The following is a 112,635-nucleotide window of genomic DNA, read 5'->3' as shown; positions in this document are numbered from 1 at the left end:
AGGCCAGGTCGGGCGCGGTCAGGTGGAGGAGCTTGGCGACGACGGTGAGCATCCCGTCGAAGTGCCCGGGCCGGGAGGCGCCTTCGAGGCGCTCGCCCATGGGCCCGGCCGTGATCCGCACCTGCGGCTCGCCCCCCGGGTAGACCTCGTCGACCGCCGGGGCGAACACGGCGTCGGCGCCGGCCGCCTCCGCGAGCGCCAGGTCGGAGTCCAGGGTCCGCGGATAGCGGTCGAGGTCCTCGCCGGCACCGAACTGGAGCGGGTTGACGAACACGGTGACGACGACGGTGCCGTCGGCCCCGACCCGTTCCCGGGCGGCCCGCACCAGCGTGGCGTGGCCCTCGTGCAGGGCGCCCATGGTCATGACGACGGCCCGCCGCCCGGCGCCCTTCAGCGCCCGCAGCTCCTCACCCGTACGCACCGGAGCGATGGTCATCGGCGGTCATCCCCCTCGGCGAGCACGCCCAGCAGATCCTCGGCCAGCTCGGGCTTGAGCAGGCCGTGCGCGAGCGCCCGGTCGGCGGTCGCGCGGGCCATCGCCAGATAGCCCGCGACGGTGCCGGGCGCGTGCTTGTGCAGCTCGGCGACGTGCGCCGCGACCGTCCCGGCGTCGCCGCGGGCGACCGGCCCGGTCAGGGCGGCGTCGCCGGACCGCAGCGCGTTGTCCAGGGCGGCGCCGAGCAGCGGCCCGAGCATCCGGTCGGGAGCGGAGACCCCGGCCGAGCGGAGCAGCTCCATGGACTGGGCGACCAGGGTGACCAGGTGGTTCGCACCGAGGGCGAGGGCCGCGTGGTAGAGCGGCCGGTTCTCCTCGGCGATCCACTCGGGCTCGCCGCCCATCTCGATGACGAGCGCCTCCGCGGCGAGCCGCAGCTCGTCGGGGGCGGTGACGCCGAACGAGCAGCCGGCCAGCCGCTGGACGTCCACGGAGGTGCCGGTGAAGGTCATGGCGGGGTGCAGGGCGAGCGGCAGCGCACCCGCGCGGCGCGCGGGGTCGAGCACCCGGACCCCGTACCGCCCGGAGGTGTGCACGATCAGCTGTCCCGGCCGTACGGCCCCGGTGTCGGCGAGCCCCTCGACGAGCCCGGGCAGGGCGTCGTCGGGCACCGTGAGCAGCACCAGGTCCGCCACGGCGAGCACCCGGACGGGCTCCATGACGGGCACGTCGGGCAGCAGGACGGCGGCCCGGCGGCGGGAGGCCTCGGAGACCGCCGACACGGCGACGGTGCGGTGCCCGGCGAGCTGCAGCGCCGCGGCGAGGACGGGTCCCACCCGCCCCGCTCCCACGACGCCGACGGCGAGCCGGGCGGGCCGGTCCTCGGCCCGGGGCTGCCGGTTCTCTGGTGGTGCGTTCACGATCGGGTCGGCCTTCCGTTCCAGTCCGCGGGGGGTACCGGACGATTTCTGGTCATGCTACGCCAGCGTTTCGCGCGGCCCCGTGGCTGTCCACAGGGTGTGGGCGACGGTGTGATGATCTGCCCATGGAGACAGACCAGCAGACCGACACCGGCACCACCCCCGACGCGGCGGACCCGACGGCCGCCCTCCGCCGGGCCCTGCGCGAGGCCCCGCGCAAGCTGTGGGACGCCTCCCCCGACGGCACGGTCGCGGCCCGCCTGCGCGAGCTGGCCGACTGGGCGGCGGAGAGCCCGCACGCGGACGCCCCGCTGGACCTCTACGGCGACGGCGTCGTCGCCGAGCTGGAGACCCGGATCGCCCGCGAGCTGGGCTTCCCGGCGGCGGCCTTCTTCCCCACCGGGACGATGGCCCAGCAGGTGGCGCTGCGCTGCTGGGCCGCCCGCACCGGCAACCCGGTCGTGGCCCTCCACCCCCTGGCCCACCCCGAGCTCCACGAGGACCAGGCCTTCACGGCGCTCTCCGCCCTCCGCACGACCCACCCCACGACGGACCCCCGCCTGCCGACGGCGGAGGAGATCCGCGAGCACCCGGAACCGTTCGGCACCCTGATGCTGGAGCTCCCCCTGCGCGACGCGGGCTTCGTGCTCCCGTCCTGGGAGGAGCTGACCGACGCGGTCGAGGCGGCCCGCGAGCGCGACGCCGTGATCCACTTCGACGGCGCCCGCATCTGGGAGACGCCGACGCATTTCGGCCGCGAGCTCCCCGAGATCGCGGCGCTCGCCGACACCGTGTACGTGTCGTTCTACAAGTCGCTCGGCGGCATGTCGGGCGCCGCCCTGGCCGGCCCCGAGGACCTGATCGCCGAGGCCCGCCTGTGGCGCCACCGTTATGGCGGCGACGTCTTCCAGCAGTACCCGGCGGCCGTGTCGGCCCTGCGCGGCCTGGACACGGAACTCCCCCGGCTCCCGGCCTACGTGGCCCACGCCCGCATGGTGGCGCAAGCCCTCCGGGAGACCTTCGAGGAAGCGAAGCTCCCCTGGTTCCGCGTCCACCCGGACCAGCCCCACACCCACCAGTTCCAGGTCTGGCTCCCGTACCCCCCCGAGGCCCTCACCGCGGCCTCGCTGGCCCTCGCCGAGGAGGGCACCGCCCTGTTCCGCCGCTGGTTCCCGGCCCCTGCGGGCGGCCCGCCCGGCCTGTCGGTCACCGAGGTGACGGTCAGCGCCCCGGGCCTGGACTGGACGGCGGACGACGTGAGGACGGCGACCCGCGGCTTCCTGGCGCGGCTGACCGGCCACTAGGCGCCCCACCGGCGGGAGCGGGGGCCGGGCCGGGGGGGCCGCGTCACCGCACGGGCCGCCGCAGCAGCCACCGCACCACCGCCCGCAGCACGGCGACATCGTGCGTGCCCGGCACGGGAGGCGGGGGCTGACGGCGCTGATCGGCCCGGTAGCTGTCCAAGAGGTACTGGTGAAGGGCGTTCATGAGCACACCGTGCGCCCGGCCGGCCCGCCCGGGCCCGCCGATTGACGCCCCTGGTCAAATGGCGGGACAGCACCCCCGTCCGCCCCCGCACCATAGGGGGGTGAGCGTGACGATCGACATCACCGGACTGCCGCACGAGCGGATCAGCTTCTGCCCCTCGCCGCTGGCCGAGCTGGGCAACGCCCTGCACGCGCTGGCCGAGCCTGCCCACCACGCCCGGCTGCACGCCTGGACGACGACGACCTCCGCCGGCCTCAAGCCGGAGCTGGCGGACCGGCTGCACGAGGCCGACTTCATGTGGCGGTCCACCCGTTCCGACTTCCTGCTGCCGGCGGAACCCCGCGAGACCCTGGCCGAGGAGCTGGACGACCTCGACCGTCTGGACGACGAGAAGTTCGTGGGCGCGGCCCTGGAGATCTCGTGCAGCAGCCGCTACTCCGAGGGCATCCCGTCCCCGCTGGTCGACGAGCAGAGCCGCCGCCGCGCCCTGGACCTGGCCGCCGCGCGGGGCCCGCGCCAGGCCGCGTTCGTGGAGCGGATGCTGGCCGAGCCGACGGCGGTACGCGCCTGGATACGCCGCCTCCTGGAGGACTGCGACGACGCGTTCTTCGCCGACACCTGGCGCCGGGTGCGCGTCCAGCTCGCCGCCGACGCCCGCCACAAGACGGAGCTGCTGCGCCGCAAGGGCCTCGGGGAGGCGCTGGCGGCGGCCTCCCCGGCGCTCAGCCTGGAGGAGGGCCCGCACGGCAGCCGGATCGTCGTGGACAAGCTGGTGCACGGCAGGACGGAGGCCCTGGGCACCGGGGTGACGCTGGTGCCGACGGCCTTCGGCTGGCCGCACCTGTTCGCGACGAGCGCGCCCGGCTGGCAGCCGGTGATCCAGTATCCGGCGGCGACGCGTGACGTCGGCGGCGCGGAGCCGGTGGAGACGGTCAAGGCACGCCTGGAGGCGATCGCCCACCCGATGCGGATGCGGCTGTGCCGGAACCTGGCGCGCGGCCCGTACTCGACGAGCGAGCTGGCCGACGCGTACGGCATCACGGCCCCGGAGGTCTCCCGCCACCTCTCCGTCCTGAAGAAGGCGGGCCTGCTGACGACCCAGCGCCGGGGCCGCTACGTGCTGCACCAGCTGGACTTCTCGGTGGTGGCGAGACTGGGCAGCGACTTCCTGGAGTCGGTACTCCGCTGAAGCCGGTACTCCGCTGGAACCGGTACTCCGCTGAGGCCGGTACTCCGGCGAATCCGAGACCCCGACCCCGGCGAGGCCGGGGCTAGAGCGACCCGCCCCCGGCCCGTACGAGACCGGTCTCGTAGGCGAGGACGACGACCTGCACCCGGTCGCGCAGGTCGAGCTTGGTGAGGATCCGCCCCACGTGCGTCTTCACGGTCGCTTCGGACAGCACGAGCCGGGCCGCGATCTCGCCGTTGGACAGCCCCTGGGCGACCAGCAGCATGACCTCGCGCTCGCGGTCGGTGAGCCGGTCGATGCCGCTGTCGGCGGCGCGGCTCTCGCGCCCGGTCGACGGCAGCATGGGCGAGAAGCGGTCGAGGAGGCGCCGGGTGGTGGAGGGGGCGACGACGGCGTCGCCGCTGTGCACGGACCGGATGGCGCCGAGCAGCTCGGCGGGCGGCACGTCCTTGAGCATGAAGCCGCTGGCCCCGGCCTTGAGCCCGGAGAAGGCGTACTCGTCGAGGTCGAAGGTGGTGAGGATCAGCACCTTGGGCGCGCCGGGCTGGGAGCAGATCCGGCGGGTGGTCTCGACCCCGTCGAGCTTGGGCATGCGCACGTCCATCAGGACGACATCGACCTCGGTCCCCCGCAGCACCTCCAGGGCCTCCACGCCGTCGCCCGCCTCGGCCACGACCTCCATGTCCGGCTGGGCGGCGAGCACCATGCGGAAGCCGGTGCGCAGCAGCACCTGGTCGTCGACGAGCATCACACGGATGGACATGCTGTTCCTTCGGGTCTGCGGGGTCGGGGTCGGGATCAGTGGGCGGGCTTGAGCGGAAGCAGGGCACTGATGCGGAAGCCGCCGCCGGGCCGCGGCCCCGCGTCCAGGGTGCCGCCGACCATGCCGACCCGCTCCCGCATGCCGATGAGCCCGTGGCCGCGCCCGTCGGCACCGCCGTCCTCGTACATCTCCTGGGGCGCGCCCCGCCCGTCGTCCTCGACGAGCAGCCCGAGCCCGTCGTCGAAGTAGACCAGGCGGACGCTGGCGCCGACGTCGGGGCCGCCGTGCTTGCGGCTGTTGGTGAGGGCTTCCTGGACGATCCGGTACGCGGTGAGCTCGACGCCGCTGGGGAGCGGACGCGGGGTGCCCTCGATCTTGAAGTCGACGGCGAGGCCGGCGCCGCGGACCTGCTCGACGAGGTCCTCGATCTGCTGCACGTCGGGCTGGGGGACGTACTCGCCGGCCTCCTGGTGCTCGCCGGTGCGCAGGATGCCCAGCAGGCGGCGCATCTCGGCGAGGGCCTGGCGGCCGGTGCCGGCGATGGTCTCCAGGGCCTGCTTGGCGGTCTCGGGGGAGGAGTCCATGACGTAGGCGGCGCCGTCGGCCTGGACGACCATGACGGAGACGTTGTGGGCGACGACGTCGTGCAGCTCGCGGGCGATCCGGGCGCGCTCGGCGGCGACGGCGACCTTGGCCTGGGCCTCGCGTTCCTTCTCCAGGCGGGAGGCACGTTCCTCCAGCTGGGCGAAGTAGGCGCGGCGGGTGCGCAGGGAGTCGCCGAGCACCCAGGCGAGGGCGAAGGGCACGGTCATGATGACGGTGAAGAAGACGGTGGCCGCGGAGGAGCGGGACCCCTCCAGTGGCCAGCGCAGCTGGGAGAGCGTGGCGGCGGCGAGGCCGCCGGCGAGGGCGAGCCGGGAGGCCCAGCGGGGCCCGTCGTGCGCGGCGACCGTGTAGATGATCACGAGCATGGCGAAGTCGGCCATGAACGGGACGATCCCGAAGGCGAGCTGGACGAGGCCGAGGACGACGGCGAGGACCAGCATCTTCTCGGGCGCGCGCCGCCGGAGGGCGATGACGAGCGAGTAGAGCACGGCGACGCCGAGGTAGCCGGCGACGGCGGTGCCGGCCGGGGCGCCGCCGCCCACCCACAGCAGGGAGAACCCGAACAGGACGACGGCCCAGAAGGTGTCGACGCCGGTCGGGTGTCTGCGGATGAAGTCGTAGAGGCGCTGCACGTGACCCAGCGTAGGGAAAGCCGATAGGTGCAGGGGTCAACCGTGGGGTCGATCCTTTCCGTGAGGCCCGTACTCCCCAAGGTGGAGACTGGGGCGCGTGACGGATGAGACGTGTCAGTGGCAGGGGTGGCGCGAGGCCACGGAGCGGGCGCTGTACGGCCCGGAGGGCTTCTTCCTGCGGCCGGAGGGGCCCGCGGGGCACTTCCGCACCTCGGTGCACGCCTCGCCGCTCTTCGCGGGGGCGGTGGCCCGGCTGCTCGCCCGTACGGCGGAGGAGCTGGACACGGAGGAGCTCGCGCTGGTGGACGTGGGCGCGGGGCGGGGCGAGCTGTTGACGGGGGTGCTGGCCGCGCTGCCGCCGGGTCTGCGGGTCCGGCCGTACGGCGTGGAGCGCGCGGCCCGGCCGGCCGGGCTGGACCCGCGGATCGTCTGGACGGACCGGGTGCCGGACGGGGAGCGGGGGCTGCTGTTCGCCAACGAGTGGCTGGACAACGTGCCGGTGGACGTGGCGCAGGCCGACGGGGACGGCGTCGTCCGGTACGTCGAGGTGCGGGCGGACGGTACGGAGCGCCTGGGCGGGCCGGTGACGGGGCCGGACGCGGGGTGGCTGGAGCGCTGGTGGCCGCTGCGGGAGCCCGGGGAGCGGGCGGAGATCGGGCGGCCGCGGGACGAGGCGTGGGCGGGGGCGGTGGGGGCGCTGGCCGCCGGGACGGCGGTGGCGGTCGACTACGGGCACCTGCGCGGGTCGCGGCCGCCGTTCGGGACGCTGGCCGCGTTCCGGGAGGGGCGGGAGGTGGCGCCCGTGCCGGACGGGAGCCGCGACCTGACGGCGCACGTGGCGATCGACGCGTGCGCGGAGGCGGGTGGCTGGGCGGCCCGCGCGGACGCCCCCGGTGGCCGCAGGGCCCCGGAGGTCCTCACCCAGCGGGAGGCCCTGCGGGGGCTCGGGGTGAGCGGGGGCCGGCCGCCGCTCGCCCTCGCGTCGAGCGACCCGCGCGGGTACGTGCGGGCGCTCGCCGCCGCGGGGGAGGCGGCGGAACTGCTGGCGCCCGGGGGGCTGGGCGACTTCCTGTGGCTGGTGCAGCGGGTCTGAGCGCACGGGCGCCCCGCCCGGGGCGGGTGCGGGGCGGGGGGATACTGGTCCGCATGACGGAGACGACGGTCGGTATCGGCGGCGCGGCGGAGAGCACCGACATGGTGCTGAACATCGGGCCGCAGCATCCCTCCACCCACGGTGTGCTCCGGCTGCGGCTCGTGCTCGACGGCGAAGTGGTGCGCGAGGCCGAGCCCGTGGTCGGGTACATGCACCGCGGCGCCGAGAAGCTGTTCGAGGCGCGGGACTACCGGCAGATCATCATGCTGGCGAACCGCCACGACTGGCTGTCGGCGTTCTCCAACGAGCTCGGCGTCGTGATGGCCGTGGAGCGGATGCTGGGCATGGAGGTCCCGGAGCGCGCCGTGTGGACGCGGACGCTGCTCGCCGAGCTGAACCGGGTGCTCAACCACCTGATGTTCCTCGGCTCGTACCCCCTCGAACTGGGCGGCATCACCCCCGTCTTCCACGCCTTCCGCGAGCGCGAGGAGCTCCAGGCCGTCATGGAGGAGGTCTCCGGCGGCCGGATGCACTACATGTTCAACCGGGTCGGCGGCCTCAAGGAGGACCTGCCGGCCGGCTGGCTGGGCCGGGCGCGGCAGGCGGTCGCGGACGTGCGGTCGCGGATGGACGTGTACGACCGGCTGGTGCTCGGCAACGAGATCTTCCGGGGCCGGACCCGCGGGGTCGGGGTGCTGTCGCAGGAGGCCGTGCACGGGTACGGGGTGTCCGGGCCGATCGCCCGCGCCTCGGGCGTCGACTTCGACCTGCGCCGGGACGAGCCGTACCTCGCGTACGGGGAGCTGCAGGACGTCCTGCGGGTGGTGACCCGGACGGAGGGGGACTGCCTGGCCCGCTTCGAGTGCCTGCTCGACCAGACGCACAACGCCCTGGAGCTCGCCGACGCCTGTCTGGACCGGATCGAGGACCTGCCGCAGGGGCCGATCAACCAGCGGCTGCCGAAGGTCCTGAAGGCGCCGGAGGGGCACACCTACGCCTGGACCGAGAACCCGCTGGGCATCAACGGCTACTACCTGGTCTCCAAGGGCGAGAAGACCCCGTACCGGCTCAAGCTGCGCTCGGCCTCGTACAACAACATCCAGGCGCTGGCCGAGCTGCTGCCGGGGACGCTCGTCGCCGACATGGTGGCGATCCTGGGCTCGCTGTTCTTCGTCGTGGGCGACATCGACAAGTAGCGTCCCGGGACGGGACGGAAACGGCGGAGGCGGCGGACCCTGGGGGTCCGCCGCCTCCGCCGTTCGTACGTCGCGCGCCTCGCTACGAGTTCACCGCGCCGCGCAGCTCCGCGACGTCGATCTGCTCGGTCTCGTCGTGCGCGGTCAGGTCGATGACCTGGCCGATGGCCCGCTGCTCCGGGGTGCGCCCGGCGACGGCCGCGAGGACCTCCTCGCCCACGACGTCGGCGAGGTCGGCGTGCTGCACCGCCTCGATGGCCGCGGCGGCCTTCTGGGTGCCGAAGTAGTCGAAGCCGCCCGCGGGGCGCGGGGCGGGACGCCGGGCGGCGTACGGGACGATCGCGGCCGCGGCGGGCACGTGCCGCATGGCGGGCGCCTTGGTGTGCTCGTCCGAGGCGGGCTCGACGGGGGCGTCGGCCCCGGAGGCACCGTCCGCGGCGGCGGCCACGGTCACGTCGGTGCCGGTCACGTCGGTGCCGGTCACGGCGGCATCGGTCACGGCGGCATCGGTGACATCGGCCGTCGCGTCGGTGCCGGTCACGTCCGCGGCCGCGTCGTCGCCCGCCGCTGCCACCGGTGCGGCGCCGGCGTCGGCCTCGCCCCGGGTCTCGTCCTCGGCCGTGTGCTCCCCCCGCGCCTCCAGGTTCCGCAGCGCCTCCGCCGCCCTGCGGTAGGCCTCGGGGGTCGGGGTGGAGCCGCCGGCGGGCAGCGCCTTGGCCTCCGGGGCGGTCGCCTCCAGGGCGAGCACGCGGCGGCCTTCGAGGGCGCTGGCGCGCTCGGTCTCGGCGGTGGCGTAGCGGCGCAGGAGGTCGGCGTGCTCGCCGCGGAGCCCGGCGAGTTCGACCCGCTTGGCGCGCAGCTTGGCGTCGAGGCGGGCGCGCAGCTCGCGCGACTCCTCCAGGTCGGACTCCAGCTCGGCGACGCGCTCGTCGTTCTTCCACTGGTCCGCCGTGCGGGCCCGGTTCAGCTCGGCGACCTGACGGCCGGCGCTCTGGTCCCAACTCCGCATGAGGACGGCGCCGGTCACGGCGGTGGCCGCCGCGGCGGCGACGAGCAGCCGCAGCACCAGGGTGTCGCCGAGCAGCCAGGCGCCCGCGGCACAGGCGACCGAAGCCCCGGCGACCGCCGAGGGCGGCAGGAGCTTGTGGAGGGGCGGGGAATGGCGGTGGCGTCCACGTGGCATGGCCTGAAATTTACCGTGCGTAGGCGCCGTATGGGGCCCCGGCCCGGCAATCTCTTGGCGAGTTCTCGCCGTCATGGGCCGGAGCGGAGCGATTCCGGACTGAATCGCTCCGATTCCCCCCGTGCCGTGCCTACTTCTTGAGCAGCCCCTTCGACTCCAGATAGGCCTTCGCCACGTCCTCCGGCTTCGCCCGCTCGGCGTCGACCTTGCGGTTGAGTTCGGCGAGATCCGCCGTCGTCAGAACCTTGGTGATCTTGTCGAGGGCGGCGGCGATCTCGGGAGATCCGGCGTCCGCGGCATTGACCACGGGCAGCACGTTGTCCGCGTTCTGGAGCTTCTTGTCGTCCTCCAGGAAGACCAGGCCGAAGGAGTCGACGGTCGCGTCCGTCGTGGTGGTGAGGACCAGTTGGTCCACGCCGTCCTTGACCGCCTGCTTGGCCTGCGGGGTGCCGACGCCCTTGGGGTCCACGCCGGTGACGTCGATCCCGTACGTCTTCTTCAGACCGGGGGCGCAGAAGGGGCGGATCTCGCATTCGTCACCGGCCGCGATCTTCACCTTCAGCTTGGCGCGGCCGAGGTCGGAAAGGGTCTTCAGCTTGTTCTTCTCCGCGAATTCCCGGCTCACCGCGAAGGCGTTCTGATCGACGGCCCCGCCGACCGCGAGCACCTTCAGTCCGCGCGGCTCGGCGAGCTTCTTCAGCGCCTCCGTGGTGGCGGCCGGGTCACCGGAGGCGACCGGCTTCTCCTCGGGCGCCTTCGGCCCGTTCACCTTCGCGTTGAGGGATTCCGCGAGCGTCGCCGCGTATTCCGGTACGACGTCGATCTCGCCCTTCTCCAGAGAGGGCTCGTACAGCTCGCGATTCTTCACCGTGGTGACGGTCGCGGAGTATCCGGCGTCGTCCAGGACCTGGGCGTAGAGCTCGGCGAGGACCTTGGACTCGGTGAACGCGGCCGCGCCGACGACCAGGGAGCCCTTGCTCCCGCCGCCGCCCGCGGAGGCGCCGCCGCCGGACTTCGACTTCTCCAGGCTGTCGCCGCCGCACGCGGCCAGCGAGACCGTCAGCGCCGCGACGCCCACTACCGCACCCGCGATACGCGAGGTCCTGCTCACAAGATCACCCATCTCAAGTCGTTGTCCGTCATGGCGCGTCCGTCCCGGCGCGTCTCCCCTGGCGCGACCCGCCACCGGCGCGCGCGTCACCGGCGCAGCAGCCGGTCCGCGCCCACCAGCAGCGCCTCCACCAGGAGCGCGAGCAGGGCCACGAGCACGGCGCCCGCGACCACCTGCGGCGTGTCGTACGTGTTGAATCCGGCGGTGATGATCCGCCCGAGGCCGCCCTGGCCGACCATCGCGGCGATGGTCGCCGTGGCGACCACCTGCACCGCGGCCGAGCGCAGACCCGTCATCAGCATGGGCCGGGCCAACGGCAGTTCGACCCCGCGGAAGAGCTGTCCGCCCGACATCCCCATCCCGCGGGCGGCCTCCACCACCGCGCGGTCCACCTCGCGCACGCCCACGTAGGCGTGGGTGAGCAGCGGCGGTATCGCGAAGAGCACGAGCGCGACGACCGTCGGCACGTACCCGGCGTTGCGCAGCGGCGAGACCATGAAGAGGGCCAGGACGGCGAAGACCGGGATGGCCCGGCCCACGTTGGAGAGGTTGACCGCCAGCGTCCCGCCCTTGCCGAGGTGCCCGAGCCACAGACCCAGGGGCAGCGCCACGGCGCAGGCGAGGAGCAGCGCGGCCCCGCTCACGTACAGGTGCTCGGCGAGGCGGTGCCAGACGCCGCTCTCCCCCGACCAGTTGGCGCCGGTGGTCAGCCAGGACCAGGTGTCCGCGACGACCTGCATCTCAGGCACCCCCCGCCCGTGCGGCCCGGATCCGGCTCCAGGGCGTGAGGAGCCGCTGGAGGCCGAGGAGCAGCAGGTCGGCGGTCACGGCGAGCAGCACGCACAGCACGGAGGCGGTGAGCACCTGGGCCTTGAAGAAGGTCGGCAGGGCGTCCTCGATCAGGTTGCCCAGGCCGCCGCGTCCGACGATGGAACCGACCGTGGTGAGCGCGATCGTGGAGACCGTCGCCATCCGGATGCCGGCCATCAACGCGGGCAGCGCGAGCGGGAGTTCGACCTCCCACAGCAGCCGGCCCGACCCGTACCCCATGCCGCGCGCGGCCTCCTTGGTCTCGGCGGGCACGGCCGCGAGGCCGGCCAGGACGCCGCGCACCAGGATGGTCAGCGAGTAGAGCACCAGGCCCGTCACGACCAGCGCCGAGGACAGCCCCAGCAGGGGCAGCAGCAGCGAGAACAGGGCGAGCGAGGGGATCGTGTAGAGCAGGGTGGTCAGACCGAGGACGGCACCGGCCAGCCGGGGCCGCGCCCGCACGAGCAGGGCGAGCGGGAAGGCGACGGCGAGCCCGAGGAGCACCGACGCCGCGGTGATTCCCACATGCTGGACCGTGGCGTCGGCCAGTTCCTGGGAGCGGGTGCGCAGATACTCCCCGCAGATCCAGTCGTTGGTCACCAGGCAGTTCGTCCCGGCCATGCGCACCCCCCTCGGCGTCTGTCGGCCCGCTCGGTGCCTGTGGCTCCCCACGCGCCTCACGAACATCTGTCCGGCGACCCTAACCCCGGCCACTGACATTCACCGGGGAACGCCACAATGTGGAAATACTTCCTTCACACAATGCGGGCCGCGAAGGGTCAGAATGGGGAACCATGATCCGGTTCGAGCAGGTGACCAAGCGGTACGCGGACGGGACCACCGCCGTCGACGACCTCTCCTTCGAGGTCGCCGAGGGGGAGCTGGTGACCCTCGTCGGCCCGTCCGGCTGCGGCAAGACGACCACGATGAAGATGGTCAACCGGCTCGTCGAGCCCACCGGGGGGCGGGTCCTGCTCGGCGGTGAGGACGTCGCCGGCGTCGATCCCGTACGGCTGCGCCGCACCATCGGCTACGTCATCCAGCAGGTCGGCCTCTTCCCGCACCGGACCGTCCTCGACAACACGGCCACCGTGCCCGCGCTGCTCGGATGGAAGAAGGCGAGGGCCCGCGAGCGCGCCGCCGAGCTCCTCGACCTGGTCGGCCTCGACCCCGCCGTGTACGGCCGGCGCTATCCCGAGCAGCTCTCCGGCGGCCAGCGCCAGCGGGTCGGCGTGGCCCGCGCGCTCGCCGCCGACCCGCCCGTCCTGCTGATGGACGAGCCGTTCGGCGCCGTCGACCCGGTGGTCCGCGAGCGGCTCCAGACCGAGTTCCTGAACCTCCAGGCGACCGTCCGCAAGACGGTGCTGCTGGTCACCCACGACCTGGAGGAGGCGGTCCGGCTCGGCGACCGGATCGCCGTCTACGGGCAGGGTCGCATCGAGCAGTTCGACACCCCGGCCACGGTGCTGGGCGCCCCCGCCACCCCGTACGTCGCCGACTTCGTGGGCGCGGACCGCGGCCTCAAGCGGCTCGCCGTCACCCGGGTCACGGAGGCGGACCTGGAGCCCGCGACGGACGGCCGCCGACCCGCCGGGGACGGCCCCGGCGCCGCGGAGGGTCCCGGCGCCGCGGGGGGTCCCGGCACGGCGGACGGCCCCGGCACCGCCGGACGGGCCCCCGGATTCCCGCTGGGCGGCTCCCTCAAGGACGCCCTGGCGCTGCTCCTCCAGCACGACACCGGCCGGATCACCGTGCACGCCCCCGGGGATCCGGGGCGCGTCCTCGGCTCGCTCACCACGGACGGCGTCCACCGGGCCCTGCGCCGGGCCCGGCCGGAGCTCAGCTCGCGCTGAGCTTCCCGCTCATCCAGACCAGCCCCGGCGGGATCTCCCGGTTCCAGGTGTTGAAGTTGTGGCCGCCGCTCTCCAGCGTGATGGAGGAGACGCTCGCCGGGTCCTTCACCTTCTTGATGAAGGCCAGCGTCCCCTTGAGGTTGCTCTCGCCGTGCTTGGACGTGGTCACCAGGAAGGACGACCTGCCCTGGGGCAGGTGGTCCAGGCTCCACAGCAGGTCGGCCCGCTTCTTCGCGTCCTGGTCGCCCTGGAACAGGTCGCCGGTCGTCACGTCGTCCGCCGCCCGGTAGTACGCGGAGAAGCCGGCGGCCGCGGAGAAGCGGTCCGGGTGGTGCATCGCGATCTTCAGGGCGCAGTAGCCGCCGGTCGAGTTCCCCATGAAGCCCCAGTTCCGCGGCTTCGTGCCCACCCGGTAGGTCTCCGAGATCGCCTTCGGCAGGTCCTGGGCGAAGAAGGTCTCCGTCTGCGGGCCGCCCGGGACGTCGACGCACTCGGTGTCCCGTGGCGGCGCGACCGTCGGCCGCAGCATCACCAGGATCATCGGCTGCATCTTCTTGTCCTTGGCCTGCTGGAAGGCCGTCTTCGGGTACTTCAGGCCCTTCAGCAGGTTCTCCGCCGTGCCCGGGTAGCCGGTCAGCACCACGGACGCGGGAAAGGTCGACTTCGCGTACTTCCCCTGGAAGTACTCCGGCGGCAGGTACACGTACGCCTGGGAGTCGATCCTCGACTTCTCGCCCGCTATGACGATCTTCTGTATCTGTCCGCCGACCGAGGGACGCCCGCCGCCCGGCACGTCCACCGCCTGGGTGCCGACGACCTTGACGTCCTTGGAACCGGCCGAGTGGTCGACCACCACGCCCATGTCCTGCTCCTGGCCGAACAGGTCCGCCCAGGAGCCGTAGAAGAGGAAGGAATTGTTGGCGGCGAGACCGAGCGAGGCGAACAGGGCCACCTGGGTGGCGAGCAGCAGCCCGACCCGCCCCAGGACCGTGCGCCAGCCGCCGCGCGCCAGCCTCGGCCACAGCCAGACCGTGGCGGCGAAGAGCACCACGGCCAGCGTGACCGCCAACGCGAGAACTGTGTTGCTGGTGAGACCCATGAGACGTCCGAGCTTTCTGCCTGATTTTTCCCTGAGATTTCCCTGACGGGCAATGAACCCGCCCCATCGCTGCTCCGTCCTAGAAGGCGCAAACCCTCCGGTACGCCCAGATCCGCGCGGCCTACCGGATCAACGATCTCTCGCGGAGCCACGGGAAGCACGGGAAGCGATGTCTGTCACGGTAGATGGGGACAAATCCGGATCGGTTCCGGATCACGTACGCCGGATTCTGCGCGGACCCCGACCCGAAAGGGTCCCGGCCCTGATCGGAACGGCCTGCACACTGATCGGTCTGATCGACATCGCCGCGGGAGTCTTCCCCCGGTTCCGCGCCAGCCGCATGCACGCCGTCGCGGAGATCCTCCCCGGCACCCTGGGCCCGCTCTCCGCGGCCCTCTCCCTCAGCGCCGGCGTCCTCCTGCTGCTGCTCGCCCACGGCCTCAAGCGCAACAAGCGCCGCGCCTGGCGCGCCGCCGTGATCCTGCTGCCGATCGGCGCGGTCGCCCAGTTCGTCTGGCGCCACTCGATCATCGGCACGCTGCTCTCCGTCGCGCTCCTCGCGCTGCTGGTCCGCCACCGCGACCAGTTCGCCGCCCTGCCCGACCCCCGCAGCCGCTGGCGCGCCCTCGCCAACTTCGTCCTCATGGGCGCCGGATCCATCGCCCTCGGCCTGGTGATCGTCAGCGCCCACCCGCGCCGCGTCGTCGGCAGCCCCAGCCTCGCCGACCGCCTCGAACACGTCCTGTACGGCCTCTTCGGCGTCGAAGGCCCCGTCGCCTACACCGGCAACGTCGACTGGACCGTCGGCTACTCCCTCGGCGCCCTCGGCATGCTCACCGCCCTCACCACCATCTACCTCGCCTTCCGGCCCGAGCACCCCGCCGCCCGGCTCACCGAGGACGACGAGACCCGCCTGCGGGCCCTCCTCGACAAGCACGGCGCCCGCGACTCCCTCGGCCACTTCGCCCTCCGCCGCGACAAGGGCGTCGTCTTCTCCCCCAGCGGCAAGGCCGCCGTCTGCTACCGCGTCGTCTCCGGCGTCATGCTCGCCAGCGGCGACCCCATCGGCGACGTCGAGGCCTGGCCCGGCGCCATCGAACGCTTCATGGACGAGGCCAAGGCCCACTCCTGGACCCCCGCCGTCATGGGCTGCTCCGAGACCGGTGGCCAGGTCTGGACCCGCGAGACCGGCCTCGACGCCCTCGAACTCGGCGACGAAGCCGTCGTCGACGTCGCCGACTTCTCCCTCTCCGGCCGCGCCATGCGCAACGTCCGCCAGATGGTCAAGCGCATCGAACGCAACGGCTACACCACCAAGGTCCGCCGCGTCGCCGACCTCAGCGACGGCGAACTCGCCCGGGTCCGCCGCGCCGCCGAGGACTGGCGCGGCACCGACACCGAACGCGGCTTCTCCATGGCCCTCGGCCGCATCGGCGACGCCGGCGACGGTGACGCCGTCATAGCGACCGCCCACAAAGACGACCCCGACGGCGCCGACTCCCCCTACGGCGACCTGAAGGCGATCATCCACTTCGTCCCCTGGGGCAAGGACGGCATGTCCCTGGAGCTCATGCGCCGCGACCGCAGCGCCGACCCCGGCATGAACGAGCTGCTCATCGTCGCCTCCCTCCAGGACGCCCCCCGCCTCGGCATCAAGCGCGTCTCCCTCAACTTCGCCATGTTCCGCGCCGCCCTCGCCCGCGGCGAGAAGATCGGCGCCGGCCCCGTCCTGCGCCTCTGGCGCGGACTCCTCGTCTTCCTCTCCCGCTGGTTCCAGATCGAGTCGCTCTACAAGTTCAACGCCAAGTTCCAGCCCCGCTGGGAACCCCGCTTCGTCGTCTACCGCAAGAGCCGCGACCTCCCCCGCATCGGCTTCGCCGCCATGCAGGCCGAGGGCTTCGTGAACGTCACCCTCCCCCGCCCCCTGCGCCGCCGCTCCCACCCGCCGGCCCCGCGCCCCTGCGCCCACATCGTCCCGGCCCAGACCGAACAGCACGAGGTCCACGCCGCCTGAGACCCGCCCCCGGCCCCACCGCGCCCCGAGCACGGCCCGACCGGCACCACACCCCCTAGGCTGGACGCATGAGTAAGACGATCGGCCGGGGCACGGCGCTCGGCCTGCCGGAGTGGGACCGCTGCGCGGTCATGGGCGTGGTCAACGTGACCCCCGACTCCTTCTCCGACGGCGGCCGCTGGTTCGACACCACGGCCGCCGTCAAGCACGGCCTCGACCTCGTCGCCGAAGGCGCCGACCTCGTCGACGTCGGCGGCGAGTCCACCCGCCCCGGCGCCAGCCGCGTCGACGCCGAGGAAGAACTCCGCCGGGTCATCCCCGTCGTCCGCGGCCTCGCCGCCGAAGGCGTCACCGTCTCCGTCGACACCATGCGCGCCACCGTCGCCGCCCGGGCCGTCGCCGCCGGCGCCACCCTCGTCAACGACGTCAGCGGCGGCCTCGCCGACCCCGGAATGATCCCCGCCGTCGCCGCCGCCGAAGTCCCCTTCGTCGTCATGCACTGGCGCGGCTTCAGCGAGAACATGAACAGCCTCGCCGTCTACGACGACGTCGTCGGCGAAGTCGTCACCGAACTCCGCACCCGCATGGAGGCCGTCGTCGACGGCGGCGTCGCCCCCGAGCGCATCGTCCTCGACCCCGGCCTCGGCTTCGCCAAGCTCGCCCCCCACGACCTCGCCCTCGTCGCCCACCTGGACCGGCTGCGCGCCCTCGGCCGCCCCCTCCTCGTCGCCGCCTCCCGCAAGCGCTTCCTCGGCCACGTCCTCGCCCACGACGGCGCCGCCCCGCCGCCCGCCCGCGAACGCGACGCCGCCACCGCCGCCGTCTCCGCCATCGCCGCCCACGAGGGCGCCTGGGCCGTCCGGGTCCACGAGGTCCGCGCCACCGCCGACGCCGTACGGGTCGCCAGAGCCGTCGAGGGAGCCGCGTGACCCGCGCCCGCGAGGCCGACCGCGCCGCCGTCGAGGCCGCCAACACCGCCTTCTACGAAGCCCTCGAACAGGGCGACTTCGACGGCATCACCGAGCTCTGGCTCGACGACGGCGCCACCCCCATCTCCTGCGTCCACCCCGGCTGGCCCGTCCTCTCCGGCCGCGGCGAGGTGCTCCGCTCGTACGCGCTGATCATGGCCAACACCGACTACATCCAGTTCTTCCTCACCGACGTCGAGGTCTCCCTGGCCAAGGACGTGGCGGTCGTCACGTGCACCGAGAACATCCTCAGCGGCGGCCCCGCCGAGGACGGCGCCGCCCTCGGCCCCCTCGTCGGACAGCTCGTCGTCGCCACCAACGTCTTCCGCCGCACGTCGGAGGGGTGGAAGGTCTGGTCCCACCACGGCTCCCCGGTGATCCCCGAGAGCCCCGACGGCACCCCCGACGACACCGCCGACACCGCCGACTGAGCGCCCCGACCGGCCGGACACCCCCGGCCGCCGACCCGGCTGTCGGTACCCGAAGGTAGATTCGGTGATGGACACCCGGCCGTCCGCACCCGGCTGCGTGGCCACCCGTACTACGACAGCAGGAGTGATTCGCGTGGATCGTGTCGCGCTGCGCGGCCTCAAGGCCCGAGGACACCACGGCGTCTTCCCCAAGGAGCGCGAGGAGGGCCAGACCTTCATCGTCGACCTCACCCTCGGCCTGGACACCCGCGCCGCCGCCGCCGGTGACGACCTGACGAAGACCGTGCACTACGGCGTCGTCGCCGAAGAGGTCGTCGACGTCGTCCAGGGCGAGCCCGTGGACCTCATCGAGACCCTCGCCGAACGCATCGCCCAGCAGTGCCTCAAGCACGCCGGCGTCCAGGAGGTCGAGGTCGTCGTCCACAAGCCGGACGCGCCCATCACGGTCCCCTTCGACGACGTGACCGTCACCATCACCCGGAGCCGCGCATGAAGCCCCAGCACAGCGATCCGACCGTCCAGCCGGTACCGGCGGCCGTCACCGCCGCCGTCGACGCGGCCGACGTCACCCTCTCCAACCCCCGATGGGCCGTCCTCGCCCTCGGCGCCAACCTCGGCAACCGCCTGGAGACCCTCCAGGGCGCCGTCGACGCGCTGGAGGACACCCCCGGCCTGCGGGTCAAGGCCGTCTCCCGCGTGTACGAGACGGAGCCCTGGGGCGTCGAGCCCGGCAGCCAGCCCTCCTACTTCAACGCGGTCATCCTCGTGAAGACCACGCTCCCCCCGGCCTCGCTGCTGGAGCGGGCCCACGCCGTCGAGGAGGCCTTCCACCGGGTCCGCGACGAGCGCTGGGGCGCCCGCACCATCGACGTCGACATCATCACGTACGCCGACGTCGTCTCCGACGACCCCGTCCTCACCCTCCCGCACCCGCGGGCCCACCAGCGCGCCTTCGTCCTCGCCCCCTGGCACGACGTGGACCCCGAGGCCCAGCTCCCCGGCCACGGCGCCGTCGCCGAGCTCCTCACCTCCCTCGGCAGCGAGGGAGTCGCGCCGCGCACCGACCTGGACCTGCGGCTCCCCGAGTAAGATCGTCGCCCCGACCACGCGAAGGACACCCGGTGAAACAACTGCGGCTCAAGGTGCTCGCCGGACTCTTCGTCGTCGCCGGCGTCCTCTCCTGGGGCGCCGCCCGGCTCTGGGACTCGGTCGGCACCCTCCCCAGCGTGCCGCTCGCCGCGCCCATCGTCCTGGCGGCCATCGCCGTCGTCCTGACCGCCACCGCCCTCTCGCTGCGCGCCCGCCTCAGGGCCCAGCGTGAGCGCCGCCCCGGCGCCAAGGGCGTCGAACCCCTGATGGCCGCCCGCGCGGTCGTCTTCGGCCAGGCCAGCGCCCTGGTAGCCGCCCTCGTCGCCGGCATGTACGGCGGCACGGGCGTCTTCCTGCTCGGCTCCCTCGACATCCCCGCCCGCCGCGACCAGGCCCTCTACGCCGCCTTCGCCGTCCTCGCCGGCATCGCCGTCATCGCCGCCGCCCTCTTCCTGGAACGCGTCTGCAGGCTCCCGGAGGACGAGGACCAGAACGGCCCCGGCCGCGCCCCGGTGAGCTAGCCCCTACCAGGGCTCCCGCACCAGGTGCCCGTTCACCAGGAACGTGGGGTGCGGGGACAGCCGGTAGCTGTAGAACGTGAAGGGCTTGGTTCCGGCCGCCGGGCGGGGACGGACTTCGCGGACCTGGACCCAGGTGGATTCGGGCGGGGCGGTGGGATGGTGCTCGGGGGTGAAGGTGTTGCGGTTCTGCCAGCGGTTCGAGACATAGAGCCTTGACGCAGCCTCCCGCTTGGAGGGAGTGAAGCGCGCTCCGATGATCCGCGCCAGCTCGGCCAGGAACGGGACGTTGGCACTCACGATGATGCGCCCGTAGCCATGCTTGAGGTCGCAGCCGTCGCCGTCGATATAGCCGTCGAGGAACCCCTGAAAGGTGTCCGCGTCCCGCATGACGACACGGGGAAAGCCCTGCCTCATGTGATGGGGGTCCCCGCCGACGTAGTGCCGCATAGCGTCCGAGAGGTACGACGACACCACGCGCACCCGGAATCCCGGCAGGTCGCGCTTCAGATAGCCGGACGGCCGAGACACCGCCTCAAGCCTTGCAGGAAGGCCCGTGCAGGCCGTCAAAGCCGCCGCATAGCGCGCGGCGAAGCTCTTCTCATTCACGATGAGGGAGACGTAGTTCTTGTAGACCGTCCCGTCTGAGCAGGTGGCGCCGACGAAATAGCCGAACTCGTATCCCGGCCTGATCCTGAAGCGTTCTCGGCAGAGCTTGCGAGCCGGCGTCCATGCGGCCGTGGCCCCTGCGGCGTCCCCGGCGGGTGTCCAGCCATCCGGCGTGGCCAGGAGGAGGTTCGGGCTGGCAATGAAGGCAGTGCGATCCGTGACCACCTCGACAGCGTCACGGCCTTTTACCGCCGTCACATCCACTACGGTCGTCCGTACGGTCCGGTCACGGTCCAGTGTCCACAGCTCGTCGCCCGCAGCCACGTTCTTCGCCTGAGCCCAACCGCCCACTCGGTTCACCAGCATCTTGCTGGAAAGCCCATACCCCATACCGATCCCCTTGATCAGCGATCAACTCGACTGATCGGGACGGTATGGAGCAGGACGGACACGCCGCTACTAACGTGCCAATATCAAGGACATGGCCTCGGCTCGTGTAGTAGCGTCACGCAGTTGGCCACGTACCGCCGAGGTCGTCGTCTTCGCGCCCGGCTTGCGGATGCCGCGCACGGACATGCACATGTGCTCGGCCTCGATCACCACGATCGCACCACGGGCCTCGAGGATCCGCATGAGCGAGTCCGCGATCTGCGTCGTCAAGCGCTCCTGCACCTGTGGCCGCCGGGCGAACACGTCGACGAGACGCGCCAGCTTGGACAGTCCCGTGATCTTCCCGCTCTCGGCCGGGATGTATCCGACATGAGCGACGCCGTGGAACACCAGAAGATGATGCTCACAGAAGCTAACGAATTCGATGTCCTTCACGAGGACCATCTCGTCGTGACCGAGGTCAAAAGTGGTGGTCAGGACATCTTCAGGCTCTTGCCGCATCCCCGCCAGGAGTTCCTTGTACGCACGTGCAACGCGTGCGGGAGTTTCCAGCAAACCCTCGCGGTCCGGGTTCTCGCCGACCGCGATCAGGAGCTCCCGTACGGCGTTCTCGGCGCGCTTCTCGTCGAACTCGCCGATCGGGCTCTCGCCGTCCAGCGTCACCGGGTCGGTCATCTGTGCCTCGTTCCGTCTGTCTGAACCTGACGCGAAAAAGCCGCGCCCCCACAGGCTAGAACCTGTGGGGGCGCGGCATCCATTCCGGGTCCGGGGATCCGGGGGTCAGACCTCGGGGTGCTCCTCGGGGAGGGCGTCCGTGGTCTTGGTGGTGTCGACCGGGGTCGTCGCCGAGGAGGAGCCGTTGGCGCTGTTGGTCAGGGCCAGCTCCTTCGGGGAGAGGACCGGCGGGCGGGTGGACGGGGTGCGGCGGGCCGAACCCGTCCAGGCCGGGCGGGCCGGGCGCCGGACGATGGGGGCGAAGATCTCGGCGATCTCCTCCTTGCCCAGGGTCTCCTTCTCCAGGAGCGCCAGGACCAGGTTGTCGAGGATGTCGCGGTTCTCGACCAGGATCTCCCACGCCTCGTTGTGCGCGGTCTCGATGAGCTTCTTGACCTCTTCGTCCACCAGCGCGGCGACCTCTTCCGAGTAGTCGCGCTGGTGCGCCATCTCACGGCCGAGGAAGGGCTCGGTGTTGTCGCCGCCGAACTTGATGGCGCCGAGCCGCTCGGTCATGCCGTACTGGGTGACCATCGCGCGAGCGGTGGCCGTGGCCTTCTCGATGTCGTTCGCCGCGCCCGTGGTCGGGTCGTGGAAGACGAGCTCCTCCGCCGCGCGGCCGCCCAGCATGTACGCCAGCTGGTCGAGCATCTCGTTGCGGGTGGTCGAGTACTTGTCCTCGTCCGGCAGGACCATCGTGTAGCCCAGGGCGCGGCCGCGGGACAGGATGGTGATCTTGTGGACGGGGTCGGAGTTCGGCGAGGCCGCCGCGACCAGGGCGTGACCGCCCTCGTGGTACGCGGTGATCTTCTTCTCCTTGTCCGACATGATCCGGGTCCGCTTCTGCGGGCCCGCGACCACGCGGTCGATCGCCTCGTCCAGCGCCTTGTTGTCGATCAGCTTCTGATCGCTGCGGGCGGTGAGGAGCGCCGCCTCGTTGAGGACGTTGGAGAGGTCCGCACCGGTGAAGCCGGGGGTGCGGCGGGCGACGGCGCCGAGGTCCACGTCGGGGGCGACGGGCTTGCCCTTCTGGTGGACCTTGAGGATCTCCAGGCGGCCCTGCATGTCGGGGCGGTCGACGGCGATCTGCCGGTCGAAGCGGCCCGGGCGCAGGAGCGCGGGGTCGAGGATGTCGGGGCGGTTCGTGGCGGCGATCAGGATGACGCCGCCCTTCACGTCGAAGCCGTCCATCTCGACGAGCAGCTGGTTGAGCGTCTGCTCGCGCTCGTCGTGCCCGCCGCCGAGGCCGGCGCCGCGGTGGCGGCCGACCGCGTCGATCTCGTCGACGAAGACGATGGCCGGGGCGTTGGCCTTGGCCTGCTCGAAGAGGTCGCGGACGCGGGAGGCGCCGACGCCGACGAACATCTCGACGAAGTCGGAACCGGAGATCGAGTAGAACGGCACGCCGGCCTCGCCGGCGACGGCGCGCGCGAGGAGCGTCTTGCCGGTTCCGGGCGGGCCGTAGAGCAGGACGCCCTTGGGGATCTTCGCGCCGACGGCCTGGAACTTGGCCGGCTCCTGGAGGAACTCCTTGATCTCGTGGAGTTCCTCGACGGCCTCGTCGGAGCCCGCGACGTCGGCGAAGGTGGTCTTCGGGGTGTCCTTGGTGATCAGCTTCGCCTTGGACTTGCCGAACTGCATGACGCGGGAGCCGCCGCCCTGCATCTGGTTCATCAGGAAGAGGAAGACGACCACGATCAGGACGAAGGGCAGGAGCGAGAGCAGGACCGAGACGAACGGGGACTGCTTCGTCGGCGAGACGGTGTAGCCCTTCTCGATCTGTCCGGCCTCGAACTTCTCCTGCAGCTTGTCGGCGAGGTCGGCGCCCTGGGTGCCGATGTAGCTGGCCTGGACCTTGCCCGACTTGTTGATCTGCTGACCGTCGACGAGGTCGATCTTGATGACCTGCTCGTCACCGGTGGTGAGCTTTGCGGATTTGACCTGGTTCTTGTCGATCGCCTGGACGACCTGGGAGGTGTCCACCGTCTTGTAGCCCTCGGACGAGCCGACGACCTGCATCAGCACGACCACGGCGAGGACGGCCAGCACGATCCACATGACCGGCCCACGGAAGTATCGCTTCACGTCCATCCATACGGGGCGCTAGCGCCCCGTCCCTCCTGCCCGTAGGTAAATGCTGCTGAGTGAGAAAAAGCTGTTCTTCGGACGGTACCCCAGCATTGTCACCCGCGACCGTCTTCCCTTGCTTCAACGGAGGGAAGACGGTGCGGGTTCCCCTTGGGGCGGCGGGTGTCAGCCGCCGTAGACGTGGGGGGCGAGGGTGCCGACGAACGGGAGATTGCGGTACTTCTCGGCGTAGTCGAGGCCGTATCCGACGACGAACTCGTTCGGGATGTCGAAGCCGATCCACTTCACGTCGATGGCGACCTTGGCCGCGTCCGGCTTGCGCAGGAGGGTGCAGACCTCGAGGGAGGCCGGCTCGCGCGAGCCGAGGTTGGACAGGAGCCAGGACAGGGTCAGGCCCGAGTCGATGATGTCCTCGACGATCAGGACGTGCTTGCCCTTGATGTCGGTGTCGAGGTCCTTGAGGATGCGGACGACGCCGGAGGACTGGGTGCCCGCGCCGTAGGAGGAGACGGCCATCCAGTCCATGGTGACGGGGGTGGACAGCGCGCGCGCCAGGTCCGCCATCACCATCACGGCGCCCTTGAGGACGCCGACGATGAGCAGGTCCTTGCCCGCGTACTCCGTGTCGATCTTCGCGGCGAGCTCGGCGAGCTTCGCGTCGATCTCTTCCTTGGTGATGAGCACCGACTTGAGGTCGGTGCCCATGTCCTTCTCGTTCACCCGGGTCACTTTCGTTGCAGCCTTGCGTCAGCCTTGCCGAATGACCAGTCTGCCACCCTGGCGGCGCGCCTCGACGCGCCCGGGCAGGTTGATGGCCCCTTGGCCGCGCCAGCCGGTGATGAGCCGGTCGACCTCCTCGATGTGGCGGGCGAAGAGGGAGCCGGCGGGGGCGCCTTCGGCGATGACGGCGCGGCGCAGGACCCGGCGGCGTACGGCGGGGGGAAGTCCGAAGAGTTTGGCGCATTCGAGGCGGCCGGTGTCGTCCCGTACGGAGGCCTCGGCGTCGGCGGCCCAGGAGTCGAGGGCGTCGGCGTCGTCGCGGGAGAGTTGGGCCGTTCGGGCGAGGGCTTCGACGACACCCTTGCCGAGGGCCTTCTCGAGGGCGGGGAGGCCCTCGTGGCGGAGGCGGGAGCGGGTGTAGGCGGGGTCGCTGTTGTGGGGGTCGTCCCATACGGCGAGTTCCTGGGCGATGCAGGCCTTGCGCACGGTCTGGCGGTCGAGCTCCAGGAAGGGGCGGCGGTAGCGGCCGGCGGTGCCGGAGACGGCGGCCATGCCGGAGAGCGAGCGGATGCCGGAGCCGCGGGCGAGGCCGAGGAGGACGGTCTCGGCCTGGTCGTCGCGGGTGTGCCCGAGGAGGATCGCGGTGGCGCCGTGCCGCTCGGCGGCGGCGTCGAGGGCGGCGTAGCGGGCGTCGCGGGCGGCGGCTTCGGGGCCTCCGTCGCGGCCGACGGTGACGGTGACGGCTTCGACGGGGTCGAGGCCGAGCGCGGTCATGCGGTCGGCGACTTCGCGGGCGCGCTGCGCGGAGCCGGCCTGGAGGCCGTGGTCGACGGTGATGCCGCCGGCGCGGACGTCGAGCTTGCGGGCCTCGAAGGCGAGCGCGGAGGCGAGCGCCATGGAGTCGGCGCCGCCGGAGCAGGCGACGAGCACCAGGGGGTGTGCGTCGGGCCGGGCGTCGTGGCCGCCGTCGGCGTGCTGGGTGGTGTGCTCGGTGAGAACGTCGTGGAGTACGCGGCGGACCGCCAGGCGTATCGCCGCGACCGCAGGATGGGGACCCATGTCCGGTGCCCTTCGTGGAGAGAGTGCAGTGCCTCGGTCGGAGTCTTAACGGTCGGAAGTGGGGGTTCGGTCACTCAGAGTGCGTCGATGGTGACAGAACCTGGCCGTTACCCGAGCATTGCACGCCTCACCCGCCGTCTACGGTCCCTCGGATGGGTGATTGGTGGGGTGTTCTTCCGCCATCCGACGCATCCGTCTCACGAGTCTGCCTTACGGTGCACCCTCGCCACCCAGTCGGCCGGGCGGGCGATCTCGGTCTTGGTCGGGAGCGTGTTGGGGGAGGTCCAGACGCGGTTGAAGCCGTCCATGCCGACCTGGTCGACGACGGCCCGGACGAAGCGCTCGCCGTCGCGGTACTGGCGGAGCTTGGCGTCGAGGCCGAGGAGCTTGCGCAGGGCGAGGTCGAGGCGGGAGGCGCCGCGGGCGCGGCGCTGCTGGAACTTCTCGCGGATCTCGGCGACGGAGGGCACGACGTCGGGTCCGACGCCGTCCATGACGTAGTCGGCGTGGCCTTCGAGGAGGGACATGACGGCGGTGAGGCGGCCGAGGATCTCGCGCTGTTCCGGGGTCTGGACGAGTTCGACGAGGGAGGGTCCGGGTTCGCCCTGTTCGCCTTCGGGGCGGCCGCCGGCGAGGGCCTGGGCGGCTTCGCGGAGGCGTTCGACGACGGTGGAGGGGTCGACGTCGGTGGCGGCGAGGAATGACTGGATCTCGCCCTGGAGGTGGTCGCGCAGCCAGGGGACGGCGGTGAACTGGGTGCGGTGGGTCTCCTCGTGGAGGCAGACCCAGAGCCGGAAGTCGTGCGGGGAGACGTCCAGCTCGCGTTCGACGTGGACGATGTTGGGGGCGACGAGGAGGAGGCGGCCGGCGCCGTCGGCTCCGGCGGGCAGGTCGCGGCCGGCGGGGGCGAAGGTCTCGTACTGGCCGAGGATGCGGGAGGCCAGGAAGGACAGCAGCATGCCGAGCTCGACGCCGGTGACCTTGCCGCCGACGCTGCTGAGGACGGTGCCGCCGGTGGAGCCGGAGCGGCGTTCCTGCATCTTGTCGAGGAGCGGGGAGAGCAGTTCGCGGAAGCCGGCGACGTTGGCCTTGATCCAGCCGGCCCGGTCGACGACGAGGACGGGGGTGTCGGGGGTGTCTGCGGGGTCGCGGTCCTCGGGGATCATCCGGGTGTAGGCGCGGACGTGTTCCTCGGCGGCCTTGGCGTGTCTGCGGAGCTCGGCGACGACCTCGCGGGCCTCCTCCCGGCTCACCTCGGGGCCCGGGCGCACCAGGCGGGTCGCCGTCGCGACGGCGAGATTCCAGTCGACCATCCCCGATGTGCCTGCACCACCGATGCTCGTCATGCGTCAACGGTACGGGCTCGGGGCCGGTTCGGTGAGGGTTCGGGCGACTGTTCCCCCGGGTCAGCGGGGTGGGGCGAGGGCCGCGGCGAGGCGGTCGAGGGCGGGCTGGGCGGTGTCGGGGGAGCTGGTGCGGCCGGCCAGGAAGGCGAAGGCGAGGAGGCGGCCGTCGGCGGTGACGACGGTTCCGGTGAGGGTGTTCACTCCGGTGAGGGTGCCGGTCTTGGCGCGGACGAGGCCGGCGCCGGGGGCGGTGGCGTCGGTGCCGAAGCGTCCGGCGAGGGTGCCGCTGAAGCCGCCGACGGGGAGTCCGGTGAGGACGGGGCGCAGGGCGGGGCGGGCGGGGTCGGCCGCGCGGGTGAGGATGCCGGTGAGCAGGGCGGCGGAGACGCGGTCGTTCCGGTCGAGTCCGCTGCCGTCGGCGAAGCGGGCGCCGGCGACGGGGAGGCCGAGGCGGGCGAGCTCGTCGTGGACGGCCTTGGCGGCGCCGGTGGCGCTGGCGGGCTGTTTGCGGGCGAGGGCGGTCTGCCGGGCGAGGGCTTCGGCGAGGTCGTTGTCGCTGGTGGTGAGGGTGCGTTCGACGAGGTCGGCGAGGGGTGCGGAGTCGGTGCGGGCGAGGGGCGCGGCCTGCGGGGCCTTGGGGGCGCGGCCGGGGGCGGGGCTGCCGTGGACGGTGACGCCGGCGGCGCGCAGCAGGGCGGCGAAGGCGGTGGCGGTGTCGCCGGCCGGGTCGGCGGTGCGGGGCGCGGGGCCGCTGCGGCTGCCGTCGAGGCGGCCCTCGTCGGTCATGAGGGCGCTGAGCGGGGCCAGGTTCTCGTTGGGGCCGATGGGGTGGAGCGCGGGGCCCTGGTAGAGGCTGGTGTCGTAGGCGAGCCGGACCGGGCGGGGGGTGCCGCCGCGGGCCTTGAGGGCGCGGGCGGTGGCGTCGGCGAGGGCCTTGAGGCGGGTCTTGTCGAGCGTGGGGTCGCCGCCGCCGACGAGGGTGACGGTGCGTCCGTCGGCGCCGGTCACGGTGGTGGTGGCGATGCGGTGGTCGGGGCCGAGGGCGGAGAGCGCGGCGGCCGCGGTGGCGATCTTGACGGTGGAGGCGGGGGTCATGGGGGTGGCGGCGCCCTCTCCGTACAGCCGGCGTCCGGTGGCGACGTCGACGACGGAGGCGGTGCGCAGCGGGCCGAGGCCGGGGTCGGCGAGGAGCGGGACGAGGACGGCCGCCCAGTCGGTGGGGCGGGCGGGGCCGGTGGGGTCGCCCGTCCGGGTGGAACCGGGGGCGTCCGGGGTGCCCGGGGTGTCGGCGGTGCCGGTCGTTCCCGTGGTGCCGGGGGCGCCGAGGGCGCGCAGGACTCCGGCGGCGCTCGGGGCGGGCGCGGGGACGGCGGCGGGGTGGCGGGGGGCGGGTCCGGGGGCTCCGGCGTGATGTGCGCCACCCCTGGGGTCGGCGGCGGCCGCGCGGGCCCGCTCGGCCTTACGCTGACCGGAGTCCCACGGACCGGCCGCGGTCACCGCTCCGGCGGCCAGGGCCAGACCGAGTACGGCGGAGCCCGCCACGAGCTGCCAGGTTCTGGGCTCCGGCATGTGATGACCAGCCCCTTTCGCGATCAAGACCGTGCGTGAGAGACACTTAACCATCGCGCGTCATCGCGAGCATTGACATGTGTTGATTCAGGAGGAGATCCACCCGTGGAGTTCGACGTTCTCATCGAGATCCCCAAGGGATCGCGGAACAAGTACGAGGTCGACCACGAGACCGGTCGGATCCGCCTGGACCGCCGTCTCTTCACCTCGACCGCCTACCCGACGGACTACGGCTACGTCGAGAACACCCTCGGCGAGGACGGCGACCCGCTGGACGCGCTCGTCATCCTGGACGAGCCCACCTTCCCGGGCTGCCTCATCAAGTGCCGCGCCATCGGCATGTTCCGCATGACGGACGAGGCCGGCGGCGACGACAAGCTGCTGTGCGTCCCGGCGACGGACCCGCGCATGGAGCACCTGCGCGACATCCACCACGTGGCCGAGTTCGACCGCCTGGAGATCCAGCACTTCTTCGAGGTCTACAAGGACCTGGAGCCCGGCAAGTCCGTCGAGGGCGCCGACTGGGTCGGCCGCGCCGAGGCCGAGGAAGAGATCGAGAAGTCCTACGCTCGCGCCAAGGAGCAGGGCGGCCACTGAGCCCCTGTCCGGCTGAGCCTGTGAAGGGCGGTGCACCTGCTGAGGTGCACCGCCCTTCGCGCGTTCATACTGGGCTGGACAGTGGCGTGATCGTTTGCCCCGTGGCGTGATCGTGCGGGTGCCCGGCCGGGAGTGGGTGCGGAGACAGTGGTGGCGAAGCCGGACGGTCCGGAGCGGGACCCGGAGGACCGGAAGCCGCCCTCGGACGAGGCGCGCAGCGCCTTCGCCCCGCCGACCGGGGTCGAGCAGCCCGCGCCGCCGGAGGAGGAGCACCCGACCTCCGAGTTCGCCCTTCCGGAGGGGCTCGCGCCGGAGCCGCCCGCGGAGCAGGAAGGTTCCGCCTTCGCTCCGCCCTCGACGTACTCGGCGAAGAGCTCCCCGCCGGCGTTCACGCCCGCGTACGGGGTGCCGATGGTCCGGCTGGCGCAGGACGCGCCCTGGCAGGACCGGATGCGGACGATGCTGCGGCTGCCGGTGGGTGAGCGGCCGGTGCCGGAGTCGCCGCGCAAGGAGGACGAGACCGGTCCTTCGGTGCCGCGCGTGCTCGACCTGACCCTGCGCATCGGCGAGCTGCTGCTCGCGGGCGGCGAGGGGGCGGAGGACGTCGAGGCGGCGATGTTCGCGATCTGCCGCGCCTACGGGCTCGACCGGTGCGAGCCGACGGTCACGTTCACGCTGCTGTCGATCACGTACCAGCCGTCGCTGGTGGACGACCCGGTGACGGCGAACCGCACGGTCCGGCGCCGGGGCACCGACTACACCCGCCTCGCGGCCGTCTACCAGCTGCTCGCGGACATCAACACGGGTGCGCACGACGTGACGCCGGAGGAGGCGTACCGGCGGCTGGCGGAGATACGGCGCAACCGGCACCCGTATCCCGGCTGGGTGCTCACGGCGGCGGCCGGGCTGCTGGCCGGGGCCGCGTCGGTGCTGCTGGGCGGTGGGCCGACGGTGTTCTTCGTGGCGGCGCTGGGCGCGGTGCTCGGCGACCGGCTGGCGTGGCTGTGCGCGGGGCGCGGGCTGCCGGAGTTCTACCAGTTCCTGGTGGCGGCGATGCCGCCGGCGGCGATGGGGGTGGCGCTGACGCTGCTGCACGCCGATCTGCGGCCCTCGGCGGTCATCACGGGTGGCCTGTTCGCCCTGATCCCGGGGCGGGCGCTGGTGGCGGCCGTGCAGGACGGTCTGACCGGCTTCTACATCACGGCCTCGGCCCGGCTGCTGGAGGTCGGCTACTTCTTCGTGGCGATCGTGGTGGGCGTGCTGTCGGTGCTGTACCTGGCGGTGCAGTTCGGGGCGCAGCTGAATCCGGAGGGGGCGCTGCGGCCGGTCGAGCGGCCGGTGACGCAGATCGTGGCGTCGATGGTGCTGTGCGCGACCTTCGCGATCCTGCTGCAGCAGTCGCGGGCGACGGTGCTGTTCGCGACGCTGAACGGCGGGGTGGCCTGGGTGATCTACGCGTCGATCGCGGTGACCGCGGGCGGCTCGACGGTGATGGCGACGGCGGTGGCGGCCGGTCTGGTGGGTCTGTTCGGGCAGCTGATCGCCCGCTACCACCACACCTCGTCGCTGCCGTACGTGACGGCGGCGATCGGTCCGCTGCTGCCCGGTTCGGCGACGTACTTCGGGGTGCTCGCGATCGCGCAGAACAACCTGGACGGGGGCTTCGCCTCGCTGGCGAAGGCGGCGGCGCTGGCCCTGGCGATCGCGATCGGGGTGAACCTCGGGAGCGAGCTGGCCCGCCTCTTCATGCAGGCCCCGGGTGCGGCGGCGGCCCGCCGGGCGGCGAAGCGGACCAGGGGCTTCTAGAGGCCGCTACGGCCCCGGGAAGCCCCCGGTCGGTGGTGCACGGGTCATCCCGCGGGGTGCCGCGGGGAGCGGTCAGCGCTTGGCGTGGCGGCCGCGCTCGGACGGCGGGTTCGGGGTGCCGGGGGCGTCGTGGCCGCCGCCGTGGCCCTCGGCCTGCTGCTTCTTCTTCGACTGGGCGCGGGCCCGCAGGTACTCGATCACGATCGGGACGACCGAGATCAGCACGATCGCGACGAGGATCAGCTCGATGTGCTTGTGCACGAAGTCGATCTTGCCGAGGGAGGCGCCGAGCAGGGTCACGCCGGCGCCCCACAGGACGCCGCCGATGATGTTGAAGGTGATGAAGGAGCGGTAGTTCATCCGGCTCACACCGGCGATGATCGGCGTGAAGGTGCGCACGATCGGCACGAAGCGGGCCAGGATCAGCGACTTCGGGCCGTGCTTCTCGAAGAACTCGTGCGCCTTCTCGACGTTCTCCTGCTTGAAGAGCTTGGAGTCGGGGCGCCGGAAGAGGGCGGGTCCGACCTTGCGGCCGAAGAGGTAGCCCACCTGGTCGCCGATGATCGCCGCGGCGACGATCAGGGTGCAGACCAGCCACAGCGGGGTGTCCAGCTTGCCCGTGGTGACCAGGAGGCCTGTGGTGAAGAGGAGCGAGTCGCCCGGCAGGAAGAAGCCGATGAGGAGTCCGGACTCGGCGAAGACGATGACGAGGACTCCGATCAGACCGAAGGTCTGGATCAGATAGTCCGGGTCCAGCCAGCTCGGTCCGAGGGCAAGCGTGTTCACGGGTTCCGGGCTCCTGCGGTCTGTGGGGGCGAAGAAGGACGGGCGGTGCGGGCGGTGCGGGCCGTACGGGGGAAAACGGGGAGGACGCGGGGGCGCGTCCAGGAGATTGTCGTACGGACTGCGGCCCCAAGCTATCAACGCGGGGTGAACCCCTCGGGTTCCACATGGCGGCACGAGGCTCCGCACGGCCCCGCGGGCCCTGCCCGAGGACTCCGCACGGCCGCCTTCCGGATGCGCCGCCGTCCGCCCGCCCGCAGGCTGAGGGCCAGGAGGTGGATGCGGATGGGCATCGACGAGTACGGCGGCGGCCAGGGTCCCCAGTCGGATGTGCTGGTGGTCACGACGAACGACGTGCCGGGGTACGAGGTGCGCCAGGTGATCGGCGAGGTCTTCGGCCTGACCGTGCGCTCCCGGCATCTGGGCAGCCAGATCGGCGCGGGCCTGAAGTCGATGATCGGCGGTGAGCTGAAGGGTCTGACGAAGACCCTGGTGCAGACCCGCAACCAGGCGATGGAACGGCTGGTGGAGCAGGCGAAGGCGCGCGGCGCGAACGCGGTGCTGATGTTCCGCTTCGACGTCACGGAGGCCGCCGACGTGGGCACCGAGGTGTGCGCCTACGGGACCGCCGTGGTGATCGCGCCGCGCGCCTAGGGCCTGCGCCCTCGGACCGGACCGGACAGACCCGAGCAGACCCGGGCAGACCAGACCAGACCGGGCAGACCGGGCAGGCCCGGACCGGACCGGCAGGAACCGGACCGGCCGGGGTCAGCCGGCGAGGCGGCGGGCGTTGGCGTGGATCGCTTCGCGCAGGTGCTCGGCCAGGCCCTCGTGCAGGGAGTCGTAGAAGGCCCGGAAGTTCTCGTCGGAGACGTACATCTCGGCGAGGCCCTGGTGGATCTTCGGGTGGCAGTCGAAGAACCACTTCGTGATGTGGGCGCGGTGGGCCTCGGCGAGCTCCATGGCGGCCGGGGAGCCGGGGGCCCCGCCCGCGTCCATGAGGGCGCCGTAGGCGGCGCCCCAGGCGTCGACCTCCTCCTTCATGCGCTGCCAGTCGTCCTTGGTGTACGTGGCGACGCGGGCCTGCGTCTCCTCGTGGGTGTGGGTGCCGCCCCAGCGGCGGGCGGACTCCTCCGCGTACCGCTCGGGGCCCTTGTGGCCGAAGACCTCGAACTTCTCTTCGGGGGTGAGGTTGATGCCCATGCGTCGCGCCTCCATGGCGTGTTCGACGGCCGCCGCCATCCGTCGCAGTTCCCCGATGCGCTCGGTCAGCAGCCGGTGCTGCCGTCGCAGGTGCTCCCGCGGGTCGGCGCGGGGGTCGTCGAGGAGGACGGCGACCTCTTCGAGGGGGAAGCCGAGCTCCCGGTAGAACAGGATCTGCTGCAGTCGGTCGAGGTCCGCGTCGGCGTAGCGGCGGTGGCCCGCCGGGCTGCGTCCGCCGGGCGAGAGCAGCCCGATCGCGTCGTAGTGGTGCAGGGTGCGCACCGTGACCCCGGCGAAGCCGGCCACCTGTCCCACGGAGTAGCCCATCGGCCGCCCGCCCTTCTCGTGTGTCGGTCCGCGGCCCAGCCTGGGTCCTGACGCGGCGTGAGGTGCAAGCCGGATCCGCCCGATCCCTGGACGCTCTCGGGATGTTGTGTGGCATTTGTCCACTTATGGTGGGTCGGTGGCCACCGATACTCCCGCCCCCGAGGCGCCCCACCGGATCCTGCTGCCCCAGATCCTGCCCGCCCTCGTGGTCGGCGTGGGCTCGGCCCTGCTGTTCCTCGGGATCAGCGCGATCGCCGAACAGCTCCAGCACGTCCTGTGGAACACCCTTCCGGACGCGCTCGGCATCGGGAACTACTCCTCGCTCTGGATGATCTCCATGCTGACCGCGACCGGCATCGCGGTCGGTCTCGTCGTGTGGAAGGTGTACGGGCACGCCGGCGGCGACCCGGCCGAGGGCGGGCTCGGCGGCGCGCCCATCGCCGTCCCGGTCGTCCCCGGCCTGCTCATCGCCGCCACCTTCGGACTGGCCGGCGGCGTCAGCCTCGGCCCGGAGAACCCGACGATCGTCTCCGCCATCGCCCTCGCCTTCTGGATCGGCACCAAGCTGCTGCCCGCCGTGCCGGGCGTCCTGTGGGTGTCGCTGGCCACCGCCGCCACCTTCGGCGCCCTGTTCGGCACCCCCGTGGCCGCCGCCCTCGTCCTCTCCGAGGCGCTGGCCGGACAGCCGGGCAAGGGTTCGCTGTGGGACAAGCTCTTCGCCCCGCTGGTGGCCGCCGGGGCCGGGGCCATGACCACCCAGCTGATCTCGGACCCCAGCTTCGACATCGGGCTGCCGCCGCTGGACGACCCCGGCTTCGGCGACCTCCTCGCCGCGCTGATCGTCGCCACCCTCGCCGCCGCCTTCGGCCTGCTCGCCTGTTACGCCTTCCCGTACGTCCACCGCGCCTTCGGCCGGCTCAGGCACCCCATGGTGATGCTGCCGGTCGGCGGGCTCGTCCTCGGTCTCCTCGGCGCGCTGGGCGGGCACCTGACCCTGTTCAAGGGCCTGGAGGAGACCCGGGAGCTCGCCGCCGACATCGGCGTGTTCGGCTCCGGCGAGCTGGCCAAGCTGGCCGTGGTCAAGACGCTCGCCCTGCTGGTCGCCGCGGCCAGCGGCTTCCGCGGCGGCCGGGTCTTCCCCGCCGTCTTCATCGGCGCCGCCTTCGGCCTGTGCGCCCAGGCGCTCGTCCCCGAGATCCACCCGGCGGTGGCCGTCTCCGCCGGCGTCCTCGGCATCCTGCTCGCCACCACCCGGCAGGGCTGGGTGAGCCTCTTCGTCGCCGCCGTGCTCGCCTCCTCCCCCTCGATGGTCGCCGTGCTCTGCATCGCGATCCTGCCCGCCTGGCTGGTCGTCACGGGCCGCCCGGTCCTCGAGCTCGACGAGCACGGCGACTCCCTCCGCTGAGCTTCCCGTCCCCTCTCTCCCCCGAAGAAGGAGCCCACCGTGGCACTGCACAAGGGACCCGCCGACCAGGAGACCGAGCACCACCGCCGGCTCTCCTTCAACCCGTTCTACGGCGAGGCCAACCCCGTCGGCGGCATGACCGAGGCCCCGCCCCGCCACCGGCTCCCCGACGGTCCGCTGCCGCCCATGAGCGCCTATCAGCTGGTCCACGACGAGCTGATGCTCGACGGCAACTCCCGCCTCAACCTGGCCACCTTCGTCACCACCTGGATGGAGCCCCAGGCCGGGGTGCTGATGGCCGAGTGCCGCGACAAGAACATGATCGACAAGGACGAGTACCCGCGCACCGCCGAACTGGAGCGCCGCTGCGTCTCGATGCTCGCCCACCTGTGGAACGCCCCCGACCCGTCCGCCGTCGTCGGCTGTTCCACCACCGGCTCCAGCGAGGCCTGCATGCTCGCCGGGATGGCGCTCAAGCGCCGCTGGACCCAGCGCAACGCCGACCGCTACCGGGGCGGCGCCCGCCCCAACCTGGTGATGGGCATCAACGTCCAGGTCTGCTGGGAGAAGTTCTGCAACTTCTGGGAGGTCGAGCCCCGGCTCGTGCCCATGGACGGCGACCGCTTCCACCTCGACGCCGAGACCGCCGCCGCCCTCTGCGACGAGAACACCATCGGCGTCGTCGCCGTCCTCGGCTCCACCTTCGACGGCTCCTACGAACCGGTCGCCGACATCTGCGCCGCCCTCGACGCGCTCCAGGAACGGACCGGGATCGACGTCCCCGTCCACGTGGACGGGGCCTCCGGCGCCATGGTCGCCCCCTTCGTCGACGAGGACCTGGTCTGGGACTTCCGGCTCCCCCGGGTCTCCTCGATCAACACCTCCGGCCACAAGTACGGGCTCGTCTACCCCGGCGTCGGCTGGGCGCTGTGGCGCTCCCCCGCCGAACTTCCCGAGGAACTGGTCTTCCGGGTCAACTACCTGGGCGGCGACATGCCCACCTTCGCCCTCAACTTCTCCCGCCCGGGCGCCCAGGTGGTCGCGCAGTACTACACCTTCCTGCGGCTGGGCCGGGAGGGCTACCGGGCGGTCCAGCAGACCAGCCGGGACGTCGCCCGGGGCCTGTCCGAACGGATCGAGGCCATGGGCGACTTCCGGCTGCTGACCCGCGGCGGCGAACTCCCCGTCTTCGCCTTCACCACCGCGCCCGACGTGACCAACTTCGACGTCTTCGACGTCTCCCGGCGGCTGCGCGAGAGCGGCTGGCTGGTCCCCGCCTACACCTTCCCCAAGAACCGGGAGGACCTGTCGGTGCTGCGGATCGTCTGCCGCAACGGCTTCTCCGCCGACCTGGCGGGCCTGCTCATCGAGGACCTCAACCTGATCCTGCCCGAACTGCGCCGCCAGCCGCGCCCGTTCACCCACGACAAGCAGGCCGCGACGTCCTTCCACCACTGACCGGCCGGGCCGGCCGGGGCCGGGGCGGGGGGCGCCCGCGACGACACCCCCGCCCCGGCCGTCCGGCCCGCCCGAGCAGCCGCGCCACCGCCCGAGCCGGCGCGCCACCGGCCTAGCCGGCGCGCCACCGGCCTAGCCGGCGCGCTACCGGCCTAGCCGGCCGAACCTCCGTACCGCCAGCGGGAAGAAGACCGCGAGCAGGACCAGCGGCCAGATCAGCGCGGCGCCGGTCCAGCCCGGTTCGCCGCCCGGGCCGCCGAGCAGTTCCCGCACCGCCGTCGCCGTCGCCGACATGGGGTTCCACTCCACGACCGCGCCCAGCCAGCCCGGCATGGACTCCGGCGCGGCGAAGGCGTTGGACAGGAAGCCGAACGGCCAGACCAGGATCTGCACCGCCTGCACCAGCTCCGCGCGGCCCGCCAGCAGCGCCAGGTGGATGCCGATCCAGAGCATCGCGAACCGCAGCAGGAGCAGCAGCCCCATCGCCCCGAGGAACGCGCCGGGACCGCCGTGCGTCCGCCAGCCGATCGCGTAGCCGACGCCCGCCATCAACAGCAGCCCGACCGCGGACTGGAGCATGTCGGCGGCGGAGCGCCCCACGAGGACCGCGCCGTCGGCCATCGGCATCGAGCGGAAGCGGTCGATCACGCCCTTGTCCAGGTCGCGGGTCACCGCCGTCATCGTGCCTTCGAGGCCGAAGACCATGGTCAGCGTGAGCATCCCCGGGACGAGGAAGTCGACGTAGTCGCCCTCGACGGCCCGCCCGCCGCCGACCAGATAGCCGAACATCAGCAGCATCATGACCGGGAAGACCAGGCCGACGATCACCTGGACGGGCTGCCGCGCCCAGTGCGCCAGCTCCCGCCGGGTCATGGTCCAGCAGTCGCCCACCGCGTACGCCGCGCTCATGCGGCCACCTCCGTCTCTTCGGTCCGCTCGGCACCCGGCCCGGTGAGGTGCAGGAACACCTCGTCCAGCGTCGGCCGCCGCAGGGCGACGTCCTCCGCCTCGATCCCCGCCGCCTCCAGGGCCCGCACGGTCTCGGCGAGCGAGGCCATCCGGTCCCGCACCGGGGCGCTGATCCGCCGCCGGTCCCGGTCCACCTCCGCGTCCCGCGGGCCGAACGGGAGCAGCCGCACCGCCTCGTCGAGCCGCGCCCCGTCCCGTACGACCACGTCGATCCGGTCCCGGCCGGCCCGGGTCTTCAGCTCGTCGGGGGTGCCGTCGGCGACCACCCGGCCCCGGTCGACCACCGAGATCCGGTCGGCCAGCTGATCCGCCTCCTCCAGGTACTGCGTGGTGAGCAGCACCGTCGTGCCTCCGCCGACCAGCGAGCGCACCGAGTCCCAGACCTCGGCCCGGCCGCGCGGGTCCAGACCGGTGGTCGGCTCGTCCAGGAACAGCACCTCCGGTTCGGTGATCAGCGAGGCGGCCAGGTCGAGCCGCCGCCGCATGCCGCCGCTGTACTTCCGTACGGCCTTGGGGCCGGTGTCCGCGAGCCCGAAGCGCTCCAGGAGCTCGTCCGCCCGCTGTCCGGAGCGGCGCGCGCCCAGGTGGTGCAGGCGGGCGAACATCTCCAGGTTCTGGCGCCCGGACAGCTCCTCGTCGAGGGCCGCGTGCTGGCCCAGCAGCCCGATCCGCCGCCGGACCTCGCGGGCCCGCTCCCGCACGTCGAAGCCCGCCACCCGCACCCGGCCCTCGTCGTGCCGCAGCAGGGTGGCCAGCACCCGTACGGTCGTGGTCTTGCCCGCTCCGTTGGGGCCCAGCAGGCCGTGCACCGTGCCCCGCCGGACGGCCAGGTCGAGGCCGTCCAGGGCGTGCTTGTCGCCGTACCGCTTCCGTGCGCCCTCGACGAGGACCACGTCCTCCACTGACATCCCGATTCCTCCCGAAATCATGTAGTCAAACTTGACGAGTTGCCCGCGGCGGAGGGTATGCCCGTCCGGGCAGCTAGTCAAACTTGAATAGACGGTGGGCGACGAGCCCGGCCCTCCGGCCGCCGCCTCACTCCGCGAACGGGTTCTCCTCGCCCTCCGCCAGCACGCCGACGAAGGGGTCGCCCTCCCCCGCGAACACGTACGCCCCGCCCTCGATCCGGTCGATCAGGCCGAGCGTCCACACCCGGCCCGCGTCCGCCGAGTGGACCCAGAGGTGCATGATCTCCCCGATGTGGCCGAGCTGCTCCGGCCCTCCCTCGGGGGTGTAGTACTCCGTCACCGCCGTCCGCCAGGCGTCCAGGGCCCGCAGCCGTTCCCGCAGCAGCTCCAGCGCCTCGGCCCGCGGCAGGTCCACGATGAAGCCGATGCCCGCCGACAGCACGTCCATGTCCTGGTCGTACGTCGACACCGCCGCGCGCAGCAGCCGCAGGTACTCCTCGCGGCCCGCCTCCGTGATCTCGTACTCGACCCGCGGCGGGCCGCCCGCCGTGCTGGGCGCGATCTCGTCGGCGCGCAGCAGTCCCTGCTTCGCCATCTGCTTGAGCGCGTGGTAGATCGAGCCGGGCTTGGCGTGGGACCACTCGTGCGCGCCCCAGTACTCCAGGTCGTTGCGCACCTGGTAGCCGTGGGCGCGGCCGTGCTGCTTGACCGCGCCCAGGACGAGAAGGCGGATTGCTGACATGCCCCGAGTCTAGGAAGTCCGCTTCTCCAGGTCGATCAGCTCGAAGGAGCCCTTGCCGTCCAGGGACTCCCGGACGATGTCCGCGTGCCCCGCGTGCCGGCCGATCTCCTGGACCAGGTGCAGCAGCATCCAGCGGACGCTGACCCGGCCGTCCACCGGGAACCAGGGCGCGGGCGGCAGCGGGAAGGTGTCGTCCAGGCTGGGCACGCTCCGGACGAACTCCTCGGTCTCCTTGGCCACGCCCTGCCAGAAGGCCACGACCTCCGGGATCGTCTCGCCGTCGACGAGCCGGAAGGCCTCGCCCCAGGTCTCCTCGCTGCGCTGCCGCTCGTTCGGGCGCCCCTGGGCCAGCCGCAGCCAGTTGAGCTCGACCTCGGCGCAGTGCTTGATCAGGCCCGAGAGGCTGAGCTCGCTGACGCTGGGGCGGCTCGCCGCCTGCTCCTCGGTGAGGCCGTACGAGGCCCGGACGACCGCCTGGCGCTGCGTCTCGATGAAGTTGAGGAACGCTCCGCGCTCGTCGCCGGGGGCCTCCGTGGGAACCAGGGCAACCATGATGTCCGCCTTTCGTGGATACAGCCGAGGGGCGCCGGGCGGGGAGTCCGTCCCCGCCTTTCGACACCCCTCACGCTACGGACCCTTGCGGACAGCTGCTGTCCGCAACCGGAAAGCCCCGGGAACTAGAACGGGAAGCGGCTGCGGCCGTACTGGATCGAGATCCACTTCTGCGTGGTGAAGGCCTCGATCATCGCCTCGCCGTTGAGCCGGCCGATGCCCGAGTGCTTCTCGCCGCCGAAGGGGACGATCGGCTCGTCGTGCACGGTGCCGTCGTTGATGTGGATCATGCCGGTGTGGATGCGCTTGGCGACCCGCACGCCCCGCTCGATGTCACCCGTGTGGACGGCGCCGCTGAGCCCGTACGGGGTGTCGTTGGCGATCCGTACGGCCTCGTCCTCGCCGTCGAAGGCGACGATCAGGGCCACCGGGCCGAAGATCTCCTGGTTGAGGACCGGCGCGTCGGCGGGGATCCCGGCGAGGACGGACGGCGAGACGACGTTGCCCTCGACCGAGCCGCGCAGCAGGGCGGTCGCACCGGCCTCGACGGTCTGGTCGACGAGCGCCGAGACGGCCTCCGCCTGCTGGGAGTTGATCAGCGGGCCGATGTGAGTGCCGGGGTCGGCCGGGTCGCCGACCCGCAGGGTCTTCACCTTCGCCACGAACTTCTCGGTGAACTCCGCCTCCACGGCGCGGTCCACCAGGATGCGGTTGGCGGCCATGCAGACCTGGCCCTGGTGCACGAAGCGGCTGAAGACGGCCGCGTCCACCGCGTAGTCGAGGTCGGCGTCGTCCAGGACGATCAGCGCGCTGTTGCCGCCGAGTTCGAGCACGGCGTGCTTGAAGTTCTGGGCGCAGACGGTGGCGACGTGGCGGCCGACCCGGTCGGAGCCGGTGAAGGAGATGACCTGCGGGACCGGGTGGGTCAGCAGGGCGTCGCCGATCTCGGCGATGTCGGTGACGACCACGTTGAGCAGACCGGCCGGCAGACCGGCCTCCTCCAGGACCTTGGCGACCAGGGTGCCGCCGCAGATCGGGGTGTTCTGGTGCGGCTTGAGGACCACGGCGTTGCCGAGCGCGAGGGCCGGGGCGACCGACTTGATCGACAGCAGGAAGGGGAAGTTGAACGGCGAGATGACGCCGACGACGCCGACCGGCAGGCGGTAGACGCGGTTCTCCTTGCCGTCCACCGGCGAGGGCAGGATGCGGCCCTCGGGGCGCAGCGCCAGCTGGATCGCCTCGCGCAGGAACTCCTTGGCCAGGTGCAGCTCGAAGGCGGCCTTCAGGCGGGTGCCGCCGAGCTCGGCGACGATCGCCCCGGCGAGCTCGTCCTCGCGGTCCTCGACGATCCGCAGCGCGCGCTCGAAGACGAGCCGGCGGGTGTACGGATTGGTCTCCGCCCACTCCGCCTGGGCCCGCTCGGCGGCCCGGTAGGCGTGGTCGACCTCGGCGGCGCTGGCCACGGTGATCGAGGCCAGCTTCTCCCCGGTGTAGGGGTTGAAGTCGATGATGTCCCACGAGCCGCTGCCCGGCTTCCACTCGCCGTCGATGTACTGGTGGGCCAGCTCGGTGAAGAGGGACGGGACAGACGACATGGACGAGACCCCTTACCCGCGGTGGCGGACGTCGGCACGGACGGACGCGTCGGTGACGCACTGACCCACTGACGCACTGATGTCACGTCATCGTACTTACGTCTCAGGAGAGTTGGAGGAGTCCCCGCAGAAGGTCCCGACTTTCCGCCGGGTCGGGGCTGTCCTCGCGCAGCCGCTCCATCACCCGGGCGTACTGGGCGACCTCCTCGCGCTTGTCGAGGTAGAGGGCGCTGGTCAGCTGTTCCAGGTAGACGACGTCGGAGAGGTCGGACTCCGGGAAGCTCAGCATGGTGAAGGAGCCGCTCTCGCCCGCGTGGCCGCCGAAGCTGAAGGGCATCACCTGGAGCGTGACGTTGGGGTGCTCGGAGATCTCGATGAGGTGCCTCAACTGGCCCTGCATGACGGACCGGTCGCCGTACGGGCGGCGCAGCGCGGCCTCGTCGAGCACGGCGTGGAACTGCGGGGCGCGCTCGGAGACCAGGACCTTCTGGCGCTCCAGGCGCAGCGCGACCCGGCGCTCGATCTCGGCGCGCGGGGCGCCGGGCATGCCCCGGGTGACGACGGCCTGGGCGTAGGCCTCGGTCTGCAGCAGTCCGTGGATGAACTGGACCTCGTAGATGCGGATGAGGGAGGCGGCGCCTTCGAGGCCGATGTAGGTCTGGAACCAGCCCGGCAGCACGTCGCCGAAGCTGTGCCACCAGCCGGCCACGTTCGCCTCGCGGGCCAGGCCGAGGAGCGAGCCGCGCTCGGTCTCGTCGCCGACCCCGTAGAGCGTGAGCAGATCCTCGACGTCCCTGGCCTTGAAGCTCACCCTTCCCAACTCCATACGGCTGATCTTGGATTCGGACGCGCGGATCGAATAACCGGCCGCCTCCCGGGTGATGCCACGCGATTCGCGCAGTCGCCTCAACTGGGAGCCCAGCAGGATGCGGCGCACCACGCTCCCGCTCGCCCCGCTCGATTCGCCTGCCGTCACGGCTCCAGCCTCCCCATCACGGTGCTCCCCGCCCCTCAAGATCAATATGGATCAATCCGATGCCGAGCCCCCGTCGAGCCCCGGATTCTGCCACTAAACGCTTCAGCGCGTACACATTCGATTACGGATCGGGGGCGGGTTCCGGGCAGCCGGGTCACCCGGGCGGGGCGACTTATGCACAGAATCGGCACGTGGGCGGACAGGTCCGGCGCGTGCACGTGCATCTGCCCTTGCATCCCTCCGGCGCATTCGGAACCATGGAGCCCGCACAGCCGTGTACTCGCGCGTGCTGCCGCACCGTTGTCGCACCAGTTGTCGCACCACAGTCGCGATTCCCGGGAGTGCCTCGCATGGGACCGAATGGATCGACCATGCTCGAGCCGTTACGGCAGGGTCTCCCGCCGATCGATCCCGCGGCCGTCTCCAACTCCGCCTCCTGCGCGCTGCCGCCCCGCTACGAAGCGGTGCGCGGCGCACGGAAGTTCACCAGTCGGACGCTCACCAACTGGGACCTCGCGGACCGCTTCGACGACGTGGCCCTGGTGGTCTCGGAGCTCGTCACCAACGCGCTGCGGCACGCGGTGCCGGCGGAATCGACCTCGGCGTACGAGGAAGGCCTGAATCCACCGGTCCGCCTGCACCTCATGCGCTGGGCCTCACGCCTGGTGTGCGCCGTGCGCGACCCCAGCCAGGAGAGCCCGGAGGCGCGCGAGGGCGGCGAGGACTTCGCCGCCGAGTCGGGCCGCGGGCTGTTCCTGGTGGAGTCCTTCAGCGACAGCTGGGGCTGGCACCCGCTGGCGGGCACGCTGCACGGCAAGGTGGTGTGGGCGCTGTTCCGGCTGGGACCGGAGTAGCGGACGGTACGGAACAGGACGTACGGGAGGGCCCCGGCGGCGACTGCCACCGGGGCCCTCCCGTACGTGCTCCACCGCGCCCTCCCGGGCCGCCGCGCCTCACACCAGGTGGTCGAACTCCCCGTCCTTGACGCCGAGGAGGAGGGCCTCTATCTCGGCGGGCGTGTAGACGAGCGCGGGGCCTTCGGGATGGCGCGAGTTGCGCACCGCGACGTCACCCCCGGGCAGCTTGGCGAACTCCACGCAGGACCCCTGGGAGTTGCTGTGCCGGCTCTTCTGCCACACGACACCACGAAGCTCCGTGGCCGCCATGCCGTTGTACGCGTGGTGCGCGTGGTGCACTGGTAGCTCCCCGAGATGTTTGGTGCATGTGTCAACTTCCTCGGATCATAGCTGTGTTCATATGCCGCTGCATGAGCAGATGCACGTGCACGGGGGGTGGCGTAGCGACTACGCGACTCACCGTGCGGGGAGTTGACCTGCCGTCAGGCCGCCCCTCCCCCGGCGGGCGGGTTGCGCCGCCCGTACCGCTTCTCGAAACGCTCGACGCGCCCCGCGGTGTCCAGGACCCGGGCCGTGCCGGTGTAGAAGGGGTGGCTCGCCGAGGAGATCTCGACGTCGACGACCGGATAGGTGTGCCCGTCCTCCCACTCGACGGTCCGGTCGGAGGTGAGGGTGGAGCGGGTGAGGAAGGCGAAGCCGCCGGCCTTGTCGCGGAAGACGACGGGGCCGTACGGGGGGTGGATTCCGGGCTTCATCGGGGCTCAGCGCTCCTCTCGGAAGTCGACGTGGCGGCGGGCGACCGGGTCGTACTTGCGCAGGGTCAGACGCTCGGGATCGTTGCGGCGGTTCTTGCGGGTGACGTAGGTGTAGCCGGTTCCTGCGGTGGACCGGAGTTTCACGATCGGGCGGAGTTCGTTGCGGGCCATGATGTGTAGAGTAAATGAAAACGATTCCCATTACCAAAGGCAGGTCCTGATGTCCGCCCACTGCCAGCTCACCGGGGCGCGGCCCGGCTTCGGCAACCGCGTCTCGCACTCCCACCGGCGCACCTCCCGCCGCTTCGACCCCAACATCCAGCGCAAGCGCTACTGGCTCCCGAGCGAGGGGCGTCACGTGCGCCTCACCCTGAGCGTGCGCGGGATCCGGACCGTCGACGCGATCGGCGTGGAGGCGGCCGTGGCCCGCATCCGCGCCCGGGGGGTGCGGGTCTGATGGCCAAGGCGAGCAAGATCGCGCGCAACGAGCGGCGTCGGCGCGTCGTGGCCCGGTACGCCGAGCGCCGCGCCGAGCTGAAGGAGATCGTCCGCCGCCCGGCGACGCCCGGGGCCGACCGGGAGGCGGCCCTGCGCGAACTGCGCCGCCAGCCGCGCGACGCGAGCCCCACCCGGCTCCGCAACCGCGACGCCGTCGACGGGCGCCCCCGCGGCCACCTGCGCAAGTTCGGCCTCTCCCGGGTCCGACTGCGGGAGCTGGCCCACGCGGGGATGCTGCCGGGGGTGCGCAAGTCGTCCTGGTGAGACGGGGGCGTCGGACGGGACGCGCGGGCCGGGAGGCCGGGAGGGCAGGTCGCCGGGAGGGCGGGCGGCGGGAGGGCAGGTCGCCGGGAGGGCGGGCGGCGGGAGGGCAGGTCGCCGGGAGGGCGGGCGGCGGGAGGGCAGGTCGCCGGGAGGGCAGGCGGCGGGAGGGCAGGTCGCCGGGAGGGCAGGCGGCGGGAGGGCAGGTCGCCGGGAGGGCAGGCGGCGGGAGGGCAGGTCGCCGGGAGGGCAGGCGGCGGGAGGGCAGGTCGCCGGGAGGGCAGGCGGCGGGAGGGCGGGCGGCGGGAGGGCAGGCGGCGGGAGGGCCTCTAGTCCTTGACCCGGGACGTCTCCGTCAGCGCCGTCGTCAGGTCGTCGAGCGCCTCCAGGAGGAGCGGGGCGCCCTTGCGCAGCAGGAAGTGGTCCGGGGCCCCCTCCCCCGCCGACCAGGCGTCGACCGTCGCCCGCAGGTCGTCCCAGCGGGGCGCCTTGCGCTCCCGGACCGCCTTCGCGCCCCGCTCGGTGGAGCGCCGCAGCGCCTCCGCGAGGGCCGCGGCCTCCGGGACGGGCGGGGCGCCGCGCTCGGGCAGATGGGCCTCCAGGAGCATGGCGACCCGGCCCAGCTGGGCCAGGGCGTGCTCGGCGTCGTCCGCCGCCGCGTGCGACAGGCCCCGGTGGCGGACCGGCTCGTGGGTGGCCCGGGCCAGCCCCTCCTGCCACCCGATCCGGGCGGCGCGGGTACCGAGCAGCGCCTCGCGCACGTCGGGGCAGGAGGGTCCGGCCGGGTCGGCGTAGTGGGCGACGACGGAGGCCGCGTACCGCCCGTCGGCCACCAGCCAGTCCGCCAGCCGGCCGCGCAGCCGGGGCGTCTCCCAGGCCGGGTAGACCGCGTACGCGAGCATCGCGAGGACGCCGCCGAGGAGGGTCAGCAGGACCCGGTCGCGGATGGTCTGGGAGAGGCCCTCGCCGGCCATGCCGAGCAGGAAGACGACGTACGCGGCGACGAAGACCTGGCTGGCCGCGTAGCCCGTGCGCATCAGCAGGTACATCCCGAACGCGCAGACCACCGCGAGCGCCGCCGAGCCGTACGCGCCCGGGTGCGCGGCCTGCACGATGCCGGAGGCGAGGGTGACGCCGACGAGGGTGCCGCCGAAGCGGGCGACGGAGCGCGCGTACGTCTGCGAGAAGTCCGGGCGCATCACCATCACCGAGGCCATCGGCGCCCAGTAACCGTGCCCGAGGGGCAGGGCGGTGCCGATCAGGTAGCCGGCGCAGGCCACCGCCGTGACCCGGATCGCGTGGCGCAGGATCGGCGACTCGTGGCGCAGCTCGGCGCGCATCCTCCCGAGCGCCACCGGGACCAGCCGCACCAGGGTCGGGCGGCTGCGGGCCTCGGCGGCCGTCTCGGTGCGGGGCTCGGCGGTCTCCACGACGTCGCCGAGCAGCGCGGCGAGCCGGGTCGCGGCCCGGCGGGGCGCGCCGGTCAGGATCGCCCCGGTGTCCGGCGTGCGCAGCGCGGCGACGGCGGCGGGCGGCAGGTCGACCGGTTCGCCGTGCCGGATCGCGTGCGCGGCGGCGTCCAGCAGCTCGCCCGCCGCGGCCAGCAGCTCGCGCACCCGGTCCCGTTCCGGGCCCTCGGCGGGCGCGCCGACGGCCGGGTCGGCGAGGGAGGCGAGCACCGGCCGGATCCGCTCGGCGAGGCCGCGCGCCCCGTGCAGTTCGGCGGGCCGGCGGCGGGCCTGGCGCGGGGTGACGGCGGCGGCGCTGCGGGCCGTCATCAGCGGCACGGGGTCGAAGGAGGCGGTCGGGTCGTGGCGCAGCCGCCGGGCGTAGTCGGCCACGGCCGCGAGCGCGTCGGCGAGCGCGTCGCGCTGGGCGCCCCAGCGGCGCACCGGCATGGTGACGATCAGCGCGGCCTGGACGAGACCGCCGACGGCGATCATCGCGGCGTGGCCGGCGGCGGTGGCGACCGAGGTCGGCAGGGTGACCGTGACCAGCATGATCGCCACGTTGGAGGCGGCGATGATGCCGACGGTGGGGCCGACCGCCCAGGCCAGGCCCGCGAGGAAGGTCCACAGGCCGAGCAGGATCAGGAAGGGGACCGGGTGGGAGGCGGTGAGGTAGCCGAGGAAGGTCGACACGGCGAGGCTCGCGCCGGAGGCCAGCGCGAGGGTGGGGCGGGGGCGGTACGAGCGCTGGAAGGTCGCGATCGCCGCCTGGAACGCGCCGAACGCGGACGAGGCCGCCACCGCGGGCCCGAACAGCGCGAGCGACACCCCGACGACGAGCGCCAGGCCCAGCGCCCCGCGCGCGGCCACGGCGGGCTCCAGTCGCCGTCGCTCGACGGAGAGCCCCGAGCGCGCGGTCTCCTTCAGCGCCCGGAGCCAGCTCATGGGGCGAGCCTATCCGCGTTCTGGGGCGAAACGGGCATTCGGCCCGGACGGCCCCCGTCCGAGGGGCTCGGGCGGGGGCCGTCCGGGGCCGGGTCAGGTCGAGGTCGGCGTCAGCGCCGCCCGGACCGCCGCCTCGACCCGGGCGGCCGTGTGGCGGTGACCCGCGGCGTTGGGGTGCACGAGCGTGGCCCGGTCGCCGTCGGAGCACTTCAGGGCGAGGAAGCCGACGGCGAGCCCGCTCGGCCAGTACGGACCGGCCTCGCCGCAGACGCCCTCGACCCACTTGGCGCCCTTCGGCTGACAGGCGTCGTGACCGACGCTGCCGGTCGCGGTGTCGACGAAGGTGCCGTCGCTCAGCTCGGTGATCGCCTCGATGATCGAGTTGAGGTGGGTGTTCACCTCGTGCAGCCAGGCGACGTCCCCGTGGGTGGCCGCGAGCCGGCCGGCGCCCTCGACGTCCACGGCGAGCTCGTGGGTGTCCCGGCGGTCACAGGACGTGCCGTCCTCGGGGACGATCGTGGGGTAGCCGACCGTGATGATCCTGGCGTGGGGAGCCGCCTGCCGCACCGCCCGGAGCATGCGCGCGTACTCCCGGGTGACCCGGTCGTACTTGTCGTGGATCGACTCCTGGTCCAGGACCGGGCCGCCGCCCTCGTACGCGTCCCGGCACGGGGTGGCGTCGTCCGCCTGGCCGAAGCCCAGGAGCAGGCAGGACGTGAACATCTTGCCGAAGGGCAGGCTGTTGCCGCCGATGCCGATCGTGACCACGTCCGTGCGCGCGCCCAGCCCGGCCCGCCGCACCTGCTCGGCCACGCCGGGCCAGCCGCCCTCGGGGGGCTCGACCGGGCTGATCGGGGTCTGCCGGGCGGAGGCGATCTCGGCGATGGTGGCGGCGCCGCAGCTGACGTCCGTCAGCGTCACCGCCCGGCCGCCCGGCGGGGTGGCCGCCAGCCCGGCCGCGACGAGGTTCGGGTAGGCACCCGTGCTGCGGTCGCAGCCGTCCCGGTCCGTGCTGCCGAGCGCGGGGCTGGGGTCGCCCACGAACACGCCGGACGTGTACGAGTCGCCCAGCGCCGCCCACTGGACCGGCTCGGGTGCCGCCGCGGCGGCACCTCCGGGAACGGCGGCCGCGAGCGTCAGCGCGGCGAGCGCGCCGAGAGCGGCCCTCCGCACGAAGGAAGTCTTGAGGTGGAACACGTGGCTCTCCTGGAAACAGGAACAAGAAACAAACCGGATCATCGGTTACGTTCCGTACTCAAACAGCCACGTTCCGCACCCGTCCAGCGCGGTGATGATCATTCACTCCACCGCGCGCGGAGGCCCCCGCATGCCCACCCCTCAGCGGATCTCGCCCCGCCCCGGCGCCCCCAGGCCCGCCCGGTCGGCCGCCGTCGTGCCGTGCGACCAGCCCTCCTCGTCCCAAGCGGCCCGCACCCTGCTGGTGCGGGTCTCGGGAAAGAGTTCGTCGGTGCGGGCGGAGACCGCGACCTCACGGGTGGCGAGGGCGGGGAGGAGGGTCGGGGCCTCGGCGGCGACGCGGCGGGAGGTGGCGGAGAGGCGGGCGCCGAGCCGGTTCGCGTAGGCGAGGAGGAAGGACTGGCGGAAGGACTTGGTGCGCTTGCGGCCGCCCGCCCGCTGCTCCGCCTCCGCCCGGGTCATCGCGGCGGTGCCCTGCACGAGCAGCGAGGTGTAGAGCAGCTCCACCGGATCCAGGTCGGCCTCGAAGCCGACGACCGTCGAGAAGCCGAGGCCGTCGTTCCACACGGCCCGGCAGTGGTTCGCCGTCGCCACCGCGTCCAGCAGGATCGCCTTCGCCTGCTCGTACGGCGCGTCGACGCCGATCCGGAGCGCCCCCGGCGTCTCCGGCGAGGGCGCGCCCGCCGCCAGGGTCGCCTCGTCGAGGCTGTGGCGGGCCATCAGCTCCTGGGCCTTGGCGGTCAGGGCCTCGGCCTCCTCCGCGTACGTGGTCGCCTCGGCCTTCGCGAGCAGCGCGCGGATCCGGCCCAGCGTCTTGGGCTCGCCCGCGACGGGCGGCGGCAGCGGTTCGCCCGGCACCGGGCCGACCGCGTCGAGGCGGGGCAGCCGGACCAGGAGCCGGTACAGCTCCAGGACGGCGGTCGCGTACGAGAAGCGGTCGGCGGTCCAGCCCTCCGGTTCGAGCGCGTCGAGCTGCGCCCGCCAGCGGTGCGGGAGGCGCTCGTAGCGGGCCGTCTCGGCGCGGACGATCCCGGAGAGGAGCCGGACGTGCTCCTCCGCCAGCTCGCGGCGGGCCGCACGGGCGAGGTCGGCCGGCTGCCAGCCGCGGGTCCACAGGGAGCGGACGAACTCCTCGCCGCGCCGGGCGAGTTCGGCGTCGGCGCCGGGGGCGGCGGCGAGCAGCGAGGCCGCCGTGTCCAGCGCCCTGTCGTCGTTCCCGTACAGCGCCCCGAGCGCCGCCTCGACGGTCCGGGCGGCCTCGCCCGCGCCGTCGCGGGCGCCGTCGCCGCTCCCTCTGCCCGTACCCGTGCCCCTGCCCATGCCGGGTGCCTCCTCACGCCCTGTGTTCCGTCGCCATCGTCCCAGGCCGGGAGCCGGGGGTAGGGCCGGCCCTACCCCCGGGACGCCCTCCAGCGGTCGTGACCGCGGGGTGCCGCGGACGGTTCGCTGGGGCCATGACCACCTACGCCGTCCGGCTCCGCGGCCTGCGCCGCCACCACCGGGACGTCCACGCCCTCGACGGCGTCGACCTCGACTTCCCCACCGGGACCTTCACCGCCGTCATGGGACCCTCCGGCTCCGGGAAGTCCACGCTGCTCCAGTGCGCGGCCGGGCTCGACCGGCCGACGGCCGGGACCGTCGAGGTCGACGGGGTCGCCCTCGACGGCCTGAGCGAGCGGCGGCTCACGCTGCTGCGGCGGGACCGGATCGGTTTCGTCTTCCAGTCGTTCAACCTGCTGCCCTCGCTGACCGCCGCCCAGAACGTGGCCCTGCCCCTGCTGCTCGCCGGGCGCCGCCCGTCCCGGGCCCGGGTGCGGGAGGCCCTGGCCCGGGTCGGGCTCGCGGGGCGCGAGCGGCACCGGCCGGGCGAGCTGTCCGGCGGCCAGCAGCAGCGGGTCGCGCTGGCCCGTGCGCTGATCACCGCGCCCGCGGTCCTCTTCGGCGACGAGCCGACCGGCGCGCTCGACTCCACGACCGGCCGCGAGGTCCTCGACCTGCTGCGCGGGCTCGTCGACCACGACGGCCGGACGATCGTCATGGTCACCCACGACCCGGTGGCCGCGGCCCGCGCGGACCGGGTGGTCTTCCTGGCCGACGGGCGGGTCCGGGGGGAGCTGCTCGGGCCGACGGCGGCGACGGTCGCGGGGCGGATGGCGGGACTGGAGGGCGTGCCGTGCTGACCGTCGTGTGGGCCGGGCTGCGGGCCCGCTGGGCCTCGTTCCTCGGCGGGTCCACCGCGCTCGCGCTGGGCGTCGGGCTGCTCGTGGTCATGGGACTCGGGCTGTCCGCCACCGCCCACGCGCCCGAGCGGGCGCCGGAGCGGTTCGCGTCCTCGCCCGTGGTCGTGCAGGGTCAGGACCGGCTCTCCGTCGAGGTGCGGCGCGGGCCGGGGACCGCCGTGGTCGGCCTGCCGCTGGACCGTCCACAGCCTGTGGACACCGAACTGCTGCGCGAGCTGCGGGCCCGCTGGACCGTCACCGCCGCAGGCGGGCCCGACGCCGTCGGGGTCGACGCCCCCGCCGCCGAGGTCCGGGCGCTGGCCGCCGGGCGGGCCCGGGTGCTGACCGGCGCCGAGCGGCGGCTGGCCGACCCCGGGGCCGGCCGGGACGCACAGGCCCGGGTCACCCTCGACGCCCTGCTCGGCACCGCCGGCGGCGTCACCGCGTTCGTCTCCGTCTTCGTGGTCGCCTCGACCTTCGCCTTCGCCGTCGCACTGCGCGGGCGCGAGTACGGGCTGCTGCGCACCGCCGGGGCCACCCCCGGGCAGGTGCGGCGGATGCTGCTCGGGGAGGCGGCCTGCGTCGGCGTCCTCGCCTCGGCCGCCGGGTGCCTGCTCGGGGCGCTGGGCGCGCCCTGGCTCGGCCGGGTCCTGGTGTCCGGCGGGGTGGCGCCCGACGGGTTCGCGATCGGCGGCGCGGGCGGCGGAGTCGTCTGGCCGTTCCAGGCGGCGTTCTGGACGGGGGTGACGGTCGCCCTCGCGGGCGCCTTCGCCGCCTCCCGGCGGGCCGGGCGGGTCGGTCCGGCGGCGGCGCTGCGCGAGGCGGACGTGGACGCCGACGTCCTCCCCCTCGGCCGGGCGCTGCTCGGCGCGGTCCTGCTGCTCGGCGGCCTCGGCCTGCTGGTGTGGACGTGCGCGACGGAGCCGTCCGAACTCCTGAAGCGCAAGACGTACGTCACCCAGCCCATGCCGCTGATCGGCGGCGCCGCCCTGCTCGCCCCGCTCCTCGTCCGCCCCGCCGCCCGGGCGCTGCGGCTGCCGGGGGCGGTCGGCACGCTCGTACGGGCGAACGGCACGGCGGCCGTGCGGCGGACCGCGGCGGTCGCCGCCCCGGTCCTGGTGACGGTCGCCCTCACGGGCACCCTGCTCGGCTCGGCGGCGACGGTGACCGGCGCGAAGGCGGCGGAGGCGCGGGGGCAGACGGGCGCCGCGTACGTCACGACGGGCGAGGACCTGCCGCGGACCGGCGGCGGGTCGGCCACCGGGGCGACCTCCCTGTTCGTACGGGACGGGGCGGAGGCCGTGGTCGGGTACCGGGCGCGGGCCGTGGCCGACCCCGCCGCCTGGGCCTCGTACGCCCGGCTGCCGGTCGTCGCGGGCGACCTGCGGGACCTGGACGACCGGTCGATCGTCGTGAACGAGGAATTCGAGCGGCACGCGGTCGGCGCGGCGGTGGAGGTGTGGACGGCGGACGGCCGGGGGCCGGTGCGGCTGCGGGTCGCGGCGGTGCTCGCACGCGGGACCGGCTCCAACGGGCCGTTCGTGACCTGGGCGAACGCCCCGGGCGCGACGGTGGACCGGATCGACGCCGACCGGCCGGTGCCCGTGCCAGGCGGCACCGTGCGCACCGCCGACGCGTGGGCGGCGGCGGCCTTCCCGGAGTCGTCCGGCTCGTCCGGTCCCTTCGGCTCCTTCTCCGGCAGCCCGCAGACCCGCCTCGGTCTCCTCCTGGTGCTCGGCATCGCCCTCGTCTACACGGTGATCGCCCTCGCCAACACGCTGCTCATGGCCACCTCCGTGCGCGGCCGCGAGCTGGCCTCCCTGCGGCTGGCCGGGGCCACCCGGCCGCAGGTGCTGCGGGTGGTAGCGGGCGAGGCGCTGCTGGCCGTCGGGATCGGCGCGGTCCTGGGCCTGGCGGTCGCCTCGGTCTGTCTCGGCGGTCTGGGCGCCGCGCTCGCGGCCCTCTCCGCGCCGGTCGCGCTCGCCGTGCCGTGGGCGCCGGCGGGGCTCGCCGCGGGGGTGTGCGCGGTGGTCGCGGCGGTCTCCTCGGCGCTCCCCGCGTGGCGGCTCGCGCGCTGAGGGGCGAGGCTGGGAAGCCGGGACGGGACAGGGACCGGGGTCGGAGCCGGGTCCCCGTCCCGTGCCGTCCGGCGGGGCCGCACCCCCGTGTCGTCCCCTCCGGGCCTTCGTGGTTCCCCCCTTCCGGCGCCCTGACCGGGGCGCTTGTCGGTGCCGGCGGGTAGGTTGCGGCTGTCGGTCCGATGTGCGGACCGTCGAACGGGGGATCCATATGCACATGCATCTGCGCGCGGCGGCGCAGGCGGAGATCAGGGACGACCACTCCTGGCTCGAAGCCTTCATGGCCACCGCCTGGGCGCACCACGAGGTGGAGTGCGCGGCGGGGGTCGCCGCCTCGATCGAGAAGGACTTCGGTCTGCTCCACGAGCTCTGTTCGGCGGGCGCCGACGCAGCCGGGTGGCTGCCGGTGTTCGGCGGGCGGCAGCCGGCCGGGGCGCCGGCCGACGAGCTCCCGCACCCGCCGCTGCTCCTGCTCGAACCGGCCGAGGTCCGCACCGCCGCCGCGTTCCTGGCGGCCGTCCCCTTCGACGGGCTGTGGGACGCGGCGGGCGCCAAGATCCTCGCCTCCTTCGGCCCCGGCTGGGCGGAGGCCCTGGTCGTGGAGGTCTTCCGGGGCCACCACCGGGACCTGCGGGCCTTCTACGGGCGGGCCGCGGCGGCCGGGCACACGGTGGTGAAGGCGGGCTGGTTCCAGGGGGCGGCTACAGGAGGATGACCAGCTTGCCGCGCACGTGGCCCGACTCGCTCAGCTCCTGGGCGCGGGCCGCCTCCTTCAGCGGGAAGGTCTCCGCGAGGTCGAAGCGCAGCCGGCCCTCGGCCACCAGGGCGGCCTGGTCGGTCAGCAGCCGGCGCGCGGCGGACTCCCCGACGGTGACGCCGGAGAAGACGATGCCGTGCTCGGCGGCGTCCGGGGCGGCGATGGTGACGATGCGGGACCTCTCGCCGCCGAGGAGCTCGATCGAGACCGGCAGGGTGTCGTGGCCCGCCGCGTCGAAGACCGCGTCGACGCCCTGCGGGGCGGCCTCGCGGACCCGGTCGGCGAGGCCGTCGCCGTAGGTCACGGGGGTGACGCCGAGCTCGCGCAGGAAGGCGTGGTTCCGCTCGGAGGCGGTGCCGATCACCGTCACGCCCGCCGCGACGGCCAGCTGGGCGGCCACCGCGCCCACGGCACCGGCGGCTCCGTGCAGGAGCAGCGTCTCGCCCGCGCGGACGTCCAGCAGGTCGAGGACCCGCTGCGCGGTCTCGCCCGCGACCGGGATGCTCGCGGCCTGCGCCCAGCCGAGCGCCGCCGGCTTGGGGGCGAAGGTCCCGGCGACGGCGTACTCGGCGTAGGCGCCGGTCTTCGTCCAGCCGAACACCTCGTCGCCGACGGCCACCCCGGTCACGCCCTCGCCGAGCGCGTCGACCGTGCCCGCGAACTCCAGGCCGGGGACGGCCGGGAAGGTGGTCGGGTAGAACTCCTCGACCCAGCCGTAACGGCGCTTCCAGTCCACCGGGTTGACGCCGACCGCCGCCACCTTGACCCGCACCTCGCCCGCGCCGGGCTCCGGCACGGCCACGGCCGTCTCGTGGCGCAGCACCTCGTGGCCGCCGAACTCCTCGTACACGATCGCTTCCATGACTCCCCGTCTCCCCGCTCCGGATCCGTCTTCGGTGATCCGGAGAAGTGCTCAGTGATCCGTTCCGATGGATCAAGCATCCGTCCGGCGCCACCCCGCCCCCGCCGTCCGAACGGACAGTCCCACCTGACCGAAAGGACGGCCGTACGCTGACACCCATGGAACTCACCGCCACCGGCGCCCTGTTGGCCGCCCACGACGTCATCCGGCAGCCGCTGGGCGAGATCCTGCCCCGCCTCTCCGAGGTCCTGGCCCCGCTGATCCCGCACCTCGCGGCGGCCGAACTGTCCACGCACTGCGCGCACTCGCCGTTCAAGCGGACCGGCGACGCCGCGCTGCCCTACACCGCCGCCGAGCTCACCCCGCTGCTCGCCGCCGGGGTGCCCGGCGCCCCCTGGCAGGGCCGGGCCCTGGTCGGCGGGGCGGAGCGGGAGGTGGTCGCGGTCCGCAGCGACGCCACGCCCCGCGGCTCGGTCCTCGTCCTCGTACGGGAGGACGGCGCCGCACCGGCCGGCGCACCCGAACTCGGCCTGGCGCAGGCCCTGTGGGACCTGGTGACCAGCCACTTCGACCGGTTCGCGAGCGAGGCGGTGCCGGACGCCCTGGCCCGTTCGCGGACTGCGGCCGACACCCGGGCGCGGGTGACCGCCGAGCTCACCACCGCGCACGCCGCCGCGCTCTCCGGGCTGCTCGGGGTGCTGCGCAGCCGCGCCCTGGACGACGCCGCCGCCCGGGCGACCGCCACCGACCTGGCCGTCTCCTCGCTGATCGAGCTGCGGGCCGAGTCCCAGCGGGACAGGTCGGTCGCCGAGGAACCCGCCGCGGAGGCCTTCGCCCGGCTCGCGGACGTGCTGCGCCCGATGCTGCGGCACAGCGCCGTCCGTCTCGAACTCGGCCCGCCGCAATCCGTCCGCACCCTCCCGGCGGACGTGGCGCACGGCACGCGGGCGATCGTCCGGGCCCTGCTGCTGATCGTGCTGGAGCAGGAGGCGGTCTCCCGGGTGCACGTCGGCTGGACGCTGACCGAGCACGAGCTGCGGGCCACCGTGCGGGACGACGGGCCCGGCCTGCTCGACGCCTGCCCGCTCGGCGCGGGCAGCGTCACCGACCGTCTGGAGGTGCTCGGCGGACGGCTGGAGTTCGACGCAGTGCCCGGCTGGGGCACCACCGTGACGGCCACCGTTCCGCTCGCCACCCCGGAGGCCCCGGTCGCCGCGATGAGCCCGCTGACCGGGCTCGGGGAGCGCGAGCTGGAGGTGCTGACCCATCTGGCGCTCGGGCACCGCAACCGGCAGATCGCGCAGGAGCTGCACATCAGCGAGTCCACGGTGAAGTTCCACGTCGCCAACATCCTGAACAAGCTCGGCGTCGGCTCCCGGGGCGAGGCCGCGGCCCTCTTCCACAAGGCGGCGTGAGGCCCCGGGCGCCCGCCTCCCGGTGATTGTCAGTGGCGGGTGCCAGACTCGCACCCGTGAACGAACGGTGGGCACTCGCGCCCGAGCCGGAGGGGGACGGGGCGCTGCTCGTCGCCCTCGGGCCGGACGGGCTGCCCGCCGGGGAGGTGCGGCGCGAGCCGGACCTGGTGGCGGCCGTCCGGTCCCGCCCGGACGTCGCCCGCTGGGTCTGGCGCGCCACCTCCGAGGTGTATCCGCGGCTGCTCGCAGCCGGCGTCCGGGTCGAGCGGTGCTACGACGTCGAGGACGCCGAGCAGCTCCTCCTCGGCCACGAGGGGCGGCTCGGCGAGCCCCGCTCGGCCGCCGCCGCCTGGGCCCGGCTGCGGAACGCGCCGGTCCCGCCCGACCCGCCGGCCAGGGCCGCCGAGCCCGGCTCGCAGGACTCCCTCTTCGAGCCCGTGGCGTCCGCCGGCATCCCCTTCGACGGGCTCCTCCAGGTGTACGCGGAGCAGCAGCGGCGGCACGACCGGGCCGAGCACCCGGGGCGGATGCGGCTGCTCACCGCCGCCGAGTCCGCGGGCATGCTGGTCGCCGCCGAGATGCACCGGGCCGGGCTGCCCTGGCGGGCCGACGTGCACCGGGAGGTGCTGCACGGCCTGCTCGGCGAGCGGTACGCGGGCGGCGGCGAGCCGCGCCGCCTCGCGGAGCTGGCCGACGAGGTGTCCGCAGCCTTCGGGCACCGGGTGCGGCCCGACCTGCCCGCAGAGGTGCTGAAGGCCTTCGCGCGGGCCGGGATCCGGGTGCGGTCCACCCGCCGCTGGGAGCTGGAGGAGATCGACCACCCGGCGGTCGCGCCCCTCATCGCGTACAAGAAGCTCTACCGGATCTGGACCGCGCACGGCTGGTCCTGGCTGGCCGACTGGGTGCGCGACGGCCGCTTCCGCCCGGAGTACCTGCCGGGCGGCACGGTCAGCGGGCGCTGGACCACCAACGGCGGCGGCGCGCTGCAGATCCCCAAGGTGATCCGGCAGGCCGTGGTCGCCGACGAGGGCTGGCGGCTGGTGGTCGCCGACGCCGACCAGATGGAGCCGCGGGTGCTGGCCGCGATCTCCCGCGACCCCGGCCTGATGGAGGTCGCCGGGCACCCCGACGACCTGTACACCCGGCTGTCCGACCGGGCCTTCTCCGGCGACCGCGACCACGCCAAGCTGGCGCTGCTCGGCGCGGTCTACGGGCAGACCAGCGGCGACGGCCTGAAGAACCTGGCCGCCCTGCGGCGCCGCTTCCCGCGCGCCGTGGCCTATGTGGACGACGCGGCGAAGGCGGGCGAGGAGGGCCGGCTGGTGCGCACCTGGCTGGGCCGCACCAGCCCGAAGGCGGCGGGGGCCGCCGAGGACGAGGAGGCGGGCCTGCCGCAGGCCGCCGCCGCGGAGGACGACGCCTCCGGGCAGTACGTACCGGGGTACGCGTCGACCGACGCCCGCGCCCGGGGCCGCTTCACCCGGAACTTCGTGGTCCAGGGCAGCGCCGCCGACTGGGCCCTGCTGATGCTGGCGGCGCTGCGGCGCGCCACCGCCGGGATGCGGGCCGAGCTGGTCTTCTTCCAGCACGACGAGGTGATCGTGCACTGCCCGGCCGAGGAGGCGCCGGCGGTCACGGAGGCGATCCGCGCGGCGGGCGACGAGGCGGGGCGGATCGCGTTCGGGGAGACGCCGGTGCGTTTCCCGTTCACCACGGCCACGGTGGAGCGCTACTCCGAGGCGAAGTGAGGCGGAGCAGGGCGGAACGGGGCGGAGTGGGACGGGGCGGAACGAGGCGGGCCGGACCTCCGCCGAGGTCCGGCCCGCCGCTCGGGGGGATCAGCGCTCGACCAGCGCCCGCCACTTCGGGCTGAGCGCGATCGCCTTCAGCTGCTCCGTGGTCAGCGCGGGCTCGGCGCGGGTCGCCGCGTCGTGCTGCGTGCCGGAGTTGAAGGCGGAGACGACGACCCGGAAGTCGTCCGCTCCGAGGGTGTCGGCGCTCCACCAGACGACGCCCTCACCGCCCTTCTCGCCCGCCTTCTTGCTCAGGTTCACCCGCGTGCCGTCGGCCTCGACCGTGACGTCCGGGCCGGTGAACAGGTCGGCGCGGACGCCCGTCATGCCCGGCTGGACGTTGATCTGGACCAGGCTCCTGCCCTTGCCCTCGTCGACGACGAGGTAGGCGTAGCTGCCCTCGCCGCCCTTGCCGACGACCCGGAGGCCCTGGGCCTTGGGCAGCAGCGAGCGCAGGGTCGCCTGGACGGCGGCGGCGCTCGGCACGTGCGGGGCGGGGTCCCCCGGGGTGCCCGGCAGGTTCCGGAGGGCCGGCAGCTGCTGGAGCAGCGGGCGCCAACCAGGCGACGTGACCAGGCTCTTCAGCTGGGCCGGGCTGAACGGGGGGTTCTCGCGGCTGATCGGGGAGTCCTTCTCGGTGGCCGCGTTGTACTCGCTCGCGTCGACCAGGAAGCCGTCCTTGGTGAGCAGCACCGCCCGCCAGTTCTTGGTCTCCACGCGCTTGTCGGGGTACTCGTACCCCTGGAGGACCATCAGCCGGGAGCCGTCGGCGAGCTTCTCGCTGGTGCAGTCGTCGTACGGGACGGCCACCTCGTCCGGGCAGGTCACCTGGCCCGCGCCGGCCTCGCCGTCGTCGCTGCCCGCGCGGTAGAGGCCGACGGAGACGCCCACCTTGCCCTTGCCGTCGTCGTACACGGCGGTGACGGACTGGCCCTTGCCCTCGGGGTCCTGGATCTCCCAGGTGCCGGCGGGGGTGTTGGCCTTGAGGACGGCGGCGAGGTCGGCGACGGGGATCTGCGGCTGGTCGGGTTCCCGGGAGCCGCGGCCGCCCGTGCCGACGGCGCCGGACGGGGTGCCGGGCTTGGGGCCGGCCGCCACGGAGACGCCGTCGGGGCCGCCGACGGAGGCGCCGCCGAGCAGGGAGCCGCCGTACACGCCGCCCACGCCGACCGCGGCGAGAGCGAGGGCTCCGCCGACGGTGGCGACGCGGCGGCGCAGCAGCCTGCGGCGGCCGCGGGCGAGGCCGCCGGTGGCCAGCTCGCGCCGGTCCTCGGCGACGAAGCCCTCGCCGGTGGCGCGCAGGACCGCACCGAGCTCGTCCTCGAAGCGCCCGTGGGTCAGGTCGTGGTCGTCGTGCTGGTCGTGCTGGGGCATGGCGGAATCACCGTCTCCGTTTCGTGGGTGGGGAAAGTCCGTGTACGGGGGTCGCGTGCGGGGTCGCCCGCGGGATGCGGCGGGATCAGCGGGCGGCGAGCTCGCCGATGCTGCCGCCGAGCCGCCGGCGCAGCTTCGCCAGGGCCCGGGTGGAACGGGTGCGGACGGCCGCCGAGCTCACGTTCAGGGCGTCGGCCGTCTCCTCGATGCTCCGGTCCTCCCAGTACCGCAGGACGACCACCGCCCGGTCCTTGGGCGCGAGCCCGGCCAGGGCGTCGAGCAGGGCGATCCGCAGGGCGGGGTCCTCGCCGTCGGCGGGGGCCTGGTCGGGCAGCTCGCCGAGGGGGCGCTCGGTGGCCGAGCGGCGCCGCCGGTGGCTGAGGAAACTGCGGACGAGCACGGTCTGCGCGTATCCGGCCGGGTTGCCGACCCGGTGCATGCGGCCCCAGTGGACGTACATGCGGCCCAGCGTGTCCTGTACCAGGTCCTCGGCCAGATGGGTGTCGCCGCTGGTCAGCAGGCAGGCCGAGCGGAACAGGTGGCCCGAACGGGCGGAGGCGAACTCCAGGAACTCGTCCGCGCGGGACTGTCTCATGTCCCCCCTTCCGTCGCTGTGACGCGTTCGCTGTCGGTGCTGGGGGCGCGCTGTGCGTGCGCCCACACCTCACTGACGCCATGGGCTCCGGGAAATGTTTCAGAACCGGATTTCCACCCGCGCGGCCAAACGGTGCAAAACGGGGTAATCCTGGAGTATGAACACTTTCCTCGTGGGTTCCGACCCGGTCACCACGGTGGCCGGTGTCTGGCAGTCCGGTCTCGCCCAGGTCCTCGGCGGGCTGGTCCTGGTCCTCGTCCTCATCGGAGCCTTCTGGCTGGGCTCCTACCTGAGGAACCGGGAATCCCGGCCGCCCTCTCCCGAGGAGCAGCCGCACCGCCCGGAGTCCGACGCCATACCCGGCGAGATGACCGAGTACCGCAGGCCCGCGGAGATGCCGCGGACCGACGGCGAGCACCGGCTCATGCCGTACCAGCTCAAGGACGGCAGCGAGCCCAATCCCGAGCCGCCGAGCGAGGAGAAGCGCAAGTGGGGCGGCATCTCCAGCGGCGGCTTCGGCAGCGGCGGGACGGGGCACGGCGACTGACCGTGGACGATCACGCGGTGACCACCGGTGCGCGGCCGCGCGCGGTCGCGCACCGCCTCCTCGGCTCCCACGCCGAGGCCGACGAGGCCCTGCGGGAGGCGGAGCGCGGCGCCGGGCCCGGCGCGCCCGCCCCGGCGGCCCTCGTCCGGGTCTGCCTCGCGCGGCTGCGGGCGCGCGAGGCCGCCCGCAGCGGACCCCCGCCGGGCGCCCTGGGCAGCGGGCCCGGCGAGGAGGCCGTCCTGGACGCGCTCGCCCCGGCCGAGCGGGTGGCGTACGTACTGCACGACGACTTCGGCATGCCCTTCGACACGATCGCCGAGGCCCTGGAGCTCACCCCGGCCGCCGCCCGGCAGCTGGCCGCCCGGGCGCGGCGCCGGCTGGCGGAGACGGACCAGATGCCCGAGCCGGACCGGCCGGACCCCGCGCGACGGGTCCCGGCACGGCCGTAGGGCCTGCCCCCGACGGGGGACAGGCCCTACGCGCGTTCATGCGCTCATCCGTTCATCCGTTCACGCCGCCGGTACGGCGCCGGTCACCCAGCGGGCGAGCACCTGCTGCCGGCCGGTGCCGGCCGTGGCCTCCGCCAGCTCGGTCAGGAAGCGGTCGACCTCGGAGTCGCCGCGGACGACGCCGGCGATGCGGCAGCCACGGGTGATCACGACCGTGCCGTTGGCGCGGTGCTCGTAGCCGAAGAGGCGGGAGGGGTGCATCAGACGGCTCCGATCTTTTCCTTGGCCGGGGCCCCGGCCTGCGGGACGGGGTCCGGGCCGGGCGGCGGGCCGCCCACCCCGAGCAGGCGCAGGATCGGGCCCGCCATCGCCGTGGTGACCAGGGCCATCAGGACCATCATGGTGAACAGCTCCGGACCGATCAGGCCCAGCTCGCGGCCGATGCCGAGGATGACGATCTCGGTGAGGCCGCGGGTGTTCATGAGCGTGCCGAAGGCTCCCGCGTCCCGCCAGCTCATCCCGGAGAACCGGGCCGGCAGGGCGGCGCCCGCGAACTTGCCGACCACCGCGGCGACCAGCACGAGCAGCAGGGCCGCCAGGCCGGACCAGCCGAGCCCGCCGATGTCGACGGAGAGGCCGGTGACCACGAAGAAGACCGGCAGGAGCAGGGAGGAGGCCTTCTCCAGCGGCAGCTCGATCTGCCGGCGCAGCAGCGCGTGCGCCTCCCCCTCGCCCTGCCTCGGCATGATCAGGCCGAAGGCGAAGGCGCCGAAGATGGCGTGGATGCCGACCCACGAGGTGGCGTAGGCGGAGAGCAGCACGCCGGCCGCGACGACCGCGAGCCGCCCGTTGCCGGACCAGCGCAGCACCTTGTGCAGCAGCGGCCGCACGACGAAGAGCATCGCCGCGGCGTACGCCGCCGTCCAGGCCAGCACCTGGAAGAAGCCGCCGGTCCCGCCGGAGCCGGCCATCGCGACCACCAGGACGAGGACGCACCAGGCGACCACGTCACCGGCCGCGGCGCAGGCCATGGCGGTGGTGCCGACCCGCGTGGTGCCGAGGCCCTGGTCCCGGATGATCCGGGCGAGCACCGGGAACGCGGTGATGGAGAAGGCGGTGGCCAGGTAGAGCACGAACATGTCGTGCCCCACCCCGGCGGGTGCCAGCGAGCCGTGGAGCAGGGTCGCCGCCCCGGCGCCCACCGCGAAGGGGACGGCCATGGCGAGGATCGCCGTGGAGCCCACCGAGGCGGTGCGGCCCCGCAGCTTGCCGAGGTCGAGCTCCCAGCCGGCCAGGAACATGAAGAGGGCCAGGCCGACCTGGGCGACGGCCGACAGCATCGGTCTGGCCTCGGGCGGAAAGAGCAGCGCGGGCAGGTTCCCCGGCAGGAGCCCCAGCAGGCTGGGGCCGAGCATCAGTCCGGCGGCGATCTCCGCCACCACGGGCGGCTGGTGGATCCGCCGCGCGAGCCGGACCATGACGGCCCCGACCAGCAGGACGATCGCGACGTCGGCCAGGACCACCGCCTCGATCGGTACAGCATGGGACGCTGCCATCGCGCCACTCCCCCTTTTCTCTCCTGGGTGATCAGATCAGGACACGGCCCGAAGCGGTGTCCCGGGTCTCCCGCGACTTGCGCAGGTCACGGGTGATGATCGCCTTCTGGAGCCAGCGGTCCGTGCCGTCGTAGCGGGCGGTGAAGGCCTTGCGGCCGTGCACGGCGAGGTAGTTGTCGACGACGAGCAGCGTGCCGGCTTCGACGACGACGTCCTGGGTGGCCCGCTCCAGCTCCGCGACGAGCTCCTTCAGCGCCTGCTCGGCGGCCGCGTCACCCTCGACGCACCGCATGAAGAAGGGGTCGATGCGCAGGTACGGGGAGTCGGGGGCGCCGAAGAGGACGGCCACCGGCTCCGGGGTCTCGCGCATCGCGCGCATCCGCAGCAGACCCGGGTGGTCCGGCTGCTGGACGGCAAGCTGACGCAGGTGCTCGTCATCCGGAAGGATGTAGAAGCGAGGCTCGGACAGCACCTTCCGGGTCTCCGCGCTGAGCTCCACGTCACGGATGGAGGCGACGGTGGTCGGCACCCGGTCGTGGTTGCGGATTCCGAAAAGGGCCAGATAGTCGCAGCGGTAGGGGTGGAATCCGTCCTCGGTGTGCCATTCCAGCAGCACATCGCTGCCGTGACCGCTCTGCTCGTTCTCCTCGCCGGCGATCGGCAGCACATTCTGGATCATCCGGCCGGACTGCAGAGTGGGCCAGCTGAATATCTCACCCAGGCATTTCCCGATGAGCGAGAGGAAGATTTCCTCGCGGCGGGTGTTCAGCGAGGCGGCGGCGTCGGACCAGTTACCGGGTGTGGGTCCCACGGCCTGGTCGTCGACGTCGAATCCCCGGATCTTGAATGCGGCGGCCGGATCGTCGCGGCGGAACTCCGCGAGGAACTTCCGCAGCCCGACGGGCAGCCGGCCGGTCAGCTCCCAGGCCTCGTCGTGGAAGCGCGGGTGGCCCGGGTCGCAGTCCGCCTGCTTCAGTTCGGCGATCAGCGCGTCCAGCTGGGCGACTTCGTCGGTGGACAAGTCGTAGTGGAGTACGCCCTGGTCAATGGTCACGGGAATTCGCCCTCTCTGGCATGGTGGGTAGGGGCCGTGGGCGGCCCTGGGCTAGTCCCAGCCCCAGCTGTCGCCGCTGTCGGTCACGCTCGTCTTGCTCGTGTGCAGGGTGTCCGCGGCCTGCGCGGCGGAGGCGCCCATCACCGTCGCCGAGAGGGCCACGGCGCACGAGACCAGGTAGACAAAAGCCTTGCGTCGCATTTCTTTTACCGTCCGATTCCCTCGAAGTGGCTTGTGGCTTACTCGATTTGACTCGGCAGCTGCTTTTGACCTGCTGCCGTTGAGTAATCTGCCAGGGGCCGAACGGGCGCTACAAGAAGTTGGGTTGGCACCAAGGTGCAGTGGCTGCAAGTGGCCACATCCGCCGCCCTTGGCCGAGAAGCGGGTGTGGCCGGACCACCATCAGAACGCCTTACGGTGTTTCCCGCCGCGCTTGCGCTCGTACATCTCACGCCCCGCGGCCTCGCGCCGGCGCCATTCGCGGCCGAGCTCGGCGCGCAGCCGGGCATCGGTGCGCGAGGCGATCCAGGCGCTTTCGCGCAGCAGCTTGCGGTAGCTCTCGAACCGGCGGTGCGAGAGGGTGCCGTCCTCGACGGCGGCGAGGACCGCGCAGCCGGGTTCGGCGTGGTGCTCGCAGTTGTGGAAACGGCAGCGGGTGGCCAGCTCCTCGATCTCCGCGAACACCTGGGTGAGACCGTCGTTCGCCTCCCACAGGCCGACGCCGCGCAGCCCAGGGGTGTCGATCAGCAGCCCGCCCGAGGGCAGCGGCAGCAGATCGCGGGTGGTGGTGGTGTGCCGGCCCTTGCCGTCGCTGCCGCGCACCTCCCCCGACTCCTGTTCCTCCGCCCCCAGCAGGGCGTTGACCAGGGTGGACTTGCCGACGCCGGACTGGCCGAGCAGGGCCGAGGTCCGGCCGGACAGGGCCGCGGCGAGCGCGTCCAGGCCGTGCCCGTCGAAGGCGCTGACCGGGAAGACCTCCGCCCCGGGGCCGGCCTCGGCGACATCGCTCACCAGGTGGGTGATGTCGGGGACCAGGTCGGTCTTGGTCAGCACGACCAGGGGCTGTGCGCCGCTGGACCAGGCGAGGGACAGGAAGCGTTCCAGCCGCCCGAGGTCCAGCTCGACGGCGAGCGAGACCGCGATGACGGCCAGGTCGATGTTGGCGGCGAGCACCTGGCCCTCGGAGCGGGCCGAGGAGGTCGAGCGGGTGAAGCGGGTGCGGCGGGGCAGCAGCGCCCGGACGACCGGGCCGCCCCCGGTGGCGGGGGCCGTCTCGACGGCGGCCCAGTCGCCGGTGCAGGGCGCGGCGGTGGGATCGGCGCCGAGCACGGGCGCGGTGTCCGCCCGTAACGGCGCCACGGGCGCGTCGGCGTCGGCGGACCCGGCGGCGACCGCCTCGCAGCGGCCGCGGTCCACCCGGACCACCCGGGCCGGGACGAGCCCGGCGGCGGCGTGCGGGGCGAACGCGTCGGCCCAGTCGGCGTCCCACCCGTAGGCGGCGAGCGTCGGTGCGGAGGAGTCGGAGGACTCGGAAGATGCGGAGAACTCGGAGGATGCGGCGGATTCAAAGGCGCTGGTCACAGCTGTCCCCTCGATCGGTGGTGCGGATCGGGGCCATTGTCGGGCCGCCGTACCGTCGTGGCCGTGAGGACCAGCCCGTCCCTGACGAGAAACCCTCCTTCGAACCCGGTCAGCCGTACGCCGTCCACCACGGGGCCCTCGACGAGCAGCCGGGCGGTGAAGGTCGAGTCGTCCGGCCGGAAGACGACCGTGGCCTCGCTGAAGTCCAGCCACCGCCCGGTCAGCGGCGACCAGGCCTTGAAGACGCTCTCCTTGGCGCTGAACAGGGCCCGGTCCCAGTGGATCTCCGGCCGGAGCGCGGCCAGTTCGGCGAGGTGGGCCCGCTCCTCGGCGCCGGTGACCAGGTGCAGCACCCCGGTGTTGTCGAGCGCGGCGTGCGGTTCGGCGTCGAAGCCGAGCGCCACCAGGTCCGTGTCCCGGGCGACGGCCGCCGCCCGGTAGCCGGCGCAGTGGGTGATGCTCCCGACGATCCCGTCCGGCCACCGCGGGGCCCGGGAGGGCTCCGCGTACGGGATGGCGACCGGGGGCAGGCCCAGCCCGCCGAGGGCCCGCCGGGCACAGGTCCGGGCGGTGGTGAACTCGCGTCGCCGCGCGGGGACGGCGCGGGCGAGCAGGTGCTCCTCGCCCGGGAAGGGGACCGGCGCCCCGGCCGGGTCGCCGAACGCTTCCGCGGTCGCGACCGGCCGGGGCAGCAGTTCCTCGATCATCGCCCCTAGCCGGCCTTCCTCAGCTCGACCTTCGGAGCCGTCGCCGCCACCGTGGTCAGCGCCGTCACGGTCGCCGCGTCCTCCCACCACCGGACGGGGCGGTCGATCGGGTCGATCGGCATGACGGACTTGAACATGTCGTTCTCGAGGTTCGCCAGCTCCGCGTCATACGGCCGGCCGGTCGCCTTGAAGGCCCGCTGGATGCGGACCCGGCGGCGCTCGATCAGCTCGGCGTTCCGCTCGAAGGTGGAGGCCGGCTGGAGCAGGAAGTAGGTGTGCGGGCTTCCGAAGTTGAAGCGCGGCGAGTGCTCCGGGTAGCAGGGCGCGAAGGAGACGACGAAGAAGCGCTCGCCGCCGATCATCGCGTACCAGGTCTCGTCGGGCTCCGGGTCGTCCTGGATGTACACCGAGGGGTACAGCTCGCACAGCGCCTCGAAGAAGCGCCGGGTGAGCCGGGTCAGGGCGGGCAGGGTGGCGCCGAGCCCCGGGTCCTCGAAGGTGAGCAGCATCCCGTCGAGCTCCCGCTCTCGGGCCGAGGCGAAGAACTCCTCGATGGTGTCGCGGTGTTCGCGCAGCCCGGCCTCGATGTCGGTGCCGGTGACGCTCACCGGCGTGCCCATGCGGGACGGCTTGGCGAAGGGGCAGTGGGTGGTCCGGACGATCTCGTCGAAACTCATGCTGACCTCACGGCTTCGGTTTCCGATGCGGTGGCGGGGGCGGAGGCGCGGCAGCCCAGGACGTAGAACCACCAGCCGGCGACGACCAGGACGATCAGTGCGGCGAACATCGCGGCCGGGGAGGCGTGCACGAGGAGGAAGCCACAGATGATCGGACCGATCGCGACCCCGATGTGGACGAGGTTCTGCGCGCCGAAGTAGCTGCCGCGAAGGTTCGCGGGAGCGATGTTGTCGATGAACATGTACTCGGCGGGGACCACGATGACCTCGCCGATGGTGAAGACGACGATCGCGGCGACGATGATCCACACCTCGGTGGACAGCGCCAGTCCGATCAGGCCGAGGACGAAGGCCCCGGTGCCCCAGGTGAGCCAGCGCAGCAGGGTCTTCTCCTTGAGCCGGCTGCCGATGACGTACTGGGTGGAGATCACGACGATCGCGTTGGCGGCCGAGATGTAGGCGACCAGCCGCAGCGCGGTGTCCCGGGACTCGACCATGCCCAGGTACTGGGACATGTAGGTCAGCAGCGGCCCGTAGACCACGATGCTGAGGATGCCGCCGAGGGTGAAGAGGCCGAGCCGGCGGTCGGCCCGCATGACCCGCAGCACCTCGCGGAAGTTCATCGACTCGTCGTCGGAGTCCTCGGCGTCCTCGGCGCCCTTGCCCTCCGCCGTGCCCGCCGTGAACAGCCCGCGGAAGATCAGCAGCGGCAGCAGCGCGGCGAAGATGACGCCGGCCGCGAGCCAGAACGGCCCGCCGGTGCCCGCCTTGACCATCGCCACGGCGAGGAAGGGGCCGACGGCCGCGCCGATGTTCTGCAGCGAGTAGCGCAGCGAGAACACCTTGGCGCGGTTCTCCGAGGGGAGCAGGTCGGCGAGGAGCGCGTTGGCGGTGACGCTCATCGAGGAGGAGGCCGTGTTGGCGACCAGGAGCAGGCCGATGACCAGGACCGGGGAGTCCAGGAAGGGCAGCGCGCCGTAGAGGCCGGTGAGCAGCACGTCCAGGACGATCATGAAGTCGACCTTGACGAACCGGTCGGCCAGATAGCCGCCGTAGACGCTGACGAAGGTGCCGACCAGCAGGCAGACGCCCAGGACGTAGCCGATGGTGGCGCCGTTCATGCCGAGCGAGTCGTGCAGGTAGATCGGCAGATAGGCGAGGATGCCGAAGAAGCTGATCGCGCGCGCCATCGCGCAGAGCAGCATGATCCGTACGGCGGTGGGCAGTTCGCGGACGAGCTGGACGAAGTTCTTCATGCCCGGCCCTCCCCCGCGATGGTCTCGATGATCTCGATGAGTGTTTCCTTGACGAATTCGATCTTCTTCTCGTCGAAGAGATCGGGATGGTGGCCGAAGAGCAGTTCCAGACGCTCCCCGGGGATCACGGTGATGCCGAGCGGGTAGTGCGAGACGCCCTTGGCACCGTCGGTGCGCTCGGTCGCCCGCAGCCCGCCGAGGTCGGCGGCTCCGTCCTCCTGGTCGGGGTAGTTCTGGAAAACGTAGTACGAGTCGAACAGCTCGCCCGTGCCGGCCAGGCGCTGGATCTCGGTGAGGCCCAGGTGGCGGTGCGGGAAGACGTCGAGCTGCGCGGACTGGACCCGGGTGAGGGTGGACCGCAGCGGCTCGCCGGAGGCGGCGCGCACCCGCAGGGGCACGGTGTTGATGAGCAGGCCGACGACCGACTCGATCCCGTCGATCTCGGCCGGCCGCTCGGAGACGGTGGTGCCGAAGACGACGTCGTCGGTGCCGGTGAGCCGCCCGAGGAGCAGGCCCCAGGCCGTCTGCACGGCCGTGTTGAGGGTGATCCCGAGCCGGCCGCAGGCCCGCTCAAGGTCCCGGGTCAGCTCGGCCGGCAGCACCGCGCCCGTCATCCGCGGCAGCACGTGGGAGGCGAGACCCGGGGTGCCGATCCGGGTCGGTCCGGCGAGCCCGTCCAGGTACGCCTGCCAGGCCGTGACGGCCTCCGCCTTGTCCTGCCCGGCCAGCCAGGCCAGGTAGGAGCGGTACGGGACGACCGGCGGCAGGGCGTCGCCGCGGCCCGCGTACAGCTCGAACAGGTCGTGCCAGACCACCGGCATGGACCAGCCGTCGAGCAGGATGTGGTGGTCGGCGACGAGGAGTTCGTGCCGGGTGGCGGCGAAGCGGATCAGGCTGAAGCGGAGCATCGGCCCGTTCGCCAGGTCGAAGCGCAGGCGCGCGTCCTCGGCGACGATCCGGTCCCGCTCGGCCTGCTGGTCGGCGGGCGGCAGACCGGTCAGGTCGTGCAGCCGCCAGGGCACCTCGACGGTGGAGCGGACGACCTGGACCGGGTTCTCCAGGCCGCGGACGGCGAAGGAGGCCCGCAGGTTGGCGTGGCGCATGAGCAGCCCGTGGGCGGCGGCGCGCAGCCGCTCGGCGTCGAGCGGCCCCTCCAGGTCGAAGACGGTCTGCCCCTGGTAGGGGTCGTCGTCGTGCTCGGGGTCGGCCGAGGCGCTGACGTGGAGCAGCAGGCCCTGCTGGAGCGGGGCGAGCGGCAGCACGTCGGCGAGGCCCGGGTAGCCGCGCTCCAGCTCGGTGAGCGTGGACTGCTTGAGCGGCAGCAGGGTGATGTCGGAGGGGGTGAGCCCGCCGAGCTCCGGGTGCGCGGTGAGGCCCGCGAGGGCGGCGAGGAGCTGCTCGAAGCGGTCCGCGAGGGCGGCCACCTCCGCCTCGTCGAACAGACCGGTGTCCCAGCGCCAGCGGAGCTCCGCCGCGTCGCCCTCGGGCCGCAGCTCCACCAGGAGGGCGTACGGGGCGTCCGCACCGCCCGCCTCGCCGGAGCCGTACCGGAAGACGACCTGCGAGGGGCCGAAGTCCGGGTTCGTGGCCGCGAGTTCCGCGTAGTTGCGACCCTCGGCCGGGGCCTGGCGGACCTGCTCCTTGATGCGCTTGAGGGCGCGGGCGAGGCCCTTCGGGTCGGTCAGCGCCCGGTCGATGCCGGCCAGGCCCGGGGTGAGCTTGACCGGGTACGGAGCGGGGGCCGGGTCCGTCGCCAGGTCGACGCGGAGCGCGGACTGGGCGGCGGGCAGCCGGCGGGCGCGCCACTCGATGAGCGCGGGGGCGAACGCGGCGAGCGCGAGGTGCTCCGGCGCGGCGTGGAAGATCCCGGGCAGCGCGCCGAACAGCGCGGCGGCCGCCTCCCCGGTGAGGCTCCGCCCGAACTCGGCGTACACGAGAGCGGGTTCGCCGTAGGACGGGTCGGGGGTCTCCAGGGTCTTCAGCCAGTGCGGCAGCTCGGTCGCGGCGACCGCCGCCGGGTCGACCGCCTCGGCGGCCTGCGCGGCGCACGCGATCAGCGCCTCCACCGTCTGGTGCTGGAAGACGTCGCGCGGGGTGATGACGAAGCCCTCCGCGCGGGCCCTGCTGACCAGCTGGATGGAGCGGATGGAGTCGCCGCCCAGGTCGAAGAACTGGTCGTCGACGCCGACCGTCTCCAGGCCGAGGACCTCCGCGAACAGCCGGGCCAGGGTGATCTCCCGCTCGGTGCGCGGCGGCCGGACGGCCCGCGAGGTGAAGTCGGGCGCGGGCAGCTTCCGGGTGTCCAGCTTGCCGTTCGGGGTGAGCGGCAGCCGGTCGAGCAGCACGACCGCCGCGGGCACCATGTGCTCGGGCAGCTGCTTGGCCGCGTGCCGGCGGACCTCCAGGGCCAGCTTGCGGGTGTGCTCCTCGGCACGCGGGTCGTTGCCGTGCGCGTACAGGCTCCGGCCCTCGGCGGGCGTGTGGCGGAAGACGTCGGTGAGCCAGGGTGCGCCGGCCCGCTCCGGGCCGAGCAGGACGGCGTCGAACAGGTCGCCGTCGGCGGCGTCGGTCCAGGTGAGCCGGGCCTCGTAGCCGAACTCGGCGGCCAGCGCGTGCAGGGCCTCCGGGTCGGTGCCGGGCCGCTCGGCCGGGACCAGGGTCCGGACGGTGGCCGTGCTCCCTGCGCGGATGCGCCCGGCGGTGACCACCTCGGCGGCGACCCGCCGGTTGGGGATGCCGGTGACGCGCAGCAGACCGGGCCGCCCGTCCGCGAGGCGGGCGCGCAGGGCCTCGGCCCCGTCCCAGGCCAGCTCGGCGGCGTCGGCGACGGAGACCAGTTCGGTGCCCCGCTTGTGCAGCACGACCTCGTAGCGGAAGTCGGTCAGCTCGTTGCTGTGGTGACCGCGCTTGAGCTGGATGTCGACGCCCGCGACCTCCGGGACCTCCTCGCCGATCCGGCTGAAGAAGGCCGGGTCCAGGAGGAGTTCGCTCTCCAGGGCCATGGTGTGCTCGACCAGCTCGCGCACCACGCCCGCCTGCTCGTCCGCGTGCGCCCCGTCGTGCAGGGCGATCGCGGTGAGGAAGGGGTGGAGCAGCCCGAGGTGGCGGATGTCGCCGAGGAAGATCCGGCCGCCCGGCTCCAGCAGCGCCATGGCCTGCCGGATCACGTCGATCAGGTAGGGGACGCTCGGGAAGTACTGGGCGACGGAGTTGATGACGACGGTGTCGTAGGTGTGCCCGGCGAGGTCGCCGATCTCGTGGCCGGCGAGGCTGCGCAGCATGATCCGGTCGCGCAGCTCCTCCGACGCGGCTGCCCGGTTGCCGAGGGTCTGGATGAGCGAGGGCGAGAAGTCGACGCCGGTGTAGTGGTCGACGTGCGGGGCGACCTTCCACAGGATGAGGCCGGAGCCGACGCCGACCTCCAGGACGCGGCGCGGCTTCAGGTCGAGGATGCGGGTGATCGTGGCGTCCTGCCACTCGCGCATCTGGTCCAGCGGGATCGGCCCGTTGTCGTAGCTGCTGTTCCAGCCGGTGAAGTCCTGCTCGACGCCCAGGTCCTCCTGCTCGCTGTAGCCCTGCTCGTGGATCTCCTGCCACTTGTCGACGTGCTCGATGTCGTCGGCCAGGTCGTGCGCCCGCTCCTCGCCGCTCTTCGGCACGACGTAGCCGATGAGCTGCTTGTGGTCGGGGGTGTCCTCGCGGACGACGACCACGGACTGGGCGACGCCGTCGTGGGTGTCGAGGACGGCCTCGATCTCGCCGAGCTCGATCCGCATGCCGCGGATCTTGACCTGGTCGTCGGCGCGGCCGACGAAGTCCACGACGCCCTCGCCCGAGGGCAGGGTGCGCCACTTGGCGAGGTCGCCGGTGCGGTACATCCGGCCGCCGGGCTCCCCGTACGGGCAGGCCACGAAGCGCTCGGAGGTCAGCCCCGGCCGGTTGAGGTAGCCGCGGGCCAGGCCGTGGCCGGCGATGTACAGCTCGCCGACGACACCCGGCGGCACCGGCCGCAGCGCCGCGTCGAGCACGTACACGCGGGTGTTGTGCAGCGGGCGGCCGACCGGCACCGAGTCGGCCTCGAAGGCGCTCCCGGCGTCGCCGACCCGCCAGTACAGGGTGTCGACGGTCGCCTCGGTCGGACCGTAGGCGTTGATCATCGTCCGGCCGCGCGACCAGGTCGCGGCGAGCCCGGGCGGGCAGGCCTCGCCGGCCACCATGATGTGGCCGACGGCGGCCAGCGCGTCCTCGGCCATCGAGCCGAGGATGGTCGGCGAGAAGGTGATGTGCGTCGGCCGGTAGCGGGCGGTCAGCGCGCGCTGGCGGTCCGGTGAGAGCAGTTCCTCCGGCGAGGTGAGGATGACGGCCGCGCCCGACAGCAGGGTGCAGCACATCTCGCAGAAGGTCGGGTCGAAGTTGATCGACGAGAACTGCAGGAAGCGGGAGTCCGCGTCGAGGCCGAAGCGCTCGATGTAGCTGCGGGCCAGGTTGGGGATGCCCAGGTGGGTGACGGCCACGCCCTTGGGGCGGCCCGTCGAGCCCGAGGTGTAGATGACGTACGCCAGGTCGCCGGCGCGCAGCGGGGCGCGCCGCTCGGCGTCGGTGGGCGCGTGCCCGGGCCGCGCGTCGAGCTCGGCCCGTGCGGCCGGGTCGTCGAGTTCGAGCCGGAGCACCTCGCGGGCCTCGTCGGGCAGCTTCGCGAGGACGTCACCGGTGGTGATCAGGACCCGCGGACGGGTGTCCTCGACCATGAACGCCAGGCGCTCCGGCGGGTAGTCGGGGTCGAGCGGCAGATAGACGCCGCCCGCCTTGAGGATGCCGAGCAGGCTCGCCAGCAGGTCGGGCGAGCGGCGCAGGGACAGGCCCACCACGTCGTCGCGGCCGACGCCCCGCTCGATCAGCCAGTGCGCGACCCGGTTGGCGCGCCGGTCGAGCTCGGCGTAGCTCAGCTCGGTGTCCTCGTGGACGAGGGCGAGCGCGTCGGGGGTCCTGGCGACCTGCGCCTCGAAGAGCGCGGGGAAGGTGTCGCCGGGCAGGTCGAGCGCGGTCGCGTTCCAGCCGTCGAGGACGGTGCCCCGCTCCTCGGCGTCGAGCAGGTCGAGGGAGTCCAGGCTGCGGTCCGGGTCGGCGACGACGAGGTCGAGGACGCGCAGCAGGTAGCGGGCGAAGCGCTCGACGGTGGACCGGTCGAACAGGTCGGTGGCGTACTCGATCTCGCCGCGCAGCCCGTCCGGGCGGCCCGCCCGGTCGAAGCGCTCGGTGAGCTCGACCGTCAGGTCGAACTTGGCGGTCCGGGTCGGCACCGTCTCGTGGACGGCGTCCAGACCGGGCAGCCGCCAGTCGGGCTCCACGTTGTTCTGGAGCACCAGCATCACCTGGAACAGCGGGTGGTGGCTGGTGGTGCGGGCCGGGTTGAGGACCTCCACCAGGTACTCGAAGGGCAGGTCCTGGTGGTCGTAGGCGGCCAGGTTCGACTCGTTCACGCGGGCCAGCAGCTCGGTGAAGGACGGGTCGCCGGAGGTGTCGGTGCGCAGCACCAGCGTGTTGACGAAGAAGCCGACGAGCTCGTCGAGCGCGCTGTCGGCGCGGCCCGCGAGCGGCGAGCCGAGCGGGATGTCGCTGCCCGCGCCCAGCTTGCTCAGCAGGATGGCGGCGGCGGCCTGGAGCACCATGAAGAGGCTGGCCCGCTCGCGCTGGGCGAGCGCCTGCAGCCGGTCGGTCAGCTCCGCGCCGACCTCGAAGGGCACGACGTCGCCGCGGAAGGTGGCGAGCGCCGGGCGCGGCCGGTCGGTGGGCAGGTCCAGCAGCTCGGGCGCGCCGGCCAGCCGCTCGCGCCAGTAGGCGAGCTGCCGGGACATGGCCGAGCCGGGGTCGTCGGTGGAGCCGAGCAGCTCGCGCTGCCACAGCGTGTAGTCCGCGTACTGGACGCCCAGCGGGGCCGCCTCGGGCTCCGCGCCGCCGCGGGCCGCCTCGTACGCCTCGCACAGGTCCTTGACCAGCGGGGCGAGCGACCAGCCGTCGGAGGCGATGTGGTGGATGCAGAGCAGCAGCACGTGCGCGTCGGGGCCGGTGCGGAACAGGTCGACGCGGGTGGGGATCTCCGCCGACAGGTCGAAGAGGTGTCCGGCGGCCTTGTCGACGGCGGCCTGCACCTCCGACTCGGCCACCTCGTGGAACGCGATCCCGACCCGGGCCTCCGCGGCCGGCACCACGATCTGCTCGGCGCCCTCGGGGCCCTCGCCGAAGTAGGTGCGCAGGCTCTCGTGCCGGGTGACCAGGTGGTCCACGGCCCTCTGCAGCGCGGCCGTGTCGAGCGCGCCGGTCAGGCGGACCGCGATCGGCAGGTTGTAGGTGGCGCTGGGGCCCTCCAGGCGGTGCAGGAACCACAGCCGCCCCTGCGCGTACGAGACGGGCAGGTGGGCGCCGCGCTCCCGCCTGCCGGGCGCGGGCCTGGCCGGGGCGCCCGCGTCGAGGCGGAGCGCGAGGGCGGCCGGGGTGCGCTCCTCGAAGACGGCGCGGAGGGGGAGTTCGACGCCGAGCTCGGCGCGGACCCGGGCCACCAGGCGGGTGGCGAGCAGCGAGTTGCCGCCCAGGTCGAAGAAGGCGTCGTCGGCGCCGACCCGGTCGGCCCGCAGCACCTCGGCGAAGAGCGCGGTCAGCGCCCGCTCGCCGTCGGTGGCGGGCGCGCGGTACGCGGTGGCGGTGCCGAACTCCAGCGGCGGCAGGGCCTTGCGGTCGACCTTGCCGGCCGGGGTGAGCGGGAAGCGGTCCAGGACCGCGACTCCGGCCGGGACCATGTGCTCGGGCAGCCAGGCGGCGAGCGCGGCGCGCAGCGCGGCCGGCTCGGGGCGGTGCCCGGCGGCGGGCACCGCGTAGCCGGCGAGGTGGGTGGAGCCGGGGCCGCCGTCCTCGCGGACCACGACCCGGGCCTGGGCGACCTCGGGCAGCCGGCGCAGCGCCTCCTCGATCTCGCCGAGCTCGATGCGGTAGCCGCGGATCTTGACCTGCTCGTCGACGCGGCCGAGGAAGTCGAGGGCGCCGTCCGGGCGGCGGCGCACGACGTCGCCGGTGCGGTACATGCGGGCGCCGGGGGTGTCGCCGAACGGGCAGGCGACGAAGCGCTCGGCGGTCAGGCCGGGGCGCCCGTGGTAGCCGCGGGCCAGGCCGTCGCCGGACAGGTAGAGCTCGCCGGGCTGGCCGTCGGCGACCGGGCGGAGCCGCTCGTCGAGGACATGGACGCCGGTGTTCCACATCGGCGTGCCGATGGTGACGGGCGCGCCCGCGCGGACCGGGGCGACCAGCGACCAGATGGTGGTCTCGGTCGGGCCGTACAGGTTCCACACCTCGGCGTGGCCGTCGGCCGCGAGGAAGTCGGCGAGGTCCTGCGGCAGTGCCTCGCCGCCGCACAGCAGGCGGATGCCCGCGGGCAGTTCGGCCGGCGACCAGCCCGCCTCGCGCAGCAGCTGCCACAGCGCCGGGGTGCCCTGGACCAGGGTCGGCCGGGCCTCGGCGAGCCGGCGGCGCAGCGCGGCGCCGTCGACGGCGGTCTCGCGGGGCACCAGGTGCAGGGTGGCGCCGGTGACCAGCGGCAGGTAGAGCTCCAGGCCCGCGATGTCGAAGGAGATCGGGGTGGTCGACAGGATCGTGTCGGCCTCGCCGACCCCGTACCGGTCCGCCATGAAGGCGAGGAAGTTCGCCAGCGAGCGGTGGGTGACCACGACGCCCTTGGGGCGGCCGGTCGAACCGGAGGTGTAGATCGTGTACGCGCCCTGGCCGGGCCCGGTGGAACGGCCCTCCGGGTCGGTCTCCGGCGCGGCGGCCTCCTCGCCCGGGTAGAGGCGCGCGGTGCCCTCGGGCACCGGGCCGAGGCCCGGCTCGACGGCCGGGGTGGTGATCAGGGCCCGGGGGCGGGCGTCGGCCGTCATGTAGGCCAGGCGCTCGCTCGGGTAGCCCGGGTCGAGCGGCAGGTACATCGCCCCGGCCTTGAGGGTGCCGAGGAGGGCGGCGACCAGCTCGGGCGAGGACGGCAGGGCCACGGCGACGGTGTCGCCGGGGCCGATGCCGAGCCCCGCGAGCCGGTGCGCGACCCGGTTGGCGCGGGCGTTGAGCTGCGCGTACGTGAGCTCGGTCGTGCCGTCGGTGACGGCGACGGCGGCCGGGACGCGGGCGGCCGTGGTCTCGAAGCGGCCGACGAGGCCGCCGGCCCACGGGGCGGCCGGGGCCGCGGAGTGCTCCAGCTGTGCGGTCATGAGTGCAGGTCCCGTCCCGTGCTCGCGGCCGGCGCGAGGGCCGTCCAGTGCTCCTCCACGTACCCGAGGCAGTCCGTGCGCGTCCCGGGGCCGAACGCGGCCTCCCAGCCGGCCGGCACCTCGGCGAAGTCGGGCCACAGCGAGTGCTCGCCGGCGGCGTTGGTCAGGACGCGGTAGACGCCCGACTCGTTCTCGAACGGGTTGCTCGCCTCGTCCGTCTGCTGTGCCTTGCCCATGTCCTCAGCCCTCGCCCACGAAGTCGTCGATGCGCGCGGCGATCTCGACCGCGTCGGTCATGCAGAGCTTCACGCCGTACGAGTCCGAGTCCATGACCTCGGCGGTCAGCTCCCCGGTGATCGCCGCACGCCACAGCTCGAAGGTCTCGTTGTCCTTGGCGAGCAGCATCAGCGCGTCCACGTCGAGCGGCTCGGGACGGTAGGTCTCCAGGGCCCGCGCGGTGGTGCGGAAGGCGCGGTAGACCCGCTCGGCGAAGGCGGTGGCACCGCCGCCCCGCGCCGCGGCCTCGGCGCCGAACAGCACCGCGGCCACCTCCTCGTACACCCTGTCGTGCTCGGCGTCGGCCGGGTCGAGCGAGGCGTGCTCGGTGTGCGGGGCGATGAGCCGCAGCATGTCGTAGCGGTAGTCGACCAGCCGGACCTGCTCGGTGCCGGGCTCCTCCGCGCCGGTGCGCGAGCCGTCCAGGTAGCCGTCGACGATGACCAGCTTCTGCAGGCCCAGGCCGCGCTCCTCCGCGATGCGGGCGATCTCGTAACCGATCACTCCGCCCGCGCAGGCGCCGACCAGGTGGAAGTCGTCCTCACCGAACTCGTCCTCGATCAGGTCCGCGTACTGCTCGGCCAGCTCCCGCATGTCGTCGGAGACGGCCACGTCGCTGATGTGCGGGGACTGGATGCCGTAGCAGGCGCGGTCGGCGCCGAGCAGCCGCACCAGGTGCCCGTAGCCGTCGACCAGGCCGATGCCCGGGTGGATGAAGACGAGCGGGGTCCGCGCGCCCTGGTTGCTCATCCGGATCACGGACCGCTCGGTGGGCGCGGCCTGCAGCAGCGCCTTGGTGGCGCACAGCTTGCGGATGGTGCGGTGGCGCAGCAGGTCGCCCATGTTCAGGGACCAGCCGAGCCGCTGGTTGATCTGCTCGATGGTGACCAGGGCCAGGAGGGAGTCGCCCCCGGTCGCGAAGAAGTCGTCGTCGAGCCCGACGGCCTCCTTGTCCAGCGTGGTCTTCCAGATCTCGACGAGGGTCTGCTCCACCAGGCTCTGACCCGGCGTGACCTCGGACTCCTCGATGGTTGTCTGCCGAGCACTCACAGCGGAACTCTCACTTTCGTCGCAAGGAAGGGGTGGCGGCTACGCCCAGCCGCCCGTGAAGGGGATGACGTCGCCGGTCAGGAAGTCGGCGGAACCGCTGGTCAGGAAGACCACCAGGTCGCCGATCTCGCGGGCGGTGCCGAGACGGCCGGCCGGCAGCAGACCGCGGAGCTTCTCCCGGCCCTCGTCCGTCGCCCACGCCTCCGGCGGGTAATAGGTCTCGCTCTCGAGGAAGTTGGGCGCGATCGCGTGCACGACCACCCCGTGCGGGGCGAGTTCGCGGGCCGCGGCCTGCGCGTACACGGAGGCCGCGGCGCGCAGCGCGCTGTAGACGGAGAAGCCGTGCTCGGGCCGCTGCGGGGCGGCCGAGGTCAGCACCACGATGTGGCCGCTCCCCCGCCGCCTCATGTGCGCGGCGGCCTTCCCGAGCACCGCCGCCGGGGTGACCAGCAGCGCCTCGGCGGCCCTGCGGATCTCGGCCGCGTCGGGCTGGTCGACCGGCTGGTAGCGGGCCGGGTAGACGTCGTTGCTGACCAGCACGTCGAGCCGCCCGTACCGCTTGACGGCCTGCCCGACCGCGCCGGCCGGGGTCTTGGCGTCACTGGCGACGGCACCGTCCCGGCCGTCCTCGAAGGCGGCCCGGGCCGCCTCGTCGAGGAAGCCGTCGTCCTGGCAGAACACCGTGTACCCGGCCTTGCGCAGCGCCTCGACCGCGCCGGGCCCGGCGTAGCGCGTCGCCTGCGTGACCAGGGCGACGCGCTCCGCCGGGGCGGCCGTACGGGAGCCGGGTGGACCGGCGGCGGAAGGGGTGTCCGCGCTCACGCGCCACCGCCGATGAACTCCCGCAGCATCGTGTAGACCTCGGGGTCCGGGATCAGGATGTCGTGGTGGGTGCCCGACTCCCGCTCCTCGACCCGGGCCTCGCCCCGCACCAGGTCGCCGAAGTGGCGGGCGGTGTCGGGGTGGGTCATCCGGTCCGTGCTGCTCGTGGCGATGAGCACCCGCTGGGTGATCGCCCGGGCCGCCTCGTTCGCGTCGTACGCCATGAGCGCGTAGTTCTGCTTCGCGTACCGGTGGAACAGCTCCACGTCCCCGTACGGGTAGAGGATGAACGGCGCCAGCCGCGGCTCCACGCCGAACAGCATGTTGGGGTCGAGGAAGAGGCTCAGCGTGCTCCGGGCCTTCTCCACCCCGGCCGCGGCCGTGGCGAGCACGCTCTGGAACTGCTTCTGGAACGGGGTCCGCATGACCCCCGCGCCGAAGTTCAGGTCGGGGTGGAGCACCGTCAGGGTCTCCACCCGCTCGCCGAACTCGGCCGCCGCGGCGACGCCGACCGGAGCCCCGCCGCAGATCCCGACCAGATGGGCGCGGGTGATCCCGTACTCCGTGAGCAGCGCGCCCATCAGGGCGGTCTCCTCGGCGAAGTCGCCCACCGGGGTGTCCAGGCCGCGCCAGCCGCCGAACAGGTACGGGTTCTCGTACGTGACGACCAGCCGGCCGCCCGGGCCCGAGGACAGCTCCTCCAGCCAGGGCCGGAACAGCGAGGCCGGCACGCCGGAGGGCAGGATCAGGACGATCGCCTCCTCGCCGGCCGGCCCCGCGGAGAAGGCCTCGAAGGACGGCACGCCCGGGGCCTCGACGAGTCGCCGGCCCGGGACGGCGGCGAGCCCGGACAGGCCCGCCGCGAGGTCCTCCGGCTGCCCCGAGCTCTCGGCGACGGGACGCCAGCTGCCCAGCTCCAGGTCGACATAGGTGCTGAGGGCGACCTCCAGGGCGGACGGCTGCTGGGGTGCGGCGGCCTCGAACCACGGGACGACCAGGCCGTACGCGTCGCCGACGGCGGCCAGGACCTCGTTGCAGCGGGCCGCCTCGGCCGCGGAGTACTCCTCCGAGGCCCGCTCGCCGGCCGGGAAGACCCGCAGGGTCTTCGACGACGCGGCGAGCAGCGGCTGGCACAGTTCGAGGACCTCGACCACGCTCAGGGTCTTGGTGGTCATGTCAGAACTTCTTCCCCCGGGTGGTCTCCGTGACCATGCGGTTGTCGGCGTTCTTGTTCTCGCCGCTGACCAGGACGGAGCCGTAGCGGTCCAGGCTGATGCGGCCGCCGTACTCCTCGATGTGGTCGCTGTCCGGGTAGACGGTGACCGTGGAGGGCACGTAGCGGGAGGCGAAGCCCATCCGCATCTCGTTGGTCTTGCCCTCGTGCGGGTGCGAGGCGTGCATCAGCGTCGACCAGAAGATGATGAACTGGCCCGGGCGCATGACCTGCGAGACGGCCTGGTCCTCGTCGGGGGTCCAGTTCGGGTCCTTCTGCAGCTGGCGGTAGTCGTAGCCGAAGAAGCCGCGGCGGATGCCGTCCTTGTCGACCGAGTTGATCGAGTTGGGGTCGTAGTGCATCCGCTTGGTCTCGTCGTAGTTCATCGACTCGTGCGTGCCGGGGATGAACTGCAGGCAGCCGTTCTCGACGGCGGCCTCGGTGAACGCCGACCAGACGGTGATGGTGCCGCCGAAGTCGGAGTTGTCCGGCCACAGGATCTGCGGGGTGCCCGACGCGTTGGCGAAGGTGTCCGCCTGGTGCCAGTCGGTGCCCTCGTCACCCGGGTGCTTCGGGAAGAACTCGGTGCGCCAGCAGATGACGTCCGGGCCGAGGATGGAGTTCACCCGGTCGACGATCTCGGGGCGCCCGATGTGGGAGGCGAGGAAGTCGTTGTCGAGGTGACGGTCGTAGTTGGAGATGTTGGTGGCGCCGGCCAGCGCGTCGTCCGGGTAGACGGCGTCGCTGCGGTCCAGCAGCTGGAGGCGCGTCTTGCGCCACTGCGCCTTCATCTCCTCCGGCGTGTAGAGGGTGAACGGGCCGATGAAGCCCTGGCGGTGGAACTGCTCGATCTCCTCCGGGGAGAGCGCGAACGACGTCCGGGTCTCGGTGTTCTCGGTGGCTTCGGTGGTCATGTCCTGGTCTCCTAGCGGGAGGTGAGGGCGAGCTGGTTCTGGACGGCGGCGGCGAGGGCGGCGATGTTCGCGCCCTCGGCGAGCGTCCCGACGTTGAGGCTCAGCCGGTAGCGGTCGTTGACGACGCTGAGCATGTGGATCAGGGAGAACGAGGTGCCGCCGAGGTCGAAGAACTCGTCGCCGTCCGCGATCGCGGCCGCGTCCGTGCCGAGGACCTCGGCCCAGATGCCGCGCAGCGCGTCCTCCACGGAGCCGCCGGCCGCGCTCTGCTCACGGGCGCTGTCGGCGGCCTCGGCGAGCTGGACCTCCAGGCGCTTGCGCAGCACGCTCTCGTCGAGCTTGCCGTTGACGGTGACCGGGAGCTCGTCGATGGCGAGGTACGTGGACGGCGCCATGTACGCGGGCAGCGCGGCCGCCACGGCCTCCTTCAGCTCGGCGGCGAGCGCCTCGGCGTCGGTGCCGGCCTCGACCAGCGGGTAGGCCACCAGGCGCGGGTCGCCGGAGCCGAAGTCGGCGACGAGGACGACCGCGTCGCGGACGGCGGCGTGCTGCTGGAGCACGGCCTCGATCTCGCCGGGCTCGACGCGGTAGCCGCGGATCTTCACCTGGCGGTCGGCGCGGCCGGCGTAGGCGAACTGGCCCGGGGCGATCTGCACGCCGCGGTCGCCGGAGTCGTACCAGCGCTCGGTGGTGCCGTCGGCCAGGGTCCGCTCGACGAAGCGGGCGGCGGTCAGCTCCGGGTGGCCCAGGTAGCCGCGGGCGACACCGGCGCCGGCCACGTGCAGCCCGCCCTCGGTGCCGATCGGGAGCTCCGCTCCCTGCTCGTCGAGGACGGCGAGCCGCAGGTCGGCGATGGGCTTGCCGATGAGGCTGTCGCCCTCGCCGGACAGGTCGGCCTCGCCGATGACCTTCCAGGTGACGTGCACCGTGGTCTCGGTGATGCCGTACATGTTGACGAGCGCGGGGGTCTCGATGCCGTGGCGCTCCACCCAGGGCTTCAGCGAGCGGTAGTCCAGCTTCTCGCCGCCGAAGACGACGTACCGCAGGTCGAGCGGCTGCCCCTCGTCGACGTTGATGAGGTTCCGGAACGCCGAGGGCGTCTGGTTGAGCACGGTGACGCGCTCGCGGCGCAGCAGCGTGAGGAAGGCCTGCGGGTCGCGGGCGGTGTCGCGGTCGACGATCACCAGGCGGCCGCCGAAGAACAGCGCGCCCCAGATCTCCCAGACGGAGAAGTCGAAGGCGGTGGAGTGGAAGTTGGTCCACACGTCGGTCTCGTCGAAGGCGAAGACCGGGGCGGTGGCGGTGAACAGCCGGACCGCGTTGCGGTGTTCGATCTCGACGCCCTTGGGCTCGCCCGTCGAACCGGAGGTGAAGATGACGTACGCGAGGCTCTCGGCGTCCGCGGCCTGGTGCCCGGCCGGCGCCTCGGTGACGGTCTCCGGCAGCGCGTCCACCCGGACGACCCGGCGGCCCTCGACGAGGGGGGCGGTCGCGGCGTGGGCGACGACCAGACCGGAGTCGCAGTGGCCGAGGACGAACTCGCGGCGCTCGGCCGGGTAGGCGGGGTCGACCGGTACGTAACCGGCCCCGGCCTTCAGGATGCCGAGCAGTCCGACGACCAGCTCCGCACCCCGCTCGACGCAGAGCCCGACCCGCTGGTCCCGCCCCGCACCGGCGGCCCGCAGCGCCCCGGCGAGACGCTCGGCCCGCTCGTCCAGCTCGCGGTAGGTGAGCTGGGTGCGGCCGTCGGTGACGGCGACGGATTCCGGGAAACGGGAGGCGGTCCGCTCGAAATTCTCGTGGAGGGTGACACCGGGTTTCATTGGACGGAATACCTTTCCCAGAAATGAACGAGGACAGGGAATACGACGACGGCAACGAAGGCAGCGGAAGACCGAGAATGCGGGAGGCGGAATTCGGCGGGAACGCGCTGGCCTTCTCGAATGTGTCAGGAGCGGGAGGGCCCTACAAGGGATGCGCGGTGGCACCAAGGTGCAGTGGCTGCAAGTGGCCAGGAGCCGCGGGGCGGTGGCGGCACGGGGGCCGCACGGGTGTGGCGGGGCGGCCGGTGGGGGCGGGCCGGCCGCCGGGCGCACGGGCCCCGGGCGGCCTCAGAGCGGAAGTCCGGCGTCCTCGACGACGGAGACGACGCCATGACAGAGCCCGATGTCCCGGCCCTCGCGCGGAACCCGCAGCTCCACCCGCACCCGGCCGGAGGGCGGCGGGCGCAGGAGCAGGTGCTGTACCGCGGCGAGGACCCCGGTGCCGGCCTCGGGGGCGGAGCCGGCGGATACGTAGAAGACCGTCCGGTAGACGTGCTCCACGTGGCATCTGGAGACCTGGGGGACCACCCGGGCGAGATCGTCGAGATCGATCCGCGCCTGCCCGAATTCACCGGGCGGGAGGTCGAGATGGATGGCGTACATGGCAGAGAGAATCCCAGTCGCATACCGGGCTTCGGAGCGTTCTCCGGGGCAGCTTGATGCCATGGCAGCAAAGGGCCCACCGATATCCGGTGAGCCCTTTGTAATGTTCGGACCGTATACGACGGCCGCTTACGGTGCCGCATACGACGCCGGGTGCGGCGACCGTATACGGCGAAGGGTCAGAGCCAGCCGGCCCTTTCGGCCAGAACCCCCGTCTCGAACCGGCTGCGGGCGCCCAGGCGTTGGGAGATCGTGGACATCATCCGGCGCGCGGTGCGCAGCGAGAGACCCAGCTTGCGGGCGGCCACCTCGTCGGTGTGTCCCTTCTGCAGCAGCCGGAGCAACTCGATCTCCTGCTGGGTGGGTTCGTCGGCCGCGGGCTGCTGCTTCCCGTGCAGCGGCGCGGCGCTCTCCCACACCATCTCGAAGAGGGCGAGGAGGGCGGTGACGACCCCGGGGGCGCGCAGGATGACGGCCCCGGCCCGGGTGTCCTCGGGGCTGACCGGGAGGAGCGCGACGTTCCGGTCGGCGATGAGCATGCGCAGCGGCAGCGAGGGCGTCGTCCTGATCTCGCCGCCGAGCTCGGAGAGCCAGCGGGCGTACTCGGTGGTGGCCCGGTCGTTGCGGACGCTGTCGAGGTAGATGGTGCGCAGCGCCACCCCGGCGGACAGGCTCTGCTCGTCCAGCGGCCGGCTCGCCTCCAGCGCCTCGGGGCTCTGGGCGCCGCCGGGCATGAAGGCGAGGATCTCGGTGGTGGCGTGCCGGGCGAGTTCGGACAGCCGGGCGCGCACCTCGTTGACGCCCTCCAGCTGCTCCAGGCCGGCATTGCCGTGCCGGGCGCGCTGGGAGGCGTAGATCGCGGTGAGCTCGGCGGTGGCGGCCCGCACGGCGGCCAACTCCAGCTGTTGCGAATGGATTTCGGTTTCCCGCCGGTGAATGTAGGCGGCGAGGCCCACTTCCGGACTTATCGGGGCGACGTCGGTGGCGTCCTTCGCGGGATAGAGCATGGACAGTTCGGCGAGTTTGTCCAGACAGCCGCGGACGGTCGATTCGGCCGCCCCCAGCTCGGCGGCGATCTCGGCGATCCCCCACCCCGGTTGGGTGATCACGAGCCGGTAGACGTCGACGCAGGTCTCGTCCTGCCCGATCAGCGACGCGAGCGACGAGAGCCCGGCGCCCTGACGCGTCCCTCCGCACGGGTCGGCGAAGCCCCCCATTTTCTCACCTTCAGTCATCGGGTCGATCTTTCGAACCATGCGATCGCCCCGAATCAGTCGGCCCCGGAGTGGTCATTTCCGGTGAGGAGTTCAGGGCACCCTTTCGGGTGAGTGACATTACAGGACGGGAGCCTTACTGGATACTGCGTAAAAACCAGGTTTAGAAACCGGGCGCACGGGAACCGACCGCCGAATGATGAAAAATAAATGAACGTCAGCCGGGGCCTCGGCCGGGCCCGTGATCAGGGGTAGCCTGACCGATTCGGCCCCCCGCCGGTCCGCGCCGCCACCCGGTCATGGCCTAGCCGAGGGGGCGTCCCGCCCGGTCCGCGATGTGCGCGGGTGTCCGGATGTCGACGGGCAGGGCCGGATCGGCGACCGGGGTGCCGAAGGAGGTGACGAGCGGCAGCACGCCCGCCCACAGCCCCAGCTCGGCATCGGGCGAGTCCCCGTCGTCCGGCGGCCCGCTCGCGACCTTCACCGAGGCCTCGGTGAGATCGAGCGCGACGAGGGAGGTCGCGGCCAGCTCCTTGCGGCTCGGCCGGCGGGCGTACTCCCACTGTCCCGGCGTCGAGCGCTCGGTCAGGGCCCGCAGCCCGCGCAGCTTCTCCTCGGGGTCGGTGACGATCCGCGGGACGCCGTAGACCATCGCGCAGCGGTAGTTCACCCCGTGCTCGAACACGGACCGGGCGAGCACCAGGCCGTCCACGTGCGTGACCGTCACGCACACGACCCCGTCCGGCGCCCGCACCAGACTCCGGCTCGCGACGGACCCGTGCACGTACAGCACGTCGCCCTCGACCCCGTACACGGTCGGCACGACCATCGGCGCCCCGTCCACCACGACCCCGAGGTGACAGAGGAAGCCGGCGCCGAGCACCGCGTCCAGGTCCTCCCGCCGGTGGCTCCCCTTCTCCCGCATGCGCCGCAACCGCGTCCGCTCGGTGACCTCCACGCCGCTCCCCCTCCGTGCGCTCCACTCGCGATCTTTCCGCGAGTGCGATCAAACCCCGCCCGGGCGAGAATGAAAAGAGCGGACTTCACACGGTCCCCGGGCTTCGTGATGTCGCCCACCGAGGAGGACGACCATGGACTATCCCCTCCTGAACACCTTCTGGACCATCATGTGGGTCTTCCTGTGGATCCTCTGGTTCATGCTGCTCTTCCGGATCATCGGCGACATCTTCCGCGACGACGGGATGAGCGGCTGGGGCAAGGCGGGCTGGACCGCCTTCGTCGTCCTCCTGCCGTTCCTGGGCTGCTTCGTCTACCTCATCGCCCGCGGCAAGGACATGGGCATGCGCGAGATGCAGCGGGCCCGCAGCAACGAGCGGGAGTTCCAGGAGTACATCCGGGCCGCCGCGACCGCGAACGAACAGCCGGGCGCCGGCCACGCCGACCAGCTCGCGAAGCTGGCCGAGCTGAAGGACCGCGGCGACATCTCGCCGGAGGAGTACGCGCGCGCGAAGGAGAAGGTGCTGTCCGGCTGAGGGTGCGGCACGTGGACGGAGAGGGTGCGCGGACATGGACGTAGGACCGGTCGAGTACGTCGTCATCGCCTTTCCCGGGAACCGCTTCCGGGGCGAGATCGCCCCGGAGCTGCGGAACCTGGTGGCCGGCGGCACGGTACGGATCCTGGACCTGACCTTCGTGAAGAAGGAGGCCGACGGATCGGTGACGTACGTCGAGCTCGACGCGCTGGACCCCTCGGAGGCGTCGGTGTTCGACGACATCGACGGGGAGATCGGCGGACTGTTCAGCCAGGAGGACCTGGCCCTGATCGCCGAGGAACTCGCGCCGGACTCGTCGGCCGCGGTCCTCCTGTGGGAGGACACCTGGGCCGCCGGGATCACCGGGGCGATACGGCGGGCGGGCGGGGAACTCCTCGCCCACGAGCGGATCCCCGCCGAAGCGGTGGAGCGGGCGTACGAGGACGCCGCCTGACGAGGAGAAGGTGAGCAGCATGCTGGGTCGTGGCCTCAGGCGCGAGGGGCGCCCCGGTCTGATCGGCGTCGCCGCCAGGACGGCCGTGGCGGCCGGCACGGCGACCGCGGTCTCCAACCGCGTCGCCCGCCGCCAGGCCGAACGGGCGGCGGCCCAACAACCCCCGCCCGCCCCGGAACCCGCCGCCATGCCCCAGGCACCGCCGGCCCCGGCACCGGCCGGCGCGGACCTGACGGACGAAGCGATCAGCAGCCTCGAACGCCTCGGGAAGCTCCATGAGCAGGGCGTGCTGTCGGACGAGGAATTCGCCCTGGGAAAGGACCGGATCCTCAGGCGCTGACGCGCCCGCGATCGGAGAAGGAGCAGGACATGACCGCACAACCGCAGGCGAGGAGCACGTCCGAGAAGTGGGCGTCGGGAGGCACCCTCTTCGGAGGCGTCGTGCTGACCGTCGTGGGCGTCCTGGACATCTTCCAGGGCATCGCGGCCATCGCGAAGGACGATGTCTACACCCGGGTCGGCGACTACGTCTTCAAGTTCGACCTGACCTCGTGGGGCTGGATCCACCTGATCCTCGGCATCCTCGCCGTCATCGTCGGCCTGGGCCTCCTGAAGGGCATGAGCTGGGCCCGCGCGGCCGGCGTCGCCATCGCCTCCCTCACGATCATCGCCAACTTCATGTGGCTGCCCTACACCCCCTGGTGGGCCCTGATCCTGATCGCCGTCTCCGTCTTCGTCATCTGGTCCCTCTGCAAGGACTGGGGCCACGAACACGGCTGACCCCGGAGACCCACCTCTCCCCCGGGCAACAGAAAACCCCAGGTCGGAAGGATCCGACCTGGGGTTTCTCTGAGCCGCCTTCGGGATTCGAACCCGAGACCTACGCATTACGAGTGCGTTGCTCTGGCCAACTGAGCTAAGGCGGCATGCCGTGCGTTCCCATGGTGGGTGCAGCAGCGTCGCCAAGTCTACACAGTTTCCGGAGGTGCTCCGACCACGGCCGGGGCGGGTCCCCGCGGGGGCTATGAGCAGCGCTTTCCGTCCTTCGGGGCGAGGCCTTCCAGGAGGTAGGTGTTGATCGCCGTGTCGATGCAGTCGCTGCCCCGGCCGTACGCGGTGTGGCCGTCGCCCTCGTAGGTGAGGAGGGTGCCCGAGGAGAGCTGGGCGGCCAGGGAGCGGGCCCACTTGTAGGGGGTGGCCGGGTCGCGGGTGGTGCCGACGACGACGATCGGGGGTGCGCCCTCGGCGGTGATGCGGTGGGGGCGGCCGGTGGCGGGGGTGGGCCAGTAGGTGCAGTTCAGGGCGGCCCAGGCGAGGCCGCGGCCGAAGACCGGCGAGGCCTGCTCGAAGGAAGGCACCGCCTTCTCGGCGTCCGCCGGACCGGTGAAGGCGGGCGGGAGGTCCAGGCAGTTCACGGCGGCGTTCGCGGACATCAGGTTCGCGTACGAGCCGTCCGCCCCCCGCTCGTAGTAGCTGTCGGCCAGCCCGAGCAGCGCCGAGCCCTCGCCGTCCATCGCCCGGGTCAGCGCCTCCCGCAGCTGCGGCCAGGCCGCCTCGTCGTACATCGCGGCGATCACGCCCGTCGTCGCGAGCGACTCGCCGAGCGGCCGGCTCTCCCCCGTCGGCACCGGCTTCGCGTCCGCCTCCCGGAAGAAGCGCTGCAGCGCGGCGGTGGCCGCCGGGACGGACTCCGTGCCCAGCGGGCAGTCCGGCGTGCGCACGCAGTCCGCGGCGAAGGCCTTGAACGCGGTCTCGAAGCCGCCCGTCTGGTCGCGGTTCAGCTCGGCCGCCGGCAGGGACGGGTCCATCGCCCCGTCGAGCACGAGCCGCCCCGCCTTGTCCGGGAACAGCTCCGCGTACGTGGCGCCGAGGAAGGTGCCGTACGACGCCCCCACGTAGTTCAGCCTCGGGTCCCCGAGGACCTCCCGCACGACGTCCATGTCGCGGGCCGCCGCCACCGTGGACACGTACGGCAGCACCCGGCCCGAGCGCTTCTCGCAGGCCGCCGCGAACTCCTGGTACGCCGCCGCCAGTGCCCTCGTCTCGGCCGCGTCGTCGGGGGTCTGGTCGACCTGCGTGTACGCGTCCATCCGCGGGCCGGTCAGGCACTCGACCGGCTCGCTGCGGGCCACGCCCCGCGGATCGACGCCCACGAGGTCGTACCGGGCCCGGACCTGCGCCGGGTAGCCGATGCCCGCGTACCCCTGGAGGTAGCCGACCGCCGAGCCGCCCGGGCCGCCCGGGTTGACCAGCAGCGAACCCAGCCGCTTGCCGGGGCCGGACGCCCTCACCCGGGAGACCGCCAGCTTCACGTCACCCGCCCCGGGCCTCGCGTAGTCGAGCGGGACCAGCACGGTGCCGCACTGGAAGTCCGCCACCCCGCAGGGCCGCCAGGACACCTTCTGCCCGTAGTACTTCCGCAGCGCCTCCGCCCCCGGCGCCGCGGCGGCGGACCCGGACGAGGACGGCGCGGCGGCGTCGCTGCCGCTCGTGCAGCCGGACAGGATCAGACCGGCGGCCGTGAGGGCCGTGGCCGAGATACGGAACAGGCGCCTGGAATCCATGCCCGGAGCGTATCGGGACCGGCACGCTCCGTGTCCAATCCCGTCGTGTCGGCGGCGCCCGCCCTCAGTCGCGCAGCGCCATCGTCATCGCCTCCACCGCCAGCAGCGGCGCCACGTTCCGGTCGAGGGCCTCGCGGCAGGCGAGCACGGCCTCGATCCGGCGCAGGGTGCGCTCCGGGGTCGTGTCGCGGGCGATCGTCTCCAGCGCGTCCCGCACGTCCTCGTTGGCGAGGGGGCTCGCCGCGCGCAGCTGCACGGCCAGCACGTCGCGGTAGAAACCGGTCAGGTCGGTGAGCGCGAGGTCCAGGCTGTCCCGCTGCGTCCTCGTCCGCCGCCGCTTCTGCCGGTCCTCCAGCTCCTTCATCGCGCCCGCAGTGCCCCGCGGCATCCGCCCGCCCTGCGCCGCGCCCAGGGCCGCCTTCAGCTCCTCGGTCTCCTTGACGTCGACCTCCTCCGCGACCTGCTTCGCGTCCTCCGCCGCCGCGTCGACCAGCTCCTGGGCCGCGCGCAGCCCGCCGCCGACGTCCCCCACCCGCAGCGGCAGCTTCAGCACCACCGCGCGGCGGGCCCGGGCCCGCTCGTCGGTGGCGAGCCGCCGGGCCCGGTCGATGTGCCCCTGGGTGGCCCGGGCCGCGGCCTGCGCCACCTCCGGCGCGATGCCGTCCCGGCGGATCAGCAGGTCGGCGACCGCCTCCACCGACGGGGTGCTCAGCGTCAGGTGCCGGCAGCGGGAGCGGATCGTGGGCAGCACGTCCTCCAGGGAGGGCGCGCACAGCAGCCAGACCGTGCGGGGCGCGGGCTCCTCCACCGCCTTCAGGAGCACGTTCGCCGCGCCCTCGGTCAGGCGGTCGGCGTCCTCCAGCACGATGACCTGCCAGCGCCGGCCGGCCGGCGACAGCTGGGCGCGCCGGACCAGGTCACGGGTCTCCTTCACACCGATGGAGAGCAGGTCCGTGCGGACCACCTCGACATCGGCGTGGGTGCCGATCAGCGCCGTGTGACAGCCGTCGCAGAAGCCGCAGCCGGGCGCGCCGCCCAGGGCCCGGTCCGGGCTCACGCACTGCAGCGCCGCCGCGAACGCCCGGGCCGCGGTGTCCCGGCCGGCTCCCGGCGGGCCCGTGAACAGCCAGGCGTGCGTCATCTTCGACGCCTCGGGAGCGGGCTCGCCGGCGGCCTGGGCGGTCACGAGCGCGTCGGCGTCCCGCGCGGCGGCCGCGAGCTGCTCCTCCACGCGCGCCTGTCCCACCAGGTCGTCCCATACGGCCATGTCTGCAGCCCCTCCTCAGGTACGCCTCCCATTGTGGGGCACGGCACCGACAGCCCGGCCGGTCGCCGGGCGCCGCCGGCCCGGCCCACGCCCCACGCCCCACGCCCCACGCCAGGCCTTCGCCCTACGCCCCGCCCTCGGACCGCGGGCGGGTCAGCCACAGGCCGATGCCCGAGCCGATGAAGACGGCGCCCGTCCCGGCGCTGGCGAGGGCCTGGGTGACGCCGGAGTAGCCCGAGAAGGTGGTGACGAAGACGTTGGCGACGACACCGACGGCGAGCAGGAGCCAGAGCAGGGAGCGCATGCGCATGGAGAACCTCCGGGAAGGGAGAAATGAAGGGAGAAATGAAGGGAGAAATGAAGAGGGAGAGGGAGAGGGAGAGGGCGAGTGAAAGGGAGTCCGCGGGGAGCCGGTCGCTCCTCCCCCGGTACGTCTCCGATGCTCCCCGTTCCCGCCCGCCCGCACAGCCGTGCCCGCCCCCGGACCGATGGTGTAGCCCGCTCCACCGTGCCGTTCCGGCCGGTCGCCTAGCCTGGACGCATGCGCGAGTCGATCAAGGAGGCGGGGAGGGCGACGCTGCACCTCCTCCTGGGGGCGGCCGTCTCCCTCCTCTGCTACCTGATGATCGGCGTCGTCCTCTTCACCGGGTTCCTCACCCTCACCGTCATCGGCGCCGGCGTCCTGCCCGAGAGCGTGCTGCTGCTGCGCCGCCTCGCCGGCTGGGAGCGCCGCCGTACCGCCGCACGTTCCGGGGCGCCGGTCCCGGAGGCGTACCTGCCGCTCGAAGGTCCCCTCCCGGAGCGGGTGCGCACGGCCGTCGCCGACCCGTCCACCTTCGCGGACCTGCGCTGGCTGGCGGCGCAGCTCGTCTACGGCATGGTCCTGCTGTACGGCGCGATGGTGCTGTGGGCCCCGGCCCTGCTCGTCGACGGCGTATGGGCCGGCCTCGCGGGCCGCCGACCGGTCCTGCTGCCGCTGATCGGCCGGCTCGCCGACCGGGAGGCCGACTGGTCGCGGACCCTGCTCACCCCCGGCCCCTCCGCCGCCCGGGACGCCGCGCTGGCCGCCCGTATCGAGCAGCTCACCGCGACCCGGGCGGGCGCGGTCGCCGCCCACGGCGCCGAACTGCGCCGCATCGAACGCGACCTGCACGACGGCGCCCAGGCCCGGCTCGTCGCGCTCTCCATGCGCATCGGGCTCGCCCGCCGGGCCTACGCCTCCGACCCGGCGACCGCCCTCAAGCTCCTCGACGACGCCCAGGACCAGGCCGAGGAGGCACTGGCAGAACTGCGGCACGTGGTGCGGGGCATCCACCCGCCGATCCTGACCGACCGCGGCCTGACCGGAGCGGTCCGCGCCCTCGCGGCGAGCAGCGGCCTGGAGGTGACGGTGACGACCGAGGCGCTGGAGGGAACGGCCGACGTACCGGCGCGGACCGCCGGCGGACCGGAACCGGAAGTCGCCTCCGGCGCACCGGAGGGGACCCACTGCCCACTCGAAGGGACCCTCCGCGGTTCCGATAGGCCGCGCCGCGGATCCGAAAGGCCTCGCCGCGGATCCGAAGGAACCCACCTCGCGCCCGAGGGGACCCACCGCGCGCCCGAAGGAACCCGCCGCGGACCGGCCGGGCCCCCCGGCGCCGCCCCCCGCGCCCCCGCCGCCGTCGAGGCCGCCGCCTACTTCGCCGTCGCCGAGGCCCTCACCAACGCCGCCAAGCACAGCGGCGCCACCCACGCCTCCGTCCTGCTCGCCCGCACCCCCACCGGACTGCGCGCCGCCGTACGGGACGAGGGCCGCGGCGGCGCCGAGGCGGCCGAGGGCGCCGGCTCCGGGCTGCTCGGACTGCGCCGCCGGGTCGCCGCGCTCGACGGGACCGTACGCCTGACCAGCCCCGTCGGGGGCCCGACCGTGATCGAAGTGGAGCTGCCGTGCGTGTGGTGATAGCCGAGGACAACGCCCTCCTGCGGGAGGGGCTCGTCCTGCTGCTGACCTCGGCCGGACACGAGGTGGCGGGGGTGGCGGCGACCGGCCCCGAGATCCTCCCGCTGCTCCTGGAGCAGCGGCCCGACGTGGCCGTCCTCGACGTCCGGCTGCCGCCCGGCTTCCGCGACGAGGGCCTGCGCGCGGCGCTCGCCGCCCGCGCCGAACTCCCGGACCTGCCGGTCCTCGTGCTGTCGCAGTACGTGGAGGAGACCTACGCAGCCGAGCTCCTCGGCGGCGGCGCCCGGGGCGTCGGCTACCTGCTGAAGGACCGGGTGGGCCGGGTGGACGAGTTCCTGGACGCGCTGGACCGGGTGGCCGCCGGCGGGACGGCCCTCGACCCCGAGGTCGTCACCGAACTGATGGCCCGGCGCCGCGACGACCCGCTGGACTCGCTGACCCCGCGTGAGCGCGAGTGCCTGGAGCTGATGGCCCAGGGCCACGACAACGCGACGATCGCCCGCTCGATGGTGGTCACCGAGCGGGCCGTCCACAAACACGTCGGCAACGTCTTCGCCAAGCTGGCCCTGCCCCCCAGCGACAGCGGCCACCGCCGGGTCCTCGCGGTCCTGGCCTACCTCAACGCCTGAGCGGCGTGAGGACCACCGTCCCCAGGTACGTCGTGAGGAGCACCGTCCCCGCGATCAGCGCGGCCTGACCCGGCGGCAGGTACGGCAGGCCGCCGGTCAGCGCCCGGGCGAACGCCGCCAGCGGCAGCACCGCGACGACCCCGCCGAGCAGCAGCCCGGTCCCGGCCAGGAACGCCGCCTCCAGCCGGAGCATCCGGCGCAGCTGGCGGCGCGAGGCGCCGACCCGGTGCAGGAGCGCGAGTTCGCCCCGGCGGCCGGCACCGACCAGGGCCAGGGTGCTCAGCACCGAGAGCACCGTGAGCGCGCCGATCGCGGCGACGACGACCCCCGACACCAGGCCGTTCGCCCCGGCCCCGTCGGGGACCACCCGCTCGGGCTCCGGACCGGCCTCGGCCCCGGCGACGGCGGCGGCTCCCGGACCCGCCAGGAGGACCCGCGCGGGGCGCGGATCGCTCATGTGCGCGGCCAGTTCGGCGCGGGGCAGCAGGAACTCACCCAGTGCGAGGGACCGTTCGTAGACCGCGACCACCGTCAGCCGCCGCAGCGCCCCGTCGCCGAAGCGCAGCTCCACCCGCGAACCGGGCGCCACGTCCAGGGAGTCGGCCCGGTCCGCGCCGACGGCCACCGTGCCGGGCCGGGCGAGCCCCGCGAGGTCCCCGGCGACGACGCCCGGATCGAGCGTCCCGGCCAGCCCCTCGGCGTCCACGCCCAGCACGGGCAGCCGGTCGAGCCGGGGCGAACCCGCCTCGGTGCGGGCCAGCACCACGCTGGACCGCAGCACGCCGGTCGCGGCCGTCACCCCGGGCAGCCGCCGGACCTCGGCCGCGTCGGGCACGGCGGTCACAGCGGGCACGGCGGCCACGGCGGGCACGGCGGGGTCACCGTCCGCGGCACCCGCCCCACCGCCCCCGCCGATCGCGTACTCCGCCACCGTCGCCGCCCGCGCCTGCGCCGCCGCGGCCCGCTCCACCGTGGCGCCCGCCGCGAGCTGCACGGTCGCGAAGGCGGTGACCAGGGCGGCGGGGACCAGCGCGGCCCCGAGCCGGCGCGAGTGCGCCGCCGCCCCGGCCGCCACGAGCCGCCCCGGCGCCCCGCCGAACCGGCACAGCACCGGCCCCGCCACCCGCATGGCCGCCGCCGCGAGCCACGGACCGAGCAGCGCGCACCCGGCCACGAGCGTCACGGTCGCCGCCCCCGCCGCCACCCCGGCGGCCTCCCCCGCCTGGAGCGTGGCGGCCCCGGCGGACCCCGCCCCGGCGACGAGCAGGACGACGCCGGACACCCGCCGCGCACCGCCGGACCGCCGCGCGGCACCCGGCCCTCCCCGCCGCGCCACCGCACACACGACCACGCCCCGCGCGAGCCCCACGGTCAGACCGACGGTCAGCAGCACGGCGGCGAACAGCCACGGCGGGACGGGAAGTTCGAGCGACGGGGGCAGCAGGCCCCGGTCCCGCAGGGCGGCCCGCAGCGCCAGGAAGGCCGGGACGGCCCCGAGGGCGCCCAGGACCGCCGCCGCAGCCGCCACCCGGGTCACCTCGCGCCCGGCGGAGGCCCGCACCTGCCGGGGCGAGGCGCCGACCGACTCCAGCAACTCCCGCTCCCCGGAACGCTGCTGGAGGGCCTGGGCGACGAGCGAGCCCAGGACGAGGACGGCGACCAGGACGACCGTCCCGGCCACGGCGGCGAGGAGCTGGAGCAGTCCGTCCCGCGCGGGCAGGGCCTTCAGGTCCTCGACCTCGCCCCGGCCGTTCCCGGTGAAGGCCCGCAACTCCCCCGCGCCGCCCGCGTCGAGGGCCTGCCGCACCCGCGCGTGGAGCGTGGCGACGGGAACCCCGGGCTCGCCCAGCACCCCGATCGCGTCGTGGCGGCCGAGGTGTCCGGCGAGCCGTCGCGCCTCGGCCGCGCCGAAGTACAGCGCGGCGGGCCCGTCGGCGAGCCCGACCACCCGGTACCCGGCGACCTGCCGCCCGATCCGCGCGCCGAGCCCCGCCCCGGCCACCACCTCCCCCGCCGTCCCGGGCGCCCGCCCGGCGGTGAGCCCGTACCCGCCGAGCCGAGCCGCCGCCTCCCAGGAGCGCCCGGGGTACTCCCGTACGCCGTGGGGACCCCGTACGCCACCGGCGTCCCGTACGGACGACCCGGCATCCGCCACGGACAGCGCGGGTTCCTGTACGGACGACCCGGCGTCCGCCACGGACGGCGCGGGGTCCGGCACGGACGACCCGGCGTCCCGCACGGACGACCCGGCATCCGCCACGGACGACCCGGCGTCCCGTACGGAGAAGCCGTCGTCCGGCACCACCGCCCGCACCCCGGCCACGCCCCGCAGCAGCTCCGCCGCCGCGGCCGGCACCCTGACCCGTTCGGTCAGCGGGGCCGTGGCGGTGACGGGCTCGCCGCCCCAGGGCCGGGCGGTCCAGCGGACCTCCTGGTCGCCCGCGACGACCACCCCGGCCGCCGCGTACCGCTCCACCCGCGCGTGCCCGAGGCCGAGCCAACCGGCGGTCAGGGCGAGGGCGCCGAGCAGCAGGGAGACCAGCGCGACGGCGGCGAAGACCGCCGCCCAGGCCCGGCGGTGCACGCGCAGCGACCGCCCGGCCAGCAGCGGGACGACGCCGCCGCGCCCAGGGGAGCCGCTCATCGCGCCACCGCCGCCAGCGCCCGTCCCACGGGCCGGAACATCGCCCGCGCCCGTTCCGCGTCCGGCCGGTCGAGGCGGGCCGTGATCCGGCCGCGCTCCAGGAAGACCGCCTCGTCCGCCCACCCCGCCGCGGCCGGGTCGTGGGTGACGAGGACGACGGTGCGGCCGTGCTCGTCGACGGCCCGGCGCAGCAGGGCGAGGACCTCCGCCGCGGTGGCCGGGTCGAGGGCGGCGGTCGGCTCGTCGGCGAAGACCACCTCCGGTTCGGTGACCAGCGCCCGGGCGATCGCGACCCGCTGCCGCTGGCCGCCGGAGAGGGTCGCGGGCAGGTCGCCCGCCCGGTCGGCGAGCCCGACGGCGGCGAGGCCGGCGAGGGCCCGGCCGTCGTCGGGGGCTCCGGCGAGGAGCAGCGGCAGGGCGACGTTCTCGCGCGCGTCGAGCGCGGAGACGAGGTCGAGCGACTGGAACACGAACCCGATCCGGTCCCGCCGCAGCCGGGTCAGCGCGGCGGGCTTCAGCCGGCCGAGTTCGGTGTCCCCGATCCGTACCGTGCCGGCCGTCGGCCGTTCGAGCCCGGCGGCGCAGCGCAGCAGCGTGGACTTGCCGGAGCCCGAGCCGCCCATGACCGCGAGGAAGCGGCCGCGCGGCACGGTGAGGCTCACCGAGTCGAGCGCGATGAGCCCGCCGTCCCCGCGGTTTCGGCCGGCGTGGACCCGGCTCACCGCGTCGAGGGAAAGTGCTGTCGTCATACCGGCCACGCTAGAAAAGCGCAGGTCAGAGCGGCATGGCGCAGACTGCCCGGTCAGGGGTGGAGCGGGCTACACCCTCGGCCGCACGCACCCCGGGGGGGCGCCCCTCGGCCGCACCCCGGCCGCACCCCCGGCCGGGCCGGTGCTCAGCGGCGGCCCCGGCGGCCGTCCCGGCCGCCGTCCTCGTCGTCGTGCGGGCCCAGCAGCTCGTCCGCGAGGGTCGGGAGGTCGTCGAGCGGGGTCTCCTCGGCCCAGTCGGAGCGCCGCTTGGGCCGGCCGTTCTCGTCGAGCTGGGGCAGCTCGCGGGTGCGGTCGTTCGCGCCCTCGGGCTCGGCCCCGCCGTCCCGGAAGAAGTCCTGCGGCACCCGGTCGGCCGGGGCCGCGTCCTTCACGGTCGGCAGCACGGCCGTCCGTTCGGCGTCGGTCCCGGCGTCGCGCGGGTCCCGGATCCGGGGCAGCACGGTGGTCTCGTCGTCGAGCCGGACGATCGGCGTGGGGACGGTGACCTCGTTGGGGGACACGGTCGGCTCGTCGTCCGCGGCGGATGCGGGGGCGGGGGCGGACGAACCGGCCGGGCGTCCGGTCCCGCTCCCGGCCGGACGCGCGTCCGGCGTCACGATCGGGGTGGCGACGGTGACCTCGTTCGCCGACTCCTCGACGCTCTTCGCCGCCTTCGCCGCCTCCGCCGTCTTGGCCGACTCCGCCGTCCTGGCCGACTCCGCCGTCTTGGTCGTCTTGGCCGACTCCGCCGTCCTGGCCGCCGTGGTCCGGGCGGCAGCGGCCTCGGCCGCCGCCGTCCGCTCGGCGGACTTCTCGGCGGCGCGCCGCTCGGCCTCGGCCCGCTCGGCGGCACGCCTCTCCGCCGCCGCGGCCCGGTCCGCCGCGGCCTTCTCCGCCGCCGCGCGCTCCTCCTCGGCCTTCGCCGCGGCCTTGGCGGCCGCCGCCTTCCGCTGGGCCTCGGCCGCGAGCGCCGCCGCGGCGGCCTCCTCGGCGGCGGCCTTGCGGGCGGCTTCCTCGGCGGCCTTGCGGGCGGTCTCCTCCGCGGCCTTCGCGGCGGCGGCCTCCGCCAGGCGGCGTGCCTCCTCCGCGCGGACCAGGGCCTCCTCGGCCTTGCGCTGCTTCTCCAGGCGCCGCTCCTCGGCCTCGGCCCGCAGCCGGGCCTCCTCCTCGGCCTGCTTGCGGCGCCGCTCCTCCTCCTCGGCGCGGGCCTTCTCCTCGGCCGCGCGGCGCTTGCGCTCCTCCTCGGCCGCGATCCGGGCCTCCTCGGCGCGCTGCCGGGCCTCCTCCGCCTGGCGCTCGGCCTCCAGGCGGCGGGCCTCCTCCTCCTCGGCCTTGCGGCGGGCCTCCTCCTCGGCGCGCAGCTTGGCGAGCTGCTCCTGGCGCTCGCGCTCCAGGCGCTCCTCCTCGGCCTTGCGGGCGGCCTCCTCCTCGGCGCGCCGCCGGGCGTCCTCCTCGGCCTTGCGACGGGCCTCCTCCTGGGCCTTCACCTCGGCCTCGGAGAGCGGCAGCACGCGGTCGAGGCGGTGGCGCACGACGGTGGTGACGGCCTCCGGCTCCTGGCCGGCGTCGACGACGAGGTAGCGGCCGGGGTCGCCGGCGGCGAGGGCCAGGAACCCGGCCCGCACGCGCGCGTGGAACTCGGGCGGCTCGGACTCCAGCCGGTCCGGCGCCTCGGTGAACCGCTCGCGGGCGGTCTCCGGCGAGACGTCGAGGAGCACCGTGAGGTGCGGGACGAGCCCGCCGGTGGCCCAGCGGTTGATGCGGGCGATCTCGGTCGGTGACAGGTCGCGGCCGGCGCCCTGGTAGGCCACCGAGGAGTCGATGTACCGGTCGGTGATGACGACGGCGCCGCGCTCCAGGGCGGGCCGGACCAGCGAGTCGACGTGCTCGGCGCGGTCGGCCGCGTACAGCAGCGCCTCGGCGCGGTTGGACAGGCCGGCGCTGGAGACGTCGAGCAGGATCGAGCGGAGCCGCTTGCCGATCGGCGTGGCACCGGGCTCGCGGGTGACGACGACCTCGTGGCCCTTGGCCCTGATCCACTCGGCGAGCGCCTCGACCTGGGTGGACTTGCCGGCGCCGTCGCCGCCCTCCAGGGCGATGAAGAAGCCGGTCGGGGAGGGCGCCTGGGCCGGGTCGGCGCCGCGCAGGGCGTCGCCGAGGTCGCGGCGCAGCGGGACGCCCGCCCGGTCGTCGGTCTTGGCGAGGACGAGCGCGGCGACGGGCAGCAGCAGCGCGCCGACCAGCATCAGGGTGAAGGCGGCGCCGCCGTGGGCGAAGACGAAGCCGCCGGAGGCGAGCCGGTGCGGCCCGATCGCGGCGGCGAGCAGCGGGGCGGCCAGGGCGCCGGCGCCGATGGCGGCGCGGGCGACGGCCTGAAGGTGCTCGGTGACGCGGGCCCGGCGGGCCTCCTCGGTCTCCTGGTCGACCAGGCTGTGCCCGGTGCGGGCGGCGACGCCGGCCGCGTACCCGGCGAGGGCGGCCAGGGCCAGCACGGTGGCCGTGTCCGGCACGAGGCCCATGGCGAGCAGCGCGATGCCGGTGACGGCGACGGCGAGGGCGAGCAGCCGGCGGCGGGAGAGCACGGTGAGGACCGAGCCCGCGGTGCGGATGCCGACGGCGGTGCCGCCGCTGAGCGCGAGGACCAGCAGGGCGTACGTGACGAGCCCGCCGCCCAGGTCGTAGGCGTGCAGCACGGCGACGGCCGCCGCGGCGGCGATGGCGCCGGCGACGGTGCCGCAGGCGAGCACGAAGAGCGGGAGCGCGCCGGTGCGGCCCTTGTCGGCGGGGAGCCGCAGGCCCTCCAGGGGCGAGCGGGGCCGCGGGGTCTGGTCGCCGGGCAGCGTGAGCGGGACCAGCACGGAGACGGAGGCGGCGAAGAGCCCGGCGGCGACGTACGCGCCGAGGGCCGCCTGGTGCAGCGAGAACCAGTCGATGCCGCTGCCGAGCAGGTTGCCGACCAGGGTCGCGAGCAGCAGCACCCCGGCCGCGGCGGGCACGGCGAGGAAGCCGGTGCGCAGGCTGAGGGTGCGCAGCGCGCCCAGGTGGTCGGGGAGCGGCCGGACGGCGGCGCCCTCGATCGGCGGGGCGGGCAGCAGTGCGGGGGCAGCGCCCTCGCGGGCGACGGTCCACAGGCGTTCGGCCGCTCCGGTGACGAAGACGGTGCCGAGCAGGAACCAGAGCGCCTTGTCGGGGGTCCAGTCGATCCACAGCGGAGCGACGACGAGCAGCGCGAGCCGCACCCCGTCGGCGCCGATCATGGTCCAGCGGCGGTCGAGCGGGCCGCCGGGCGCGGTCAGCGCCGTGAGCGGGCCGAGCAGGACGGCGCCGAAGAGGACGGCGGCCAGGATCCGGGTACCGATGACCGCGGCCACGGCGAGCGCCGCGCCCCGGTACCCGCCGCCGAGGGCTCCGTCGGCCACGGCCGCCTGGAGACCGAGCAGGATGAGGACGAGGACGGCGAGCGCGTCGCCGACGCCGCCGACGGCCTGGGCGCTCCACAGCCGCCGCAGCGGCTGATGGCGCAGCAGGGCCCGTACGGCACGCTCCCGGGAATCGGCGACGAGTGCGGCGTCGGTGTCTGGCTGCTCTGCTCGCGTCATCCGTCCACCCTATCCGGACGCCCTTGCTCCCCGCGGCCTTCGCCCGAACAAACAGACGGGGAGGGCAAGGGCCACGGCCCCCGCCCTCCCCACGGTGTCGGCAGCGTCACTCCGGACGCGCGTGCCGGATCGTCACTCCGGCTTGGCGGCCGCCGCCTTCTTCGCGGTGGCGGTCTTCTTCGCCGCGGTGGTCTTGGCCGTCGTGGTCTTCTTGGCGGCCGTCTTCTTCGCCGCGGCCGTCTTGGTCGCGGTGGTCTTCTTGGCGGCGGTCTTCTTCGCCGGGGCCTTCTTGGCGGGCGCCTTCTTGGCCGCCTTCTTCGCCGGGCCCTTGGCCCGCTTCTCGGCCAGCAGCTCGTAGCCGCGCTCGGGCGTGATCGTCTCGACGCTGTCGCCGGTGCGCAGGGTCGCGTTGGTCTCGCCGTCCGTCACGTACGGGCCGAAGCGCCCGTCCTTGACGACCACGGGCTTCTCGCTGACGGGGTCGGTGCCCAGCTCCTTCAGCGGGGGCTTGGCGGCGGCCCGGCCACGCTGCTTGGGCTGGGCGTAGATCGCCAGCGCCTCCTCCAGCGTGATCGTGAACAGCTGCTCCTCGTCGGTGAGCGACCGCGAGTCCGTGCCCTTCTTCAGGTACGGGCCGTAGCGGCCGTTCTGCGCGGTGATCTCGACGCCCTCGGCGTCGGCGCCGACCACGCGCGGCAGCGACATCAGCTTGAGCGCCTCGTCCAGGGTCACCGTGTCGATCGACATCGACTTGAAGAGCGAGGCGGTGCGCGGTTTGACCGCGTTCTTGCCGGTCTTCGGGGTGTCCTCGGGCAGGATCTCGGTGACGTACGGGCCGTAGCGGCCGTCCTTGGCGACGATCTGGTTGCCGCTGACGGGGTCGGTGCCCAGCTCGAAGTCGCCGCTCGGCTTGGCGAGCAGCTCCTCCGCGTAGCCGACGGTCAGCTCGTCCGGCGCGAGGTCCTCGGGGACGTCGGCGCGCTGGTGGCCTTCCTGGTCCTTCTCGCCGCGCTCGACGTACGGGCCGTAGCGGCCGACGCGCAGCACGATGCCGTCGCCGACGGGGAAGGAGGAGATCTCCCGGGCGTCGATGGCGCCGAGGTCGGTGACCAGCTCCTTCAGCCCGCCGAGGTGGTCGCCGTCGCCGTTGCCGGCGTCCGCCGCGCCGCCCTCGCCGGAGCCGCCGCCCTCACCGAAGTAGAAACGCTTCAGCCACGGCACCGCCTGGGCCTCGCCGCGCGCGATGCGGTCGAGGTCGTCCTCCATCCGGGCGGTGAAGTCGTAGTCGACGAGCCGCCCGAAGTGCTTCTCCAGGAGGTTGACGACGGCGAAGGAGAGGAACGACGGCACGAGCGCCGTCCCCTTCTTGAAGACGTAGCCGCGGTCGAGGATGGTGCCGATGATCGAGGCGTACGTCGACGGGCGGCCGATCTCGCGCTCTTCGAGCTCCTTGACCAGGCTGGCCTCGGTGTAGCGGGCCGGCGGCTTGGTCGCGTGGCCGTCCGCGGTGATCTCCTCGGCGGCGAGCGCGTCGCCCTCGGAGACCTGCGGCAGGCGCCGCTCGCGGTCGTCGAGCTCGGCGTTCGGGTCGTCGGCGCCCTCGACGTACGCCTTCATGAAGCCGTGGAAGGTGATCGTCTTGCCGGAGGCGGAGAACTCGGTGTCACGGCCGTCGGCGGCGGCGCCGGCGATCTTCACGGTGACGGAGTTGCCGGTCGCGTCCTTCATCTGGGAGGCGACGGTGCGCTTCCAGATCAGCTCGTAGAGCCGGAACTGGTCGCCGGTCAGCCCGGTCTCCGCGGGGGTGCGGAAACGATCACCCGAAGGACGAATCGCCTCGTGCGCCTCCTGGGCGTTCTTGACCTTGCCGGCGTAGACGCGCGGCTTCTCCGGCAGGTAGTCGGCGCCGTAGAGCTGCGTGACCTGTGCACGGGCCGCACCGACGGCCGTGTCGGACAGGATCGTGGAGTCCGTACGCATGTAGGTGATGAAGCCGTTCTCGTACAGCTTCTGCGCCACCTGCATGGTCGCCTTCGCACCGAAGCCCAGCTTCCGGCTCGCCTCCTGCTGGAGGGTCGTGGTGCGGAAGGGGGCGTACGGGGAGCGGCGGTACGGCTTCGACTCGACCGAGCGGACGGCGAAGCGCGTGTCGGCGAGGGAGGCGGCCAGCGCGCGGGCCTTCTCCTCGTCGAGGTGGAGCACGTTCTCGGTCTTCAGGCGGCCGTCGGCGCCGAAGTCACGGCCCTGCGCGACCCGCTTGCCGTCGACCGTCGCGAGGCGCGCGACCAGGGACGACGGGTCGGAGGGGTCGCCGGCCCGGCCGGTGGAGAAGGTTCCGGTGAGGTCCCAGTACTCGGCCGAGCGGAAGGCGATCCGCTCGCGCTCGCGCTCGACGACGAGCCGGGTCGCGACGGACTGGACGCGGCCCGCGGACAGGCCCCGCATGACCTTCTTCCACAGGACCGGCGAGACCTCGTAGCCGTACAGCCGGTCGAGGATGCGGCGGGTCTCCTGGGCGTCGACCATCCGCTTGTTCAGCTCGCGCGGGTTGGCGACGGCCTGCTGGATCGCGTCCTTGGTGATCTCGTGGAAGACCATCCGGTGGACCGGGACCTTCGGCTTCAGGACTTCCTGGAGGTGCCACGCGATGGCCTCGCCCTCGCGGTCCTCATCGGTGGCGAGGAAGAGCTCGTCGGACTCGGCCAGCAGCTCCTTGAGCTTCCTGACCTGCGCCTTCTTGTCGGCGTTGACGACATAGATGGGCTGGAAGTCATGGTCGACGTCGACGCCGAGGCGGCGCACCTCGCCGGTGTACTTCTCGGGCACCTCGGCGGCGCCGCTCGGGAGGTCGCGGATGTGCCCGACGCTCGCCTCGACGACGTAGCCGGGGCCGAGGTAGCCCTTGATCGTCTTCGCCTTGGCAGGCGACTCGACGATGACGAGTCGGCGGCCGCCCTGTGCGGTCTCGCTGGTCGGGGACAACTTCGCTCTTCTCTCCGGTCGACGCTCTCCGGCACGTACTGCGTACGTACGGCGCTGGCACGCACGGCAGCGGCACAAGGTGACACTGCCGTCGCTGCGGAGTGTGACGGTACAACCCGCCCCCGTGTCAAACGGCGAAAGCCCGCAACGGCCACTCGAACGGTAACCCGACTCCTGCCCTTCCTGCCGCCCGGACTGCCGGACCGGCGGGGCGGGACTCGTACCGGGGCACCCTCACGGACGCCCGAAGCACCAGATCCCGAGAAGCAGGGAGGCCGCGCCGAAGAGGCCCGCGAGGACCGCGGCGGGCCGCGGCGCGACGCCGAGCGCGACGGGCTCGCCCTGCGCCACCCGGACCCCCGTCCACACCAGCAGTGCGGCCCCGAACAGCGTGAACGCCCCTCCCGCGAAGATCGCCGGCCCGCTCTCCATGCCCGTACCCCGTTCCGTCACCGTGCCGTCTCCGGCTCCCGGAGCCGAGGCTGGCACCCCACGACGTCAGCAGGGCGAATTCCCGGTGAACGGCGCGGAGGGCACCGGACGGTTTCACGAGGATGGCCGGTACTTCCCCGTGCGTCCGGCCTTCTTCGTCACCTCACCGACCGTCAGTTCCCATCGGAAGTTCCCGTCGGAAGTTCCCATCGGAAGTTCCCCTCGGACGAAGCCCCGGGGGGGCGCGGATCCCGGCGGGGCGGAGGCGGCGCCGGGATCCGGGGCGGGTGTCAGGGCCCCGGATCCGGGGCGGGTGTCAGGGCCCGGGGTGCACGGCAGGTGCCGGGGCGGGCGGCGCCGGCCCCGGCGGGCTGCTGCGGCCGCCAGCCGGCGTCGTCGGTCAGCCGGCGCCGTCGGTCAGCCGGCGCCGTCGGTCAGCCGGCGCCGTCGGTCAGCCGGCGTCGTCGGTCACCGGCAGCAGGAAGCCCTCCTCCACCAGCAGCCGGATCGCCTGCGGGGTGCGGTCCCGCAGCAGGACCGGGTCCTCGCCGGTCAGCTGGCCGATGGCGTCGAGGATCCGCCCGGCGCTCAGCGTGCCGTCGCAGACGCCCGCGAAGCCGGCCGCCACGTGGTCCACCCGGGTGGCCCGGCGCATCCCGCGGTTCTGGCGGAGCAGCACGTGCTCGGGGTCCTCGGCGCCGGGCAGGCCGACCTGCTCCTGGACGACCTCGGGTGCGAGGGCGAAGCGGTCGGCGAGCAGCGCCGCGTCGTCCCGGCCGCGCAGGTAGTCCTGGCGCTCGAAGTGGGCGCGTACGGTGTCGCCGAGGGGCTGCTCGACGGGGTGCGGCCACTCCTCCAGGACGATCGACGGCTCGGCCTGGCCGGCGGCGACGGCCGCGCTCTTGCGCAGGGTGATCCAGCCGAAGCCGATCCCCTTGGTCTTGCGGGCCTCGAACTCGTCGAGCCAGCGCCCGTACGCCTCCCGGTACGCGTCCGGGTCGCCGCGGTGGTCGCCGCTGTCGCGCAGCCACAGCTCGGTGTACTGGGTGACGTCCTGGACCTCGCGCTGCACGATCCACGCGTCGCAGCCGCGCGGCACCCAGGAGCGCAGCCGGTCCTGCCACTCCTCGCCCTCGACGTGCTGCCAGTTGGCGAGGAACTGGGCGTATCCGCCGTCGTTGAGCCGCTCGCCGGCCTCCTGGACGAGCGTGCGGCACAGGTCGTCGCCGCCCATGCCGCCGTCCCGGTAGGTGAGCCCGGCGCCCGGGGAGATCACGAACGGCGGGTTGGAGACGATCAGGTCGTACGTGTCGCCGTCGACCGGCTCGAAGAGCGAACCGGTCAGCAGCTCGGCGCCCCGGGCCCCGGAGAGGGCGAGGGTGAGCCGGGTGAAGTCGAGGGCCCGCGGGTTGAGGTCGGTCGCGGTGACCAGGGTGGCGTGCTGGGCGGCGTGCAGCGCCTGGATGCCGGAGCCGGTGCCGAGGTCGAGGGCGGTGGCGACGGGGGTGCGGACGGTGATGCCGGCGAGGGTGGTGGAGGCCCCGCCGACGCCGAGCACGACTCCCTCGTCCTTCTTCCCGATGCCGCCGGCCCCGCCGACAGCGCAGCCGAGGTCGGAGACGATGAACCAGTCCTCGCCGTCCGGCCCGCCGTACGGCCGTACGTCGACGGTGGCGAGCACGGTGTCGTCCTCGCGGACGACCCAGCCGTCGGCGAGCGCCTCCGCCAGGGGCAGCGCCGCGGCGGCCCGCTCGTGCGCCACGGACCGCTGGAGCAGGAAGAGGCGGACGAGGGTCTCCAGCGGGGAGTCCCCGCGGGTCGCCCGGAGGGCGGGCACGGTCTCGCTGCGGGCGAGCGCGGCATAGGCCTGCGCGCCGAGCAGGTCGAGCAGACCGTCGGCGGTGAAGTCGGCGGCGAGCAGTGCCTCGCGCAGTCGGACGGCGTGCGTGGGCACCGGGAGGCTGGGGGTCGTGCTGGTCGTACTCACGTGCCCCATTGTGACGGGCGCCACCGACAACGGCCGCCAACGACGGCGTGCGGGCCGGCCCGGCGATGCGCCGGACCGGCCCGCACACGGCCCGTGGCCCCGCTACGGCTTGGGCGAGGCGGTCGACTTGGTGACCGGGGTGGAGTCCGTCTTCGGGGAGGCCGGGGCGCCCGGCTTCGGGGAGGCGGACGGGGTCTGGCAGCCCGGCTGCTTGGCCATGGCCTGGCCGAGTTCGCCGGCCTGGAGCTTGGCGACGGCGTCCTGGTCCATGTTCTGGATCTTGCCGAGGTTCTCGGAGACGACCTTCAGGCCGTCGGCGAACTTCTGCTGGTTCGACGTGTCCAGCGCGTCGACCTGCTTCTTCAGGCCCTCGTAGGCCACGGCCGTGGCGTTGAGCTCCTTGATGGCGTCCTGCTGGACCTTCTCGCCGTTGTCGACGGGCGGCGCCCCGGCGCTCTCGACGGCCTTGGCCAGCGCGCGGTCGGCGGCGGCGATGTCGGCGAAGGCCTTCGAGTCGGCGGCCTTGATCGTGACGGGCTTGCTGTCGGCCGCCGTGGAGATGATCAGCTGGTTCGCGTCGGCCCGCTTCTGGATCTGCGGCTGCGCCTGGTCGCAGAACGTCTTGGCCCAGTCGTTCACCTTGTCGCCCTTGTCGTCGCTGCAACCCGACAGCGCGAGCACCAGTACCGCACCGCCGGACAGCGCGGCCGCAAGCTTCTTGTTCACCGGATCGGTCCCTTCCAAGGCTCTCGGCCCCGGAACATACACGCCGGACGGGTGACTTCCACCGTTCGTGGGACCGATTCATCCGATATTGCAGTCGTTTGCACCAAGCAGACAGGGGCGGACGTCACGTCAGAACGGGACGTCCGCCCCTGCTTTGACGGCGCGTCACGCGCGGCCGGAGCCGCGGCGGCCGGAAGCAGACGGAGCCCACGGCCGGACGGGCGGACGCGGGCCTACGGCGTCACCGTCGCGTCCCGCGACGACCCGTTCCGCTCCGCCGATCCGTCGTCCACGGCCACCGAACGCCGCTTGGAGAACCGGACCGCGCCCACGATGACGACCAGCGCGAGGACGGCGACCAACGCCCGCAGCCCGCCACTGGCGTCGTCCCCGTAGCTGAACTGCACCACGGCGGGCGCGATCAGCAGCGCGACCAGGTTCATCACCTTCAGCAGCGGGTTGATCGCGGGCCCCGCGGTGTCCTTGAACGGGTCGCCGACCGTGTCGCCGATGACGGTCGCCGCATGGGCCGGGCTGCCCTTGCCGCCGTGGTGCCCGTCCTCGACCAGCTTCTTCGCGTTGTCCCAGGCGCCACCGGAGTTGGCCAGGAAGACGGCCATCAGCGCACCGGTGGCGATCGCCCCGGCGAGGTACGAGCCGAGCGCGCCGACCCCGAGCGAGAAGCCGACCGCGATCGGCGCGAGGACGGCGAGCAGTCCGGGCGTGGCGAGTTCGCGCAGCGCGTCCTTGGTGCAGATGTCGACGACCCGTCCGTACTCGGGCTGCTCGGTGTGGTTCATGATCCCGGGGTGCTCGCGGAACTGCCGCCGCACCTCGTAGACCACCGCACCGGCCGACCGGGACACGGCGTTGATGGCGAGTCCGGAGAACAGGAAGACGACCGAGGCGCCGAGCACCATCCCGAACAGGTTGTTGGGCTGGGAGATGTCCATGGACAGGTTCGTCTCGGTGACCTTCGCCCCGACGTCGGCGACCGAGCCGGCGATGGCGTCGCGGTAGGAGCCGAAGAGCGCCGCCGCGGCGAGCACGGCGGTGGCGATGGCGATGCCCTTGGTGATCGCCTTGGTGGTGTTGCCGACGGCGTCGAGGTCGGTGAGGACCTGCGCGCCCGCGCCCTGGACGTCGCCGGACATCTCGGCGATGCCCTGGGCGTTGTCGGAGACCGGGCCGAAGGTGTCCATGGCCACGATCACCCCGACGGTGGTGAGCAGCCCGGTGCCCGCGAGGGCGATGGCGAACAGCGCCAGCATGATGGAGGCGCCGCCGAGCAGGAACGCCCCGTAGACGGCGAGGCCGATCAGCAGCGCCGTGTAGACGGCGGACTCCAGGCCGATGGAGACGCCGGCCAGGACCACGGTGGCGGGGCCGGTCAGCGAGGACTTCCCGATGTCCCGGACCGGACGCCGGCCGGTCTCGGTGAAGTAGCCGGTGAGCTGCTGGATCAGCGCGGCCAGCACGATGCCGATGGCGACCGCGACCAGGGCGAGGACCCGCGGGTCGCCGCCGTGGGTGGGGATGCCGGGATCGGTGACGCCTTCGAGGTCGGCGTAGGAGGACGGGAGGTAGGCGAAGGCGACGACGGCGACCAGGGCGAGCGAGATCACCGCGGAGAGGAAGAAGCCCCGGTTGATGGCGGTCATGCCGCTGCGGTCGGTGCGCCGCGGGGCGACCGCGAAGATCCCGATCATCGCGGTCAGGACGCCGATCGCGGGCACCATCAGCGGGAAGGCGAGGCCCACGTCGCCAAAGGCGGCCTTGCCGAGGATGAGGGCGGCGACCAGCGTCACGGCGTACGACTCGAAGAGGTCGGCGGCCATGCCCGCGCAGTCGCCGACGTTGTCGCCCACGTTGTCGGCGATGGTGGCGGCGTTGCGCGGGTCGTCCTCGGGGATGCCCTGCTCGACCTTGCCGACGAGGTCGGCACCGACGTCGGCGGCCTTGGTGAAGATGCCGCCGCCCACCCGCATGAACATCGCGATGAGCGCCGCCCCGAGCCCGAATCCCTCCAGGACCTTGGGCGCGTCGGCGGCGTAGACGAGGACGACGCAGGAGGCCCCGAGCAGGCCGAGGCCGACCGTGCACATGCCGACCACGCCACCCGTACGAAACGCGATCTTCATCGCGCGGTGGGCCACATCCGTCAGGTCGCGCTCCGGTTCGCCCGGGCCGGGCGTGGCCTCCCTGGCCGCCGCCGCGACCCTCACGTTCGCGCGCACGGCGAGTCGCATGCCGAGATATCCGGTGGTCGCCGAGAAAAGCGCGCCCACCAGGAAGAACAGAGAGCGTCCGGCCCGCTGCGACCAGTTGTCGGCGGGCAGCAGGAACAACAGGAAGAACACCACGACGGCGAAGACGCCGATGGTGCGCAGCTGCCGGGCGAGATAGGCGTTGGCGCCCTCCTGGACGGCGGCCGCGATCTTCTTCATGGATTCCGTGCCCTCGCCGGCCGCCAGCACCTGGCGGACGAGGAGCCGGGCCACGACCAGCGCCGCGAGCGCCACGGCCGCGACGCCGATCACGATGACGCGGTTCTCCTGGGTGAGCACCGCGGCGGCAAGACCCGCCATTCGTCCTCCTTGACGTTCGCGAGGTCAGGACAGGACGGATTCTAAGGAGGGAAACCCGCACGAAACGGGTAGCCGCAATGGTAATTCCCGAATACCTCATAAGTACCGCCGAATGCGGTAATGCGACCGGACCATTGGCGGCCGGCCCACGGGCGGGAATGGGTGGGAATGGGTGGGAAATGGTGCGGGGATCGGCCCGGGGAAGGGGCCGGGGAGCGGCTCGGGCAACCGTCCGGGGAACGATCAGGGATCAGGGAACGGCCCCGGGATCGGCCCGGCGAACGGCCCGGCGAACGGCCCGGGGAACGGCCCGGGGAACGAGAAGAGGCCCTGCGGGGCAGGGCCTCTTCTCTCCGTCTCGGGGCGGCCGGGATCGTCCGGTCCTGGTGCCGCGGCCTGATCAGGCGAAAGCGGCGTCCGGGTTGGCCGGCCAGCTCATGCGGATGGTGCCGCCGTCCTCGCCGGCGCTCACCTCCACGTCGTCGACGAGCCCGCGGATCACCGCGAGGCCCATCTCGTCCTCGCCGTCGGCGTCGTCGAACTCCTCGGCCGGGGCCGAGTCCCGCGCACCGGGCACACCGGCGGCGTCCGCGGCCGCCACGCCCGCGCCGGGCACCTCGTCGCCGACCTCGATGGAGAAGGTCTTCTCCTCCTCGGTCAGCACGACCCGGACGGGGGTGGTGACACCGTTGCTGCGGTGCAGCCCGACCGCACGGGAACACGCCTCGCCGACGGCGAGTCTGACCTCGTCGAGGACCGCCTCGTCCACACCTGCCCGGCGTGCGACCGCGGCGGCCACGAGACGGGCCGTGCGGACGTGCTCGGGCTGGGCACTGAAGAGGAGTTCAACGGTGGCCATGCGATTCCCCTGGGATTCTGGACGGCTGCACGGGGCGAAGACGTCTCCTCGGCCTCAGTCGGCCGCGTTGACGGCCTCTTCGACCGAGGTGTGAATCGGGAACACCTTGGTGAGTCCGGTGATCCGGAAGATCTTCAGGATGCGCTCCTGGTTGCACACCAGACGCAGCGATCCCTCGTGCGCACGTACGCGCTTCAGACCGCCCACCAGCACGCCGAGGCCGGTCGAGTCGAGGAAGTCCACGCCTTCCATGTCGACAACCAGGTGGTAGCTGCCGTCGTTCACCAACTCGACCAACTGCTCGCGCAGCTTAGGCGCGGTATACACATCAATCTCGCCACCGACCTCGACGACCGTGCGGTCGCCAGACGGGCCGGGCACAGTGCGAGTCGACAGAGACAGGTCCACGGGTCCTCCAGCACCTAGCTATCGAGCGGCCGTCCCTCGGAACTCCCGTGCGGAGTCACGGGACGGAACGCCGGCCGCGATGGCATTCAATCACTTACCGACTGCCATGCACGACGCCTTGGAAGCATTGTCCGTCACGCCGGTGACACACTCGATGCCGATGGCCAAGAATCACCGCCCCCGCCGACCCGCCGGGGAGACGGGCAACCGCCCCTCTCCCGGTCAGATCCTGGACCGGCTCTCCACAGGCGAGAGCCGGGCCGCGCGCATCACCCATACGGAGCATCTGCCCGCCCGAGAGGGCCGTCATGCCGTCTGGCCTCACCGCATCCGCGCGGAAGTGATCAACGCCATCCAGGCCGCCGGGATCGAGCACCCCTGGGCCCATCAGGCCGAAGCCGCCGAGCACGCCCTGGACGGCACTTCCGTGGTGATCGCCACAGGAACCGCCTCGGGCAAGTCGCTCGCCTACCTCACCCCCGTCCTGTCCACCCTCCTGGACGGCTCCGAGGCCGCCAACGGGCGCGGCGCCACCGCCCTGTACCTGGCGCCCACCAAGGCGCTCGCCGCCGACCAGCGCCGCGCCGTAAGGGAACTCGCCGCCCCGCTCGGCAACCGCGTCCGGGCCGCCGTCTACGACGGCGACACCCCGGTCGAGGAACGCGAGTGGGTCCGCCAGTACGCGAACTACGTCCTCACCAACCCCGACATGCTGCACCGGGGCATCCTCCCGTCCCACCCCAGGTGGTCCTCCTTCCTGCGCTCCCTGCGCTACGTCGTCATCGACGAGTGCCACACCTACCGGGGCGTCTTCGGCTCGCACGTCGCCCAGGTGCTGCGCCGTCTCCGCCGCGTCTGCGCCCGGTACGGCGCCGACCCCGTCTTCCTCCTCGCCTCGGCCACCTCCGCCGACCCCGCCCGCGCCGCCGGCCGCCTCACCGGCCTGCCCGTCACCCAGGTCTCCGACGACGCCTCCCCGCGCGGCGAACTGGTCTTCGCCCTGTGGGAGCCGCCGCTCACCGAGCTCCACGGCGAGCAGGGCGCCCCGGTCCGGCGCACCGCCACCGCCGAGACCGCCGACCTGCTCACCGACCTCACGGTCCAGGGCGTGCGCTCGGTCGCCTTCGTCCGCTCCCGGCGCGGCGCCGAACTGATCTCGGTGATCGCCCAGGAGCGCCTCGCCGAGGTCGACCGCTCCCTCGCCCGCCGGGTCGCCGCCTACCGGGGCGGCTACCTGCCCGAGGAGCGCCGCGCCCTGGAGCACGCCCTCCACTCGGGCGAGCTCCTCGGCCTGGCCGCCACGACCGCCCTGGAGCTGGGCGTGGACGTCTCGGGCCTCGACGCCGTCGTCATCGCCGGCTACCCCGGCACCCGCGCCTCCCTGTGGCAGCAGGCGGGCCGCGCCGGCCGCTCGGGCGAGGGCGCCCTCGCGATCCTGGTCGCCCGCGACGACCCGCTGGACACCTACCTGGTCCACCACCCCGAGGCGATCTTCCGCCGCCCGGTGGAGTCGACGGTCCTGGACCCCGACAACCCCTACGTCCTCGCCCCCCATCTGTGCGCCGCCGCCGCGGAGCTCCCCCTGACCGAGGCCGACCTCCCGCTCTTCGGCCCCGCCGTGCCCGACCTGCTGCCCCAGCTGGAGTCGGCCGGCCTGCTGCGCCGCCGTTCCACCGGCTGGTACTGGACCCGCCGGGAGCGGGCCGCCGACCTCACCGACATCCGGGGCGGCGGCGGCAGCCCCGTCCGCATCGTCGAGTCCGGCACCGGCCGGCTGCTCGGCACGGTCGACGAGGCCGCCTCCCACGCCTCCGTCCACGAGGGCGCCGTCCACCTCCACCAGGGCCGCACCTATCTGGTCCGCGAGCTCGACCTCAAGGACTCCGTGGCCCTCGTCGAGGAGGCGAACCCGCCCTACTCGACCACCGCCCGCGACACCACCTCCCTCTCCGTCCTGTCCACCGACACCGAGATCCCCTGGGGCGCCGGCCGCCTCTGCTACGGCTCCGTCGAGGTCACCAACCAGGTCGTCTCCTTCCTCCGCCGCCGCCTGATCACCGGCGAGGTGCTCGGCGAGAGCAAGCTGGACCTGCCGCCCCGCACCCTGCGCACCCGGGCCGTGTGGTGGACGGTCACCGAGGACCAGCTCGACGCCGCCCGGATCAACCCGGAGATCCTCGGCGGCGCCCTGCACGCCGCCGAACACGCCTCCATCGGCATGCTGCCGCTCTTCGCCACCTGCGACCGCTGGGACATCGGCGGGGTCTCCGTCCCGCTCCACCCCGACACGCTGCTCCCGACCGTCTTCGTCTACGACGGCCACCCCGGCGGCGCCGGCTTCGCCGAACGCGCCTTCCACACCGCCCGCGCCTGGCTGTCCGCCACCCGCGAGGCCATCGCCTCCTGCGAGTGCGAGTCCGGCTGCCCCTCCTGCATCCAGTCCCCCAAGTGCGGCAACGGCAACGACCCCCTCCACAAACGAGGCGCGGTCCGCCTGCTCACGGAACTGCTGCGCGGTGCTCCGGAGCCGGAGGAGGGGTCCCAGGACCAGGGGGACTGATCCCCGGGCCAGGGGCGGGTCCCCGGACCGGACCAGGGGGATGGATCACCGGATCGGGGACGGATCACCGGACCGGACCGGGGAGATGGATCCCCGGACCGGGGACGGATCCCCGGACCGGACCGGGGGGATGGATCCCCGGACCGGGGACGGATCCCCGGACCGGACCGGGGGGATGGATCCCCGGACCGGGGACGGATCCCCGGACCGGACCGGGGGATGGACCCCCGGCCCCGGAGGGTCGAGCTCCGGCTCCGGACCTGGAGGTGGGACCTCCGGTCCCGTAAGACCCGGGAGGGCCGCCGGGAGGCCCGTCGGGCCGGGTGGGCCGGCGCGGGACCTGACCTCGGGTGTCCACGGCCCGGACGTCACCCGGGCGGTGACGTCCGCGATGTCCTCGCCGACCCGGCAGCGGACCACCGCGGCCCCCTGGGCGGCCGCCACCCGCACCGCGATCGCGCAGGCGTCCGCCTCGCCCCACAGCGCCCGGTCGGCCGCGGCGAGCGCCGCGAGGTCGGCCGCCCCGCCGGCCCGGTGCCTGGCGGCCACCGCCTGCCCCAGCGCGAGTACGGCCCCGAACACCACGCACAGGGCGCAGGCCGCGAACGCCGTCCACACGGTCGCCGCTCCCCGGTCGTCGCTCCTCACGGCACCACCGCCCCCACCGTGTCCTCGGCGAGCGCAGCCGCCCCCGCCCGCAGGGTCAGCCCGAGGCCGCCGGGCCCGGGCGCGGACGCCTCCACCGTCACCCGCCACAGCTCGCCCGACCGTGCCACGGTGACCCTGGCGCCGTCCGGGGCGGCGGCCCGCGCCGCCGCCTCCGCAGCCGCGACCGGCTCCGAACGGGCCACCGCCCGCGCACCGGCCCGGGCCGCGTCCACGCACCGGATCTGCGCCCCGGCCGCTCCCAGGGCCCACAGCAGGGCCGCGGTGAACAGCACCAGGGCGGGCAGCGCGACCGCGGTCTCCGCGGTCACCGAACCCCGGTCAGAACGGCGCATCGAGTGCCCTCCCGATCACCGACTCCAGGGCCTTGGCGACCGCCCCGCTGGTGAGCACCTTGTAGAGCACGGCCGCGAACGCCGCCGCGGCGATCGTGCCCATCGCGTACTCCGTGGTGCTCATGCCCGCGTCCTGCCGCGTCGCCGCCCGGCGGACCCGCCACCAGCCGTGCAGAACCGTCCTGAACGTGCCGACCTTCACCAGGTCCACCGCCCGCCTCGTCGCCATCCGCATCACCCACGACTCCTTCGTCCCGTTCATCGCGTTCATCCCTTTCGACCCGTTCATCGTTTTCGTTCCGCCCATCCCGTTCATCGCCTCCGAGCCGCCCGCCTCCGCCGTCCCGCTCACCCGCCGCCGAGCAGCCCGGTCGCCAGGCCGATGACCACCGGGGCGACCCCCACCGCCAGGAACGCGGGCAGGAAGCAGAGCCCCACCGGTGCGGTGATCAGCACCTGCGCCCGCTGCGCCCGGGCGGACGCCTCGCGGGCCCGGGCCGCCCGCAGGCCCTCGGCGTGCCGGGCCACGGCCTCGGCCGCAGGCGCCCCGGAGGAGGCGGCCCGCTCCAGGCATCGGGCCAGCCCCTCCGCACCCGGTATCGCGCCGAACCTCCGCCACACCTCAGCCGGTTCGCCGCCCAGCCTCAGCTCGGCCGCCGTACGGATCAGGCGCTCGCCGACGGGTCCGCCCAACGACCGGCCCACCGCCTCCGCCGACTCCCCCGGTCCGGCACCGGCCGAGGCGCAGGCCGCCAACAGATCGGCGGCCAGCGGGAGCTGACGAACGGTCTCGGCGTCCTCCGGCGAGGCGCCCGAGGGGCGCCGGGCCCGCATGCGGCGCAGCGCCCAGGCGGTGCCGAGCCCGGCCACCAGGCCCGCCACCCCGCCGATCAGCGCGTACGCGCCGAGCCCCGCAGCGCAGGGCACCGCCCAGGCCCGCAACCGAGGCGGGAGCGAAGGGCGCCGCCGCCGCGCCGGCTCGGGCTCCTGCCCCGCCGCGAGCAGGGCCGCGACGCGGAGGCGCAGCCGCCGCTCGCGGCGCCGGTCGGCCGCCGTGCCCGCCGCCCACGCCACGGCGCAGAGCACCACGAGCACCACCGTCATGCCTCCTCCCCTCGGCGCACGATCCGGGCCGCCCACCACAGGCCCAGGGCTTCCAGAGCCCCGCCGACGACCAGACAGCCGAGCCCGGCCGGGGTGTGCAGCAGCACCCGCAGCGGTCGCGCGCCGAGCGCGGCCCCCAGCCCCAGTCCGGCGACCGGCAGCACCGCGAGGACCACGACCGTCGCCCAGGCCCCGGCCAACTGGGCCCGCAGCCGCTCCCGCTGGTCCCGGTGGGCCCGCAGGGACGCCTCCAGGCGGTCGAGCCCCGCGGCCAGGCCCGCGCCACCGTCCACCGCCACCTGCCAGCAGGCCGCCATCCCCGCGAGCCCGTCGGCGCCGTCCCGCCGCGCCGCCCGCCGCAGCGCCTCCGGCACGTCCCCGCCGAACCGG

General features: G+C 73.5%; 103 protein-coding genes and 1 tRNA gene (2 of these 104 only partly in view). 33 read left to right on the top strand and 71 right to left on the bottom strand.

Going from position 1 to position 112,635, the window contains the following annotated elements; translation table 11 throughout:
• Together panC and ABD981_RS22520 are read right to left on the bottom strand one after the other, a co-directional pair.
• A protein-coding gene (gene panC, locus ABD981_RS22525; protein ID WP_345530340.1) for a pantoate--beta-alanine ligase crosses the window boundary here: on the bottom strand, positions 1-436 show its 5' end (the start). 572 nt of this gene lie to the left of the window's left edge; the window shows 436 of its 1,008 coding nt (coding positions 1-436); it begins with the start codon at positions 434-436; its stop codon lies beyond the left edge, outside the window.
• The gene (locus ABD981_RS22520; RefSeq protein ID WP_345530338.1) at positions 433-1,356 is read right to left on the bottom strand and encodes a Rossmann-like and DUF2520 domain-containing protein; all 924 of its coding nucleotides are present in this window, start codon (positions 1,354-1,356) and stop codon (positions 433-435) included. Before ABD981_RS22520 ends, panC begins: the two co-directional genes overlap by 4 nt.
• Positions 1,357-1,481: 125 nt before the next feature.
• Between ABD981_RS22520 and ABD981_RS22515 the strand changes: the two genes are divergently transcribed.
• The gene (locus tag ABD981_RS22515; protein ID WP_345530336.1) at positions 1,482-2,660 is read left to right on the top strand and encodes a threonine aldolase family protein; all 1,179 of its coding nucleotides are present in this window, start codon (positions 1,482-1,484) and stop codon (positions 2,658-2,660) included.
• Positions 2,661-2,703: 43 nt separating this feature from the next.
• On the opposite strand, the gene ABD981_RS22510 is transcribed toward ABD981_RS22515, so the two are convergent.
• Complete coding sequence (locus ABD981_RS22510) at positions 2,704-2,844, bottom strand: hypothetical protein (protein WP_345530333.1); 141 nt, start codon at positions 2,842-2,844, stop codon at positions 2,704-2,706.
• A gap of 100 nt (positions 2,845-2,944) precedes the next feature.
• On the opposite strand from ABD981_RS22510, the gene ABD981_RS22505 reads away from it, so the two are divergent.
• On the top strand, positions 2,945-4,033 hold the full coding sequence (locus ABD981_RS22505) for a DUF5937 family protein (protein ID WP_345530331.1): 1,089 nt from the start codon (positions 2,945-2,947) through the stop codon (positions 4,031-4,033).
• Positions 4,034-4,115: 82 nt separating this feature from the next.
• On the opposite strand, the gene ABD981_RS22500 is transcribed toward ABD981_RS22505, so the two are convergent.
• Positions 4,116-4,796, bottom strand: coding sequence for a response regulator (locus ABD981_RS22500; RefSeq protein ID WP_345530329.1), 681 nt, complete (start codon positions 4,794-4,796; stop codon positions 4,116-4,118).
• Between the two features lie 35 nt (positions 4,797-4,831).
• Entirely contained in the window at positions 4,832-6,034 is a 1,203-nt protein-coding gene (locus ABD981_RS22495; protein WP_345530327.1) for a sensor histidine kinase, read from the bottom strand.
• 97 nt (positions 6,035-6,131) lie between these two features.
• Between ABD981_RS22495 and ABD981_RS22490 the strand changes: the two genes are divergently transcribed.
• Both ABD981_RS22490 and ABD981_RS22485 read left to right on the top strand, forming a co-directional pair.
• Positions 6,132-7,127 (top strand): SAM-dependent methyltransferase, encoded by a 996-nt coding sequence (locus ABD981_RS22490; RefSeq protein ID WP_345530325.1) that lies wholly within the window; start codon positions 6,132-6,134, stop codon positions 7,125-7,127.
• Positions 7,128-7,180: 53 nt separating this feature from the next.
• Entirely contained in the window at positions 7,181-8,323 is a 1,143-nt protein-coding gene (locus ABD981_RS22485; protein WP_345530323.1) for an NADH-quinone oxidoreductase subunit D, read from the top strand.
• A gap of 82 nt (positions 8,324-8,405) precedes the next feature.
• Here the strand turns inward: ABD981_RS22485 and ABD981_RS22480 are convergent, their stop codons facing one another.
• From ABD981_RS22480 to ABD981_RS22465, 4 genes are all read right to left on the bottom strand, one after another.
• On the bottom strand, positions 8,406-9,506 hold the full coding sequence (locus tag ABD981_RS22480; protein ID WP_345530321.1) for a hypothetical protein: 1,101 nt from the start codon (positions 9,504-9,506) through the stop codon (positions 8,406-8,408).
• Positions 9,507-9,636: 130 nt separating this feature from the next.
• Positions 9,637-10,629, bottom strand: a complete 993-nt coding sequence (locus ABD981_RS22475) for an ABC transporter substrate-binding protein (protein WP_345530319.1) — start codon at positions 10,627-10,629, stop codon at positions 9,637-9,639.
• A 74-nt stretch (positions 10,630-10,703) separates the two neighbouring features.
• Complete coding sequence (locus ABD981_RS22470; protein ID WP_345530317.1) at positions 10,704-11,357, bottom strand: ABC transporter permease; 654 nt, start codon at positions 11,355-11,357, stop codon at positions 10,704-10,706.
• Between the two features lies 1 nt (position 11,358).
• Complete coding sequence (locus tag ABD981_RS22465) at positions 11,359-12,048, bottom strand: ABC transporter permease (protein ID WP_345530315.1); 690 nt, start codon at positions 12,046-12,048, stop codon at positions 11,359-11,361.
• A gap of 173 nt (positions 12,049-12,221) precedes the next feature.
• Between ABD981_RS22465 and ABD981_RS22460 the strand changes: the two genes are divergently transcribed.
• Positions 12,222-13,280, top strand: a complete 1,059-nt coding sequence (locus tag ABD981_RS22460) for an ABC transporter ATP-binding protein (RefSeq protein ID WP_345530313.1) — start codon at positions 12,222-12,224, stop codon at positions 13,278-13,280.
• Here ABD981_RS22460 and ABD981_RS22455 read toward each other — a convergent pair.
• Positions 13,267-14,379 (bottom strand): alpha/beta hydrolase, encoded by a 1,113-nt coding sequence (locus ABD981_RS22455; protein WP_345530311.1) that lies wholly within the window; start codon positions 14,377-14,379, stop codon positions 13,267-13,269. The two genes, ABD981_RS22460 and ABD981_RS22455, sit on opposite strands and share 14 nt — an antisense overlap.
• A 169-nt stretch (positions 14,380-14,548) precedes the next feature.
• Between ABD981_RS22455 and ABD981_RS22450 the strand changes: the two genes are divergently transcribed.
• The 6 genes from ABD981_RS22450 (at position 14,549) to ABD981_RS22425 (ending at position 19,402) form a co-directional block, all read left to right on the top strand.
• Positions 14,549-16,393, top strand: coding sequence for a phosphatidylglycerol lysyltransferase domain-containing protein (locus ABD981_RS22450; protein ID WP_345530309.1), 1,845 nt, complete (start codon positions 14,549-14,551; stop codon positions 16,391-16,393).
• Between the two features lie 68 nt (positions 16,394-16,461).
• Complete coding sequence (folP, locus tag ABD981_RS22445; protein WP_345530307.1) at positions 16,462-17,322, top strand: dihydropteroate synthase; 861 nt, start codon at positions 16,462-16,464, stop codon at positions 17,320-17,322.
• A complete protein-coding gene (locus tag ABD981_RS22440; RefSeq protein ID WP_345530305.1) occupies positions 17,319-17,792 on the top strand; it encodes a nuclear transport factor 2 family protein in 474 nt (157 codons plus the stop codon). Before folP ends, ABD981_RS22440 begins: the two co-directional genes overlap by 4 nt.
• A 133-nt stretch (positions 17,793-17,925) precedes the next feature.
• A complete protein-coding gene (folB, locus tag ABD981_RS22435; RefSeq protein WP_132917724.1) occupies positions 17,926-18,285 on the top strand; it encodes a dihydroneopterin aldolase in 360 nt (119 codons plus the stop codon).
• Positions 18,282-18,881, top strand: coding sequence for a 2-amino-4-hydroxy-6-hydroxymethyldihydropteridine diphosphokinase (gene folK / locus ABD981_RS22430; RefSeq protein WP_345530303.1), 600 nt, complete (start codon positions 18,282-18,284; stop codon positions 18,879-18,881). Before folB ends, folK begins: the two co-directional genes overlap by 4 nt.
• Before the next feature lie 32 nt (positions 18,882-18,913).
• Positions 18,914-19,402: a DUF3180 domain-containing protein gene (locus ABD981_RS22425; protein ID WP_345530301.1), complete on the top strand. Its 489-nt coding sequence runs from the start codon at positions 18,914-18,916 to the stop codon at positions 19,400-19,402.
• A gap of 3 nt (positions 19,403-19,405) precedes the next feature.
• Here ABD981_RS22425 and ABD981_RS22420 read toward each other — a convergent pair whose 3' ends face one another.
• From ABD981_RS22420 to dacB, 7 genes are all read right to left on the bottom strand, one after another.
• The gene (locus tag ABD981_RS22420; RefSeq protein ID WP_345530299.1) at positions 19,406-20,398 is read right to left on the bottom strand and encodes a hypothetical protein; all 993 of its coding nucleotides are present in this window, start codon (positions 20,396-20,398) and stop codon (positions 19,406-19,408) included.
• A 69-nt stretch (positions 20,399-20,467) separates the two neighbouring features.
• Entirely contained in the window at positions 20,468-21,073 is a 606-nt protein-coding gene (folE, locus tag ABD981_RS22415; protein WP_345530297.1) for a GTP cyclohydrolase I FolE, read from the bottom strand.
• 105 nt (positions 21,074-21,178) lie between these two features.
• On the bottom strand, positions 21,179-23,203 hold the full coding sequence (gene ftsH, locus ABD981_RS22410) for an ATP-dependent zinc metalloprotease FtsH (RefSeq protein WP_345530295.1): 2,025 nt from the start codon (positions 23,201-23,203) through the stop codon (positions 21,179-21,181).
• 162 nt (positions 23,204-23,365) lie between these two features.
• A complete protein-coding gene (gene hpt / locus ABD981_RS22405) occupies positions 23,366-23,905 on the bottom strand; it encodes a hypoxanthine phosphoribosyltransferase (RefSeq protein WP_345530466.1) in 540 nt (179 codons plus the stop codon).
• Positions 23,906-23,947: 42 nt separating this feature from the next.
• Positions 23,948-24,979 (bottom strand): tRNA lysidine(34) synthetase TilS, encoded by a 1,032-nt coding sequence (gene tilS, locus ABD981_RS22400; protein ID WP_345530293.1) that lies wholly within the window; start codon positions 24,977-24,979, stop codon positions 23,948-23,950.
• Between the two features lie 197 nt (positions 24,980-25,176).
• Entirely contained in the window at positions 25,177-26,325 is a 1,149-nt protein-coding gene (locus ABD981_RS22395) for a zinc-dependent metalloprotease (RefSeq protein ID WP_345530291.1), read from the bottom strand.
• Between the two features lie 60 nt (positions 26,326-26,385).
• Positions 26,386-27,894: a D-alanyl-D-alanine carboxypeptidase/D-alanyl-D-alanine endopeptidase gene (gene dacB, locus ABD981_RS22390; protein ID WP_345530289.1), complete on the bottom strand. Its 1,509-nt coding sequence runs from the start codon at positions 27,892-27,894 to the stop codon at positions 26,386-26,388.
• Between the two features lie 105 nt (positions 27,895-27,999).
• On the opposite strand from dacB, the gene ABD981_RS22385 reads away from it, so the two are divergent.
• Positions 28,000-28,491 carry an inorganic diphosphatase gene (locus ABD981_RS22385; RefSeq protein ID WP_024758444.1) on the top strand — a complete coding sequence of 164 codons (492 nt, stop codon included), beginning with the start codon at positions 28,000-28,002 and terminating at the stop codon, positions 28,489-28,491.
• 147 nt (positions 28,492-28,638) lie between these two features.
• On the top strand, positions 28,639-30,297 hold the full coding sequence (locus ABD981_RS22380) for a threonine/serine exporter family protein (RefSeq protein ID WP_345530465.1): 1,659 nt from the start codon (positions 28,639-28,641) through the stop codon (positions 30,295-30,297).
• Between the two features lie 72 nt (positions 30,298-30,369).
• On the opposite strand, the gene ABD981_RS22375 is transcribed toward ABD981_RS22380, so the two are convergent.
• Positions 30,370-31,083, bottom strand: coding sequence for a DedA family protein (locus ABD981_RS22375; RefSeq protein WP_345530286.1), 714 nt, complete (start codon positions 31,081-31,083; stop codon positions 30,370-30,372).
• Between the two features lie 282 nt (positions 31,084-31,365).
• Here ABD981_RS22375 and ABD981_RS22370 point away from each other — a divergent pair, with 282 nt between their 5' ends.
• Positions 31,366-31,734, top strand: coding sequence for a YbjQ family protein (locus ABD981_RS22370; RefSeq protein WP_345530284.1), 369 nt, complete (start codon positions 31,366-31,368; stop codon positions 31,732-31,734).
• A 114-nt stretch (positions 31,735-31,848) separates the two neighbouring features.
• Here the strand turns inward: ABD981_RS22370 and ABD981_RS22365 are convergent, their stop codons facing one another.
• The gene (locus tag ABD981_RS22365; protein WP_345530282.1) at positions 31,849-32,610 is read right to left on the bottom strand and encodes a MerR family transcriptional regulator; all 762 of its coding nucleotides are present in this window, start codon (positions 32,608-32,610) and stop codon (positions 31,849-31,851) included.
• Positions 32,611-32,746: 136 nt separating this feature from the next.
• On the opposite strand from ABD981_RS22365, the gene ABD981_RS22360 reads away from it, so the two are divergent.
• Positions 32,747-34,015, top strand: a complete 1,269-nt coding sequence (locus ABD981_RS22360) for an ion channel protein (RefSeq protein WP_345530280.1) — start codon at positions 32,747-32,749, stop codon at positions 34,013-34,015.
• Between the two features lie 39 nt (positions 34,016-34,054).
• The gene (gene gad, locus ABD981_RS22355) at positions 34,055-35,473 is read left to right on the top strand and encodes a glutamate decarboxylase (protein WP_345530278.1); all 1,419 of its coding nucleotides are present in this window, start codon (positions 34,055-34,057) and stop codon (positions 35,471-35,473) included.
• 144 nt (positions 35,474-35,617) lie between these two features.
• Here the strand turns inward: gad and ABD981_RS22350 are convergent, their stop codons facing one another.
• From ABD981_RS22350 to ABD981_RS22325, 6 genes are all read right to left on the bottom strand, one after another.
• On the bottom strand, positions 35,618-36,382 hold the full coding sequence (locus tag ABD981_RS22350; protein ID WP_345530276.1) for an ABC transporter permease: 765 nt from the start codon (positions 36,380-36,382) through the stop codon (positions 35,618-35,620).
• Positions 36,379-37,350, bottom strand: a complete 972-nt coding sequence (locus ABD981_RS22345; protein WP_382748775.1) for an ATP-binding cassette domain-containing protein — start codon at positions 37,348-37,350, stop codon at positions 36,379-36,381. Before ABD981_RS22345 ends, ABD981_RS22350 begins: the two co-directional genes overlap by 4 nt.
• A gap of 127 nt (positions 37,351-37,477) precedes the next feature.
• Positions 37,478-38,092 (bottom strand): PadR family transcriptional regulator, encoded by a 615-nt coding sequence (locus ABD981_RS22340; protein ID WP_345530274.1) that lies wholly within the window; start codon positions 38,090-38,092, stop codon positions 37,478-37,480.
• A 9-nt stretch (positions 38,093-38,101) separates the two neighbouring features.
• Positions 38,102-38,644, bottom strand: coding sequence for a DinB family protein (locus tag ABD981_RS22335; protein ID WP_345530272.1), 543 nt, complete (start codon positions 38,642-38,644; stop codon positions 38,102-38,104).
• Positions 38,645-38,769: 125 nt separating this feature from the next.
• Positions 38,770-40,239, bottom strand: a complete 1,470-nt coding sequence (locus tag ABD981_RS22330) for an aldehyde dehydrogenase family protein (RefSeq protein WP_345530270.1) — start codon at positions 40,237-40,239, stop codon at positions 38,770-38,772.
• A gap of 103 nt (positions 40,240-40,342) precedes the next feature.
• Positions 40,343-41,215, bottom strand: a complete 873-nt coding sequence (locus ABD981_RS22325; RefSeq protein WP_345530268.1) for a helix-turn-helix domain-containing protein — start codon at positions 41,213-41,215, stop codon at positions 40,343-40,345.
• A 350-nt stretch (positions 41,216-41,565) separates the two neighbouring features.
• Here ABD981_RS22325 and ABD981_RS22320 point away from each other — a divergent pair, with 350 nt between their 5' ends.
• On the top strand, positions 41,566-42,069 hold the full coding sequence (locus ABD981_RS22320; RefSeq protein ID WP_345530266.1) for an ATP-binding protein: 504 nt from the start codon (positions 41,566-41,568) through the stop codon (positions 42,067-42,069).
• Positions 42,070-42,168: 99 nt separating this feature from the next.
• Here ABD981_RS22320 and ABD981_RS22315 read toward each other — a convergent pair whose 3' ends face one another.
• The 3 genes from ABD981_RS22315 to rpmG form a co-directional block, all read right to left on the bottom strand.
• Positions 42,169-42,381, bottom strand: coding sequence for a DUF397 domain-containing protein (locus tag ABD981_RS22315; protein ID WP_041129870.1), 213 nt, complete (start codon positions 42,379-42,381; stop codon positions 42,169-42,171).
• A 173-nt stretch (positions 42,382-42,554) separates the two neighbouring features.
• Complete coding sequence (locus ABD981_RS22310) at positions 42,555-42,827, bottom strand: type B 50S ribosomal protein L31 (protein WP_345530263.1); 273 nt, start codon at positions 42,825-42,827, stop codon at positions 42,555-42,557.
• Between the two features lie 6 nt (positions 42,828-42,833).
• Positions 42,834-42,998, bottom strand: coding sequence for a 50S ribosomal protein L33 (gene rpmG / locus ABD981_RS22305; RefSeq protein ID WP_345530260.1), 165 nt, complete (start codon positions 42,996-42,998; stop codon positions 42,834-42,836).
• Between the two features lie 49 nt (positions 42,999-43,047).
• Between rpmG and rpmB the strand changes: the two genes are divergently transcribed.
• Entirely contained in the window at positions 43,048-43,284 is a 237-nt protein-coding gene (gene rpmB, locus ABD981_RS22300) for a 50S ribosomal protein L28 (protein ID WP_345530258.1), read from the top strand.
• Entirely contained in the window at positions 43,284-43,589 is a 306-nt protein-coding gene (rpsN, locus tag ABD981_RS22295) for a 30S ribosomal protein S14 (RefSeq protein ID WP_345530256.1), read from the top strand. The genes rpmB and rpsN overlap by 1 nt, the downstream gene beginning before the upstream one ends.
• Before the next feature lie 326 nt (positions 43,590-43,915).
• On the opposite strand, the gene ABD981_RS22290 is transcribed toward rpsN, so the two are convergent.
• The 3 genes from ABD981_RS22290 to ABD981_RS22280 form a co-directional block, all read right to left on the bottom strand.
• Positions 43,916-45,979 (bottom strand): FUSC family protein, encoded by a 2,064-nt coding sequence (locus ABD981_RS22290; RefSeq protein WP_046910872.1) that lies wholly within the window; start codon positions 45,977-45,979, stop codon positions 43,916-43,918.
• 93 nt (positions 45,980-46,072) lie between these two features.
• On the bottom strand, positions 46,073-47,176 hold the full coding sequence (locus ABD981_RS22285; protein ID WP_046910871.1) for an SGNH/GDSL hydrolase family protein: 1,104 nt from the start codon (positions 47,174-47,176) through the stop codon (positions 46,073-46,075).
• Positions 47,177-47,317: 141 nt separating this feature from the next.
• Positions 47,318-48,496, bottom strand: coding sequence for a DUF2786 domain-containing protein (locus ABD981_RS22280; RefSeq protein WP_123955027.1), 1,179 nt, complete (start codon positions 48,494-48,496; stop codon positions 47,318-47,320).
• Between the two features lie 134 nt (positions 48,497-48,630).
• On the opposite strand from ABD981_RS22280, the gene ABD981_RS22275 reads away from it, so the two are divergent.
• From ABD981_RS22275 to ABD981_RS22265, 3 genes are all read left to right on the top strand, one after another.
• Positions 48,631-49,356, top strand: a complete 726-nt coding sequence (locus ABD981_RS22275; RefSeq protein WP_046910870.1) for an ABC transporter ATP-binding protein — start codon at positions 48,631-48,633, stop codon at positions 49,354-49,356.
• Entirely contained in the window at positions 49,350-51,473 is a 2,124-nt protein-coding gene (locus ABD981_RS22270; RefSeq protein ID WP_046910869.1) for an ABC transporter permease, read from the top strand. Before ABD981_RS22275 ends, ABD981_RS22270 begins: the two co-directional genes overlap by 7 nt.
• A 217-nt stretch (positions 51,474-51,690) precedes the next feature.
• Positions 51,691-52,188 carry a DUF1877 family protein gene (locus ABD981_RS22265; protein WP_240495419.1) on the top strand — a complete coding sequence of 166 codons (498 nt, stop codon included), beginning with the start codon at positions 51,691-51,693 and terminating at the stop codon, positions 52,186-52,188.
• Here the strand turns inward: ABD981_RS22265 and ABD981_RS22260 are convergent.
• The gene (locus ABD981_RS22260) at positions 52,175-53,092 is read right to left on the bottom strand and encodes an NADP-dependent oxidoreductase (RefSeq protein ID WP_046910868.1); all 918 of its coding nucleotides are present in this window, start codon (positions 53,090-53,092) and stop codon (positions 52,175-52,177) included. The two genes, ABD981_RS22265 and ABD981_RS22260, sit on opposite strands and share 14 nt — an antisense overlap.
• 158 nt (positions 53,093-53,250) lie before the next feature.
• On the opposite strand from ABD981_RS22260, the gene ABD981_RS22255 reads away from it, so the two are divergent.
• On the top strand, positions 53,251-54,507 hold the full coding sequence (locus ABD981_RS22255; RefSeq protein WP_046910867.1) for a helix-turn-helix transcriptional regulator: 1,257 nt from the start codon (positions 53,251-53,253) through the stop codon (positions 54,505-54,507).
• A 56-nt stretch (positions 54,508-54,563) separates the two neighbouring features.
• Positions 54,564-56,255, top strand: coding sequence for a bifunctional 3'-5' exonuclease/DNA polymerase (locus ABD981_RS22250; RefSeq protein WP_046910866.1), 1,692 nt, complete (start codon positions 54,564-54,566; stop codon positions 56,253-56,255).
• Between the two features lie 90 nt (positions 56,256-56,345).
• On the opposite strand, the gene ABD981_RS22245 is transcribed toward ABD981_RS22250, so the two are convergent.
• Both ABD981_RS22245 and ABD981_RS22240 read right to left on the bottom strand, forming a co-directional pair.
• Complete coding sequence (locus tag ABD981_RS22245; protein ID WP_046910865.1) at positions 56,346-57,674, bottom strand: hypothetical protein; 1,329 nt, start codon at positions 57,672-57,674, stop codon at positions 56,346-56,348.
• Positions 57,675-57,759: 85 nt separating this feature from the next.
• Positions 57,760-58,269: a SigE family RNA polymerase sigma factor gene (locus ABD981_RS22240; protein WP_046910864.1), complete on the bottom strand. Its 510-nt coding sequence runs from the start codon at positions 58,267-58,269 to the stop codon at positions 57,760-57,762.
• A 157-nt stretch (positions 58,270-58,426) separates the two neighbouring features.
• Here ABD981_RS22240 and ABD981_RS22235 point away from each other — a divergent pair, with 157 nt between their 5' ends.
• Together ABD981_RS22235 and ABD981_RS22230 are read left to right on the top strand one after the other, a co-directional pair.
• Positions 58,427-58,816: a DUF6479 family protein gene (locus ABD981_RS22235; protein WP_046910863.1), complete on the top strand. Its 390-nt coding sequence runs from the start codon at positions 58,427-58,429 to the stop codon at positions 58,814-58,816.
• 17 nt (positions 58,817-58,833) lie between these two features.
• Positions 58,834-59,265: a sigma factor-like helix-turn-helix DNA-binding protein gene (locus ABD981_RS22230; protein ID WP_165591010.1), complete on the top strand. Its 432-nt coding sequence runs from the start codon at positions 58,834-58,836 to the stop codon at positions 59,263-59,265.
• A 60-nt stretch (positions 59,266-59,325) separates the two neighbouring features.
• Here ABD981_RS22230 and ABD981_RS22225 read toward each other — a convergent pair whose 3' ends face one another.
• The 18 genes from ABD981_RS22225 to ABD981_RS22140 all read right to left on the bottom strand — a co-directional run bounded on the left by ABD981_RS22225 (position 59,326) and on the right by ABD981_RS22140 (position 83,182).
• A complete protein-coding gene (locus ABD981_RS22225; protein WP_046910862.1) occupies positions 59,326-59,526 on the bottom strand; it encodes a hypothetical protein in 201 nt (66 codons plus the stop codon).
• Entirely contained in the window at positions 59,526-60,821 is a 1,296-nt protein-coding gene (locus ABD981_RS22220; protein WP_123955025.1) for a cation:proton antiporter, read from the bottom strand. The genes ABD981_RS22225 and ABD981_RS22220 overlap by 1 nt, the downstream gene beginning before the upstream one ends.
• Before the next feature lie 31 nt (positions 60,822-60,852).
• Positions 60,853-61,875 carry a guanitoxin biosynthesis L-enduracididine beta-hydroxylase GntD gene (gntD, locus tag ABD981_RS22215; RefSeq protein ID WP_123955024.1) on the bottom strand — a complete coding sequence of 341 codons (1,023 nt, stop codon included), beginning with the start codon at positions 61,873-61,875 and terminating at the stop codon, positions 60,853-60,855.
• A gap of 51 nt (positions 61,876-61,926) precedes the next feature.
• Complete coding sequence (locus ABD981_RS22210) at positions 61,927-62,076, bottom strand: hypothetical protein (protein ID WP_165591009.1); 150 nt, start codon at positions 62,074-62,076, stop codon at positions 61,927-61,929.
• Between the two features lie 201 nt (positions 62,077-62,277).
• Entirely contained in the window at positions 62,278-63,456 is a 1,179-nt protein-coding gene (rsgA, locus tag ABD981_RS22205; RefSeq protein ID WP_046910860.1) for a ribosome small subunit-dependent GTPase A, read from the bottom strand.
• Positions 63,453-64,163 (bottom strand): 4'-phosphopantetheinyl transferase family protein, encoded by a 711-nt coding sequence (locus ABD981_RS22200; protein ID WP_046910859.1) that lies wholly within the window; start codon positions 64,161-64,163, stop codon positions 63,453-63,455. Before ABD981_RS22200 ends, rsgA begins: the two co-directional genes overlap by 4 nt.
• A 5-nt stretch (positions 64,164-64,168) precedes the next feature.
• A complete protein-coding gene (locus tag ABD981_RS22195; protein WP_046910858.1) occupies positions 64,169-64,840 on the bottom strand; it encodes a hypothetical protein in 672 nt (223 codons plus the stop codon).
• On the bottom strand, positions 64,837-66,096 hold the full coding sequence (locus tag ABD981_RS22190) for an MFS transporter (RefSeq protein ID WP_046910857.1): 1,260 nt from the start codon (positions 66,094-66,096) through the stop codon (positions 64,837-64,839). Before ABD981_RS22190 ends, ABD981_RS22195 begins: the two co-directional genes overlap by 4 nt.
• Complete coding sequence (locus ABD981_RS22185) at positions 66,093-74,342, bottom strand: non-ribosomal peptide synthetase (protein ID WP_123955022.1); 8,250 nt, start codon at positions 74,340-74,342, stop codon at positions 66,093-66,095. Before ABD981_RS22185 ends, ABD981_RS22190 begins: the two co-directional genes overlap by 4 nt.
• The gene (locus ABD981_RS22180) at positions 74,339-74,578 is read right to left on the bottom strand and encodes an MbtH family protein (RefSeq protein WP_046910856.1); all 240 of its coding nucleotides are present in this window, start codon (positions 74,576-74,578) and stop codon (positions 74,339-74,341) included. Before ABD981_RS22180 ends, ABD981_RS22185 begins: the two co-directional genes overlap by 4 nt.
• A gap of 4 nt (positions 74,579-74,582) precedes the next feature.
• The gene (locus ABD981_RS22175; RefSeq protein WP_123955021.1) at positions 74,583-75,668 is read right to left on the bottom strand and encodes a thioesterase domain-containing protein; all 1,086 of its coding nucleotides are present in this window, start codon (positions 75,666-75,668) and stop codon (positions 74,583-74,585) included.
• A 39-nt stretch (positions 75,669-75,707) separates the two neighbouring features.
• Complete coding sequence (locus ABD981_RS22170; RefSeq protein ID WP_165591008.1) at positions 75,708-76,490, bottom strand: SDR family oxidoreductase; 783 nt, start codon at positions 76,488-76,490, stop codon at positions 75,708-75,710.
• Positions 76,487-77,665 (bottom strand): alpha/beta fold hydrolase, encoded by a 1,179-nt coding sequence (locus ABD981_RS22165; protein WP_046910854.1) that lies wholly within the window; start codon positions 77,663-77,665, stop codon positions 76,487-76,489. The genes ABD981_RS22170 and ABD981_RS22165 overlap by 4 nt, the downstream gene beginning before the upstream one ends.
• Before the next feature lies 1 nt (position 77,666).
• Entirely contained in the window at positions 77,667-78,617 is a 951-nt protein-coding gene (locus tag ABD981_RS22160) for a chlorinating enzyme (RefSeq protein ID WP_046910853.1), read from the bottom strand.
• Between the two features lie 11 nt (positions 78,618-78,628).
• Positions 78,629-80,440 carry an amino acid adenylation domain-containing protein gene (locus tag ABD981_RS22155; RefSeq protein WP_046910852.1) on the bottom strand — a complete coding sequence of 604 codons (1,812 nt, stop codon included), beginning with the start codon at positions 80,438-80,440 and terminating at the stop codon, positions 78,629-78,631.
• Positions 80,441-80,728: 288 nt separating this feature from the next.
• Positions 80,729-81,043, bottom strand: a complete 315-nt coding sequence (locus tag ABD981_RS22150; protein WP_046910851.1) for a hypothetical protein — start codon at positions 81,041-81,043, stop codon at positions 80,729-80,731.
• A 179-nt stretch (positions 81,044-81,222) separates the two neighbouring features.
• Positions 81,223-82,260 (bottom strand): helix-turn-helix transcriptional regulator, encoded by a 1,038-nt coding sequence (locus ABD981_RS22145; RefSeq protein WP_123955020.1) that lies wholly within the window; start codon positions 82,258-82,260, stop codon positions 81,223-81,225.
• Positions 82,261-82,561: 301 nt separating this feature from the next.
• Positions 82,562-83,182 (bottom strand): pyridoxamine 5'-phosphate oxidase family protein, encoded by a 621-nt coding sequence (locus tag ABD981_RS22140; protein WP_046910874.1) that lies wholly within the window; start codon positions 83,180-83,182, stop codon positions 82,562-82,564.
• 166 nt (positions 83,183-83,348) lie between these two features.
• Between ABD981_RS22140 and ABD981_RS22135 the strand changes: the two genes are divergently transcribed.
• Genes ABD981_RS22135 through ABD981_RS22120 form a run of 4 tightly spaced genes read left to right on the top strand, consistent with a single transcriptional unit; the run spans position 83,349 to position 84,984 of the window.
• Positions 83,349-83,750, top strand: a complete 402-nt coding sequence (locus ABD981_RS22135) for an SHOCT domain-containing protein (RefSeq protein WP_046910850.1) — start codon at positions 83,349-83,351, stop codon at positions 83,748-83,750.
• 34 nt (positions 83,751-83,784) lie between these two features.
• Positions 83,785-84,204, top strand: a complete 420-nt coding sequence (locus ABD981_RS22130) for a DUF6325 family protein (protein ID WP_046910849.1) — start codon at positions 83,785-83,787, stop codon at positions 84,202-84,204.
• Between the two features lie 19 nt (positions 84,205-84,223).
• Complete coding sequence (locus ABD981_RS22125) at positions 84,224-84,544, top strand: SHOCT domain-containing protein (RefSeq protein WP_046910848.1); 321 nt, start codon at positions 84,224-84,226, stop codon at positions 84,542-84,544.
• A gap of 29 nt (positions 84,545-84,573) precedes the next feature.
• Positions 84,574-84,984 carry a DUF7144 family membrane protein gene (locus ABD981_RS22120; protein ID WP_046910847.1) on the top strand — a complete coding sequence of 137 codons (411 nt, stop codon included), beginning with the start codon at positions 84,574-84,576 and terminating at the stop codon, positions 84,982-84,984.
• Positions 84,985-85,056: 72 nt separating this feature from the next.
• Here the strand turns inward: ABD981_RS22120 and ABD981_RS22115 are convergent.
• From ABD981_RS22115 to ABD981_RS22100, 4 genes are all read right to left on the bottom strand, one after another.
• Positions 85,057-85,130: transfer RNA gene (locus ABD981_RS22115), tRNA-Thr, on the bottom strand.
• A gap of 96 nt (positions 85,131-85,226) precedes the next feature.
• Positions 85,227-86,768 (bottom strand): alpha/beta hydrolase, encoded by a 1,542-nt coding sequence (locus tag ABD981_RS22110; RefSeq protein WP_046910846.1) that lies wholly within the window; start codon positions 86,766-86,768, stop codon positions 85,227-85,229.
• Positions 86,769-86,832: 64 nt separating this feature from the next.
• Positions 86,833-88,035, bottom strand: a complete 1,203-nt coding sequence (locus tag ABD981_RS22105) for a DNA polymerase III subunit delta' (protein WP_046910845.1) — start codon at positions 88,033-88,035, stop codon at positions 86,833-86,835.
• A 124-nt stretch (positions 88,036-88,159) separates the two neighbouring features.
• On the bottom strand, positions 88,160-88,345 hold the full coding sequence (locus ABD981_RS22100) for a hypothetical protein (RefSeq protein WP_123955019.1): 186 nt from the start codon (positions 88,343-88,345) through the stop codon (positions 88,160-88,162).
• A gap of 231 nt (positions 88,346-88,576) precedes the next feature.
• Between ABD981_RS22100 and ABD981_RS22095 the strand changes: the two genes are divergently transcribed.
• Together ABD981_RS22095 and ABD981_RS22090 are read left to right on the top strand one after the other, a co-directional pair.
• A complete protein-coding gene (locus ABD981_RS22095; RefSeq protein ID WP_046910844.1) occupies positions 88,577-89,977 on the top strand; it encodes a sensor histidine kinase in 1,401 nt (466 codons plus the stop codon).
• On the top strand, positions 89,965-90,606 hold the full coding sequence (locus ABD981_RS22090; protein ID WP_046910843.1) for a LuxR C-terminal-related transcriptional regulator: 642 nt from the start codon (positions 89,965-89,967) through the stop codon (positions 90,604-90,606). Before ABD981_RS22095 ends, ABD981_RS22090 begins: the two co-directional genes overlap by 13 nt.
• On the opposite strand, the gene ABD981_RS22085 is transcribed toward ABD981_RS22090, so the two are convergent.
• The 10 genes from ABD981_RS22085 to bldG all read right to left on the bottom strand — a co-directional run bounded on the left by ABD981_RS22085 (position 90,596) and on the right by bldG (position 107,580).
• Positions 90,596-93,250: an FtsX-like permease family protein gene (locus tag ABD981_RS22085; RefSeq protein ID WP_345530235.1), complete on the bottom strand. Its 2,655-nt coding sequence runs from the start codon at positions 93,248-93,250 to the stop codon at positions 90,596-90,598. The genes ABD981_RS22090 and ABD981_RS22085 overlap by 11 nt on opposite strands.
• A complete protein-coding gene (locus ABD981_RS22080; protein ID WP_046910171.1) occupies positions 93,247-93,999 on the bottom strand; it encodes an ABC transporter ATP-binding protein in 753 nt (250 codons plus the stop codon). Before ABD981_RS22080 ends, ABD981_RS22085 begins: the two co-directional genes overlap by 4 nt.
• A gap of 146 nt (positions 94,000-94,145) precedes the next feature.
• Positions 94,146-97,598, bottom strand: coding sequence for a dTMP kinase (gene tmk / locus ABD981_RS22075; protein WP_123954891.1), 3,453 nt, complete (start codon positions 97,596-97,598; stop codon positions 94,146-94,148).
• A 132-nt stretch (positions 97,599-97,730) separates the two neighbouring features.
• Complete coding sequence (gene topA / locus ABD981_RS22070) at positions 97,731-100,580, bottom strand: type I DNA topoisomerase (protein ID WP_046910172.1); 2,850 nt, start codon at positions 100,578-100,580, stop codon at positions 97,731-97,733.
• 234 nt (positions 100,581-100,814) lie between these two features.
• Complete coding sequence (locus tag ABD981_RS22065) at positions 100,815-101,012, bottom strand: hypothetical protein (protein ID WP_046910173.1); 198 nt, start codon at positions 101,010-101,012, stop codon at positions 100,815-100,817.
• A 451-nt stretch (positions 101,013-101,463) separates the two neighbouring features.
• Positions 101,464-103,008: a DUF7059 domain-containing protein gene (locus tag ABD981_RS22060; protein ID WP_046910174.1), complete on the bottom strand. Its 1,545-nt coding sequence runs from the start codon at positions 103,006-103,008 to the stop codon at positions 101,464-101,466.
• A gap of 93 nt (positions 103,009-103,101) precedes the next feature.
• Entirely contained in the window at positions 103,102-103,725 is a 624-nt protein-coding gene (locus tag ABD981_RS22055) for a prolipoprotein diacylglyceryl transferase (protein ID WP_046910175.1), read from the bottom strand.
• Positions 103,726-103,958: 233 nt separating this feature from the next.
• Positions 103,959-106,313 carry a sodium-translocating pyrophosphatase gene (locus ABD981_RS22050; protein ID WP_046910176.1) on the bottom strand — a complete coding sequence of 785 codons (2,355 nt, stop codon included), beginning with the start codon at positions 106,311-106,313 and terminating at the stop codon, positions 103,959-103,961.
• Between the two features lie 400 nt (positions 106,314-106,713).
• Entirely contained in the window at positions 106,714-107,172 is a 459-nt protein-coding gene (locus tag ABD981_RS22045) for an ATP-binding protein (RefSeq protein ID WP_046910177.1), read from the bottom strand.
• Positions 107,173-107,226: 54 nt separating this feature from the next.
• Positions 107,227-107,580: an anti-sigma factor antagonist BldG gene (bldG, locus tag ABD981_RS22040; protein ID WP_046910178.1), complete on the bottom strand. Its 354-nt coding sequence runs from the start codon at positions 107,578-107,580 to the stop codon at positions 107,227-107,229.
• A 79-nt stretch (positions 107,581-107,659) separates the two neighbouring features.
• Between bldG and ABD981_RS22035 the strand changes: the two genes are divergently transcribed.
• Entirely contained in the window at positions 107,660-110,140 is a 2,481-nt protein-coding gene (locus ABD981_RS22035; RefSeq protein ID WP_123954892.1) for a DEAD/DEAH box helicase, read from the top strand.
• Positions 110,141-110,185: 45 nt separating this feature from the next.
• On the opposite strand, the gene ABD981_RS22030 is transcribed toward ABD981_RS22035, so the two are convergent.
• From ABD981_RS22030 to ABD981_RS22010, 5 genes are all read right to left on the bottom strand, one after another.
• Positions 110,186-110,722: an Rv3654c family TadE-like protein gene (locus tag ABD981_RS22030; RefSeq protein WP_425586503.1), complete on the bottom strand. Its 537-nt coding sequence runs from the start codon at positions 110,720-110,722 to the stop codon at positions 110,186-110,188.
• Between the two features lie 62 nt (positions 110,723-110,784).
• Positions 110,785-111,141, bottom strand: a complete 357-nt coding sequence (locus tag ABD981_RS22025; protein WP_123954894.1) for a TadE family type IV pilus minor pilin — start codon at positions 111,139-111,141, stop codon at positions 110,785-110,787.
• Positions 111,128-111,403 carry a DUF4244 domain-containing protein gene (locus tag ABD981_RS22020; protein ID WP_123954903.1) on the bottom strand — a complete coding sequence of 92 codons (276 nt, stop codon included), beginning with the start codon at positions 111,401-111,403 and terminating at the stop codon, positions 111,128-111,130. Before ABD981_RS22020 ends, ABD981_RS22025 begins: the two co-directional genes overlap by 14 nt.
• 86 nt (positions 111,404-111,489) lie before the next feature.
• The gene (locus tag ABD981_RS22015) at positions 111,490-112,245 is read right to left on the bottom strand and encodes a type II secretion system F family protein (protein ID WP_046910181.1); all 756 of its coding nucleotides are present in this window, start codon (positions 112,243-112,245) and stop codon (positions 111,490-111,492) included.
• Positions 112,242-112,635, bottom strand: the final stretch of a protein-coding gene (locus ABD981_RS22010; protein WP_240495377.1) for a type II secretion system F family protein. Its footprint extends 488 nt past the window's final position; 394 of the gene's 882 nt are visible here — the last part of the coding sequence; its start codon lies off the right edge, out of view; it ends in the stop codon at positions 112,242-112,244. Before ABD981_RS22010 ends, ABD981_RS22015 begins: the two co-directional genes overlap by 4 nt.

Origin of the sequence: Streptomyces showdoensis (genome assembly GCF_039535475.1) — a bacterium.
In the GTDB taxonomy this organism is placed as follows: Bacteria; Actinomycetota; Actinomycetes; order Streptomycetales; family Streptomycetaceae; genus Streptomyces; species Streptomyces showdoensis.
This window is presented reverse-complemented; position numbering and strand designations above follow the sequence as displayed.

Bases quoted from the DNA above. Each gene is read 5' to 3' on its own strand.
- ABD981_RS22065 (WP_046910173.1), bottom strand. From the start codon at position 101,012: ATGGAGAGCGGGCCGGCGATCTTCGCGGGAGGGGCGTTCACGCTGTTC.
- ABD981_RS22420 (WP_345530299.1), bottom strand. From the start codon at position 20,398: ATGGGGTATGGGCTTTCCAGCAAGATGCTGGTGAACCGAGTGGGCGGT.
- ABD981_RS22485 (WP_345530323.1), top strand. From the start codon at position 7,181: ATGACGGAGACGACGGTCGGTATCGGCGGCGCGGCGGAGAGCACCGAC.
- ABD981_RS22320 (WP_345530266.1), top strand. From the start codon at position 41,566: ATGGGACCGAATGGATCGACCATGCTCGAGCCGTTACGGCAGGGTCTC.
- ABD981_RS22035 (WP_123954892.1), top strand. From the start codon at position 107,660: ATGGCATTCAATCACTTACCGACTGCCATGCACGACGCCTTGGAAGCA.
- ABD981_RS22275 (WP_046910870.1), top strand. From the start codon at position 48,631: ATGACCACCTACGCCGTCCGGCTCCGCGGCCTGCGCCGCCACCACCGG.
- ABD981_RS22020 (WP_123954903.1), bottom strand. From the start codon at position 111,403: ATGAACGGGACGAAGGAGTCGTGGGTGATGCGGATGGCGACGAGGCGG.
- ABD981_RS22130 (WP_046910849.1), top strand. From the start codon at position 83,785: ATGGACGTAGGACCGGTCGAGTACGTCGTCATCGCCTTTCCCGGGAAC.
- ABD981_RS22480 (WP_345530321.1), bottom strand. From the start codon at position 9,506: ATGCCACGTGGACGCCACCGCCATTCCCCGCCCCTCCACAAGCTCCTG.
- folK (WP_345530303.1), top strand. From the start codon at position 18,282: ATGAAGCCCCAGCACAGCGATCCGACCGTCCAGCCGGTACCGGCGGCC.
- ABD981_RS22195 (WP_046910858.1), bottom strand. From the start codon at position 64,840: ATGAGTTTCGACGAGATCGTCCGGACCACCCACTGCCCCTTCGCCAAG.
- ABD981_RS22180 (WP_046910856.1), bottom strand. From the start codon at position 74,578: ATGGGCAAGGCACAGCAGACGGACGAGGCGAGCAACCCGTTCGAGAAC.
- ABD981_RS22280 (WP_123955027.1), bottom strand. From the start codon at position 48,496: ATGGGCAGGGGCACGGGTACGGGCAGAGGGAGCGGCGACGGCGCCCGC.
- ABD981_RS22015 (WP_046910181.1), bottom strand. From the start codon at position 112,245: ATGACGGTGGTGCTCGTGGTGCTCTGCGCCGTGGCGTGGGCGGCGGGC.
- ABD981_RS22335 (WP_345530272.1), bottom strand. From the start codon at position 38,644: ATGGTTGCCCTGGTTCCCACGGAGGCCCCCGGCGACGAGCGCGGAGCG.
- ABD981_RS22110 (WP_046910846.1), bottom strand. From the start codon at position 86,768: ATGGATTCCAGGCGCCTGTTCCGTATCTCGGCCACGGCCCTCACGGCC.
- ABD981_RS22310 (WP_345530263.1), bottom strand. From the start codon at position 42,827: ATGAAGCCCGGAATCCACCCCCCGTACGGCCCCGTCGTCTTCCGCGAC.
- ABD981_RS22185 (WP_123955022.1), bottom strand. From the start codon at position 74,342: ATGACCGCACAGCTGGAGCACTCCGCGGCCCCGGCCGCCCCGTGGGCC.
- ABD981_RS22345 (WP_382748775.1), bottom strand. From the start codon at position 37,350: ATGTCAGTGGAGGACGTGGTCCTCGTCGAGGGCGCACGGAAGCGGTAC.
- ABD981_RS22365 (WP_345530282.1), bottom strand. From the start codon at position 32,610: ATGGGCTACTCCGTGGGACAGGTGGCCGGCTTCGCCGGGGTCACGGTG.
- ABD981_RS22105 (WP_046910845.1), bottom strand. From the start codon at position 88,035: ATGGCCGTATGGGACGACCTGGTGGGACAGGCGCGCGTGGAGGAGCAG.
- ABD981_RS22100 (WP_123955019.1), bottom strand. From the start codon at position 88,345: ATGCGCATGCGCTCCCTGCTCTGGCTCCTGCTCGCCGTCGGTGTCGTC.
- ABD981_RS22120 (WP_046910847.1), top strand. From the start codon at position 84,574: ATGACCGCACAACCGCAGGCGAGGAGCACGTCCGAGAAGTGGGCGTCG.
- ABD981_RS22235 (WP_046910863.1), top strand. From the start codon at position 58,427: ATGAACACTTTCCTCGTGGGTTCCGACCCGGTCACCACGGTGGCCGGT.
- ftsH (WP_345530295.1), bottom strand. From the start codon at position 23,203: ATGGACGTGAAGCGATACTTCCGTGGGCCGGTCATGTGGATCGTGCTG.
- folP (WP_345530307.1), top strand. From the start codon at position 16,462: ATGAGTAAGACGATCGGCCGGGGCACGGCGCTCGGCCTGCCGGAGTGG.
- ABD981_RS22095 (WP_046910844.1), top strand. From the start codon at position 88,577: ATGCGCGAGTCGATCAAGGAGGCGGGGAGGGCGACGCTGCACCTCCTC.
- ABD981_RS22515 (WP_345530336.1), top strand. From the start codon at position 1,482: ATGGAGACAGACCAGCAGACCGACACCGGCACCACCCCCGACGCGGCG.
- ABD981_RS22340 (WP_345530274.1), bottom strand. From the start codon at position 38,092: ATGTCAGCAATCCGCCTTCTCGTCCTGGGCGCGGTCAAGCAGCACGGC.
- ABD981_RS22050 (WP_046910176.1), bottom strand. From the start codon at position 106,313: ATGGCGGGTCTTGCCGCCGCGGTGCTCACCCAGGAGAACCGCGTCATC.
- ABD981_RS22220 (WP_123955025.1), bottom strand. From the start codon at position 60,821: ATGGCAGCGTCCCATGCTGTACCGATCGAGGCGGTGGTCCTGGCCGAC.
- ABD981_RS22190 (WP_046910857.1), bottom strand. From the start codon at position 66,096: ATGAAGAACTTCGTCCAGCTCGTCCGCGAACTGCCCACCGCCGTACGG.
- ABD981_RS22470 (WP_345530317.1), bottom strand. From the start codon at position 11,357: ATGCAGGTCGTCGCGGACACCTGGTCCTGGCTGACCACCGGCGCCAAC.
- ABD981_RS22160 (WP_046910853.1), bottom strand. From the start codon at position 78,617: ATGACCACCGAAGCCACCGAGAACACCGAGACCCGGACGTCGTTCGCG.
- ABD981_RS22140 (WP_046910874.1), bottom strand. From the start codon at position 83,182: ATGCGGGAGAAGGGGAGCCACCGGCGGGAGGACCTGGACGCGGTGCTC.
- ABD981_RS22290 (WP_046910872.1), bottom strand. From the start codon at position 45,979: ATGAGCTGGCTCCGGGCGCTGAAGGAGACCGCGCGCTCGGGGCTCTCC.
- ABD981_RS22455 (WP_345530311.1), bottom strand. From the start codon at position 14,379: ATGGGTCTCACCAGCAACACAGTTCTCGCGTTGGCGGTCACGCTGGCC.
- ABD981_RS22465 (WP_345530315.1), bottom strand. From the start codon at position 12,048: ATGGCCGGGACGAACTGCCTGGTGACCAACGACTGGATCTGCGGGGAG.
- ABD981_RS22045 (WP_046910177.1), bottom strand. From the start codon at position 107,172: ATGGCCACCGTTGAACTCCTCTTCAGTGCCCAGCCCGAGCACGTCCGC.
- ABD981_RS22450 (WP_345530309.1), top strand. From the start codon at position 14,549: ATGTCTGTCACGGTAGATGGGGACAAATCCGGATCGGTTCCGGATCAC.
- ABD981_RS22125 (WP_046910848.1), top strand. From the start codon at position 84,224: ATGCTGGGTCGTGGCCTCAGGCGCGAGGGGCGCCCCGGTCTGATCGGC.
- ABD981_RS22240 (WP_046910864.1), bottom strand. From the start codon at position 58,269: ATGAGACAGTCCCGCGCGGACGAGTTCCTGGAGTTCGCCTCCGCCCGT.
- ABD981_RS22460 (WP_345530313.1), top strand. From the start codon at position 12,222: ATGATCCGGTTCGAGCAGGTGACCAAGCGGTACGCGGACGGGACCACC.
- ABD981_RS22330 (WP_345530270.1), bottom strand. From the start codon at position 40,239: ATGTCGTCTGTCCCGTCCCTCTTCACCGAGCTGGCCCACCAGTACATC.
- tmk (WP_123954891.1), bottom strand. From the start codon at position 97,598: ATGACGCGAGCAGAGCAGCCAGACACCGACGCCGCACTCGTCGCCGAT.
- ABD981_RS22475 (WP_345530319.1), bottom strand. From the start codon at position 10,629: ATGGGTGATCTTGTGAGCAGGACCTCGCGTATCGCGGGTGCGGTAGTG.
- ABD981_RS22255 (WP_046910867.1), top strand. From the start codon at position 53,251: ATGGAACTCACCGCCACCGGCGCCCTGTTGGCCGCCCACGACGTCATC.
- ABD981_RS22210 (WP_165591009.1), bottom strand. From the start codon at position 62,076: ATGCGACGCAAGGCTTTTGTCTACCTGGTCTCGTGCGCCGTGGCCCTC.
- ABD981_RS22315 (WP_041129870.1), bottom strand. From the start codon at position 42,381: ATGGCGGCCACGGAGCTTCGTGGTGTCGTGTGGCAGAAGAGCCGGCAC.
- ABD981_RS22260 (WP_046910868.1), bottom strand. From the start codon at position 53,092: ATGGAAGCGATCGTGTACGAGGAGTTCGGCGGCCACGAGGTGCTGCGC.
- ABD981_RS22150 (WP_046910851.1), bottom strand. From the start codon at position 81,043: ATGTACGCCATCCATCTCGACCTCCCGCCCGGTGAATTCGGGCAGGCG.
- rpmB (WP_345530258.1), top strand. From the start codon at position 43,048: ATGTCCGCCCACTGCCAGCTCACCGGGGCGCGGCCCGGCTTCGGCAAC.
- rpsN (WP_345530256.1), top strand. From the start codon at position 43,284: ATGGCCAAGGCGAGCAAGATCGCGCGCAACGAGCGGCGTCGGCGCGTC.
- ABD981_RS22245 (WP_046910865.1), bottom strand. From the start codon at position 57,674: ATGCCCCAGCACGACCAGCACGACGACCACGACCTGACCCACGGGCGC.
- rpmG (WP_345530260.1), bottom strand. From the start codon at position 42,998: ATGGCCCGCAACGAACTCCGCCCGATCGTGAAACTCCGGTCCACCGCA.
- ABD981_RS22165 (WP_046910854.1), bottom strand. From the start codon at position 77,665: ATGACCACCAAGACCCTGAGCGTGGTCGAGGTCCTCGAACTGTGCCAG.
- ABD981_RS22510 (WP_345530333.1), bottom strand. From the start codon at position 2,844: ATGAACGCCCTTCACCAGTACCTCTTGGACAGCTACCGGGCCGATCAG.
- ABD981_RS22085 (WP_345530235.1), bottom strand. From the start codon at position 93,250: ATGAGCGGCTCCCCTGGGCGCGGCGGCGTCGTCCCGCTGCTGGCCGGG.
- ABD981_RS22350 (WP_345530276.1), bottom strand. From the start codon at position 36,382: ATGAGCGCGGCGTACGCGGTGGGCGACTGCTGGACCATGACCCGGCGG.
- ABD981_RS22155 (WP_046910852.1), bottom strand. From the start codon at position 80,440: ATGAAACCCGGTGTCACCCTCCACGAGAATTTCGAGCGGACCGCCTCC.
- ABD981_RS22145 (WP_123955020.1), bottom strand. From the start codon at position 82,260: ATGGGGGGCTTCGCCGACCCGTGCGGAGGGACGCGTCAGGGCGCCGGG.
- ABD981_RS22200 (WP_046910859.1), bottom strand. From the start codon at position 64,163: ATGATCGAGGAACTGCTGCCCCGGCCGGTCGCGACCGCGGAAGCGTTC.
- tilS (WP_345530293.1), bottom strand. From the start codon at position 24,979: ATGGGTCCCCATCCTGCGGTCGCGGCGATACGCCTGGCGGTCCGCCGC.
- dacB (WP_345530289.1), bottom strand. From the start codon at position 27,894: ATGCCGGAGCCCAGAACCTGGCAGCTCGTGGCGGGCTCCGCCGTACTC.
- ABD981_RS22370 (WP_345530284.1), top strand. From the start codon at position 31,366: ATGGGCATCGACGAGTACGGCGGCGGCCAGGGTCCCCAGTCGGATGTG.
- ABD981_RS22025 (WP_123954894.1), bottom strand. From the start codon at position 111,141: ATGCGCCGTTCTGACCGGGGTTCGGTGACCGCGGAGACCGCGGTCGCG.
- ABD981_RS22395 (WP_345530291.1), bottom strand. From the start codon at position 26,325: ATGACGAGCATCGGTGGTGCAGGCACATCGGGGATGGTCGACTGGAAT.
- ABD981_RS22060 (WP_046910174.1), bottom strand. From the start codon at position 103,008: ATGGGGCACGTGAGTACGACCAGCACGACCCCCAGCCTCCCGGTGCCC.
- ABD981_RS22080 (WP_046910171.1), bottom strand. From the start codon at position 93,999: ATGACGACAGCACTTTCCCTCGACGCGGTGAGCCGGGTCCACGCCGGC.
- ABD981_RS22500 (WP_345530329.1), bottom strand. From the start codon at position 4,796: ATGTCCATCCGTGTGATGCTCGTCGACGACCAGGTGCTGCTGCGCACC.
- ABD981_RS22135 (WP_046910850.1), top strand. From the start codon at position 83,349: ATGGACTATCCCCTCCTGAACACCTTCTGGACCATCATGTGGGTCTTC.
- folE (WP_345530297.1), bottom strand. From the start codon at position 21,073: ATGACCGACCCGGTGACGCTGGACGGCGAGAGCCCGATCGGCGAGTTC.
- ABD981_RS22225 (WP_046910862.1), bottom strand. From the start codon at position 59,526: ATGCACCCCTCCCGCCTCTTCGGCTACGAGCACCGCGCCAACGGCACG.
- hpt (WP_345530466.1), bottom strand. From the start codon at position 23,905: ATGGGCACCGACCTCAAGTCGGTGCTCATCACCAAGGAAGAGATCGAC.
- ABD981_RS22265 (WP_240495419.1), top strand. From the start codon at position 51,691: ATGCATCTGCGCGCGGCGGCGCAGGCGGAGATCAGGGACGACCACTCC.